Origin of the sequence: Cognatiluteimonas profundi (assembly GCF_009792795.1) — a bacterium.
Taxonomy (GTDB): Bacteria; Pseudomonadota; Gammaproteobacteria; order Xanthomonadales; family Xanthomonadaceae; genus Cognatiluteimonas; species Cognatiluteimonas profundi.
In genome coordinates this window covers 345,674-459,174 of record NZ_VKHQ01000003.1, presented here as the reverse complement: position 1 = coordinate 459,174, position 113,501 = coordinate 345,674, and the positions used below count along the sequence as shown (strand labels likewise).

Here is a 113,501-nt window from a genome sequence, read left to right as displayed (position 1 = left end):
AACCAGTACGCGCCGATGAGCGGGATCGCGCCTCTGCGCGAAGCCATCGCCGGCAAGACCGAGCGCTGTTACGGCTGGCGTCCCGACGTGGATTCCGAAATCACGGTGACATCCGGCGCTTCGGAAGCGATCTTCGATGCCGTCGCCGCGCTGGTGCGCGCTGGCGACGAAGTCATCGTGCTGGACCCCTGCTACGACTGCTACGAACCGGCGATCGACCTGGCCGGGGCGCGGGCGATCCACGTTCCACTGGATCCAGTGAGTTTCGCCCCGGACTGGGACCGCGTACGCGCGGTCATCGGTCCGCGAACCCGCATGCTGATGATCAACAGTCCGCACAATCCCTCCGGCGCGATGTTGACCGCCGACGACATGCAGGCCATCGCCGGATTGCTCCGCGGCACGGACATCTGGCTGTTGTCCGACGAGGTCTACGAACACATCGTGTTCGACGGCGCGCGCCATGAATCGGTGCTGCGTTATCCCGAATTGCGCGAACGCGCGATCGTCGTGTCCAGCTTCGGCAAGACCTACCACTGCACCGGCTGGAAGATCGGCTACTGCATCGCGCCGCCGGCACTGTCGGCGGAATTCCGCAAGGTGCATCAATACAACACCTTCTGCACGTTCGCACCGGCGCAGCATGCGTTCGCGGCGATGATCACGCAGGAGCCCGCGCATTACGAGCAGCTGGGTGCCTTCTACGAATCCAAGCGGGATCGCTTCCGCCAGCAGTTGCAGTCGACGCGCCTGCTGCCGTTGCCCGTGCAGGGCGGGTACTTCCAGCTCGTCGACTACAGCGCCATCAGCGACCTGGATGACGTCGCCTTCTGCCGCTGGTTGACCATCGAGCACGGCGTCGCATCGATTCCACTGTCGCCCTTTTACGAGACCGCGCCGGTGGGCCAGCGACTGGCACGCCTGTGTTTCGCCAAGAACGCGTCGACGCTGGATGCAGCGATCGAACGCCTGCAGGCACTGTAAGGAGCCATTGGATGGACGACCTCCGCATCTCGCTGGTCCAGGGCGCCACGCGCTGGCTCGACCCGGCCGGCAATCGCGACTATTACGGCCGCCTGATCGCGCCGCTGCATGGCATCACCGACCTCATCCTGCTGCCTGAGACATTCACCAGTGGCTTCAGCAATGAAGCGATCCACAACGCCGAAACCATGCAGGGCCCGACGGTCGCATGGCTGCGCGAACGGTCGCGCGCTTTGGGCGCCGCCATCGCCGGCAGCGTGCAGATCCGCGATGGCGACGGTGTCTACAACCGCCTGCTGTTCGCCACGCCCGATGGTGGCCTGCAGCATTACGACAAGCGCCATCTGTTCCGCTATGCGAAGGAGCACGAGCGATACGCCGCCGGAAGCGCGCGCCTGACCGTCGAATGGAAAGGCTGGAGGATCTGTCCACAGGTCTGCTACGACCTGCGTTTCCCCGTGTTTTCGCGCAACCGCTTCAACGTCGAGCGGCCGGGCGGCATGGATTACGACCTGCTCGTTTACGTGGCGAACTGGCCGGCGGTACGGTCCTACGCGTGGAAGACCCTGCTGCGCGCGCGCGCCATCGAGAACCTGTGTTTCGTCGCCGGCCTGAACCGCGTCGGCATCGATGGCAATGGCTTGGAATACTCCGGCGACAGCACCGTGCTGGACGTGCTCGGCCATCCATTGAGCGAATCGACCGATGGCGAAGTCGTCACCACGACGACGCTTCCCGCTGCGGAGCTGCTCGACCATCGTGCGCGCTTTCCGGCGATGCTCGACGGAGACGCGTTCGCGCTGGCTTGATCAGTCGCTTCGATCCGTGCGCGGTGGCGGAGGCAGGACCAGTTCGAAGAGGCAACCGCCTTCCGGCCGTGGCAGGCAGCGGATGCGTCCGCCGTGCAGGTCGCTGATCTGCCTGACCAGCGATAGCCCAAGTCCCCATCCGCTGCCGGTTTCGCTGGAGCGCTCAGGGCGATAGAAGGGTTCGAAGATGCGTTCGCGCTCCGCCTCCGGGATGCCCGGCCCGCGATCGCCGACCTGCATGACGCGATTGCCGTCGGAGTCTGCGAAGAGAACCGCCGTCGCATCCGCGCCGCCGTGCTTCAGCGCGTTCTCAAGCAGGTTACGGGTCAACCGGCGTAACAGGCGAGCGTCGCCACGCACGTCCAGGCTGACGACGTCGAAAGCAAGGCCGAGCCGCGCGCTTTCCTCGGCGACGATGACCGACAGGTCGATGCTGCCTTCAGGCAACGTGGTGTCGGTTGTCTCGAGTTTGCTCGCCAGCAGGATCTCCTCGATCTGTTCGTCGATTTCCGAACAGTCCTTCTCCATGCTCCGCAGCAGGGCGGGGCTGGGGTCCGTCTCATGCAGCGCCAGCGCCATGCGGATGCGTGCCAGCGGCGAGCGCAGTTCGTGCGAAGCATTCATCAGCAGTCGCCGGTGGGCATCCAGCAGCAGCGAGACGTGGTCGGCGGTGGCGTTGAAACTGGAGGCCAGGCGCGCGACTTCGTCGTGCCCGGAGACATCCGCACGCGCGGAGAGATCACCGTTGCCGAACCGCTCCACGCTCGCCGACAGGTTTTCCAGCTGCCGCGTGAGACGGCGCGCGACGGGGTACATCGCCAAGGCCACCAGTGTGGCAATGCCGATGATGATGGCGATCCCGTCGAAGTGCAGGTGCAGCGCGTCCGAATGCATCCGCTCCAGCAGCACGAGGCCATCGGAGCGCCCCGCGATCCAGCGCCATAAGAGCGCACACAGCACGACGACGGAAACCAGTGCCGCCAGCGATGCCAGGTAGATGCGCAGGTACAGGTGCCGGATCATATCGACGCACCATCGTCCTGGATTCGCGTGAACAGATAGCCGGCGCCACGCATGGTGACGATGCGCTTCGGTTGCCGGGGATCGTCTTCGATGGCAGCGCGGATGTTCGAGATGTGGACGTCGATCGTCCGGTCGAATGCACCTGCAGGCCGACCTGCGACCGCATCGAGGAGTTGGTTGCGGGAGACGACGCGTCCGGCGCGTTCGGCCAGCGCGACCAGGATGTCGAACTGGAATCCGGTCAGCGATCGGCTGTCGCCATCGATGCGGACGTCGCGCGCCTCGCGGTCGATTTCGAGTCGGCCGAAGCGCAAGGTCGGATTCACCGCGCCAGCGCCGCGGCGCAGGATCGTTCGCAGTCGCGCCAGCAGTTCGCGGGGGTCGAAAGGCTTCGGCAAGTAGTCGTCGGCGCCCAGTTCGAGGCCCACGACGCGATCGGTCGCCTCGCCGCGCGCGGTGAGCATGATGATCGGCACGTTGCTGGTTTCCCGCAGCCGGATGCAGACGTCCAGGCCGCTCGCGTCGGGCAGCATCAGGTCCAGGATGATCGCGTCCGGGGACGAACGCCGCTGCTCATCCAGACCAGCGGCCGCCGTGTGCCGGCACGTCACGGCGTAGCCGCCGCGCGACAGGTACTGGTCGAGCATCGCGCACAGGCGCTCGTCGTCGTCGATGATCAGGATGCGTTTCGACATGGGTGCCTGGGTCTCTGTGGGTCGCAGCCGCCGGCGATACCGGCAGCTGCGCATCATCCCGGATCAGCCGCCGTGATGGTGACCGGCACCGTCCGCCATCATCCGGTCGAGTTTCCCGCCGATGGCCTGGCGCTGCGCTGGCGTGAGCAGCCTGGCAACCTGGATGGCGGCTTCCGTCAACGTCCGGCTGGCGTCGACGGCCACCCGGTCCTGCTCCGTGCGGATCCGCTCGACCGCGGTCTCGTCGATTCGGCTCGCGACGAGCAGCTGTTTCAGTTCGCCAGCTGACGCATGGTAGCGCGCCATGTCGGCGTGCTCGGCGAGCATCGCGTCGTGGACGATGCGGTCGATCGCCTGATTCTGCGGCGCGGTGACGTTCGCCTGCGCCAGCACGCTATCGAAATGCGCTCGCATGCCGGCATGGGAGTGTCCATGCATGCGTGCGAACCACGACGGATTGCTGTCGGGGACGCCGGCCTGCGTCGCGGCCAGCGCCGACGGAGCGGCCATGACATAGACAGCCGTCACGCTCCCTGCCATGGCTACGGCCATGAACAAGCCGCGCAGGAACAAACCCTTGTTGGCGGGACGACGTTGCTTCTCGTTGCTCTTCATCTGTTGCACCTCGAGTCGTGAGTGGTGGCCGCCGGGTGCGGCGGTCACGTGCAGCATCGATTGCGAGAATTCACGGCGCGCAAAGCCACTGTAAAGATTTGTTTCGCACGATCTGGACAGGCGGCGCGCCGATTACAAATCTTTACGTGCCAACAAGATGGGCAACACGCGGCGTCGATAGTTTGGTGGCCGGCATGGCGATCCCGACATGCATCGACTCAAGGACAAGACCATGCTCATTGAAACCGTCAGTGCCCCGGCGGGCCTATCGACCGGCACGCGATCCGCAGGCGCCGCGATCGCCGCAGCCACCATCGTGTCGACGATTTTCGTCGCGCTGGACCGCAGCGGTGGCGGCAGCAATCCGATGCAGATCCTGCAGGGCATTGCTGGCCTCACCCTGCTCAAGGAAGCCGTGCATGGCGTGGCGATCGCGAGCGTTTGCGCATACGCCTTCGGTTACACCAGCCTGTCGCGCCGGCTGGGCCTGTACCGGCCCCTGGTGCTCAGTGGACTGGTGGTCTACCTGATCGGCTGCATCGCGATGGTGGCTGCAACACTTCTGGATGGCTTCGTCACCCCGCACATCGCGGCCGATGCGATCCGTGCCACCGATCCTGCGCGGGTCCAGTTTGCGTACGACCTCGTCCACTACATCGGCGTCGTGCTCAATGATGCGGCGAAGCTGGGGTGGATCCTGCAGGCGGCGGGTGCGGCTGCTTGGTCGCTGGTATTGCTCGGGGAGCGCGGTGCCGCGCGGATCGTCGGCGTGCTGGGAGTGTTGTCGAGCGTGTTGGTGTGCGCGCTCGTGGCGGTCTCGACCGTCAACATGAGCATGGCGGCGCTGCTCGGCGTCCTGCTGGCACAGTTGGTGTGGAACCTGGCGGCTGCTGCCTTCCTGTTCCGTCGCCCCATCGATCCTGCGCGTCGACCGGTCTGACCGGCGCTGGTCAAGAAAAAGGGCGCCTCGGCGCCCTTCTCTTATCCAGTCCCCGCGATCAGCGGTTGCCACCCTGTGGCCCGCGTCCGCCGCCGGGACGGCCGCTGCCACGCGGACCGCTTGGGCGAGGAGCGCCGCCAGGACGGGGTGCGCCGCCCGGTCGCGGGGCGCCACCGGGGCGCGGAGCGCCAGGACGACCGCCCGGACGTGGACCAGCACCAGCAGGTCGTGGCGCGCGCGGCTTGTCGCCGTACGGGTTGAAGCTGCCTGGATTGGCGTGGTCGGACGGGAAGCTCGGCGCGTTGCCCGGATGTCCGTAGGGACGGGGAGTGCGCGGTCCTTGTCCCTGGCCACCAGGACCACCGGGACCGCGCGGGCCACGCTGCTCGAACCCGCCTTCGCGTCGCGGGCCGCGATCGGCAAAGCCACCGCCGCCCGGGCCGCGTTCACTGCGACCCTGGTAACCGCCGGCGCCTGCCGGGCGGGGACCACCCGGCCGCGTACCACCCGGACCACCGGGACGAGGGCCACCGGGCCGGCCTGCACCCGCTCCGGCCGGCTTGTTGCCGTACGGCCTGCGCGGCGCAGCGGCACCGTCGGGATTGCGATGTCCCGCCGGGCCGGTTTCGACGCCTTCTGGCACGTACCAGGTACGGAATGCCGCGGGGTTGCCGGACTCGTGTCCCGCGCCGGGCTGCTGGTCGCCACGTCCCGGGCCGCGCTGGCCTGGCTGGCGCGGACCCTTGGGCTTGAATGCCTTGTTGACCTGCTTGGCCGCCGCTTCACCGCTCACCGTCAGGCCGCCGTGCTTGCGCGGGCCGCCGCGACCGCGACCGCGATCTTCGCGGACGTTGTCGAAGCGCCGCAGCTCGCGACCTTCGTCGGCTGTGTTGTGGCCACCGACGTAACCCTGCGAGCGGTGCTGGCCGCCGACATGCACGGTCGACTTCGCGGCCTTGCGCTGGCCGATCACCGGCTGCAGCGTCAGTGCGGACGGCGTGCCATCCTCGAGGCCCAGTTCCTTGCGCAGGGCTTCGACCCGGTCGGCCGCCAGTTCCTGCGACTGTCCGCGCAGCAAGGGCTGCGGCAGTTCGATCTTGCCGTAGCGGATGCGCTTGAGGCGGCTGACCTGGCAGCCCTGCGATTCCCAGAGCCGGCGGACTTCGCGGTTGCGGCCTTCCTTCAATAAGACCCGGAACCAGTCGTGCGAGTCGGTGCCGCCGATGCGTTCGATCTCGTCGAACTTGGCTGGGCCGTCGTCGAGCGCGACGCCGCGCGCCAGTCGGTCGACCAACTTGTCCGACACGGTGTCCTCGCCTTCGGGCGCACGCACGCGGCAGACATATTCGCGTTCGACTTCGAACGACGGATGCATCATGGCGTTGGCGAGTTCGCCGTCGGTGGTGAGCAGCAGCAGGCCGGTCGTGTTGATGTCGAGGCGGCCGATGGCGATCCAGCGGGCGCCCTTCAACGCAGGCAGTGCCTCGAAGATGGTCGGGCGGCCTTCGGGATCCTCGCGCGTGGTGACTTCGCCTTCCGGCTTGTTGTACATCAGCACGCGACTGGGTTCGGTCAGCGCGCTGGCGACGAAGGTGCGGCCGTCGATCTCGATCTTGTCGCCGCCGGTGACGGACATGCCGACCTGCGCGATCTCGCCATTGACCTTGACCAGTCCGTCGGCAATGCGCTGTTCGAGCGCGCGACGCGATCCCAGCCCGGCCTGCGCCAGCACCTTGTGCAGGCGTTCCTCGAGCCGCGGGGTTTCGGCGGCGGTGTCGCTGTCGCGCTTCAGTGTCAGCGGGCGACGTGGTTTATCGATCATGAATTGCTCCGTGCGCTGTCGCCGTCTTCGGCGAGGGCGGTTTCGTTGGGTTCGTCTTGCGGTGATGTGGAGGAAACGCCTGGGATTTCGTCGTCGGCTTCCGGGGTCGATGGCGTCTGGTCGCCGGAGCCGTCGATCGTGTCGCTTGCGATGTCGCCGAGCGGCATGGACTTGCCTGCCGAGCCGTCGCCATCGAACTGCAGCTGGGGTTCCAGTTCGCCGATGTCCTTGAGTTCGGACAGCGGCGGCAACTCGTCGAGGCGCTTGAGCCCGAAATAGTCCAGGAACGTCCGCGTCGTGGCCAGCAGTTCAGGCTTGCCGGGGACATCGCGATGACCGACCACGCGAATCCATTCGCGCTCCTCCAGTGCCTTGATGATGTTGCTGTTGACCGCCACGCCACGCACCTGCTCGATCTCGCCGCGGGTGATCGGCTGGCGATAGGCGATCAGTGCGAGCGTTTCGAGCGTGGCGCGGGTGTAGCGGGTCTGTCGTTCGGTCCACAGGCGCGCAACCCACTGGTGCACGTCGGCCTTGACCTGGTAGCGGAAGCCCGATGCGAGCTCGACCAGCTCGACGCCGCGTTCGTCGCACGCGGACTGCAGCGATTCCAGCGCCAGTTCGACACTGCCATCGGGGGCCGGATCATCCAGTGAAAACAGGCCCTGCAATTGCGCCAGGGTGAGGGGCTGGTTGGCGGCGAGCAATGCCGCCTCCACGATCCGGGTGATGAGCGTCTGGTCCATGGGCAACTTATGGGTTGGGTTCGTTCGCGGCATCGGCCGCATCGTCGAATTCGCTGGTCAAGGCCAGCGGCTCGCCTTCGGCGATGGCGAGCGATTTCACGTAGATCGGGGCAAGCGGCGCGTCCTGCACCACGTCGAGCAACTGCTCCTTGGCCAGCTCGAGCAGCGCCAGGAAGGTCACGACCACGCCGAGCTTCCCCTCGCGCGGCTCGAACAGCGATTCAAACCGGTGGAACGCGCCACCGGCCAGCCGCGACAGCAACTCGCCCATGCGCTGGCGCACGCTCAGCGCATCGCGCTTGATGGCGTGCTGGGTGAACAGCTCCGCACGCTTGAGCACGTCATGCAGTGCCAGCAGCATCTCGCGCAGGTCGACCGGCGGTGGTAGCCGGACCGAAGCGCGATCGGGCAGGAATGCACTCGCCGGCGTGGTGTCGCGATCCTGGCGGGGCAGGGCATCGATGTCTTCGGCTGCCTGCTTGAAGCGTTCGTACTCCTGCAGGCGCCGGACCAGCTCGGCGCGGGGATCGCCTTCCTCGGTCTCGTCCATGGTCGACCGCGGCAGCAGCATCCGCGACTTGATCTCGGCCAGGATCGCGGCCATCACCAGGTATTCGGCGGCCAGCTCGAAGCGCATCTCGTGCATGGCCTGGATGTAGGTCACGTACTGGCGCGTGATCTCCGCGACCGGGATGTCGAGGATGTCGAGGTTCTGCCGGCGGATCAGGTACAGCAGCAGGTCCAGCGGACCTTCGAACGCATCGAGGATGACTTCCAGCGCATCGGGCGGGATGTAGAGATCCTGCGGGATCTGCAGCACGGGCTGGCCAAGCACCATCGCCAGCGGCATTTCCTGCTGCTGTGGCGGAGCGGTGGCCTGCGTTGGAGGGGTCGCGTCGGGCGCGGATTCGACAGTCATGCGGCAGTGGTCTTGGAGCTGTGGCCGTTCAGGCCACGCGGTGTCGCTGGAGCGCGCGCTGGTCGGCGCGGCCGTGGAAGTTCACTTGCGTGGCGTCGGGCAGGACGTCGCGGAATCGTATCCCCGACGCAATGCACCCCGACAGGGAGCGACAAATCGATCGAAGGTGTCGTCGTGGGCCGGCGGTTCGCGGCGGCCTGTATGACGGCCTGGATACATCACCCCGGAACTTCGACCGACTGGCCGTTGCGATCCGGCCCCGGGCAATGGGCGAAGGGTACGGGGTGGGCGGCAAGGTGTCCAGCGAGCCTGCTGTGTCGCTTCAGGCGGGGTGCTGCATCGTTGGCCGCTACAATCCGGCAGCCCCCGGCGGAGAACAATGCATGTGGTACGCGATCGAAGGCTTCGACGGCCCGGATGTGCTGGAGCACCGCATCAAGGCGCGCCCCGACCATGTGGCGCGGCTGGAGGCCCTGCGCGATGCCGGACGCCTCCTGCTGGCCGGGCCTTGCCCGGCGATCGACGCCGAGGATCCGGGACCGGCCGGTTACAGCGGCAGCATCGTCATCGCCGAATTCGCGTCCATCGAGGATGCGCGGGCGTGGGCGGACGCCGATCCGTATGTCGCGGCCGGGGTGTATCACAAGGTCGAGGTGCGACCGTTCCGCAGGACCCTGCCGTGAGCATCAACGCATCGCGCATCGAGCGCATGCACGGCTTGCTGGTGGCGGCCTTCGCGCCGGACGCCATCGAGATCGTCGACGACAGCCACAGACACGCGGGCCATGCCGGCGCGCGTGACGGGCGCGGACATTTCAGCGTCGACATCGCCAGCGCCGTCTTCGCCGGCATGGCGCCACTGGCCAGGCATCGCGCCGTGTACCAGGCGCTGGGCGACATGATGACGACGGATATCCACGCCCTGTCCATCCATGCGCGGGCTCCCGGAGAGGTGCGCTAGGCGCGGCATCGGGGTTGCTCGAAAAATGCGGCACCGCAGCATGAAATCAGTGCTCCAACACCGCGTAACGATTGCTTTACACGTTTCGATGAAAACGTTTACAGTCGGCCAACTTACCCGCAATCCGCGAGGATGCGATGGGCGACGCGGTCACCATCAAGGACGTTGCGAAACGGGCGAATGTCTCCGTCGCAACGGTCTCGCGTGCGCTCAATGGCCACGTCAACGTGGCCGATGCGGTTCGACGGCGTGTCGTCAGCATCGCCGACGAGCTGCGTTATACGCCGCACCATGCCGCGCGCAGCCTCAGCAGCCGACGCACCCAGACTGTCGGCGTGGTACTCCCCGACCTGCATGGTGAATTCTTCTCCGAGCTGATGCGTGGCATCGACGGTGTCGCCCGCGAGCGCGGCCTGCACCTGCTCGTGTCCAGTTACCACGGACATCCGGAAGAACAGGTGGCGGCCTTGCGGGCGATGCGCGGGCGGGTCGATGGCCTGCTCGTCATGTCGCCCTATGTCGCCAGCGCGGACCAGCTTGGCGAGCACCTCGCTTCGGGGCTTCCTTCCGTATTGATGAATTCGCACACATCGACGCCGGGGTGCCGGGCGTTGAGCGTGGACAACCACGGCGGCGCACGGGCCATGGTTCGCCACCTGGTTGGATGCGGTTATCGCCGCATTGCTTTCATCGCGGGCCCGCAGGACAACTTCGAAGCCCACGAACGGTTGCGCGGTTATCGCGATGCGCTTGCCGAAGCCGGGCACGACGCGCAGCCGTGGGTGGTCGATGGCGACTTCAGCGAAGCGTCGGGACACCACGCCGGGCACCTGCTGCTGTCGCAATCCCCGCGCCCCGATGCGGTATTCGCGGCCAACGACATGATGGCCCTGGGTTGCCTGTTCGCATTCAACCAGGCTGGCGTGGACATCCCGGGCGACATCGCCCTTGCGGGCTTCGACGACATCCCGCTGGCCCGCTACGTGCATCCGGCGTTGACGACGATGCGCGTCAACATCCCGGACCTCGGGGCGCGGGCGATGCGTTTGCTGCTGGATGCGCCCGAGTCGGGCACACCCGTGCCGGAGCAGCTGGCCACCGAACTCATCGTGCGCGACTCCACCCGCGCGCGGTCCGACAGTTCCTGAGCGTTGATCCGATGTTGCGCAACCTTGCATGCCTGCTGATGTAACCGATTACACGCTGTCTGCCCTGGGAGGGGACGTCATGAAGCGCCATAACCATCTCGCACGCCGCTACAACCGCACACTGCTTTGCTGCGCATTGGCGAGTTGCTTCGTCCTCGGCGCCACGGCTACGTACGCCCAGTCGCGTATTTCGCGCCGGTGGTGACGACCGTCGTCGCCGTTGCCGTGATCTGGCGTTACCTGTTCCACACCAGATACGGCCTGGTGAACTGGGGATTCTCCAGGCGGTCCAGGCTGCCGCGATCAAGCTCCTTGGCCTCTGCGAAAAGCTCGCGGCTATAAGCTGCCCCTACATAAGGCCAGCAGGCCCGCTACTTCTCGACGAACGCGCGCTCGTAGACGTAATGCCCGGGCACGCCAATGCGCGGTGCGGCGCTGAAACCCCGCGCGTCAAGCAACGCGCGGAAGTCGCCCAGCATCTGCGGACCGCCGCAGATCATCGCGCGGTCGTGCTCGGCATCCAGCGACGGCAGCCCGAGATCCGCCGCGATGCGCCCGCTGGCCAGCAGGTCGGTCAGCCGTCCGCGCTGGTTGCGTCCGTCGAACACGAAGTCCTCGCGCGTCACCGCCGGGTAGTACTTCAGCTTGGCCGCGATCTGTTCGCCGAGGAATTCATGCCGTGGCAGTTCGTTGACGATGTAATCGCGATACGCGAGATCGCGGGCGTTGCGCACGCCATGGGTCAGCACGACGGTGTCGAAGCGCTCGTAGGTCTCCGGATCCTTGATCACCGCCAGCCATGGCGCGAAACCGGTGCCGGTGCCGAGCAGGTACAGCGTGCGTCCCGGATGCAGGTCGTGGATCAGCAGCGTCCCGGTCGGCTTGCGGCCGAGCAGCAACGTGTCGCCGGGCTGGATGTGCTGCAGTCGCGAGGTCAACGGGCCGTTGGGCACCTTGATGCTGAAGAACTCCAGCTGCTCCTCCCAGTTGGCGCTGGCGATGGAATACGCGCGCAGCAGCGGTTTCAGCGTGCCGTCTGGCTGCGCGACCTGCAGGCCGATCATGACGAACTGCCCGTTGTCGAAACGGAAGCCGTCATCGCGGGTGGTGGTGAAACTGAAGTAGTCGTCCGTCCAGTGACGGACGTCCAGCACGGTTTCGGTGCCGAAGGCGGAGGACATGCGGAAGGCTTGCAGCGTCAGGAAGCGCGCATTTTAGCGCGACGGATGCGGATCACGGCGGGTCCTCGCCGGCAATGCACACGGGGCCAGCGACTCGCCCGGTATTCGTCTGCCCGGCCTGAAGGCAGGCGTGCCCGCCAAAACCACGTCAGCGCGGCCCACGTTCTTCATGTGGCTTGGCCTTGTGGTCGCCGAACAGCGCGCTGAGCACGATCGTGATGCCGAGCGCCGCGCCGATGACGAACAACACCATCGCGATGGCTGGATAGCCGAACAGCCTGGTTGGCGTGTCGATGCGCATCATCATCGCCGAGGCCACGATCAATGCCGCGGTCACCAGCCCCGCGGAAATCCGGTTGGCGATCTTGTGCAGGCTCTCCATGAGGTGGGATTCCTCCAGGCCGGCCATGCGGACCTGCAGCTTGTTCTCGGCCAGCAGCGAGAGGATGTCGGACACCTTGCGTGGCGACTCGCGCAGCAGCGCCTGCACCTCGATCAGTTCGCTTGCGATGTTGGACGGCGACAGCGATTTCTTCAGCCGTTCGCGCATCACGTGTTCCAGGTGGCGTTCGACGATGCCCTTGACGTCCATGTCCGGATCGAGCGCGTGCGCGACCTGCTCCAGGTTGAGCATGGTCTTGCCCAGCAGGCTGAGCTCCGGCGGGGTGCGCAGGCCGCAGGCCGTCGCCACGCGCACCAGTTCGAGCATCAGGCGGCCTTCGGACATCGATTGCGAGCCATGCGCCGCATAGCGCGCCACCATCTGTCCGATTTCGCGCAGGAAGCGCTCTTCGTCGAAATCCCCCAGCCGCGTTCCCATCGCGATCGCTTCGTTGGCGACTTCCTCGCCACGGCCGTCGACGGCGGCGAACAGCAGCTTCAACAGGCGCTCGCGCTGCTTGGGCGGGACATGCGCGACCATGCCCAGGTCGAACAGCGCCAGCCGTCCGTCGTCGGTGACCAGCAGGTTGCCCGGATGCGGATCGGCGTGGATCTCGCCATGCACGAACATCTGGTCCAGGTAGCCGCGCATCAGTGCCGAGGCGAGGTGGTCGAGTTGCTGTTCGGTCCGCCGCACGCCGGACAGCGCCGTCACCTTGGTGCCGGTGACCAGTTCCATGGTGAGCACCCGTGACGCGGTGAAATCCCACACGGGCTTGGGGACGAACAGTTCCGGATAGCCCTTGAAGTGGTCGCCGAATCGCTCGAGGTTTTCGCCCTCGGCCTTGTAGTCGAGCTCGGCGACGAGGGCCTTGCCGAATTCGTGCACCCAGTCCGAGAAGCGGATGCGCCTGCCAAGGTCGGTCATGCGGTCCGCGTGGCCAGCCAGGCGGGTCAGCGCATCAAGATCCACCCGGATCGCTTCGGCCACGCCCGGACGCTGCACCTTGACCGCGACCGCGCGGCCGTCGCGCAAGGTGGCGCGATGCACCTGCGCGAGCGATGCGCCACCGATCGGCACTTCGTCGAACGTGGCGAACGCGCGGTTGAGCCGCACCCCGAGGGCTTCCTCGATCACGGGACGGATGTTCTCGAATGGCTCTGGCTCCACGTCGTCCTGCATCCGCTCCAGCGCGGCCAGGTACGGCGGCGGGACCATGTCGGGCCGTGTCGACAGGGCCTGGCCGATCTTGATGAAGGCAGGACCGAGCGCTTCGAGGTCGCTGACGAATTGCTCCGGCTTTCCCTCTTCGCCAACGGCGCCGTCGGCGGGCAGGGTGGCGGCATCCAGGTCGAGCCCGGTGAAGACGCCGGCGCTGCGATATTTGAGCAGGAACTGGAGGATCTGCGAGGTGCGCGCAAGGCTGCTGGAATCGTTCATGGTCGCCTGTTGCCGGATGGCTCGGGAAGACCTCCAGCCTAGATGCCGGTCCGTCAAGGCCGCTTCATGCATGTCGCCGCAGGATGAAGCGATGATTCAGCCAATGTCCGCCGAGGCGCCCGCCACCGAGTCCGACGGCGTGCTGTGGACCATCGGCCATTCGACGCGCGACTGGGACGTTTTCGTCGACATGCTGCGCGAGGCGTCGATCGCCTGCGTGGTGGATGTGCGTCGATTCGCCGGTTCCCGTCGCAATCCGCAGTTTTCCCCCGTCGCCATGGCCGCTGCGTTGCAGGAGACGGGCATCGCCTACCTGCCGATGCCGGAGTTCGGAGGACGACGCATGCCGCGACCCGATTCACCGAACGATGCCTGGCGCGTGGCCGCGTTCCGCGGTTACGCCGATTACATGGCCACGGAGGAATTCCAGCTGGCGCGCGAGCGGTTGATGCGCGAAGCCGCCGACACGCGATGCGCGGTGATGTGCGCCGAGGCGCTCTGGTGGCGTTGCCATCGGCGGCTGATCGCCGATGACTTCGTCGCGCGCGGATGGCAGGTCGTGCACCTCATGGCACCGGGAAAACAGCAATCGCATCCGCTCAATCCGGCTGCCCGGATGCACGACGGCGTGCTGCGTTATCCCGCGGCCGACGATGCGCAACCGGCGCTGTTCTGAGCTGTCGTCAGGCTGGATCCGGATCGGTCCTGCGTGCGCCGGGCATGGGCTCAGCGCCCGGTCATCGGCGGTTGCAGTCGGATCAGGTGACCGTCGTCCTCGTCCGTCAGCACATACACGCTGCCGTCCGCGCCGACGCGCACATCGCGGATGCGCGCGCCCAGGTCGTCCAGCAATCGCTCCTCGGAGACGATGCGATCGCCTTCGAGCGTCAACCGGATGAGGTTGCGATCCGCGAGCGCGCCCAGGAACAGGCTGTTGTTCCAGCGCGATCCGGGATGTCCGGTGTAGAACGCCATGCCGCTCAGTCCCGGGGATTTTTTCCACACGTGATAAGGCGGCTCCATGCCGGGCGCCTGCGTGCCAACGGTTTCGGCGTAGGGCCGGTTGGTGGAGTAGTCCATGCCGTTGCTGATGATCGGCCAGCCGTAGTTGCGTCCCGGCTGCGGCAGGTTGATTTCATCGCCGCCGCGCGGGCCGTGCTCGCTTTCCCACAAGCGGCCACTGCGCGGGTCGATCGCGAGGCCCTGCATGTTGCGGTGGCCGTAGCTCCAGATTTCAGGTCGCGCGCCGGCGTGGCCGACAAATGGATTGTCGGGCGGGATGCTGCCGTCCAGGTTCAGCCGCACCAGTTTTCCCTGCAGCATGTCCAGCTGCTGCGCACGCATCCGGTCGAAACGCTCGCCCTGGCTGATGAAGACATGACCCTTGCCGTCGAAGGCAATCCGCGATCCGAAATGATTCGGCCCGACCAGCTTTGGCTCCTGGCGATAGATGACGCGCACGTCGCGCAATGCCTTGTCGCCCAGTGTCGCCATAGCCACGGCCGTGCCCGCGCTGTCGCCGGGGCCCGGTTCGGCAAAGCTCAGGTAGATGCGTTGGCTGCTCGCGAAGTCCGGTGCAAGCGCCACGTCCAGCAGCCCGCCCTGGCCCTGCGCCCAGACCACCGGCACGCCCGCGATGGGTGGCGACATGGTTCCGTCCGCGGCGATGCGTCGCAGGCGACCGACACGCTCGGTCACGATGAATCCACCTTGCGGCAGCAGGGCCACCGACCATGGATGGTCGAGTCCGCGGGCGATCACGGTGTCGCCAGTCGACGCCGCCGCAGCGGTTGGCTTGCCGCCAACCGTGGCAGGCGCGTCCACGGGATTCGCATTGCAGGCGCACATTGCCAGCGCCAGGATGGCTGCAAGCGTGCCGGCGGCTGGACGCATCATCGTGAGGGCCTCAGGTCGCTGGCCAGTTCGAATCCCTGCTCGGGTTGTCGTACACCTGGTCGGGGCGTGCGGAACTGGAGAACCCGCTTCCCAGTTGGTCCTGTCCGCTGCGGACGGACTGTCCCGGGAGACCCGCCGATGCCGAACCATCATCCACGCGGATGCGGTTGTGCACGTCGCGTACGCCAAGGGCATCGGCGACGATGTCTTCGGCACGATGCTTCATCGACCGATGCGGCACGTTGCCGGTCAGCGTGACCACGCCGCCCTCGACCATCACCAGGATCTCGCGCGCGTCGACGTGTTCGTCGTGGGTGAGGCGGCTGACGACATCGTCGACGATGCGATCGTCCGGGCGCACGTATCCGCCCGGTCCGTGTCCGCGATGACCGCCGATGCCCAGCGACGGCCGGCTTTCGCGCGCGTGTCCGGAGAATTCCGCCCCGCCGCGGGCCTGGCCGCTCTGTGCGTGGCGCCCTTGGCTTTCGCCGAAACGGCCCTGATGCGTCGTGCTGAAGTCGCCGTAACCGCCCTGGCCGGGATAGCCGTAGGTGTGGGCTTCGTCGGACCGGTCTGGGCCCCATCCACGATTGGTAAGCGACGGAAGGCCGTCGTAGAGCGATTCGTCTTCGCGCTCGCCGGCGTAGTGCGGCGGCTTGACCGAATGCTGGCCTGGATGCGGTTGTCGCCCGGCTTCCGGGCCTTGGTTGCGGTGTCGCATCGCATTCTCCTGGGGCGTCGGCGCATGCCGGCAATCCGAGGCTAGGCGCAGCCGCGTTACCGGTGCGACAAGACCCGATGGGAGCCGTGTTCATCGATAACCGGCGGCCTGCAACTCGAACAGTTCCGCGTAGCGTCCGCCCTGGGCAAGCAGTTGCTCGTGGGTTCCCGAGGCTTCCAGCCGGCCTTCGGCGAGCACGAGGATGCGGTCGGCCATGCGCACGCTGGAGAAACGATGCGAGATCAGCACCGCCGTGCGCCCGATGGAGAGTTCCTTGAAGCGCTGGAACACCTCGAACTCGCTGCGTGCGTCCAGCGCGGCGGTCGGTTCGTCGAGGATCATCACCTGCGCATCGCGCATGTAGGCGCGCGCGATCGCGATCTTCTGCCACTGTCCGCCTGACAGGTCGACGCCGGTCTTGAAGCGACGACCGATCAACTGGTCGTAGCCCTGCGGCAGCGCGTCGATGACCTCATCGGCCATCGATCGTCGCGCCGCTTCGCGGATGCGTACCGGATCGCCCATGGCGTCGATCTGCCCCACGCCGATGTTCTCACCGGCGCTGAGGTGATAGCGCACGAAGTCCTGGAAGATCACGCCGATGTTGGCGCGCAGGTCCTCCAGGTCGTAGTCGCGCAGGTCGCGCCCGTCGAGCAGGATGCGGCCCTCGTCCGGGTCATAGAGCCGTGCCAGCAACTTCACCAGGGTGGTCTTGCCGGCTCCGTTCTCGCCGACCAGCGCCAGCACTTCGCCGGCGCGCAGTTCGAACGCGAGTCCACGCAATGCCCAGCGCTCCGCGTCCGGATAACGGAAACCGACGTTCTCGAACGTGAATCCCCTCGCGATCGGGCGCGGGATCGCCAATGCGTCGGGACCGGAGGCGATTTCCGGCTGGATGTCGAAGAACGAGAACAGGTCGTCCAGGTACAGCGCCTGCCCCGCGACCTGTGAAAAGCCGATCAGCAGGCCCTCGAGCAACTGGCGAAGACGCCGGAAGCTGCCGGCCAGGAAGGTCAGGTCGCCGATCGAGAAATCGCCCTTGACCGTGCGCCACGCGATGTAGGCGTAGGCGATGTAGTAACCCAGCGTGCCGAGCGCGGCGAGCAACGTGCCCCAGATCGCGCGCTTGCGCGCCAGCAATTTGTTGGCGCGGAAGAAGCGGTCGGACAGCTCGCGGAAACGGGCGATGAAGAAGCGATTGAGGTTGAAGATCTTGACTTCTTTCGCGCTCTCCACGCTGGCGCCCATCTGGCGCAGGTATTCCAGTTGCCGGCGCTCCGGCGTCCACTGGAAATTGAGCGAGTAGTCCAGCGAGTTGAAATGCGCCTCGCCAATGAAGGCGGGCACCAGCGCGATCGCCAGCAGCAGGATCAACCACGGTGCATACACCAGCAGCCCGATCGCGAAGCCGATGACGGTGATCGTGTCCTGCACCTGGCCGAACAACTGGCTCATCAGGTTCATCCGGCCCATCGTCTGGCGGCGCGCGCGATCGAGCTTGTCCTGCAGGTCGGGATCCTCGAAATCCTCCAGGTCGAGCGTCGCGGCGTGTTCCATCAACCGCACGCTGGTGGCATTGGTGAACAGCTCCGACAGCAGGCCGTCGGCGTAACTCACCAGTCGCCCGAGCAGGTCGGACAGGATCGCCAGCCCGAACTCCAGCAGCAACAGTGTCCCGAGGTGATCGAGTTGCCCGCTGCTCCATGCCGCCGGCAGCGCGCCGAAACCCAGGCTGAGGCCCACCAGTCGCACGGCTTCATCGATGATCAGCTTGCCGACATACAGCGTGATGATCGGCAGCAGGGCCCGCACCAGGCGCAGGCCAAGGCTCACCAGCGTCAGCGGCTTGCTGGTCGCCCAGATCTGCCGCAGGAACGGCGGGATGTTGCGCAGCGCGCCCACGCGTTCGCGCAGGCTGGGCTGGTTGCGCGGACGGGCGACAGGCGGAGATACGGGCATCGGGACATTGTGCCTGTGGCCGCTGCATGACCCCGGTCAAGGCAGACGACTACCACCCGCTGCGAGGATGGGCCCGTGCGGTTGTCGCACCTGCGCAGGAGAGAAACCATGTTGTTCGATGTAGTCGGACTCGTCGACGAGCCGTCCGCCCTGGCCATCGCTTCGGTGATCCGCGGACTGGATCCGCAAGCCGAGGTCGCCACCGACGTGGACCGCGGCCGCCTGCTGGCCAACGGCCTTTTCAGCGAGAAACGCGTCACCGAAACACTGCGCGCCGCAGGCTATCCAACCAGCGTGGCCCCGCTGCATGCGGAAGGCACGACCTGCTGCGGGGGCTGCTCCTGACAACAGGGCCGTTGGGCCCGGACGCTAGAATGGCGGCCCCATTGCACCGTGAAGCCTTCCGTGAGCCATGTCCCCCAGGCGTCGGTCGCCGACGCCAAGCTACCGCGCGTGCCGGTCTCGATCCGGCAGGAAGACCTGATCCAGTCCGTCGCCGACGCGCTGCAATACATCAGCTATTACCACCCGGTCGATTACATCCGCAGCCTCGCCGCCGCCTACGAACGCGAACAATCTCCGGCGGCGAAGGACGCCATCGCGCAGATCCTGATCAATTCGCGGATGTGCGCCGAAGGCCATCGGCCGATCTGCCAGGACACCGGCATCGTCACCGTGTTCCTCACCATCGGCATGGACGTGCGCTGGGACGACGCGACCATGGGCGTCGAGGACATGGTCCACGAGGGCGTGCGCCGCGCCTACAACCATCCGGACAACAAGCTGCGCGCGTCGGTGCTCGCCGATCCCGCGGGCAAGCGCATCAATACGAAGGACAACACGCCTGGCGTGGTCAATGTCAAGGTCGTGCCGGGCAACACCGTGGACGTCATCGTCGCGGCCAAGGGCGGCGGCTCGGAGGCGAAATCGAAGTTCGCCATGCTCAATCCGTCCGACTCCATCGTCGACTGGGTGCTGAAGACGGTGCCGACCATGGGCGCCGGCTGGTGCCCGCCGGGCATGCTGGGCATCGGCATCGGCGGTACCGCCGAGAAGGCCATGCTGCTGGCGAAGGAAGCCCTCATGGAGCCGATCGACATCACCGACCTGCAGGCGCGTGGTGCATCCAGCCGGGCCGAGGAACTGCGGCTGGAGTTGTACGACAAGGTCAACGCGCTCGGCATCGGCGCGCAGGGCCTCGGCGGCCTGACCACAGTGCTGGACGTCAAGGTCAAGGATTACCCGACGCACGCGGCGAACCTGCCGGTCGCGCTGATCCCCAACTGCGCGGCGACGCGGCATGCGCATTTCACCCTCGATGGCAGCGGCCCGGTGATGCTCGACCCGCCATCGCTGGCCGACTGGCCGCAGCTCACCTACGACGCGTCAAAGGGCCGGCGCGTCGACCTGGATACGATCACGCAACAGGACGTCGCCAGCTGGAAGCCCGGTGACGTGCTGCTGCTCAATGGCAGGCTGCTGACCGGCCGCGATGCCGCCCACAAGCGCATGGTGGAGATGCTGGATCGCGGCGAGCCATTGCCGGTCGACCTGCGCGGGCGCTTCATCTACTACGTCGGCCCGGTCGATCCGGTGCGCGATGAGGTTGTCGGGCCGGCCGGGCCGACCACCGCCACGCGCATGGACAAGTTCACCGGTCAGATCCTCGAGCAGACCGGTCTCATGGGCATGGTCGGCAAGGCCGAGCGCGGCCCGGTCGCGATCGAGGCAATCCGCAAGCACCAGTCGGCCTACCTGATGGCGGTCGGTGGGGCTGCTTATCTCGTGTCGAAGGCGATCAAGGCGGCGCGCGTCGTCGGTTTCGCCGATCTCGGGATGGAGGCGATCTACGAATTCACCGTGCAGGACATGCCGGTGACGGTCGCGGTCGATTCCACCGGCGAGTCCGTGCACGAGACCGGCCCGCGGGAATGGAAGGCGCGCATCGGCGGCATTCCCGTCGTGCTGGGCTGACGGTCAGGGCGTGCGCGCGGCGACGTCGCCGTCCGATGGACGCGTGGTGTCGTCGAGCAGGTTCTTCTGGTCGGTCGCCTGTTGCGCGGCCGCGAGTTGCGGATCGATGTCGTGGTTGACCGACGTGTCGCCCTGGTCGGCCGGTTCGGCTGCAGCCTTCCGCGCATGATCGATGCCGGACGGCGGGGCAGGGGCCGTGTAAACGTACTGGACGGAACGCGGTGCCTCGATGCCGGCCTTGGCGAACGCCGCCTTGACGGCGCGCAGGGCCTCGCTGCGCACCTTGCCGATGTCGCTGCTGCGCTGGTCCACCCAGCCGAAGAACTTCAGCGAGATCCCGGACGCGACGAAGTTCTCGGCGATCCACGACGGCGCGGGTTCGGACAGCACGCCATCGATGCGGGCGATCTCGGCGATGGCCAGCTGCTGCGATTCGCGGATCGATTCGGACGGATCGATCAGCAGGCTGAAGTCGAAGCGGCGTTTCGGGTTGACGCTGTAGTTGAGCACCACCGACTTGAACACCAGCGCATTGGGCAGCGACAGGTGGTTGCCGTCCATGGTCATGAGCAGGGTCGCACGCGATGTCAGCGCCACGACCTTGCCCTCGTACTTGTCGATGACCAGCTGGTCGCCCGGCGCGAACGGGCGGCGCAGGCTCAGCAGCACGCCTGCGATGTAGTTTTCGGCCACGTCGCGAAAGGCGAATCCCAGCGCCAGGCCGATCACGCCCGCCGAGCCGAGCACGGCGCCGACCAGCGCGGTTGCACCGAGCAGGTTCAAGGCCAGCAGGATGCCGCACAGCACGATGATCGATTGCAGGATGCGGCGGACGAGCCCGTCCATGTAGGGATTGTTGCTGTGTTGCTTGAGCCAGCGCACCGGCCGTCGTCCCACGACGTTGCCCAGCCACCATGCGAGCAGGACGATCGCAGCGGCGATCACCAGCAGCGGCGCCGCCGCCACGATGCGGATCACGCGTCCCTTGACCTGGTCGAGCGCCCGGTCGAAGCGTGTCTGCAGGCTGGCATCGAGCTGGATCGCGCTGGCGACATCGGTGACGCCGCGCACCTGTCGTGCCAGTGTCTGCGCCTGCGCGCGGTCGGTGTCTTCCGGCACCGTGCCGCCAAGCATGACCACGCCGCCCTGGACTTCGACGCTGACCTTGGACAGTGCGGTTTGCCGCAACAGGCGCGCCGCGACCGCCGACGCGATCCGGCTGTCATCGCGGGCGCCGGCACGCAATTCGCTGGCGACCTGTTGCGGGTTGGGCGCGGCCGCCGCATCCGGCGCGGTGTTCGCCGGCGTCCGGGGTTGCGCCATGCAGGCGCCACTGGCGAGGCAAAGGGCCAGCAGGCCCGCAGCCAGTCGGCGATTGATCATCTTCGTCGTTTCCATCGGCCCATGATGCAGCAAGGATCGTTGCCGCACGGTCGATGCGGCGGGACCGATGGTCCGGATCCGTGCTTTACAGCTGCGACTTCAAGGGGATCAGAAAGCGCTCGGCGAATTTTTCCTTCCATGGGCGATGCTTCCACTGCTGATAGGTGTATTGCTTCGTCGGCTTCAGGTCCTGCTCGAAGACCTCGGTCATGCGGTTGGCGAACCCGGCATCGTAGACATTGAGGCTGGCCTCGTCGTTGAGCTGGAAGGAGCGCAGGTCGAAGTTGGTCGAGCCCACCGATACCATCTGGTGGTCGACGATCAACATCTTGTTGTGGAACATCGTCGGCTCGTATTCGTACATTTCCACGCCAGCCAGCAGCAATGGGCCCCAGCCGGCCTTGGATGCGACGCGCGCTGCGTCGGAGTCGGTGTTCTCGCCCGGCATCAGGATGCGGATCTTCACCCCGCGGTGGCGCGCGGCGACGAGCGCCTTGGTGATCAGGTCGTCGGGGATGAAATAGGCAGCCGAGAGGTCGATCGAATGCTCGGCGGCGGCAATCACCATCAGGTACATCAGGTGCATGCTCTCGCTGCCGCCAACCGGCGAGCTGATGAACATGTGCGCATCCATCGTGCCCGCAGGCGCCAACGGCGGGAAATAATCGGCGCCATTGAGCAGTTGCCCGGTGGTCTTGATCCAGTTGTCGTTGAAGGCCGACTGCACCTGTCCCACGACAGGACCCTCGATGCGGAAATGCATGTCGCGCCAATGATCGGGATCCTGGGCGTGTCCCTGCCATGGATCGCCGATGCCGACGCCGCCGGTAAAGGCGATCCTGCCGTCGACCACCAGCAGCTTGCGGTGGGTCCGGTTGTTGATCCGGCCCAGCGTGTACCAGTGCAGCGGGCGATAGCGCTCCACGCGCACGCCGGCATCGGTCATGGCCTTGAGCAGGTCGGCGTCCATGCTGACGCTGCCGGCCCAGTCGATGGTGAGGTTGACCTTGACCCCATTGCGCGCGCGATCGATGAAGGCCGCGGCGAACTTCTTGCCGATATCGCCGGACCAGTAGATGTAGGTCTCGAAGGTGACGGTCTTCTGCGCGGATCCGATCGCTTGCAGCATCGCCGGGAAGATCTCGTCGCCGTTCTCCAGGTCGGTGATGCGGTTGCCGGGCAGGATCGCCGGACCGAGCAGCACGCCCATCTCGCGCCTGAACTGCGGATCGGAGACGCCGTAGCGATGTTCGATCTTGCGCTCGAGTTTCTTCTCCGGCGTGGCGAAGTTCATTGCCAGGACGGCGACCAGGATCGTCGCAAGCACTGTTATCACGATGGTCCAGATCACGTGTTTTCGACTCCATTCAAAAGACATCGACGGCCCCAGGCTTCCAGTTCAGTGTGTCGAATCAAGCCGCGGCTTCAATGAAACCACGCCCATGCAAACAGGCCCAGCATTGCCATGGCCAGCATCAGCTTCAACGCAATCCCAAGCGCGATCCCCATCCACGTGCCAAAGCCGACCCTGGTGGCCTGGCCCATGCCTGCAACATCCAGCTTGCGGCCATGCAGCAACTCGCCAGCCAGCGCGCCCACGAAGGGTCCGACGAACAAGCCGACCGGGCCAAGGAAAATCCCCGACAGCGTGCCGAGCACGGCGCCGATCAGTGCCAGCCGGCTGGCCCCCACGCGGCGCGCGCCCATTGCTGCGGCCCAGATGTCGACTCCCAGCGACAACAGCGTCAACACACCCAGGATCACCAGCGTTGTCGGGCCGACCTGCTCGAAGCCGCCTGCCCATGCCGCCAGCAACATGCCGGCGAAAACGAGCGGAAGCCCCGGAAGTGCCGGCAGCACCACGCCGGCGATGCCAACGAGGATCAGGATGGCCGCGACGACGTAATAGAGGGTCGATCCAGGCAATGTCATACCTCGCAAGCACTGTCGATCGGCATTCTTGCATTGCCGGGCTCGCCGGCGGCCGCACGGATGGTGGCGCAAGAAAAGGCCCGCATTGGCGGGCCTTCTCTCTCAATCAGTCGATCAGCAAATGTCAACGCAGCGAGGCGTGGCCATTTGCAACACTCACGTACGAACCTTCACGAATGTTGCCCAGGTCGCTCTGGGTGACGACCGTGGTGCGGCCATCGTTCATGCGCACGTAGATGTTGTAGGCGCCCTGTGCCTGCTGGCGATTCTGGATCGCATTGCCGGCGATCGCGCCAGCTACCGCACCAGCGGCCGTTGCGATGTTCTGGTTGCCCTTGCTGCCACCGGTATGGCCGGAGATTTCGTGGCCGGCGGCCGCGCCGACCAGGCCACCGAGGACCGCGCCGGTCGCGTTGGGAACATTGCTCGACGTGGTGGAGGCGACTTCGATGCGCGTGACGGTGCCGCAGTCGTAGCACGACGTGGAGGCCGGAGCCGAGCCATAGCCCGAGCCGTAAGCCGGGGCATAGCCCGGAGTGGTGGTGGCGCAGCCGGCAGCTGCCAGCGAAGCGAGCAATGCGGTGGCGCCGATCAGACGGATATTCATGAAGTCTCCTGGGTAAACCGTGGGAGGCAGGAGCACGCTGCTCCGAAACCTTGGGCCAACCTTAGGAGGCGATTTGTGAATAGCCGGTCAATCGATCGATTTCGCCGGTCGTGCGTCAGCCGGTGTTCACATGGCGATGCGTTGCCGCAAGCCTAGTTGCGGAAATCCTGGTGGCAGGACTTGCAGTCCTCGCCGATCTTCGCGAGTGCCGTGCCGACGCCAGCGCAATTGAGCGGCGGGCTCGCCAGTGCCGTGTCCAGCGTCGCGCGGAAGTCGCTGGCGTGCTTGGAGAATCGCGTGTCGTCGCGCAGGTCGGCAAATGCGGGCTGGATGTCGTTGGCCATCGTCCGCAGTGCCTGCAGGTGGGGCAGGGTGTCCGTCGCCGCACACCGGTTCTGGTCGACATCGGCCTTGAGCTGGGCCATGTGCCATTGCTGCACCTGCATCACGCTGCCCGGGAAGTGGTCCTGCCGCGCATCGAGCGCGCGCATGGCCATGACCGTTCCAACGATGCCCATCGCAAGGCCGATGAGGAAAAGAAACAGGTAACGCTGCGCGTTGCTTGCCATGGACGTTGGCCTCTTGCCCGGGTTGCCGGCGACGATACCACGCCGCGTTGCACCGCCGCCGTCGTTAAACTGTGGGCATGAGCGACCCCTGGGCTGAGCGGTTTTCCGGCGTCAATCGCCTGTATGGCAGCGATTCGGTGGCGCGTTTCCGCGGCAGCCGCATCGCCGTCGTGGGCCTTGGCGGAGTCGGCTCGTGGGCGGTGGAGGCGATGGCGCGCTCGGGCGTCGGCCATCTGTCGCTGATCGATGCCGACGACCTGTGCGTGTCCAACACCAATCGACAGCTGCCGGCCATTTCCGGCCAGTACGGACGCGGCAAGGCCGAGGCGATGGCCGAACGCTGCCGCGCGATCAATCCGCAGATCGAGGTCGAGGCGATCGCGAGCTTCCTCACGCCGACCAATCTGGATGCCTTGCTCGACCGGGGCTTCGACGTCGTGCTGGATGCCTGCGACAGCTTTCGCACCAAGGTCGAGGCCATTGCCTGGTGCAGGCGCCGCAAGCAGTCGATCATCACCGTCGGATCCGCTGGCGGCCGCACCGATCCCACGCAGGTGCGGGTGCGCGACCTGTCCCGGACCGAGCACGATGCGATGCTGTCGCTGGTGCGCAGGAAGCTGCGCGGGGAATTCAATTTCCCGAAGAACGCGACTCGTTACTTCGGGGTGTCGGCGGTGTATTCGCTCGAGAACGTCAAGTATCCGCAGCCCGATGGCAGCGTGTGCGGCGTGCGACCGAAGGGTGTCAGCGGCGATGCGGCGCTGAAGCTCGATTGCGGTGGTGGACTGGGCGCAGCCACGCATGTCACTGGCGCGTTCGCGTTTGCCGCGGTCGGCAGGTTGCTGGAACTGCTGCTGAAAAAGTGACCCAGGCTTCGACGCGGCTACTGCTGCGCCGGCAAGCGGAACAGGCGTTCGGCGTTGATGGTCGTCGCGGCAGCGACGTGCGCCGGATCCTCTCCCCGCAACCGCGCAATGGTTTCCAGCACGTCGACCAGGCGCGATGGCTCGTTGCGCTGCCCTTTGTGGCCGCTGTCCGGCTGGTCGGGCGCGTCGGTTTCCAGCAGCAGGTATTCGATCGGCATCGTTGCCGCCAGCTTGCGTAGCCGGGTGGCACGCTCGTATGTCACCGGGCCGCCAAGTCCCACCAGGAAACCCAACTGCCAGAGTTGACGGGCCTGCTGGACGCTTCCCGAAAAACTATGGACCACGCCGCGGATGCCGCCGGCCTTGCGGATCGCTGCGATCACGGCGTCCACGGCGCGGCGGGCGTGAACGATCACCGGAATGTCGAATTCGCGAGCCAGCAGCAGTTGCGGTTCGAAATACGCCAGCTGCTCGTCCACGCGCGGGTCGTCGATGAAGAAGTCCAGGCCGCATTCGCCGATGGCGAGCGGATGCTCGCGTTCGATCCAGGCGCGCAGCTCGTCGATGTGTTGTGGGCGGTGCGATCCAAGCACGATCGGATGCAGGCCGTAGGCGGGAAACAGACCTGGGTCGGCCGTGCAGGTCTCGCGTAATCGCGGCCAGCCCGCCGCATCGATCGCCGGCACGATCTGGCGGGTGACGCCCGCTGCGCGCGCGCGCGCGACGACGTCCGCCCGGTCGTGGTCGAACGCGTCGACGTCCAGGTGACAGTGGCTATCGATCAGCTGCATTGCGTCCATTGCGCGCGGCATTGCCGGTGGTCGTCGCATCGCGGTCCTTCCACCGCGCCAGCAGGAGTGTCCCCAGGCCGAGCAGGATGTCGTCCCAGGGAACGAAGTTGGGAATCATCAGATCGACCACGAACAGCCCGGCGATGACCAGGAAGAGCTTGGGATAACGCAATCGCGCCAGCCATCGCAGCAGCGGGACGTGCAGGAGGTTCGCCATGGTTGGCTCCGTTCGTGATTGAAGGGGACGCTAGCACGGCCGCAATCAACGGTCAGATGCAGCCCACGGCGCGGTCCTCGGGGCTTGATCGGCCCCCGTTCAGGCGCGTGATGTTGCAATCGCCTCGACACAACACAAGCACGGGTCCACCCGTCGCAGGAGCAACCATGAAGAACAACACCCTCGCAATCGCCCTGGCCTCATTGCTGGTCGGCGGCGTGGCAGTGGCTGCTTTCCAGAACAGCCGCAACAGCCACCCTGCCTTCACCACGGCTGCCGACCCCGCCGCGCAGGCGAGCCTTGCTGCTGGCGACGCACCTGTGAATAACCTGTCGGTGGCCGATGCCGGACGCGTGCAGTATGCGCAGGTCATCAACGTGAAGCCGCTGACCGAGAAGCAGAAGCTCTATGCGCAGGTGATCGGCACCGATCCGGTGCGCGAGACCAGCACCACATCGACTCCGCGCGAAGTCTGCCACGACGTCGTCGTGCAGGAGCAGGCGCCGCGACGTGACCCGCGCAATATCGGCGGCACCGTCGCCGGTGCGGTGATCGGCGGCCTGCTCGGCAACCAGGTGGGCGGTGGCACCGGCAAGAAGCTGGCTACGGTCGGCGGAGCGGTGGGCGGCGGATTTGCCGGTCGTGCCATCGAGCAGCGCCATGCCGAAAACAAGGTCATCAGCCGTACCGAGCACCAGTGCCACACCGAGGCCTCGACGTCGCAGTCGTCGCGCGTCGTCGCCTACAACGTGACGTACCGCAACCCGGACGGCACCACCGGCACCATGCGGACCGGCAGCAAGCCCGGCAGCCGCATCGCGCTGGGCAGTGAGGACAAGACGATCGGCTACGACGTGACCTACAGCTACAACGGCCAGGAGAACACCGTGCGGATGGACCACAAGCCCGGCGACAGGCTGCCGGTGGTCGATGGGCAGGTCGTGACCCAGGTCGCCGCGGTGGATGGCGGCAAGAAGGGCTGAGCGACAGCCCGGGCAAACCCGAGGGGCCGGAGCGATCCGGCCCCTTTTTCATGGGGCCGGTGGGGGTGCCGCGCCGCAGCACGGGCCGATACAATGGTGGTTTCCTGTCGGTCCAACCTGCCATGGCCCTGCCTTTCAACGACCTGTACGACGTCCGCTCGCTGTTGTCGGAAGAGGAGTGCGCGGTGCAGGACACCGTCGCCCGCTTCACCAATGAGCGGGTGCTGCCGATCATCGGCGACGCATTCGACCAGGGACGTTTCCCGAAGGAGCTGGTTCCGGAGATCGCCGAACTGGGCCTGCTGGGCTCGTCCCTGCCCGAGCAGTACGGCGGCCACGGCCTCAATGCGGTCAGCTACGGCCTGATCTGCCAGGAACTCGAACGCGGCGACAGCGGCATCCGCTCCTTCGTCAGCGTGCAGTCCTCGCTGTGCATGTATCCGATCTATGCCTACGGTACCGAGGAGCAGCGCATGCGCTGGCTGCCGGACATGGCCGCCGGCAAGGTGATCGGCTGCTTCGGCCTGACCGAGCCGCACGGTGGTTCGGATCCGGCCAACATGAAGACCACCGCCCGCAAGGACGGTGGCGACTGGGTCCTCAACGGTTCCAAGATGTGGATCACCAACGGCAACGTCGCTGATATCGCGATCGTCTGGGCACAGACGGACGACGGCATCCAGGGCTTCGTCGTCGAGAAGGGCATGGCCGGTTTCGCCGCCCAGGAAATCAAGCACAAGATGAGCCTGCGGGCGTCGGTGACGTCGTCGTTGTTCTTCGACAACGTGCGCGTGCCCGAGGCCAACCGGCTGCCCAACGTCAAGGGCCTCAAGGGGCCGCTGGGATGCCTGACACAGGCCCGCTACGGCATCACCTGGGGCCCGATCGGCGCGGCGATCGCCTGCCTGGACGAGGCGCTGAACTATTCGAAGGAGCGCATCCTGTTCGAGCGCCCCGTTGCGGCCACGCAGTCGGCGCAACTCAAGCTCGCCGACATGGCGCGACGCATCACCATGGGCCAGTTGCTGGTGATCCAGCTGGGTCGCCTGAAGGACGCCGGCAGGATGGTGCCTGCGCAGGTCTCGCTGGCCAAATGGAACAACTGCCGCATGGCCATCGACATCGCGCGACAGTGTCGCGACCTGCTGGGCGGCGCCGGCATCACCACCGAGCATTGCGCCATCCGGCATGCGCTCAACCTGGAATCGGTCATCACCTACGAGGGCACCGAGACCGTGCACCAGCTCGTGATCGGCCGTGAACTGACCGGCATCAGCGCATTCTGATCGAAGGAGACTGGGCGATGGTCGACGGACCCACGCTGGAAACCGAGCGCCTGATCCTGCGCCTGCCGCGGATCGAGGATTTCGAGCGCTACGCCGAGATGTTCGCCCACGAAGGGACGTCGCACATCGGCGGCCCGATGGTGCGGGGCGATGCGTGGCGGCGATTCCTGCAGATGCCGGGCGCCTGGGCGTTGCAGGGCTTCGCCATGTTCTCGCTGGTCGAGAAATCCAGTGGCCAGTGGGTTGGCCATGCAGGTCCCTGGCAGCCTGACGGCTGGCCGGGCACGGAGGTGGGTTACGCGCTGCATCCCGATGCATGGGGCAAGGGCTATGCGACCGAAGCCTGTGCCGCGTCCATGGACTGGGCCTTCGACCATTTGGGCTGGACCGACGTGATCCATACGATCTCGCCGGCCAATGCCGCCTCGCAAGCGGTGGCCGCGCGATTGGGTTCGCGCAACCGTGGTCCGGTCAAGCTTGCACCGCCGCTGGATTCGCACGCGGTCGAACTGTGGGGCCAGACCCGGGAGGAATGGCGCGCCCGCAGGGCGCGGCCGTCCGCATGATCATCGTGTATGGGTTCTCGGCGTCCGGCAATTGCCACAAGCTGCGATTGCTGCTCGAGCAGCTTGGTCGCGAATACCGCTGGGTCGAGGTCGACAGCAGTCGTGGCGAAACCCGTACGCTGGACTTCCTGGCGAAGAATCCCAACGGCCGCGTGCCGCTGATCGAGCTCGAAGACGGCCGCGTCATGGCCGAGTCCAACGCCATCCTGTTCTGGCTCGCCGAAGGCACGCCATACCTGCCGGAAGACAGCTGGCAGCGCGCGCAGGCCTTGAGCTGGATGTTCTTCGAGCAATACAGCCACGAGCCCTACGTCGCGGTGGCGCGTTTCATCCGCGGATGGACGCCGCTCGATTCACCGCGGCGCGGCAACCTGCCGGAACTGCAACAGCGCGGCCACCAGGCCCTGGCCGTGATGGAGCGACACCTGTCGGCTGCCGCATGGTTCAGCGGCCCTGACTACGGGATCGCCGACATCGCGCTGTTCGGCTACACCGACGTCGCCGGCGAAGGCGGCTTCGATCTTTCAGCCTATCCGGCCGTGCGGGACTGGCTGGCCCGCGTCCGGGCGACGCCCGGTTTCATTGCCATGCCGGCACCCTCGGCCGACGTCGCCGCCCGGTTCGCGCAATCCTGAGAATCATTTGAGCGCTGCCGATGGCAGGGCGGAGTATTCGATGTCCGTAACACCGGTTGCCATTCCACCACGCATGCGCGGCGTCAATCGCGCGGAAATCTGCGACGTCAACTTCCAGGAATTCGTCCGCGATTGGCGCGGGCAGGCCGATGCGAAGCCATCGGCGGACGAATCCATCCTGGAAGGCAGCGAGCTCGATGCCCGCGGATTCCGCGAGCTGTTCGAATCCCAGCTGATCAGCCGCCACCTGGATCTGATGGCGCGCGTGCTGCGCGTGCAGAACAAGGTCTTCTACACGATCGGCTCCAGTGGCCATGAAGGCAACGCGATGGTGGCGCGGCTGACCCGCCACACCGATCCGGCCTTCCTGCACTATCGCAGCGGCGGATTCATGGCCGAGCGCTTCCGCAAGCTGCCGGGCATGGATCCGATCACCGACTCGGCGCTGTCGTTCGCGGCGAGCAAGGACGATCCGGCCTCTGGTGGCCGCCACAAGGTCTGGGGCAGCAAGCCGCTGTGGGTGCTGCCGCAGACGTCGACCATCGCATCGCACCTGCCCAAGGCATTCGGAACCGCGGTCGCGATCGAACAGGCGCGCCGCATGGGTTGCGGCCTGCCGATCCCGGACGACAGCATCGCCATCTGCTCCTTCGGCGATGCATCGAGCAACCACGCGACGGCGCAGACGGCGTTCAACGCCGCTGCATGGACGGCCTACCAGAAGCTGCCCGCACCGGTCCTGTTCGTGTGCGAGGACAACGGCATCGGCATTTCGGTCAAGACGCCGACCGACTGGATCGCGCGCAATTTCCGCAACCGCGCCGACCTGGATTATTTCCTTGCCGACGGGCTGGACCTCGCCGAAGGCTATGGCCAGGTGCGCGCGGCGGTCGAACATTGCCGTCGTTCGCGACGCCCGACATTCCTGCACCTGCGTACCACGCGGATCATGGGTCACGCCGGAACCGACTTCGAGATCGAATGGCGCTCGATCGAGGAGCTGTGCGCCGTGGAGGCCAGCGATCCGCTGTTGCGCAGTGCCGGGATCGCACTCGAATCCGGCCTCATGTCGAAGGACGAAATCCTTGCGTTGTACGAGGACACGCGGAAACGCTGCTTCGCCGCGGCCGAGGATGCCGACCGCCGTCCGCGCCTGACGTCCCTGCAGGACGTGATGGCCCCGCTGGCGCCATACACGCCGCAGGCGGTGAACGCGGAGGCGAGGCGCAGCGATTACGCGGACAGGCGTGTTGCGGTCTTTGGCGACGATGCGCGGTTGCCGGAGAAGCAGGCGCCGAAACACCTGGCGATCCAGATCAACAACGCGCTGCACGACCTGTTCGCCAAGTATCCCGAGGCGCTGCTGTTCGGCGAGGACGTGGCGCAGAAAGGCGGCGTGTATACGGTCACCAAGGGCCTGCACAAGGCATTCGGCAACCGTCGCGTCTTCAACACGCTGCTGGATGAAACGATCATCCTGGGTCTTGCCCAGGGTTACGCCAACATGGGCCTGTTGCCGTTTCCCGAGATCCAGTACCTGGCGTATTTCCACAACGCCTGCGACCAGATCCGTGGCGAGGCGGCAAGCCTGCAGTTCTTCAGCAACGACCAGTATCGCAATCCGATGGTGTTGCGCATCGCGTCGCTGGGCTACCAGCGCGGGTTCGGTGGGCATTTCCACAACGACAACTCGATCACGGCCCTGCGCGATATCCCAGGCCTCGTGGTCGGTTGCGCCTCGCGCGGCGACGATGCCGCGATGATGCTGCGCACGCTGGCCGCACTGGCCAAGGTGGACGGTCGCGTGTGTGCCTTCCTCGAACCGATCGCCCTGTACATGGCGAAGGACCTGCATGAAGCCGGCGATGGCGGATGGCTCACGACCTATCCCGCCCCGGACCAGGCGCTGGTGCTGGGCGACGAGCGTGTCTACAACCCCGATGCGACGGATTGCCTGATCGTCAGCTTCGGCAACGGCGTTCCCATGAGCCTGCGCGCCGCACGGACCATCGAGCAGCAACTTGGCTGGAAGGTTCGCGTCGTCGACCTGCGCTGGCTCGTGCCGCTCAACGAGGCGGCGATCGCGAAGCACGCTGCCCAGTGCGACCGGATCATCGTGGTGGACGAAGGTCGCCATAGTGCCGGCGTCGGCGAGGGCGTGATCACGGCGATCACCGAGGGCGGATCCGGGGCAAAGCCGCTCAAGCGCGTGGTCGGCGCCGATACGTTCACCCCGCTTGCTGGCGCTGCGTTCCTGGTGATTCCGTCGGAAGAGGAAATCGTCGCCGCGGCGCAAAGCCTCGCCGGGGCAGGCAAGCGCAAGTGACCGCAGGCCGGTCAGTTCGTCTCAGCGCGCAAGCCCGTCGCTGAAGGGCTGCTCGCGCAAGGCCGAACCGTCCGCCGACAGCGTGGTGACACCGCGGGACGGCGGAAGCACGGCCAGCAGTCGTACTCCGGCGCCGTGCGGGACGATGCTGACGACCTTGCCCAGCACCTGCCCGCCATCGCTCACGTCGGCGTCGTCCGGGATCATCGTGTCGGCGTCGAACAACGCCAGGCCGCGCTTGGATTGGCCGAGGAAGTGCGTGCGCGCAACGATTTCCTGGCCCGGATAGCAGCCCTTCTTGACGCTGTAGGCGCGCAGTCGGTCCAGCGAGAGTTGCTGCGGGGTCCACTGCGCGGACTGGGATGGCGGCAATCTGGGCAGGCCATGCGTCAGGTCGACGGCTTTCCAGAGCGCAACCGCTGCCGGATCCGACCGTGCCTGCGTACTGCCGATCCGCAGGGTGCGCGGCGATGCGTCACCGCCGACGTCCAGTGCGATCTCACCAGGCGACAGCCGCTGGATCGCGTTGCCGGCTGCGTCCTGCCGGGCGAATGCGCCACCGACGAAGAGATCATCGCGGACGGTGATGTCGACACGGCTGCGAAACACGTAGCGCCGCAATTGCGTGGCCAGCTCGGCCGGATCGGCATCCGGAAGCACCAGCTGCACGGATTCGGCGTCGAACACGATCAGCGCGAACAATGCGATCAGCCGCCCCTTGGGCGTCAGCCAGCCACTCCATTGCCAGTGGCCTGGCGCCAGCGTGGCAAGGTCGTTCATGAACTGTGCCTGCGCGAAGGCGATGGCATCACGCCCGCCCAACATCAGCACGCGATGGTCGGGCAGGGCGAAGAAGTCGTCCGGAACAGGCTGCGGGTTGTCGGACATCGGCTGCGGACTTAGACTTGGCGGGCTGTGAATCCCAAGATGATAGGCGATACCGCTTCGATTCCCGACGTGCCGCAGGCGCCGGTCCCCGATGCGTCGCAGCCACCGGCTGCGGATACCGCGCAGGAATTCGGTGGTCGCCCGGGCCTGGATCCCACCCGCTATGGCGACTGGGAAAAGAACGGACGCTGCATCGATTTCTGATTCGTGCGGCCTTCGCGTCGCAACCAACTGCAAGGATGAGCCGCACGATGGCGCTCCGCGAACGGCCCCTGTCACCGCACCTCCAGGTGTATCGCCCGCAGCTCACCACGGTGATGTCCATCCTGCATCGCGCCGCCGGCATCCTGCTGACATTCGGCGCGCTGGGCATGGCCTGGTGGCTGCTGGCGCTGGACGCCGGTGGCGATCGCTACGCACGCGCCGCGCACCTGCTGGCATCACCGCTTGGCTTGATCGTGCTGTTCGCGGTCTCGCTGGCGCTGGTCTATCACCTGCTCAACGGCGTGCGTCACCTGCTTTGGGACATGGGCTGGGGCTTCGAGATCGACGACACCTACCGGTCCGGCTGGGCCGTCGCGGTCCTGAGCGTCGTCTTCACCGCCGCGATCTGGTTTGCGGTTTTCGGAGCCCACGCATGAGCAATATCGGCACGGCCGGCACGCCGGAACGCACGCCGCGACCGGATTACCGCACGCCACTCAAGCGCGTGCGCGGGCTCGGCTCGGCGAAATCAGGCGTCGGCCACTGGTGGCGGCAGCGCCTCACGGCGATCGTGTTGCTCCTCCTGGCTCCGTGGCTGGTGGGGCTGCTGGTGTCGTTCGTCGGTGCCGACGTCGGAACCGCCCGCGACGCCGTCGCCCGGCCCTGGAATGCCATCGCATTGTCGGCATTCCTCATCGCCGGTTTCTGGCACGCCAAGCTCGGCATGCAGGTCGTGATCGAGGATTACGTCCACGTCCGCTGGATCGAAGTCACGCTGCAGGTGCTGGTCACCCTGGTGTGCGCGCTGGCGGCGCTGGCTTCGCTGTACGCGGTGGCGCATATCGCCATGACCGCCGTTCCCTATTCGAGTTGAATCCAGGCCAATGACCAGCGCTTACAAGATCACCGAACACAAGTACGACATGGTCGTGGTCGGCGCCGGTGGCGCCGGGTTGCGGGCGACCTTCGGCCTGGCGCAGAAAGGCCTGTCGACTGCCTGCATCACCAAGGTCTTCCCGACGCGCTCGCATACCGTCGCCGCGCAGGGTGGCATCTCCGCGGCTTTGGCCAACATGGGGCCGGACGACTGGCGCTACCACTTCTACGACACCATCAAGGGCTCCGACTGGCTCGGCGACCAGGACGCGATCGAGTACATGTGCCGCGAGGCGATACCCGCCGTCATCGAACTCGAGCACCAGGGCGTCCCGTTTTCGCGGACGGAAGACGGCCGCATCTACCAGCGCCCCTTCGGTGGCATGACCACGGAGTACGGCAAGGGCACCGCGCAGCGGACCTGTGCCGCGGCCGACCGCACCGGCCACGCGATCCTGCACACGCTCTACCAGCAATCGCTCAAGCATGAAGCGCGGTTCTTCGTCGAATATTTCGCGCTCGACCTGATCATGGACAGCGCCGGCGTCTGCCGCGGCGTGCTGGCGCTGGACATGGCCGAAGGGTCGCTGCACCTGTTCCGTTCGCACGGCACGGTGCTGGCGACCGGCGGTTACGGACGCGCGTATTTCTCGGCCACGTCGGCGCATACCTGCACCGGCGACGGCGGCGGAATGGCACTGCGCGCCGGCCTTGGCCTGCAGGACATGGAATTCGTGCAGTTCCATCCCACTGGCGTGTATGGCGCCGGCGTGCTCATCACCGAGGGCGTGCGCGGCGAAGGCGGCATCCTTCGCAATGCGTCGGGCGAGCGCTTCATGGAGCGCTACGCACCCAACGCCAAGGATCTTGCGTCGCGCGATGTCGTGTCGCGCTCGATGACCATCGAGATCCGCGAGGGTCGCGGCGTCGGCGAGCACAAGGACCACATCAACCTCGACCTGACCCACCTGGATCCGAAGGACATCCACGAAAAGCTGCCCGGCATCGCCGAAAGCGCGCGGATCTTCGCCAACGTCGATGTCACCCGCCAGCCCATTCCGGTGATTCCGACCGTGCACTACAACATGGGCGGCATCCCGACCAACTACCACGGCGAAGTCGTGCAGTTGCGCAACGGGAATCCGGACGAGGTTGTCCCGGGCCTCTACGCGATCGGCGAGGCGGCCTGCGTGTCGGTGCATGGCGCCAACCGGCTGGGTTCCAATTCGCTGCTCGACCTGGTCGTGTTCGGTCGCGCGGTGGCGAACCGCTGTGGCGAGACGATCCGCCCGGGCCAGAACCACACGACGCTTCCCGGCGATGCCTGCGACGCCGCGCTGGGCAACCTGGACCGGCTGCGCAATGCCAACGGCGGCACGCCAACCGCGGTCATCCGCGACAACATGCAGCGCACCATGCAACTGGATGCGGCCGTGTTCCGCACCGGCGAGACTTTGGACCAGGGCGTGCGCAAGGTGCGCGACATCCATGCGTCCTTCGCCGACGTGCGCGTCAGCGATCGATCGATGGTGTGGAACTCCGACCTGGTCGAGACGCTGGAGCTGCAGAACCTGCTCGGACAGGCGCTGGCGACGATCGTGTCGGCGCAGAACCGCACCGAGTCGCGTGGCGCGCATGCGCGCGAGGATTTCCCGGATCGCGACGACACCAACTGGATGAAACACAGCCTGTGCTGGGTCGGCGACGACGGTTCCACGCGGATCGACTATCGCCCCGTGCACCTGTACACGCTGGATGACGACGTCGCCGTCGTTCCGCCCAAGCCGCGCGTTTACTGACGGGACTGCAGACAGTGGCCGAATTCACCCTTCCGAAGAACTCCAGGATCCAGCCCGGTCGCCGCTTCCCCGCGCCTGCCGGCGCCAAGAGCGTGCGCGAATTCAAGGTCTATCGCTGGAATCCCGACGACGGGCGCAACCCGAGCGTGGATACCTACGAAGTCGATCTCGATGCGTGCGGGCCGATGGTCCTGGACGCGCTGATCAAGATCAAGAACGAGGTCGACCCGACGCTGACGTTCCGCCGCTCCTGCCGCGAAGGCATCTGCGGCTCGTGCGCGATGAACATCGACGGCACCAATACCCTGGCCTGCACCAGGGCCATCGCCGACTGCGCTGGCAAGAAGGCGGTGCCGATCTATCCGCTGCCGCACATGCCGGTGGTCAAGGACCTGGTTCCCGACCTCACCCAGTTCTACGCGCAGTACGCCTCGATCAAGCCCTGGATCCGCACCCAGACCGCACCGCCGCCGGATCGCGAACGCCTGCAGTCGAAGGAGGACCGGGCCAAGCTCGATGGACTCTACGAATGCATCCTGTGCGCGTGCTGTTCCACCGCGTGCCCGAGCTACTGGTGGAATGGCGACCGCTACCTGGGTCCGGCCATCCTGTTGCAGGCGCACCGCTGGCTCATGGATTCTCGCGACGAGGACACCGGCGAGCGCCTCGACGACCTCGAAGACCCGTTCAAGCTCTATCGCTGCCACACCATCATGAACTGCACGCGCACCTGCCCGAAGGGATTGAACCCGGCGCGGGCGATCGGCGAAATCAAGCAGATGATGCTGGCAAGGCGGGGATGATCCAGGCGATCGGCGACCTCGCGTTGTGGGCACTCCGGGGCATCGTCGCCGTCGACCTGCTCGCGGGATGAGCGACGACGCGACCGAGTTGCGCCGGCTGCGATGGCGCTGCAGGCGCGGCATGCGCGAACTCGACCAGCTGCTCACGCGATGGCTCGACCGCGAATGGGCGAGCGCGTCCGACGCGGAGCGGGGCGTTTTCCTACGGTTGCTGGATTGCGAAGACGATAGGCTCTGGCGCTGGTTCCTTGGCCACGAAACTCCATCCGATGCCGAACTCGATTCGCTCGTCCAGCGACTGCGCACCCTGCCGCCTTGAGTGGCGGCCTTCGCGATGGCTCATCGTCGTCTTGATCGTGCTTGGTGCGCTGGGCGCGTGTTCGGTGCTGGCCAGTGAGATGCCGCGCATGGCCGCGGCACCGTTGGCGTTGATGTCGCTGTGCCATGGCGCCTGGCTGGCCTGGCGCGAGTCGCGGCAACCGTTGCGACAGCTGGTATGGCCCTTCGAGGGGGCGCCGCAGGTCGATGGCCTGTCGATTGACGAAGCGGTGCTGCGCTGGCGCGGTCCGCTGGCCTTCCTGCAGTGGCGCGATCGTGACGGCAGGGTCCGGCGCCTGGCCTGGTGGGGCGATACGCTGCCGACGCAGTCCCGACGGGAGCTGAAGCTTGCCGCCGCCAGCAGTGCCGGTGCCGCCGCATCGATGGCACCATAGCCGCTGCCTGGTCGATCCGAACCCATGTTCAAACCCATTCCCGTTTCCATCGGCCTGCGCTACCTGCGCGCCAAGCGCCGCAATGGCTTCATCTCCTTCATTTCGATGGCCTCGATCCTGGGCATCGCGATTGGCGTGGCCGCCCTGATCACGACGCTGGCGGTCATGAGCGGATTCCAGCGCGAGATCCGCGATCGGATGCTGCAGATGGCCGCGCATGCGACCGTCAGTGCCGACGGCGACGTCATGTTGAACTGGCGCCAGGCCGTCACCGAGGCGTACCGCGATCCGCGCGTCGCTGGCGCGGCGCCCTACATCGAGACACAGGCGCTGTTGAGCGGCCCGCGTCGACAGCCGGCCATCGTGCGCGGCGTGATGCCGGCCGAGGAGGGCAAGGTGTCGGTGCTGGCGGAGAAGATGGTGCAGGGCAGGCTGACCGACTTGGCACCAGGAAGCTTCAACATCGTGCTCGGACAGGAACTGGCCACGTGGCTGGGCGTCGGCGTCGGCGACAGCGTCATCGTCACCACCGACTTCCAGGCGACACCGCTGGGCGCGATTCCGCAGCTCAAGCGATTCCACGTCAGCGGGCTCTTCGTTGCCGGTTACCAGGAATACGATCGCGGGCTGGCGGTGGTGAACCTCAAGGATGCGCAGCGGCTGCTGCGGATGGGCGACGGCGTCACCGGTGTCCGCCTGAAGCTGCATGACATGGACCTGGCCTTCGACGTCGCCCGCGACCTTGCCTTGCGGCTGAAGGGTCCGTATCGCGTCAGCGACTGGACCAGCGACAACGCGAACATGTTCCGGGCGCTCAAGCTGGAGAAAACGATGATGGCGATCCTGCTGTCGCTGATCATCGCCATGGGCGCCTTCAACCTGGTGTCCTCGCAGGTGATGCTGGTGACCGACAAGCAGGCCGACATCGCCATCCTGCGCACGCTGGGGCTGACGCCACGCGGCGTCATGCAGGTGTTCATGGTGCAGGGCACGCTGATCGGCGTGATCGGCACCGTCCTCGGCGTCCTGGGAGGCGTGCTGCTGACCTTGAACCTCGACCGCATCCTGCGCGCGATCGAAGCGGTGCTCGGCGTGCAGTTGATGCCCGAAGACGTCTACTACATCACCGGCCTGCCGACCCAGCTGGAGCCGAGCGACGTCACCATCATTGCCCTCGTGGCGCTCGCGATGGCGTTCCTTGCCACCATCTATCCGGCGTGGCGCGCAGCCCGGACGGCACCAGCCGAGGCGCTTCGCTATGAATGACACGATGCGCCCGCGTGGAACGGTCATCCATTGCGAAGGCCTGGCCAAGACCTACGCGGAAGGCAAGCTGCACACGCCGGTATTCGATGGCCTGGACGTCAGCGTGGATTCCGGTGAGACGGTGGCCATCCTCGGCGCATCGGGCGCCGGCAAGAGCACCCTGCTGCACCTGCTCGGTGGGCTCGACACGCCGACGGGGGGAGAGGTCTACGTCACCGGGCAGAAGATGAGTGCGCTGTCCGACGCGGCGCGCGGCAAGTTGCGCAACCGCGCACTGGGCTTCGTCTACCAGTTCCATCACCTGCTGCCGGAATTCACCGCGCTGGAAAACGTCATGTTGCCGGTCCTGCTCGGTGGCAGCAGCGTGGCGGAGGCGTCGCGGTCGGCCCAGTCCCTCCTCGAATCGGTCGGGCTCGGGCATCGGCTCGAACACAAGCCCGGCGAATTGTCCGGCGGTGAGCGCCAGCGCGCCGCTGTCGCGCGCGCATTGGTCAACACACCGGCCTGCGTGCTCGGCGATGAGCCCACCGGCAATCTCGACGAAAAGACCGCAGCGACGGTGTTCGAGATCATGCTCGAACTGAATCGCGCGAAGAAAACCAGCCTGGTCCTGGTCACCCATGATCGTCGCCTTGCGCGACGCCTGGACCGGGTCCTGGAGTTGCACGAGGGCAAGCTGCGGGAGCTGCCAGCCAGCGAGGTGTAAGGACGATGATCGACGCGGCAAGGACGCCGCCCGCAACCGGATCGACAGGACTTCCCGTATCGGCGCTGGCATTGCTGGCCGGCGCAGGTGCGTGCCTGCTGCTTCCGCGACTGCCGCCGTGGCCATGGCTGGCCCTGTCGCTGGTGGTCGGGCTGGGTGCATGGAATTTCCCCCGATGCCGCTGGCCAGCCGTCGCCCGCTGCGCTGGCGTGTTCCTGGTGGGATTCGGGCTGGCCGGTCTGCATGCGTCATGGACGCTGGCGGCGCAACTGCCGCCATCGCTGGAGCAGCGCGACATCGCGATCAGCGGGCGCGTGATCGACCTGCCGCAGCACGATCCCCGCGGGACGCGCTTCAAGTTGCGCGTCGATCGCGGTCCCGCCCAACTGGCCGGAAAGCGGCTGCAACTGACCTGGTACGAGGACCAGAAGCAGCAGCGCCTGGCCGCGGGCAATGGCGACATCGAGCCAGCCCCTTCGCCACGCTTCGGCCTGCATGCCGGCAGCCGCTGGCAGATGACGGTGAAGTTGCGTGCGCCGCGCGGCCTGCGGAATCCGGGAGGATTCGACAGCGAAAAGCAGGCGCTGGCCGATCGCATCGCCGCCACCGGCTACCTGCGCGATGCCGATTCCGCGCGCCAGCTCACGCCGTCGTCGGGCCTGGATGCATGGCGTGAGCGCATGTCGGCACGGATCGCAGCTGCGGTCCCCGCGCCGTCGTCGCGCTTCGTGCGCGCCTTGGCGCTTGGCGACACGCGCGGAATCCTCGACACCGACTGGGACAGCCTGCGTGCCGTCGGCGTCACCCACCTGATCGCGATTTCCGGATTCCACGTCGGCATGGTCGCCGGCTTCCTCGCGTTGCTTGCCGGAATGGTGTGGCGGCTGTTCCCGGCACTAGGGCGCCGGTTGCCGCGACAGCAGGCTGCGGCGGCCGCAGGCCTCGTGGGCGCGGTGGGTTATGCCGCGGTCGCCGGCTTCGCGCTGCCGACCGTGCGCACCGCGCTGATGATCGCCGTCGTGGTCCTTGCCAAGCTGCTGCGACGATCGCCGCGCACGGTGGACGTGCTCGCGCTGGCCATGCTGGTCATGCTGCTGGTCGATCCGCTGTCGCTGCTGGCGGCCGGATTCTGGCTCAGCTTCGCCGGCGTGGCGTGGTTGCTGTGGTGCCTGCCACGCGACACCGACAAGTCATGGCGCTCGATGCTGCGCGAGTTCTTCGGCGCGCAGGCGGTGGCAACCGTCGGGCTGCTGCCACTGGGCGTGGTGCTGTTCGGGCAGGCATCGCTGGCTGGCCCAATTGCGAACCTCATCGCCATTCCGTGGTGGAGCCTGGTGGTGGTTCCACTGGCGCTGGTGGGCACGGGTCTGGAGGCTTTGCATGCAGGCCTTGGCGCCTGGTGCTGGCGGCTTGCGGCGTGGATGTTCGACCTGGCCTGGCCGGTGTTCGCGTGGTTGGCGGATAGTCCGCTGGCGCTGTGGTGGCTGCCGGAATCGGCCTGGTCTGCGTTGCCGCTGGCCTTGATCGGCGGGTTCTGGTTGCTGCTTCCACGCGGCGTGCCGGGCAAGTCGCTGGCATTGCTGTTGTGGCTGCCATTGCTGTGGCCCGACCGCCACATCCCGATTCAAGGGCAAGCGGAACTGGTCGTGCTCGACGTGGGCCAGGGCCTGTCGGTCGTCGTTCGCACCGCACATCACGTCCTTCTGTACGACATGGGGCCGGCGATCCAGGATGGCTTCGACGCCGGGCAGCGCGTCGGCGTGCCGGCGCTGCACGCGCTGGGTGTGCGCAGGCTGGACATGGCGATCGTCAGCCACGGCGACAACGACCATGCCGGTGGCTTTCCAGCCGTCGCCCGCGTGTTTCCGCCCGCATTGGCATTGACGCCGGATGGCGCGCCGCCGTTGCCGAACGGCCGGCCATGCCTTGCGGGGAGGAGTTGGCAGTGGGACGGGGTGCGCTTCCGGTTCCTGCACCCGCCGCTGTATTTCCCGTACCTGGGGAACAACGCCGGTTGCGTGCTGCGGATCGAAACCGCGCACGGCGCGGCATTGCTCGCGGCGGACATCGACCAGGTCGTCGAACGCGACCTGCTGCGTCGCGGAGCGGCGGACGTGCGCGCGGAGATCGTCGTCGTCGCACACCACGGCAGCAAGGGATCGTCGGATCCAACCTTCGTGAACGCCACCGGCGCGCGGTATGCGCTGATATCGGCGGGTTACGCCAACCGCTACCACCACCCGAGCCCGGATGCCGTCGCGCGCTGGCGGGAGGCCGGGGCCACCGTGCTCACGACGATGGATACCGGTGCGCAGCGGGTTCAGTTTGGCGGGGCAGGCATCGGCCTGCAGTTGCGCCGCCAGTCCTGGCCTCGATTGTGGGATGCAGCGCGCCGGCATCCGGGCGGTGCTGGGCTATCCTATCCAGAGGAATGACGCGACGTTGCGGTCATCCAGAGGGAGGGTTGCGTGCTGGAACTGGTGAAGGCGGGCGGATGGCCGATGATCCCGCTGTTGCTGCTGTCGGCGGTTGGCCTGGCGATCATCATCGAGCGCTTCTGGTCGCTGCGGCGGCAGACGGTATTGCCACACAACCTGGGCGCCGAAGTCAGGGCGTGGGCCGCGCGCGGCAACCTCGATCCCGCGCATATCGAATCCCTGCGACAGAATTCCCCGCTCGGCGCGCTGCTTGCCGCCGCACTGGACGTCCGCAACCGTCCGCGCGACCAGGTCCGCGAACGCATCGAGGACGTCGGCAGGCACCTCGTGCACCGCATGGAGCGCTACCTCAACACCCTGGGCACCATCGCCGCGGCCGGACCATTGCTGGGCCTGTTCGGCACCGTGGTCGGCATGATCCAGATGTTCCTCGGCATCCTCGACCATGGACTGGGCGACGTCAGCCAGCTGGCCGGCGGCATCGGCAAGGCGCTGGTGTGCACCGCCACCGGCATGATCGTCGCGATCCCGGCGCTGATGTTCCACCGCTACTTCCGCGGCCGCATCGCCGGATACATCGTCGACATGGAGCACGAGGCGATCCAGTTGCTGGACACGCTCGACACACGTCCGGCCTCGGCCCGCGTGGCACCCGGCGCCATGGGGATCACGCCGCCAGTCGACGCGACCTGATCCAGGCAGCATGCGCATCCGCGACCACCGCAAGGACGACGAGCCGGAAATCAACCTGATTCCGCTGATCGACGTCGTCCTGTGCCTGATCATCTTCTTCGTGATCACCACGACGTTCGATGCGCGCTCGGTGCTCAAGCTGCAACTCCCGCGCGCCGACGGGCAGCCGGCCGAAGCGCAATCCAAGGCATTGAGCGTGCTGGTCAGCGCCGATGGCCGCTACTTCGTCGGCGATCGCGAAGCCTTGCGCACCGACGTCGAATCCCTGAAGCGCACCATTGCCGAAGTCGCGGGGGCCGATCGCGACCGCAGCGTCCTGCTGCGCGCCGATGCACGCACGCCGCACCAGTCGGTGGTGACCGCGCTCGACGCGTTGGGCCAGTTGGGCTTCCGTCGCATCGCCATCGGCACCGCGCCCGAGGCCAAACGGTGAGCGGCACCGCCGCCGAACACCCGCCGGCCTGGCCGATCTACCGGCGCCTGCTGGGGCTGTCTGCCCGTTACTGGCCGCTGCTGCTGGCCGCCACCGTCGGCATGGTCGTCGAGGCGCTTGCCGGCGGCGCCTTCGTGCAGCTGATGAAGCCGCTGGTCAACGACGGCTTCGTGCATCCCAAGCCGGACATGGCGGTGCTGCTGCCGCTGGCCATCGTCGGGCTGTTCGTCCTGCGCGGATTCGCGACCTTCGTCAGCGACTACGGCATGGCACGGGCCGGGCGCAGCGTCGTGCGCGACCTGCGCGAGGACGTCCTTGGCAAATACCTGCGTCTTCCCAGTTCGCATTTCGATCTCGAATCCGTGCCGGCGATGGTCAGCCGGCTCAACTTCGACACCGAGCAGGTGACGCAGGCGAGCACCGATGCCGCCAAGACCATCGTCACCGACGGCCTCACCATCGCCTACCTGTTCGCCATCATGTTGTGGGTGAGCGTCAAGGTGACGCTGGCGATGGTCTTCATCGCGCCGCTGATTGGCGTGCTGGTGTGGTCGGTTGGAAAACGCTATCGCAAGATCAGCGGCGGAATCCAGGATGGCATGGGCGCGCTGGCGCAAAGTGCCGAGCAGTCGTTGTCCGCGCAGCAGGACGTCAAGGTGCACGGCGCGCAGCCGTTCGAGCTGTCGCGCTATTCCCGCCTGGCCAACCGCATGCTGCGCCTGAACATGAAGGTCGAGGCCACGCGCGCAGGCAGTTCGGCGCTGGTGCAGATGCTGGCCGCGTTCGCGTTGGCCGCGATCGTCTGGGTCGCGACGCGCGAGGCGCTGCAGGGCCGGCTGAATGCCGGCGAATTCGTGCAGCTGATGACGGCGATGATGGGCATCATCCCGTCGCTGCGTCGCATCACCAACGTCCAGGCGATCATCGGTCGTGGCGTCGCGGCGGCCGAACGCCTGTTTGCCGTGCTCGATGACGTCGAGGAAGCCGATTACGGCACGCGCACGCTGGCACGCGCGCGTGGCGAACTCGTCTTCGACCGCGTCTCGCTGGCCTATCCGCGCCATGACGCGATGGCGCTGCAGGACATCAGTTTCACCGCGCGACCGGGCACGGTCACCGCCATCGTCGGCCGTTCCGGCAGCGGCAAGACCAGCCTCGTGCGCCTGGTGCCGCGGTTCTACGAACCCTCGTCCGGACGCATCCTGCTGGACGGCGTGCCGCTGGGCGATTATCGACTGGCCGACCTGCGCCGGCAGATCGCGCTGGTCGGGCAGCGCGTCATGCTCTTCGACGACAGTGTCGCCGCCAACATCGCCTACGCCAGCGACGCGGACGAAGACCAGCTGCGCAAGGCGGCCGAAGCTGCGAATGCCTGGGAGTTCATCGAACGCCTGCCACGCAAGCTCGCCACGCCCATCGGCGAGAACGGCGCCCTGCTGTCCGGCGGCCAGCGGCAACGCCTGGCGATCGCGCGGGCCATCCTGCGCGACGCACCCATCCTGATCCTCGACGAGGCGACCGCGGCGCTGGATACCGAGTCCGAGCGACTGGTGCAGGACGCATTGACGCATCTGATGCCGGACCGCACCACGCTGGTCATCGCGCATCGCTTGTCCACCATCGAACACGCCGACCAGGTGCTCGTACTCGATCACGGGCGCCTGGTCGAGCAGGGCACGCATGCCGAGTTGCTGGCACGCGGCGGCTTGTATTCCCACCTGCACGGGATCCAGTTCCGCGAGCCGGGTACTGCATGACGGGCGCACGCAAGGCACCGTCATGGTGGTACGGCGATGGTGCGCCGCCGCTTGGCGCGCAGATGGTGTCGGCCGCGTACGGCGCGGCGGTCGGCGCGCGACGCGCCCTGTACAAGGCCGGATTGCTGCGCCGCGCGCGCGTGGGGGTGCCGGTGGTCGTCGTCGGAAACCTGATCGCCGGCGGCAGCGGCAAGACGCCGCTCACGATCGAAGTCGTCGAGCGGCTGTGCGCGAAGGGTTGGAACCCCGGTGTCGCGACGCGCGGTTACGGCCGCGCGAATCCGGCAAGCGCGATGTGGGTCGACGCCAGCACCGATGCCTTGATCGGTGGCGACGAGCCCGTCCTCATCGCGCGACGGACGGGGTGCAAAGTCCGCGCGGACCGCAACCGGGTCGCGGCGGCGAAGGCACTCGCCGCGTCTGGCTGCGACGTGGTTGTCTGCGACGACGGCCTGCAGCACTACGCCCTGGCGCGCGATGTCGAAATCGAGGTGATCGACGGTCGTCGGCGCTATGGCAACGGCTTGGTCCTGCCCGCCGGCCCGCTGCGCGAGCCGGTCGCGCGCGGTGCCGAATGCGACTTCCGCGTGGTCAATCTACCGAGCGGAGAACCCACCGACACCGAGACCGGTTTTGGCGAATGGCCGATGCGCCTGCTGGGCGATTGCGCGGTGCCGGTGCTTGGCGGGCGCGCGCAGCCGCTCACGGCCTTCGCCGGTCAACGCGTGCATGCGGTGGCCGGCATCGGCGACCCCGAACGCTTCTTCTCGATGTTGCGTTTGCGCGGCATCGCCGTCGTGCCGCACGCGTTTGCCGATCATCATCGCTACGTCGCCGCGGATTTCCAGTTCGGCAGCGACCTGCCGGTGCTGATGACCGAGAAGGACGCAGTGAAATGCGCGGCGTTCGCGGGCCCCCGGCACTACACCGTGCCGATCCGCGCCGAACTGCCGGAGTCCTTCTGGGTCGCGTTGCTCGCGCGCGTGGCGGCCGCCAGGGAGGCCAGGGCATGAGCATGGATTTCGTCGTGGCGATCCCCGCGCGCCTGCAGGCCACGCGCTTGCCCGGAAAGCCGCTGCGCCTGCTCGGCGGCGAGCCGATGATCCGGCATGTCGCGCGCCGCGCGTTGCTGGCTGGCGCACGCGAGGTGTGGGTCGCGGCCGACGACCAGCGCATCGCCGATGCATTGGCCGACAGCGGTGTGCGCGTCGCGATGACATCCGGCGACCACGCATCCGGCAGCGACCGCATCGCCGAGTGCGCCCGGATCGCCGGCTGGGCTGGCGAGACGATCATCGTCAACCTGCAGGGCGATGAACCATTCGCACCAGCTGCCGGCATCCGCGCCGTTGCGGCGTCGCTCCATGATTCCAGCGCCGACATGAGCACGCTGGCGACCAGCATCATGACGATCGAACAGTTGTTCGATCCACACGTGGTCAAGGTCGTGCGCGACGACAGTGGCCATGCGCTCTACTTCAGCCGTGCGCCGGTGCCGTGGGCGCGTGATGCGTTCGCGGCCGATCGCGCGGCGCTTCCGGCGGATGGCCCGTGGTTGCGGCATATCGGCATCTACGGGTATCGGGCCAGCACGCTGCAGCGTTTCGCCGCCTTGCCGCCCGGCAGGCTCGAGCAGGTCGAATCGCTCGAGCAACTGCGCGCGCTCGAGGCCGGGATGCGGATCATGGTGGCGATTTCGCCGGAAGACTTCCCGCCAGGCGTGGATACCGAAGCGGATCTCGCCCAGGCCGAACGGCATCTTGCCGTGAACGGACGTGCCTGAGCGGGGCGACATCGTGACGGCCTTCGGGAAGCGACCCATGGCCGCCATGGCATGTCCGCAATTCGGCGGAAGGATGGCTGGTCGCGTTCACCCTGCACTGCACGCGGGTCGCCAGGGCCGATGACCGCATCGCCGCCCCCGACATTCGACGGCAAGGCCTTCGTCCGAAGCCTCAGCACCGCGCCCGGCGTGTACCGGATGTTCGCGGCCGACGACAGCGTGCTCTACGTCGGAAAGGCCGGTGCCCTGCGCAAGCGCGTCGCCAGCTATTTCAGCAACACGCCCAAGCCCGCCAGGACGCTGGCGATGCTCGCCCAGGTCGCGCGGATGGAAGTTACCGTCACGCGGACCGAGGCCGAGGCGCTGCTGCTGGAAAACCAGCTGATCAAGTCGACGCATCCGCGCTACAACGTGCTGTTGCGCGACGACAAGAGCTATCCCTTCGTGCTGCTCACGCAGGAGGCGTGGCCGCGCCTGGCGATGCATCGCGGCGCGCGGGCGATCCCCGGCCGTTACTTCGGCCCGTATCCCGGCGTCGGCGCGGTGCGCGAGACGCTCAACCTGATGCACCGCCTGTTCCGGCTGCGCAGTTGCGAGGACAGCGTCTTCCGCAACCGCTCGCGGCCCTGCCTGCAGTACCAGATCGGTCGTTGCAGCGCGCCGTGCGTCGGACTGGTTCCCGCCCGCGAATACAACGAGGCCGTGCGTCGCGTCGGCCTGTTCCTCGATGGCCGCAGCGACGAGCTCGCCAGCGAGCTCGAGCAGTCGATGGCCGCCGCCAGCGAGCGCCTGGATTTCGAGGAAGCCGCGCGCGTGCGCGACCTGATCGGCGCGATCCGCAAGCTGCAGGCGCGGCAGTATGTCGATGGGCGGGCCGCCGACCTGGATGTCCTGGCCTGCGCGATGCAGGGCACGCGTGCCTGCGTCCTGCTGCTCGCGTTCCGCGACGGCCGCAACCTCGGCACGCGCGCGTTCCATCCACGCACCAACGGCGTCGACAACCCCGCCGAAGTGTTGTCCGCCTTCGTGTCGCAGTACTACGCCGAGCAACCGCCACCGGGCGAGATCGTGCTCGACCGCGACATCGAGGACCGGGAGCTGTTGCAGGCCGCGTTGTCGGCCGCGGCCGGCAAGCGCATCGTCGTCAAGTGCAGCGTGCGCGGCGAGCGCGCCGGTTACCTCGACCTGGCGCGGCGCAACGCCGAGCTGGCGCTGGCGACCGAACTGGGCAGCCAGGCCACGCAACAGGCGCGGCTGGAGTCGGTGCGCGAGCTGCTTGGCGTGGCCGACCTGCCATCGCGCATGGAGTGCTTCGACATCAGCCACACCATGGGCGAGGCCACCGTCGCCTCGTGCGTCGTCTTCGACGGCAACGGACCGGTGCGCGGGCAGTACCGGCGATACAACATCGCGGGGATCGAGCCGGGCGACGACTATGCCGCCATGCACCAGGCGCTGGAACGGCGTTTCCGGCGCGCCGTCGAGGACAACGGCGTCCTGCCCGACGTGCTGCTGATCGATGGCGGGGCAGGGCAGGTCGCGCAGGCGCGCAGCGTGCTGTCGGACCTCGGCATCGACGGGATCACCCTGGTCGGCGTGGCAAAAGGCGAGGGCAGGCGCGCCGGGCATGAAGCCCTGCTGCTGGCCGACGGCCGCGAGATCCGCCCCGGGCCCGAATCGCCCGGCCTCCAACTCATCCAGCAGGTGCGCGACGAGGCCCACCGGTTCGCGATCACCGGCCACCGCGGTCGGCGCCAGAAAGCACGCAACACCAGCCGGCTGGAAGATATTCCGGGCATCGGCCCCCGCCGACGCGCTAACCTGTTGCGGCATTTCGGGGGATTGGGTGGCCTGAAGTCAGCCGGCGCGGAAGAGATCGCCCGCGTCGAAGGCATCAACGCCGCCCTTGCCGAGCGCATCTACGCCAGTCTCCATGGATTGCCCGGGGCGGGGGCCAGCGAACAGGACGCCAGTAGCCAGACATGAAGTTGACCGTGCCGACGATGCTGACCCTGCTGCGGATCGTGATGATCCCGGTGCTCGTGGTGGTGTTCTACCTGCCCTACAACTGGACCAATTTCGCCGCCGCCGCGGTGTTCGGCCTCGCCGCCCTCACCGACTGGCTCGACGGTGCGATCGCCCGCCGCTATGGGCAGTACTCGGCGTTCGGTGCCTTCCTGGACCCGGTCGCGGACAAGCTGATGGTCGCGACCGCGCTGTTCCTGATCGTCCAGGGCCATCCGACCGCATGGATGGCCTTGTGGGCTGCGGTGATCGTCGGCCGTGAAATCGCCGTCTCGGCCCTGCGCGAATGGATGGCCGAGCTTGGCCAGCGCGCCCGCGTGTCCGTCGCCACCGTCGGCAAGATCAAGACGATCGCGCAGATGGTCGCGTTGCTGTGCCTGCTGTATGCGATCAATCCCGCGCGCCCACCGCATCCGATGCCATGGATGGGCATGTTGGTATTCCACATCGGAGACTGGCTGCTGGCCATCGCGGCGCTGCTCACCTTGTGGTCCGGATATGAATATCTGCGTGCCGCGTGGCCCGTTCTCAGCGCCGGTGAGCGACTGGTGGTTGACAGTCCAGCCCCGGACAGTAAAATTGCCGGCTCAGCGCGGGAATAGCTCAGTTGGTAGAGCACGACCTTGCCAAGGTCGGGGTCGCGAGTTCGAGTCTCGTTTCCCGCTCCAGATTGTGTGGTGATACGCCGCCAAGCGGCATGCCGGCGGTTCCAGTGCCGGCAGCGAAAGCCTCGGCCTGCCGGGGCTTTTTCGTATCCGCCATTGAATTCGCAGGCTGTGTGCGACAGCCTTGCGACAAGACCACCGGCCGGGTGGCAGAGTGGTTATGCAGCGGACTGCAAATCCGCGTACGCCGGTTCAATTCCGACCTCGGCCTCCATCGCAACAGCACGCACGAATCCCGGCCTTGGCCGGGATTTCTGTTTGTGCCGCGCTTGGGGCACCATTGCGCCACGCCTGGGTGGCGAAACCGGTAGACGCAGCGGACTTAAAATCCGCCGGCCGCAAGGCCTTGCGGGTTCGAGTCCCGCCCCAGGCACCACCGGCAGGGGATGGGCATGCGGGATCTGGCCAGCACACGCATCGGCGTGATCGGACTGGGATATGTCGGGCTGCCGCTCGCGATCGAGTTCGGCAAGCTCTACGACACGGTCGGCTACGACATCGATGCTTCGCGGATCACGAGCCTGCGCAACGGCGGCGTCGATCGCAACCGCGAGGTCGAGGTGGACGAACTGGCAGCGGCCACCCGCCTGCGCCTGACCAGCGCATTCGACGACCTGCGCGACTGCAATGTGTACATCGTCACCGTGCCCACGCCGATCAACGAGCACAAGAGTCCCGACTTCAGCCCGCTGATCCAGGCAAGCCGCAGCATCGGCGGCGTGCTCGGGCACGGCGACCTGGTGATCTACGAGTCGACCGTCTATCCGGGGGCCACGGAGGAGATCTGCGTGCCGGAACTCGAGCGCGCGTCCGGCAAGTCGTTCAACACGGATTTCTTCGTCGGGTACAGCCCGGAGCGCATCAATCCGGGCGACCGCAAGCGCCGCCTCGTCGACATCCCCAAGGTCACTTCAGGCTCCACGCCGGAAGCCGCCGATGTCGTCGATGCGCTGTATCGGACCATCATCACCGCCGGCACGCACAAGGCATCGAGCCTGAAGGTGGCCGAGGCGGCCAAGGTCGTCGAGAACACCCAGCGCGACGCCAACATCGCACTGATCAACGAGTTCGCGCTGATCTTCCACCGGCTGGGCATCGACACCAACGAGGTGCTCGAAGCCGCCGGGACCAAGTGGAACTTCCTGCCGTTCCGCCCGGGCCTCGTCGGCGGGCACTGCATCGGCGTGGATCCGTACTACCTGATCCAGAAAGCGCAATCGGCCGGTTACTACCCCGACATCCTGCTCGCATGCCGGCGCATCAACGACGCCATGGGCCAGCACATCGCCGCGGAAGTCATCAAGCTGATGATCCAGCGCGGCGCCACCGTCTCCGGCGCGCGCATCCTGCTGCTCGGCATCACCTTCAAGGAGAACTGCCCGGACCTGCGCAATACCCGCGTGATCGACCTGGCGCGCGAGTTCAGCGATTACGGCGCGATCGTCGACATCCACGATCCCTGGGCCGATCCAGCCGTCGCCGCGCAGGAATACGGCGTGCAGTTGCTGTCGCAGGCGCCGGAGGCTGGCGCCTATGACGCCATCGTCGTCGCGGTGGCGCATGACGAATTCCGCGCGATGGGCGTCGAGGGATTGCGGCGCCTGGCCAACGGGCGCGCGGTGATCTACGACATCAAGGGGATCTTCCCCAAGGACGCGGTCGACGCGCGCCTGTAGGCGCAGCGCCCCGCAGCACGCCAGCCAGCATGATCCGCTACCTCGCCTACATCGCCAGTGTCATCGCCACGCTGCTGTCGGTGTGGGAGTTGCAGTTCGGGCAGCTATGGTGGTGGGGCGTGCTTGTCTTCGGTCTGCTTGCGCTGGTGGGGACGATCGACGTCCTGCAGCGCGACAGCACCCTGCGCCGGATCTATCCGCTGCTGGCGCACCTGCGGTACGGACTCGAGTCGATCGGGCCGGAGATCCGCCAGTACTTCATCGAGAAGGACACCGAGGAGGCGCCGTTCTCGCGCCAGCAGCGCGCGCTCGTCTACCAGCGCGCGAAGGGCGTCATGGATGTCGTGCCGTTCGGTACCGAGCACGACGTCTACCGCACCGACTACGAGTGGATCAACCATTCGATCGTGCCGAGCGCCATTGCCTCGCATGATTTCCGGGTGCGGGTCGGCAACCTGGCCGCCCAGCCATACGACGCCAGTGTCTTCAACATCTCGGCGATGAGCTTTGGCGCGCTGTCGGCCAACGCGATCCGCGCGTTGAATGCCGGGGCCAGGCGCGGCGGTTTCCATCACGACACGGGCGAAGGTTCGATCTCGCCCTACCACCGCGAGAATGGCGGCGACCTGGTCTGGGAAATCGGCTCCGGGTACTTCGGTTGCCGCGACGCGGAAGGTCGCTTCGACGAAGCACGCTTTGCCGAAAGCGCGCGCACCGAACAGGTGCGGATGATCGAGATCAAGCTGTCGCAAGGGGCCAAGCCCGGGCACGGCGGCGTGTTGCCGGCCGCCAAGGTCAGCGCCGAGATCGCCGCGACGCGCGGCGTCGCGGTGGGGCAGGACTGCATCTCACCGGCACGCCATTCCGAATTCTCCACGCCCGTTGGATTGCTCGAATTCGTCGCGCGGCTGCGCCATCTGTCGGGCGGCAAGCCGACCGGATTCAAGCTGGCGATCGGCCATCCCTGGGAATGGTTCGCGGTCGCCAAGGCGATGCACGAAACCGGCATCCTGCCGGACTTCATCGTCGTCGACGGCGCCGAAGGCGGCACCGGCGCGGCGCCCGCGGAGTTCGTCGACCACGTCGGCGTTCCGATGCACGAGGCGCTGATGCTGGTCCACAACACCCTCGTGGGCCTGGACCTGCGCGACAGGGTCCGGATCGGCGCGGCGGGAAAGATCACCAGTGCATTCGATGTCGCGCGCACGCTCGCGCTCGGCGCCGACTGGTGCAACGCGGCCCGCGGTTTCATGTTCGCCCTGGGCTGCATCCAGTCGCAGAACTGCCACACCGATCGCTGCCCGACCGGCATCGCGACCCAGGATCCACGCCGCTGGAAATCCCTGGACGTCCCCGACAAGGCGACGCGCGTCTTCCAGTTCCACCAGAGCACGCTGCATGCGCTGCGCGACCTGCTGTGCGCCGCGGGTCTCGAGCATCCATCGGAGCTGGGCCCCGAACACATCCTGCGACGCGTTTCGCCCACGCACGTGGGTTCGCTCGCCAGCGTGTATCGATTCCTGGCGCCAGGCGAGCTGCTGCATGGCCTGCCGGAACATGCGGTGTTCCGCAGCTTCTGGCCGGATGCGCGCAGCGATTCCTTCGCGCCACCGACGCGCGTGCAGTCGCTGCGCGGCAGCAAGTCGCGTTAGTCGAGCAGCTCGAGCACGCGCTCGGGCGGTCGACCGATGATGGCGCGTGCGCCATCGATGAAGATCGGGCGCTCGATCAATCGGGGATGCGATGCCATCGCTGCCAGCAGGGCGACATCATCGAGTGATGGATCGTCCAGCCCCAGCGCGGTGTATTCCGCTTCGCCGGTGCGCAGCAGGCTGCGCGCGTCGGTGCCGAGTTTGTGCAGGAGAGCCTGCAGCTCGGCGATCGACGGCGGCTGCTGCAGGTAGTCGCGGATGTCCGGATTGACGCCGCGTTCGCGCAGCAGTTCCAGCGCAGAGCGCGACTTGGAGCAGCGGGGATTGTGGAAGATCGTGCTCATGCCGGTATCCAGTGATGTTGTCGCGTGATGGCGTTGGCGAGTGAATCGTTCAGGGTCGAGTGATGAAACGAGGCTGGCGCGAGTGCCTGGGCCGTTCCGGGCGTGCTGCGATCATCGCGCGAGGTTCAGGCGGGTGCCGGCGACGGGGCCATGGCGCTGTTCTGGCCGGTACCAATAGCGCTCCGCCGCATCGCCGCAGCCCTGGCTGGCATGAATGCGGTGGCGACCCATGATGCATAATGCCGCCGTTTGTTCTAGTCAGGATCGGGGTTTTGCTGAACTTCATTCGTTGCCTCGCGCTCATCGGCGCGTTCGGGTTGTCCGCGTGTGCGTCCCGCGGAAACACCACTCCACAGACGTCGCTGCCGGATGCCGATCCCGTGGCCGCAGCCCTGGGGCGGCCTGAGTACCGCATTGGCCCCAGTGACCTGCTGACCGTCACCGTGTTCCAGGTCGCGGATCTCAATCGCGATGTCCGCGTCAACAACGCCGGCCAGATTTCGCTGCCGCTGATCGGCGCACTGGATGCGGCAGGGCATACGGTCAGCGAGCTGGAAACGATGATCGCGTCCCATTACGCCGCGCGCTACCTGCAGAATCCGCAGGTGTCGGTCTTCGTGAAGGAGTTCTCCTCCCAGCGCGTCACGGTCGGCGGCGCGGTGAAGAAACCGGGCATCTTCCCGCTCACCACGCGCTTGACCCTGCTGCAGGCGGTCGCGTTGTCCGAGGGCCTGTCCGACACGGCCAGCGAACACAACGTCGTGGTGTTCCGCACGGTGAATGGCAAGCGCCAGTTCGCGCGGTTCGACCTTGGCACGATCGCCGCGGGCAGCAGTCCGGACCCGGAGATCATGGGTGAGGACGTCGTCATGGTCGACACATCGGGCGGCAAGCTGTTCCTGCAGAACCTGATCCGGGTTGCGCCATTGATCGGAATCTGGAGGTACCTGCCATGAGCACGACCGTGGACAACGCCCACGGCTTCGAGCCCCAGGCCGAGCGCGACGAGGACGAAATCGACCTGCTCGAGTACTGGCGGATCCTGCGCGATCGCAAATGGCTGGTCGCCGCGATTGCCGGCGGCGTGTTCGCGCTGGCGCTGGTGCTGACCCTGCTGACCACGCCGATTTTCCGCGCGTCGTCGACGCTGCAGATCGACCGCGAGACGATCAAGGTCGTCGACGTGGGTGGATTGACGCCCGCCGAAAGCCCGTACGACGAGGATTTCTACCAGACCCAGTACGAGCTGCTGCAAAGCCGCTCGCTGGCGCTGCGCGTCATCCAGGACCTGAAGCTCGCCGACAACCCGCAGTTCAAGGACGACAAGCCGGCCCCGACCGGTAGTGCCATTGCCGCGCCGCGCGTGCAGGGCAGGGACCGCGCGCTGGTGAGTACCGTGCTGGGCGGCCTGACCATCGAGCCGATCCGCAATTCGCGCCTGGTCAAGATCAACTTCGATTCGCCCGATCCGGTGCTGGCCGCGCGCATCGCCAATGCCTGGGGGCAGGCCTTCATCGCCAGCAACCTGGAGCGTCGCCTCGACGCGACCTCGTATGCGCGCAAGTACCTCGAGGACCGGCTGGCGCAACTCAAGGGACGGCTCGAGGACTCCGAGAAGCAGCTGGTCCAGTTCGCCACGCAGGAGCAGATCGTCTCCGTCGGTGACGACAAGCAGTCGCTGTCGGCGCAGAACCTGACCGACCTCAACGCATCGCTGGCGCAGGCACAGGACGCGCGCATCAAGGCCGAATCCGAATGGGCGCAGGCATCGGCCGGTTCCGGCCTGGGCATGCCGCAGGTCGTGGCCAACCCGCTGATCCAGAAACTGCGCGAGAACCGCACGGTCATCGCCGCCGAGTACCAGGAAAAGCTCAAGACCTTCCAGCCCGATTACCCGGACATGCAGCGCCTGCAGGGGCAGATGGACGAGATCGACCACCAGGTCAACAACGAGATCAGCAACATCCGCGCATCGGTGAAGGCGCAGTACGACGCCGCGCAATCGCAGGAAACCCTGCTCACCGAGCGCATCGGCGGGCTCAAGGGCGACGTGCTGGACCTGCAGGGTCGCAGCATCCAGTACAACATCCTCAAGCGCGAGGCCAACACCAACCGCGAGCTCTACGACAGCCTGTTGCAGCGCTACAAGGAGATCGGTGTCGCCGGCAACGTCGGCACCAACAACATCTCCGTGGTCGACATGGCCGAAGTCCCCGAATTCCGCCATTCCCCGCGCCTGTCGTTGAACCTCGCCGTCGGCCTGCTGCTCGGCATGTTCGCCGGCGTGCTCGCTGCCTTCCTGCTGCATTACCTGGATCGCAGCATCCGTGCACCGCAGATGCTGGAATCACTGGCGCAGCGGCCGGTGCTCGGTGTCGTTCCGCGACTCGCAGCCGGCATCACGCCGGCACTGGCCGCGGCGGACCCGCGCTCACCATTCTCCGAAGCCTATCGTTCGGTGCGCACGGCATTGCAGTTCGCCACCAATCATGGCCTGCCGCGCACGGTGCTGATCACCAGTGCAAGCCCGGGCGAGGGCAAGACCACGTCGTCGATCGAACTGGCGCGCAACATCGCCCAGGTCGGCCGCAGCGTGTTGCTGATCGATGCGGATCTGCGCAATCCGTCGGTGCATCGCCTGCTCAGCCTTGGCAACGCGGTCGGCCTGTCCAGCATCCTTGCCGGTTCCAACGACGTGCAGGGCGCGATCCAGTCCAGCGGCGAGGCCAACCTCAGCGTGATGACCTCCGGGCCGATGCCGCCCAGCCCGCCGGAACTCCTCGCCGGCGATGCATTGCCGCAACTGCTGGAAAGCCTGCGCGCGCGATTCGACGTCATCGTGATGGATGGCCCGCCGGTACTCGGCCTGGCCGATGCGCCGCTGCTCGCGCATTGCGCCGAGGCGACGGTGCTCTGCGCGCTCGCCGACTCCACGCGTCGCGACGCCCTGCAGGGCGCGTTGCGTCGCCTCGTGGCCGCGCAGGCGCATGTGCTCGGGACCTTGCTGGTGCGCTACGACCACAAGCACGCCGGTTACGGCTATGGCGGCTACAGCTACTACGCCTACGGCCCGAAGTCCTGACCGCATGAGCGCAGGGCGGCCGCTGTCCACGCCTGGCGTTGGCGGGTCCGGCCGCCGCCCGGCGGGGATGATCACGCGCTGGGTGCTCGCCTCGACGCTGGCGATCGTGCTCGCAGTCGCCGCCGTCGCACTGCTGCAGGTCGATGCCGATATCGGCGCGCCCATCGGCCCCGATCGCCTGGTCGCCGCGATCGACGGGCAGGCCGCGCCGCAGGCATCCGACCTTGCCCGCGCACGCAACATCCTGCGATCCAGTCCTGACGATGGCCGCGCGTTCCGCGTCCTGGCACGCAGCGCCGCGCTTGATGGCGATGGCAATGGCAATGGATCGCAGGCACGCGCGTTGTACGCGATCGCCGCCCGCCGCGCCCCGCGTGACCAGCCGACGCGCGCAGCGCTGGCCGATGGCGCCTTCGCCGCCGGCGATCTCCAGGCTGGTTTCGACCAGCTGGATGCCTTGTTCCGCGTCGCCCCCAACCTGCGCGATCCCCTGCTGCGGCGGCTGATTCCAGACCTGGACGATGCGCGCGTGCAGGAAGCACTCGTCGCGCGCATGGCCACCAATCCACCGTGGCGCGCAGCGCTGGTGCCCGTGCTGCTCGACGCATCGACGTCGACGCCGGCAGCGCTGGACCTGCTCGCACGCCTGGCACGGCGCATCCCGCTGCTGCCCGCCGAAGCCGATGCGCGCATCGCGTTGCTGCAGCGCGCCGGACGCGATGGCGACGCACGCCAGCTGTGGCTCGAGGCCCTTCCCACATCGCAGAGGGGAGATGACGCCCGGCTGTTCGATGGCGGATTCGAACATCCCGACGTGACCGGCGCGTACGGCTGGCGGCTGGATCCGCCGCCGGGCGTCGCCATCACCAGCGACGACACCAACCCCGCACAGGGCGCGCACGCGCTGTCGATCGACTTCAGCGGTCGCGCCGTCCAGGGCCCCGGGCTGTCGCAACGCCTGGCCTTGGCGCCGGGCGACTATCGCCTGTCGCTGGCCGTCGACAACGCCACCGATGCCCAGCGTCCCTTCGCCTGGCGGCTGTCATGCCAGGCCCCCGGTGAGCCGTTGCTGTCGCTGTCCCTGCCTGATGGATCGCGTCGCGGATGGCAGCAGGTCGCTGCCGACTTCAGCGTGCCAGCCGGCTGCACCGGGCAGACGCTGCATCTGGACTTCCTTGCCCGCTCGATCGCCGAGCGGCAGCTGACTGGCAGCCTGCGACTGGATGCCATGCGCATCGCCAATCGATGAATTGGGCTTGCGTGGGTGCATCCGCCTCCGTATGCTCCCCGCAGCACCGCTGGCGTGCGTAAAGGATTACTACCCATGAAGACTCTGATTTTCGGTCTGGCAGCCTCCGCCCTGTGCGCGGGTCTGATCGCGCAGCCTGCCAATGCACAGAACCCGGCGCAGCCGCAGGATCCGACCTCGATGGTCCACGCCGATGCCGGCGTCGTCCAGCTGCACGGAGCACCGGTGCCGATCAACCAGTCCATGGGCGCCAACGCTGGCGAAATCGTCAACGTCCGCAATGGCCAGGCGACCATCACCTTCAACAACGGCTGCTCGGTCAAGGTCGAAGGCCGCCAGTACACCATCCCGTCGAAGGCACCGGCTTGCCACACCGCCGCGATCCCGGTTGCGGGCGACGGCAAGATCGTCGCACTGGGTGTTGCCGGCGCGGTCGCTGTTGGATTGGCGGTCGGCAGTGGCGGCAGCGGCAAGAGCGAACGGCCGTCGAGCCCGTAATCGGGTCACGGCGGGTGTAACGCGCAGGACGAAAGGGCCGCCTCGTGCGGCCTTTTTCATGTTTCATGGAGGCATGCGGGATGCAGTGGGCTGGGCGCGCCGGGGGGACGCCCGAGGTCATCGCTGAAGTAGCGGCAGCTTGCCTGCTGCTGGGCGCGATGGTTTTCGGCGGGGGTTCGCGGGGGGCGGGAGATGCAGTCGTGCATCTACTGGCCTTGCCCGCAGCCGTGCTCGCCATCCTGCGCTGGCGCCATGCCGGCGCCACCCGCAACCAACGCCTGTTCCTGTACTGGGTTGTCGCGGCGCTGGCAGTGTTCGCACTGCAGTTGCTGCCGATCCCCGCATCGCTGTTCGCACGCATGCCGCAACGCGCGGCGGTCCTTGCCGACCTGCACCATGCTGGCCTGACGCCCGGCTGGTTGCCGATGACGCTCGACACCTGGGGCAGCGTGCGTGCCTTGCTCGCCTTCGCGACGTTCGCCGCCATGGCCCTGCTCGCGATGACGCTGTCGCAGGCCGCGCGACAGCGGCTGCTGATGCTCGCGCTCCTGGCCGCCGTGCCGATGGCCTTGCTCGGCTACTCGCAGGCGGCCGCCGGAGCCAATTCCACCTTGCGCTTCTACGACTACCACCATCCGATGGGAGCGATCGGCCTGTTCGCCAACCGCAACCACTACGCCGACCTGATGGGCCTGCTGCTGCCGTTCGGATTCGCCTTCGCCGCGCAGGCGCAATCGCGCCAGCAACGCGGGCTCGCCGCGGCCTGGTACGCGCTGGTGGTGATCCTGCTGCTGGCCGCGGCCTTGAGTTTCTCGCGCGCCGGCATCGCGCTCACTGTTGTTGCGGTGGCCGCCAGCGTGCTGCTGCTGCGTCCGGTCGGCACGCGCGGGCGCCATGTGCTGCCGCTGCTGGCATTGGGCCTGGCTGCGCTCGGCATCGCGACCTATGCGTGGGACGGCATCGTTGCGCGCCTTGCGCAGGATCCGCTGGATGACCTGCGCTGGCAGTACGTGCATTACGGCATGGATGCCATGCGCGCATGGCTGCCGTGGGGCAGCGGCTTCGGCAGCTTCCGCGATGTGTACGCCACCTTCGAGCCCGTCAGCGCCATGGTTGAAGTCTTCGCCCTGCATGCGCACAACGACCTGCTGGAGGTAGCGATTGAAGCCGGCGCACCCGGGCTTGCACTGATCGGTGCGTTCCTCGTGTTGCTGTTCATCGCGTCGTTCAGCAAATTCAGAAAAGTCCTACACGGGCGCGCGGAGAACTCACGCACAATTCACGCCGCCGCCGCTGTGGCGTGCATGGTTCCGATCCTGCATTCGCTCGTCGATTACCCGTTGCGGACGCTCGCCATCGCCACGGTTTTCGCCCTGGCGTTGTCCGTCCTGCTCGCGGGCAACATCGAGCAACCGCAGCGTCGCTTGACCGCCTGACTGGAACGGAATCCATGCTGCTCACGCCCCTGCAGGTCCCGCTACGTCGTAGCCACCATCACCTGCCGGACCTCCCGAGCAAGTACACCGCGCTGTTCGCGTGGGGGATCCGCGTGTCCGACGTGCTGGTGGTCATCGTTGCCGGCGTCTGCGCGTACTGGCTGCACTTCGGCCAGATCGAGCTGAGCATGCCTTACCACCGCGCCATCGGGCGCGGTTTCCTCCTGTCGCTGGTCGTGTTCTCCGCCTCGCCGCTGTATCGCAGCTGGCGCGGTCGCGGCCTGGCGCGGGAGTGCCTGACCATGGCCGCCGTGTACACCACGTTGTTCGTGGTCGGCGCCATCTACATCGGCGAGATGAAGCTGGCCGGCGAGCTGTCGCGCGTGTGGCGGCTGGAATGGTTCCTCAGCTGCCTGGTCGCCGGCACCGCGGTGCGCATCGTCATCCGCCGCGCCGCCGCGTATACGCGCAGTCGTGGCCTGGACGTCCGCACCGCGGTCCTTGTCGGCGGCAGCAACGACGCGCACCGCATCATCGATGCGCTGCACCACAACCGCTGGGCCGGCATCAACGTGCTGGGGCGGTTCCAGGTCGGCGACACCGGCCTGCGGGTCGATGGCGTGCCATACCTTGGCGACGTCCGCGCGCTGGCGGAGTATGTCGAGCACCAGCACATCGACCAGGTGTGGATCGCGCTGCCCGTCAGCGAGCAGCAGCAGATCAACGACATCCTCGAAGCCCTGCGGCATTCCACCGCCGACATCAAGTTCGTGCCCGACCTGTTCGGCCTGCAACTGCTCAACCACTCGGTGGAACAGGTGGCCGGGCTGCCGGTGATCAACCTGCGCGCCAGCGCCTTGAATGGCGACGCCTACCTGCTCAAGGCCATCGAAAACCGCATCATCGCCGCCGTGATCCTGGTGATCGTCTCGCCGCTGATGGCCGTGCTCGCGATCGGCGTCAAGCTCAGCTCGCCCGGCCCGATCCTGTTCCGCCAGCAGCGCCATGGCCTGGACGGAAAGCTGATCGATGTCTGGAAGTTCCGCAGCATGCGCATGCACCAGGAGCCCGACGGCCACGTCACCCAGGCCACGCGCTTCGACCGCCGCGTGACACCGTTCGGGCGATTCCTGCGCAGCACCAGCCTCGACGAGCTGCCGCAGTTCTTCAACGTGCTGCAGGGCACGATGGCCGTCGTCGGCCCGCGGCCGCACGCCGTTGCGCACAACCACCAGTACAAGGTCGTCGTGCAGGACTACATGCAGCGCCATCGCATCAAGCCCGGCATCACCGGCTGGGCGCAGGTCAACGGCCTGCGCGGCGAGATCGACGACATCGACAAGATGAAGGCGCGCGTCCAGTACGACCTCTACTACATGCAGAACTGGTCCCTGCTGTTCGACCTCAGGATCATCGCGATGACGGTGTTCAAGGGCTTCTTCGGCCGCAATGCGTACTGACCGATGAGCACCACTCGATGAGTCGCATCCTGGTCGTGGGCATCAACTTTGCCCCGGAAACCATCGGCACCGGCAAATACACCGGCGAGCTGTGCGAGTGGCTGGCCGCGCGCGGGCATCGCGTGCGCGTCGTCACCGCGCCGCCGTATTACCCCGCGTGGAAGTTGTGGAAGGGTTACGGCGGGCGCTGGTTCCGGCGCACGCGCTGGCACCACGTCAGCGTCATCCGCTGCCCGGTCTGGGTGCCACGCAAGCCAAGCGGCATCACCCGCCTGCTGCACCTGGCGAGCTTCGCGCTGTCGTCGTTCGCGGCCATGCTGTGGTGCATCCCGTGGCGGCCACAGGTCGTGATCAACATCGCACCCACGCTCGCCAGCGCACCCGCGGCATGGGCGCTGTCGCGCTTGGTCGGCGCACGCAACTGGCTGCACGTGCAGGATTTCGAAGTCGACGCCGCGATGGACATGGGCATCGTCAATGCCGGCATCCTGCGCCGCCTCGCACTGGCCGCCGAGAGCTGGATGCTGCGCCGCTTCGACCGCGTCTCCGCCATCTCCTGGCGCATGTGCGAGCGCCTGGGCGCCAAGGGCGTGCCCGAGGAGCAGCAAGTGCTGTTCCCCAACTGGGTCGACACCGACGCCATCCATCCACTGGCCGGCCCCAGCCCCTACCGCGCGGAGCTCGGCATCCCCGACGACGCCATCGTCGCCCTGTACTCCGGAAACATGGGCCTCAAGCAAGGCCTCGACATCCTGAGCGACGCCGCCAAAGCCCTATCCCTTCTCCCGCAAGCGGGAGTAGTCCATGAGTCCTCCCTTCTCCCGCCTGCGGGAGAAGGTGCCCGCAGGGCGGATGAGGGCGCTCTTCGCAACCCATCAAATCACCACTCCCTTCTCCCGTCTGCGGGAGAGGGTCGAAACGGCCAACAGGCCGTTTCGGGCAGGGCGGATGAGGGCGCTCTTGTCGGCCGCCCAATCGACGTACCCCTTCTCCCCCAGACGGGAGTAGTCCACGAACCATCGGGAGCGGCGGATGAGGGCGCTCTTCGCAACCCATCAAATCACCACTCCCTTCTCCCGCCTGCGGGAGAAGGTGCCCGTAGGGCGGATGAGGGCGCTCTTCAACAAGAGGCGAACTCACCACCCCCCATCCATTTCATCTTCGGCGGCGAAGGCCCCGCACGCCCAGCCCTCGAAGCCGCCTGCGCCCACCTCCCCAATGTCCGCTTCCTCGACCTGCAACCCACCGAGCGCCTCAACGACTGGCTCGGCCTTGCCGACATCCACCTGATGCCGCAACGCGCCGACGTCGCCGACCTGGTGATGCCGTCCAAGCTCACCGGCATGCTGGCCAGCGGGCGCGCCATCCTCGCCACCGCATCGTGCGACTCCGGCATCGGATTCGCCCTGATGGATTGCGGCGTCATCACGCCGCCCGGCAATACCGCGGCCTTCGTCGCTGCATTGCAGGCGCTGGCGGGCGACAATGCGCGCCGCATCGCGCTCGGCCATGCCGCGCGCACGCAGGCACTGGCCACGCTCTCGCGTGACGCCGTCCTGCTCACCTTCGAGCAGCACCTCAACACGCTGCTGGGCATCACGCCCGACAGCCGTCCAGCCCATTGACCCGCAGGACCCCATGACCAAGCGCGCACTCATCACCGGCATCACCGGCCAGGACGGCTCCTACCTGGCCGAATTGCTGCTGGAGAAAGGTTACGAAGTCCACGGCATCAAGCGCCGCGCCTCGTCGTTCAACACCCAGCGTGTCGATCACCTCTACCAGGATCCGCACGCGCGCGGGTCGAAGTTCCACCTGCATTACGGCGACCTGTCCGACGCCCTCAACCTCACCCGCATCGTCGCCGAGGTCGAGCCCGACGAGGTCTACAACCTCGGCGCGCAGAGCCACGTGGCCGTCAGCTTCGAGCAACCCGAATACACCGCTGATGTCGATGGCCTCGGCACCCTGCGCCTGCTCGAGGCGATCCGCTTCCTCAAGCGCACCGACAAGACGCGCTTCTACCAGGCCAGCACCTCGGAGTTGTACGGCCTGGTGCGCGAGACCCCGCAGACCGAGACCACGCCGTTCCACCCGCGCAGCCCGTACGGCGTCGCCAAGCTGTACGCCTACTGGATCACCGTGAACTACCGCGAGGCCTACGGCATGTATGCCTGCAACGGCATCCTCTTCAACCACGAGAGCCCGCGCCGCGGCGAAACCTTCGTCACCCGCAAGATCACCCGCGGCCTGGCGAACATCGCGCAGGGGCTAGAGACGTGCCTGTTCATGGGCAACCTCGACGCGCTGCGCGACTGGGGCCACGCCAAGGACTACGTGCGCATGCAGTGGATGATGCTGCAGCAGGATGTCGCCAAGGACTATGTGATTGCCACCGGCGTGCAGTACAGCGTGCGTCAGTTCGTCGAGATGGCTGCGCGGGAGTTGGGGATCACGCTGGCTTGGGCAGGCGAGGGCGTTGACGAGAAGGCGACGGTGCAGTCGGTGGAAGGGGACAAGGCGCCGGCGGTGAAGGTGGGTGACGTGATTGTGTCGGTGGATGCGCGGTATTTCAGGCCTGCGGAGGTGGAGACGTTGTTGGGTGATCCGGCGTTGGCGAAGGCGGATATGGGGTGGGTGCCGCAGATTGCGTTATCTGAAATGGTTAAGGAGATGGTTTCCTCGGATTTGAGCGCAGCCCGTCAACATGCCCTTCTAGAAACCCACGGATATGCCATTTCGATGGGAAGGGAAGGGAGCTGACGTTGTCTAGCATCTTGGCGAACTGTCCTGACTGCGGAGGGGGCGGAATTGCGATGGGTCCTATTCCCCCAACCGACAATTTCGCTGGCCGAGTTCTGGAGAAACCGCTCTTCGGCGGGAGCTTATGGCGTTGTCAGCGATGCTCCCTTGGTTTTCGGTGGCCGCGACTAAGCAAGGAAGAACTAGACGTCCTTTATCAGCAGGGCAACGACGCCACGTGGACCGCCCCATTTGATTCTCGCCGGGACTGGCGCATCGCCAGGGACTTTGTGGAGAAAGTGCTTCCCTGCACGAGTCGGATCCTCGACGTCGGTTGTTTTGATGGCGGATTCTTGGAGCCGTTACTGACAAATTACCGTTGTTTTGGAATAGAAATTCATCAGGCCGCACAGAAACGCGCTGAACATAAGGGGATCGAAATAGTTGGGAGTGACTTTTCGGAAGTGGCGGGGGAATTTGATTTTGTAACAGCTTTCGATGTCATCGAGCATGTGGAGAGACCAAGGCAATTTCTGGAACAATGTCTTTCGGTAGTTAAACCTGGTGGCTGGGTCCTTATTTCATCTGGGAATCTGGATGCGTTCAGTTTTCGCCTAATGAAGAGTCGCTACTGGTACTGCACCATTGCTGAGCACATCTCTTTTGTTAGCCCGCGATGGGTTGATAAACACGCAACTGATCTCGGCTATCAAACGACTGCACATGCGACGTTTTCGCATACCTTGGCGTCGGTAAAATCGCGCATCCGTGAATCGGCTATCAACTGCCTCTACCGTGCCTTCCCTAAAATATTTAGCGGATTGCGCAGACTTGGTTTGGGGGGTAAGAAGGTCAGCGCCCATGCGGCGTTGGCCGAGCATCCGCCAGTGTGGGTAAGCGCAAAGGACCATTTCATTGTTATGGTCCAGAAGCGGTAAGCAATCGTTTGTCACGTTCCAGCATTTGGTTTGGCATGTATTGCTACATCAACCTGGCCCTAGGTGTGGCAGCTCGTCGAGATGGCGGCCAAGGAGCTCGGTATCACAGTGGCGCGGGCGCAAATGGTGGCCGAGATGGTCGCAGGCGATCTAATTCAAGCTAGTCGCCATGCCTTGCTAAATATGCATGGCTACGATGCGGCTATTGAGCAAGCTGGACAATAGCAATCGAGGTTGTTCGAACCATCATGTCAAAGCTATCCCTAAGTATTGCAGTCTGCGGTCGCTTCCACTTCCACAAGTGGGTCAAGGATCTGGATGCAGCTCAAGTAAAAACCGTAATTCACTACTCGCACAAAATCGGGCAAAAGCCTTTTGGCGAATTAGATGCCAGAAACAAGCACCTCAAAGAATATTTGATGCAACTGCATGGGCGAGTTCTCGGTGATCGTCTATTGCCAGTGATGCTCCCCTGCTATCACCGCATATGGGAGAACGCTGTCGTTGCCGATCTTCCGAAAGTAAATGTTGCGCATGTAATGCTGCATGGAAACGTTTTGGAAGTTATCAAAAAACACCGAGCTAATGGAGCGTTCGTCATTGGCGAGGCGGTGAATGCGCACGTTAGCGTTCTCGCCGAAATTCTTGATCGGGAACAGCGAGTCTTGGGATTTCCTCCCGAAAAGTACCCATCACACTGGGCTCGCATGGTTGAGGAGTATGCGTTATGCGATCGGATACTCGTTGCGTCGAGTTGGGTGAAGCGCTCATTTGTCGATGCCGGATTTCCGGCGGAACGAATAATCAGAGTTCCTTACCCGTCATCTAGGAGTGGTGGTGTCGCTTTGAAGCGACGTCAGCCTGAAGTGCCAGTCAAGGTTCTCTGCGTCGCAGGCATACAGCCCCGCAAGGGGCAGCATTATCTCCTCGAAGCTGTTCGCCACTTAAGGTCCGAGGGGCAGCGGATCTCACTAACTTTTGTCGGCAGAAACACCAACAGGCCGTTCCTGAAATCCCTGCGCGCAATGGATGTTGAATTCAATCATTTGCCGCATGTGGCTAATGAGCGAATGATCGAATTCATGCGTGAGTTCGACGTATTTGTTCTTCCGAGCGTGGAAGACGGGTTCAGTATCGTGGTGTGCGAAGCGCTTCAGGCGGGTCTTCCAGTCGTTACCACATCCAACAACGGCGCTGCTGATGCAATCGTTCATGGAAAAAACGGATTCGTGGTGCCTGCAGGAGATTCCGTGGCTTTATCCAAGGCCATAACGAATGCCATGAGTCTGCTTCCATGTGAGGTAGTACAGCAAGAGGTGGCCACCTGGAGTGAGTACGCAAATCGAATGTTGGAGATGTACAAGGATGTTTCTGGCCGGATCCATTCGCCATGAAGCCAGTCACCGTGTTGGATATAGGGATGGTGGACGATGGTCACCGAGGTCCTTACATATCCTTTCTATCAAAGTTATTTGATCTGGACCGCAAGCGGTTTTCAGCGGCTTCGCTGTTCTCGCGGCATCCGGTTTTGATTCCTCTGGTCGAGGACTCGCTTGCGATTTATGTGGTTACCGGAATTCTGCGGTCGATAGTAGGGAAGCGAACGGTTGGATTTTTGTTTAGGCCTAAGCCGGCACTGGAGTGTTCATCGTTGCGCCTGCGTACGAAGTATCTCGTTCTTCGCGCTCTCCGGCTTCTTCGTAATGTGCAAACAGTCACTATCGTTCCGTTTTCCACTGAGTTCCGTCTAAATGAGATTGCCGACAATTGGATCCACGATCCGCAGCTCTGGGACTTAGATGAAGAGGCAGTAGTTGCAAGTCGTGCGGAAAGTGAGCTCGCCATAGACATTCGTGAGCGAGCGGCGGGCCGGCAGATATGTATGGCGCTTGGGAGGCAAGATAAAAGCAAAGGGTTTGACTGGCTCGTTGCGCTATACCGGACAAATTCAGGTCTGCGCGATTCAACACTATTTGCTTTCGGTGGAAAAGTCAGCGCCGATCTTCGCATCGAGCTCGAGTCATTTAGAGAGGCCGGTGGATTCGCTTGCGATCGTTTTGTGGCTGATGAGGAGTTGATCGCGCTTTACTCTTGCGCAAATTTGATTTGGTGCGCTTATTCGCCCGACTACGACCAGGCATCGGGGATTTTTGGACGGGCAGTCCAACTGGGGATTCCAGTCGTGGTTCGAAGGGGATCACTGCTGCATCGGATGTGCGAAGTTGAGAGCATCAGCCACGTTTCCCTAAGTTTCGAGGACAAAGGTGAAGTTCTAATGGATCCTCCAACAAGAGAACCACTCGGCGTCACTCTATCCCGCACTAAGCGCATGCGATCCGAGAGCCAGCGGCGTCTCAATTTAGCGCTTGGTTATCCGGCATGAGCGAGATCACCACCCTTAGCCGGTTCAATCTTAGAAAGAACGTTTCTTTTGCAGCGGCTGAGCTTTTTGTAAATACAGCCCTGTTGTTTTTTGGATACCGCATGGTGATCAAGCAAGGGGGCGTGGAGGCCGTTGGCGTCTGGGCCACCCTGTATGCATGGACGAATCTAATTCGGCTGGGAGATGTAGGGGTAGCCGCGGCTGCCACTCGTTTCCTGGCGCTATGGAATGTCACAGACGATCGGGAAAAGGTGCGTGTATATGGTGAGACGGCCTTGCTCACCAACGTGATTCAATTTGGTGTTCTTGCGACGTTGGCGTATTTCGCAATTGGACCGTTCGTGGAGCGCCTTGTTGGAGCGAATCATGCTGCAGAAGCCCTTCGGGTGTTGCCGCTCCTGGTCTTTGGGTTTTTTCTGCTGAATATATCTGGGACGCTGCTCGGAATCTTGCAAGGACTGCACATGGGCTACCGTCGCTCCCAGTTGTCGGTGCTTGGGACGGTGATTCAGTTGCTTGTAGTTCTTTTGCTGGTTCCAGCAATCGGGTTGAGGGGGCTTGCTTGGGCCCAAATTGTTCAACACAGCATCGTTGCCGTGGTTTGTTGGGTCATCATTCGCCGAAAGATGGGAAGCGCTTTCGTTCCAACGTGCTTTGATCGCGTGTGCTTCCGAGCAATGCTGGGTTACAGCGTAAAAGCGCAAGTTGTAAATTTGTCCAGTGGGCTGGTTGACCCAATATCAAAGGCGCTGGTCGGCCACTTTGGCGGTATGACTGCCCAGGGGCTATATGAGCTCGCATACAAGACTGTACTTTTGCCTCGCAACTTGGTTGCTAGTGGTGTAACTGCCGCAACCCCTACGATGGCAGCGCTCTTCCACAAAGATAGGGGCCAACTTCGCCGTGTGTACGCTCGCGCGTTCCGCCTGTCAGCGGGTTTAATGGCCATTACGTCGCTCGGGCTCATCGCGTTCGCCCCGCTACCATCGTTATTGTGGCTTGGACGGATCAACACCACTTATTGGTTATATGTGGCACTTTTGTCAGCCGGTTTTTTTGGCAATGTCCTGGGTGCTCCCGCTTACGTGCTGGGAATGGCGTCAGGGCGTCTGGGTAACAACATCTTGGTCACGGTACTCGTTCTTGCACTTCTTCTTGTCTTAGGTATTTCAACAGGATCTATTTGGGGCGGTGCTGCTGCAGTGGCTGCAACGTCGTTTGCCATTGGCTTCGGCGGCATCGCGATTTGGTTGATGAACCGCAAACTGGTTGATCCCGATAATGCGCCAGATGAGGGTGTGGTCGAGAGTCATGCGTATTGACGAGCGTGACGCCAGCCTGCACGCAAAATATAAATCTCTACCGGCCGGGCAGCCCCGCAGGTGCTTTCTGGAGAGCAGGCTTCGCGTAGTCGGAAGATGTAGTACTGAGGGGATTATCGCGGTATGACTGTCAAGGACATATCTCCGGCGACGGGGCGAAAGCTTTTGTTCGCATATGCCGCCGCTATCGCTGCTTGGATGTTTGATTTCAAGAGTAGTGAGGCTGGCGCGGGGTTAGCTGTGCAGTCGGTGTTTATCGTTGCATATATAGTTTTTTTTGCATTATTCGTATTGTTTGACCGAGGATTTCGAAGAGTCCGTGGTTTCTTATTATTTTTCTTCTGCGCTTTCCTATTCGTGTTCGTCGGAATTGTGTCGGGCCTTCTCGCTGGACAACAATTTTATGCAATGTTTCGTAACGCATTCACAGTTGGCCTATATGCTTCAATCGCATATGCAACGGCCAGGGTGGTGCTGCTCTGTTCCTTGCCCGCTTTGCGAAGAGTGCTCGGTTGGCTCTGTTTCGGGTTCTCGATATCGACGTTCCTAATCGTCTTGCTGTTCCAAGGCGGCGTGAATTTGGAAACCGTCCGTTTTCAGATTTTAGGAGGCTCCGGACTTGCAGCATTAAGCCTTGTGTCGATGGCGCTTGTACTTTCTCTGCGCCCCGTAGAGGTGACGACTGTCTTTGTTTCTAGCTTGATTCTTTTTCTTACTGTCACCCGAACGTATTTGGTAATGATCGTCGCGCAATTGCTGGCTCTCTACCCATTCGGTAAACGGCTGTTGCGGAAGCGGGCCGTGGTTGCAGTTGCATCCGTGTGTGTGGCCTGCGCGTTTGCGTTCTTGGCTTTCCCCGAAGGTTTCGAGCGATGGATGCAGCGGCTTTTTGTGCGAGAAAAATTCGGAGGGATCGACCCCACGCTTTTCACTCGTCAAGTCGAATGGCACTACATGTGGAACGCCTTTCTCTCATCTGCCCACAATTTCTTCATCGGATCCGGAATGGCGGCTGAAACCTCCTATTACCTGGCGCGTAACTTAGGTGGCGGTCTCGGAGCGGAAGCCTCAGTGGGCTTCGGCCACAGTAACCATATCTCTTTGTTATTCATCGGCGGCGTCCTTGGCGGGGCGCCGCTCCTATTGGTGCAAATATCCCAGCTTCTAATGGCCCTCAATTTTATTGGCAAGGGCCTGAAACACTTCAGCGATGAGCTCGATCTTCTCTTCCTTGGTACGTGGGGTGGCCTAACTGTGATTGGAACATTCGTCGTGGGTTTTTTTGCTCCAGTATTCAGTGACCGCGGATTCTCGCTTTGGTACGGAATAGGCACTGGTCTCCTAATAGGGGCGCAAGCACTTGGAACGAAGAGAAAGGCTAGGGTGGAAATTAATCTTCAACGCCGAGAGCCATTCCACATCACAAGATCGTCGGAAATCTAAAGCCAAGCATTTGGTTAATCGGAATCTATGAGGTGATGATTTGACAGTGTTCGTTGTAGACGTGTTCCACAATATTCTTTGGTCAAGGTACAAGGGCGTCGTTTTCTCTAAGATTGCAGAGCAGGCTGCCGATCGGCGCCTAAAGTTTCAATTTCATCAGATTGCTGAGACGGAGCTAGATCGCGTTTCTTTAAGTGTGGTTGATCTCAGCTATCACAAGTATCCATACGAGGTGCTGTTTGCGGGGGCATACAGCACCATTCCGTTGCCATTGCGAGTTACAACTCTGTTCAAGAGAGTCTGGAATTCGAAGGCCGATTTGGTCGTGCTTCCGTGTTACGACAGGATCGAATATTGGGGCATGTTGGCGGCTGCGATCTTGCGAGGTAAGAAAAGGGCCGTATTTTCAGACTCGACGATTCATGATCGACCGCAGGTCGCATGGAAAGGTTGGCTCAAGCGTCTTTTCCTATCAACCTGCGACGGTGTTTTCGTGTATGGACAGCGTGCGCGCCAATACGCCATTCACTACGGTGCGCCTCCTGCTGCGGTGTTTTCGCGATGCCAAGCAGCGGCGTTGCCACACGACTATTCGCGGATCAACGCGCTGGCAGCCAGGGTGGCGTCCGCTCCGTCGCCCAACGCTCCACGCTATCTATACGTCGGCAGAATGTCACCTGAAAAGTCGTTGGATTCGTTGCTTTACGCATTTGCTGAAGTCGTCGGCAATTGTCCTGACGCCAAGCTAGCTCTCGTCGGATCGGGGCCGGACCAACTCAAGCTTGAAGCAATATCCGCGTCGCTAGAGCTAGCGAGTTCGGTCTTGTTTCTCGGGAGCATGAACACGATTGAACTAGCCAAAGAGTATTCGCGAGCGACGTGTCTGGTTCTTCCGAGTAAAAGCGAGCCTTGGGGATTGGTAGTCAACGAAGCGCTTAGCTATGGATGTCCGGTTGTCGTCAGCGACGCGTGTGGCTGTGTCCCGGAGCTAGTTATTGAGGGCATTACGGGGTTTGCTTTTAAGGTCGGGGATGTGGCAGATCTTCAGGCGAAGCTCTCTGCTGTGACAATGAGCCTTTCGGACGTTTCTAGCGTGGCGAACAGCTGCCTTGCGACGATCAACAGGTTCACCCCGGCAATCGCGGCCTCCCAGATCATTGATGGCTGTCAAGAGATCTTGTCCCGATGAAATGCGTAAGTAGATGGTGCGGAGAATTTGATTATGCGCAAAGTGGTCATGGTGGGTGCGTTTCCGCCCCCTACGCACGGTATGTCGGTCATCAACGAAGCACTTTTCAATGTTCTGATCGCAGCTTCGCCGGACGTTAAGAGAGTTAATACGGCAGCCCGCAATCTGAGCCGAGGCGCTTGGGCGAGGGTTTCTCGGCTAGCCAAGATATTGCCTGCGATAAGTGCGTTCCTTGAGCACACGCAAATCCGCCGGGCAATCGTCTACATAGGCGTTTCAGGGGGGGTGGGCCAGGTATACGACGCGCTATTCGTCTTATTGGCACGGGCTAGACGGATCCCTGTTTGCCTGCATCACCACAGCTTTGCCTATCTGGACCGTCCGGGGCTCGTAAGCAAAATGCTCATTGCACTAGCGGGAGATGCCACCCGTCACGTGGTGCTGTCTGCCGAAATGGGGAGAAGGCTTGAGCGACTCGGAGTGGATCCGGCTGCCATTAGAGTCCTTTCCAATGCTGCGTTTCTCAGTGAGTCTGAGCCCCCCCGACCGTTGCGACCCCTGAGAACTCTCGGATTTCTGAGTAACGTCTGCGAAGAGAAGGGTGTAAATGAATTCATTGCACTCGCTTCAAAGTTGGAAGTTAGCCATCCCGCGTTGCGACTGATCTTAGCTGGACCATTTCAGGATTCGGTAACTGAAAGGAAGATAATGGCGCTGCTGACGTCATCAGTGAATGTTCGTTATGTTGGAGCGAAGTACGGGCAAGAGAAGGAAATGTTTTTCTCAGAAATCGATGTCCTGGTATTCCCAACTAAATATGCAAACGAGGCGGAGCCCGTCACCCTCCACGAGGCGATGCGCAATGCCGTCCCCGTGATCGCGTACGGACGCGGGGCGATTCCAGAGATGATTACAAGTAGCTCAGGTCTCGTCATCAATCCATCGTCTTGTTTTGAGGCATCGGCGAAGGAGCAGATTGAGGTTTGGATCGAGGATCCGGATGCATTTCAGCGCGCGTCGACTTCGGCGCGTGCGCGTTTTACTGCGATGGCTGACGACGGACAAGCGTCTTTGAAGTCCTTCGTCGCTGAGCTTTTAAAGGACGATGACATGCAGGCTGAACGCGCATGAGAAAAATCGAAAAGCTGCTTCGCGTGATTGCCCGTAGCAGGTATAGGCGGGCGTTTGTTCGACATGGTGTTGCCGCTGGCGTTGAGCATGAGTCGCTGCTCAAGCAAATTTCCTGCCGGACTGTTGTTGACATCGGCGCCAATCGCGGACAGTTCGCCCTTGTGGCGATGGAGATGTTTCCAGAAGCCCAAATATTCTCATTTGAGCCGTTGACGAAACCTGCTGAGACATTTCGACGCGTATTTGCAGATAGGACCGCTAAGCTGTTTCCGGTGGCTGTCGGGCCGACCCGGAGTCAGGAGCTAATTCATTTGTCTGCTCGGGATGATTCCTCGTCGCTCCTGCCAATCACATCTGCCCAATCTGCGTTGTTTCCTGGTACGGAGGAGATCTCCACTCAAACCGTGGAAGTCAGTCCGTTGGGTCTCCAGATCAAGGCAGATCAGATTGTTGCTCCCGCTCTCTTAAAGATGGATGTGCAGGGATTTGAACTTTCTGCTCTAGCTGGTTGCGAGGACTTGTTGTCTCGTTTTTGCTACGCATACATCGAGTGCTCGTTTATTGAGTTGTACGAAGGGCAGGCGTTGGCCGATGAGGTAATTCGCTGGATGGCTGCTAGGGGTTTCTCACTTGATGGCGTCTATAACGTGAGCTTCGACTTGAAAGGCAGGGCCATCCAAGCTGATTTCTTTTTTGCGGTTCCACGACCCGCTCCCGTGTGCGTTAATAAAAGAGCAAATAGGGGTCAAGCTAACCTTTGACGAATTCCGAAAGTGCGCTCCGACCAACAACAACAGGGGTCAGAGTGCACTTTCACCAGTCCCAAAACAGGGGTCAGAGTGCACTTTCCCTCAGGGGCCTGCATGACGCTTTACGTTACATGACGGATGGCGTTATAGTCGCTGCGTGATCCGGAGCTTTGTCGACAGGGAGGCCGAAAAGATCTGGGAAGGTGCGCCGTCGCGGCGGCTTCCTGGCGACATCCAGGCCGTTGCCAGGCGCAAGTTGCGCATGCTCAATAACGCCGCCACCCTGGATGATCTTCGCGTCCCGCCAGCCAACAGGCTCGAGCCGCTGAAAGGCGGGCGCAAGGGTCAGCACAGCATCCGGATCAACGATCAATGGCGCGTCTGTTTCCGCTGGAAAGATGGAGACGCGCATGACGTGGAAATCGTCGATTACCACTGACATGGGCTTTCGAACATGAAGACGCTGCCGAACATCCACCCCGGTGAAATCCTGCTGGAGGAATTCCTCATTCCCATGGCGATCAGCCAGAACGCATTGGCGCGCGCCGCGGGTGTGTCGCCACGGCGCATCAACGAGATCGTGCTGCACAAGCGTGGTGTGACCGCCGATACGGCGGTGCGCCTTGCCGCCGTGTTGGGCACGAGCGAACGCTTCTGGCTTGGCCTGCAGGCGGACTACGATCTGGAAGAAGCGCATCGCGCCTTGGGAAAGTCTCTCGCGCATCTCGAGCGGATCGCTGCGTGAGCGACAACAGGGGTCAGAGTGCACTTTCCCTCTGGCCCGGGTTTTGGAAGTGCACTCTGACCCGGGTTTTGACCTGATCACCCCGACGCGATGTGCGCGATCGCGCGCTCGAGGTCGACACTGGCGTCGGCGCATATCCTGCGGAAGGCGTCCGAAATTCCCGGGTCGCCACTGGTGCGCTGCCAGAACGCCAGTGCGATGGCGGCTGCAATCTGCCACGCGTCGCGGTGTTCGGGCGTCGGCAGTGGGACGATGAAGTCGCGCGGCACGATTTCTCCGGTGCTTGCCGGGCGGAAGTGCATCGGCAACATGTCGTAGGCCGGCGCCAGCGCGAACGGGCGCGAATCCGACAGCGTGAGTGCGGCGTTGCCCAGGTGCATGTCGCTGTTGGCGATCAGCGCACCGAACCACCCGAGTACCGCCAGGCGCGAGGCGTCGTCTGCGTCGATCCATCCGTCGCGTTGCAGTTGCGGTGCCAGCCGCCACCAGTCGATCCGGCCGTGGCCGTAGAAGGCGGCATCGATTGCGGCAAGCGACACGAAGCCACGGCGACCCAGGCGCGGTGTGCGGTCGAAGCGCGTGGATTGCAGGAAGCTGCGTCCGCCGGCCTGGAGGATGTCGCTGTCCGCAGCGGGTTGGCCGAATGCCTGCAGCGTCGTTCCCGCGATGTGTTCGCAGGCCAGCAGGTCGGCCCAGCGGCGCGCGGCCGGCGTGTCGCCGCGCTCGCTGAACTTGACGATCACCGGGCTGAGGGTGCCGTTGTCCTGGCGCAGGGTGATCGCGAACTTCGGTTGCTCGCCACCGGCGGACGAGCCGATGTCTTCGCCGCGCAGCGCCGCGTCGGCGAGCTGCGGATAGCGGGAGTCGCGCGCGTCCGTGGCGATGGCGTCCGGGTGCAGGATGCCCTGCAGCGCGCGGTGCAGCGCCTTCTCGCCGAGGACCAGGTCGCCCGGCTGGTCGTCGCCGTGGCGAAGCAAGGCGAGCACCAGGTCGTCGGGCTGCCAGCGCGCGAGGTCGTCGGGCGCGCCGATGTTGGCCGCGACCCGATGTGCGAAGGCGCGGCCGAGGAAGCCTTGCGGACGCTGGTCATCGAGGAACCACGGCAGCGCAGGGAACAGGCCGTCCCCGAAGGAATCCGGCAACAGGCCGGACGATCGGCCGGATGGCTCGAAGTGGTAGCCGTCGCCATGCAGTGCGCGCAATTGGCCCAGCAGCTGGGCGTGGCCATCGGGATCCACCCGGTACAACGGCCAACGGCCGCCCGCCCGCGCGATGTCGCGGGTCAGGGCGTAGCGCGAGCTGCGCGCCTGGCCGATACGCAGCACCCGGTCCCCCGCGAGCGCCAACGTGCGGGAGACCGTGGGCTGGCTGATCCCCATGCGCCCGGCCAGGAACCTGGCGGTCACCACGCCATGGGTCCTGAGGATGGCTTCGAGTTGCGGCAGGTGGGTTGGGGGCATGGGGAGATTGAATAGGATCGTGAATAGATATGCAAGTCACGATTTGGGGATATCGTGCGAGTTCTGCGGTTTTGATGGAGATTGACTGGTGCATGAAGTGAATAGATAAGCAGGGGCGAAACAGGGGTCAGGTTCCACTTTCCCCAACTTCGACAGATCCTTTCGCCGTGCGCGGCCGCCCAATGCGGGCGGGTCCTGCGCGTCGGGATAGCTGCGTTTCGATCGCGGCGCGGAAGCGCTGGGATCCCAGCGCGTGTTGGCGTTGCAGGTATAGGCGGATGGCTTCCAGTTCGGCGGGGTCGGTGTCGACCATGACCAGTTCGCGGTAGGCCGCGCATCGGGCGGCGGGGTCGGTATCAAGGGCGGTGTAGGCCGGATGCGGTCGTATCAGTCGGTCGGTGCGGCCCAGCGCATTGCACGCGAAGCTCGACCACGGGTAATCGCCGGGGTCGGCGACCATCGCGGCGCGGACGGGGTTGAGTTCGATGTAGCGATGGCAGCGCAGCAGGTACGTGTCGCTGTCGACCAGGCAGGCCTTGTAGCGGCCTTCCCATAGCGTGCCGGTGCGGTGATAGCGGTCATTGACGTAGCGCACGTAGCGCCGGCCGAGCGCCTGCATCACGCGGCTCACCTGGCCGGCTTCTGTTGGCGTGATCAACAGGTGCACATGGTTGGTCATCTGGACGTAGGCATGCACCGCGCAGCCTTCGCGCAAGGCGATCTCGCGCAGCTCGTCCTGATAGCGGATGTAGTCGACCGGTGCGAAGAAGCAGGGTTGTCGGTCGTTGCCACGCTGGACGACGTGCTGGGGCACGCGCGCCAGATCGAGCCTGGGTTGCCTGGGCATCGGACATCCTTGTCCGTGGAGGTTGCGCAAGCGTCGCGGTCATCGGGGCCGGTGTCTGTCGGGATTCAGCCCGGCTGGTGGGAAGTGCACTCTGACCCCTGTTGTTAATGATGGACGCCGTTGATTGGCAGGCAAGCGCCGCCCGGCGAAGGCGGCGCCGGCTCCTCCACGAGGCGCCAGCCATCATCGCCAGCCAGCAGCGATGCAACCGGAAAGAGGAACGGGCGACGTTTCCGCCCACCGGATCCGCGCGTCCGCAACAGCACCGCGTACTCCACGCCTTCCACGGGTACCACGCCGCAGATGCGCGCGTGACCGCTCTCGTCGTTCCACAACTGACCAGGTTCAAGATTCATCGGGTCAGCATACGGCGTTGCGTGTTGGTGCTTTGTACACGGCGCATTAGGACGTCCCGTCGAGCCATGTCGCTCATTGCCGATAACGGACGTTGAGCTGCCTTGACGGCCGGAGCCGGCGATGGACCGCTTCCGACCCAAAGCAGGCAGACCGCATCGACTGACGCCGTGGCGGCAACGCGCGTCGACCGCTGCGCTCGTTCTCCATGGATGGCGTGCGGCCATGCGCATCCACGCAGTCTCACCCGCGCTTCACCCGCCGGCGCCAGGTGATTGATACCGTTCGCCGATGGGTTACCGATTCCGCTTCCGTGAGCCCGTCGACGTCGAGTTCCGTGCCATCGCGCTCGAGCAGATCCGGCTCTGCCACGATGCGGCGCAGGCCACGGGCGTCGACATCGCGCACGAGATCCGCAGGCACTGCAAGAAACAGCAGGCTCTTCTGCGGCTGGTGCGGGGCTCGTTCCCCGACCATGCGCGGGAACAGCGGGTGGTGCGCGACGCCGGACGCGAGCTGGCGGCGCTGCGGGATGTCGCCGCACACCGCGATGCCCTGGCGCGGCTGCGGCAACGCGATGCGCAGCGTTATGCCGTGCCCGAGCTGGAGCGGGCGGAGGCATGGCTTGCGGGAGTGCAGCAGTCCGACACGGTCATGCGGAAAGAGGCGGTCGCCGTGCAGCGCGCCCTCGATCGACTCGACCGCCAGCGCGACCGGCTGTCGGCCTGGACCCTTGAGAAGCACGGGTTCTGCGCGCTTTCGGACGGGTTCGCCCACACGTACCGCCTAGGGCGGCAGCGCCTTGCACAGGTCATCGACGAACCGACCGCCGACAATTTCCACGAGTTGCGGAAATACGTAAAGCACCATCGCTTCCACCTGGAGCTCCTGCAGTCGCTGTGGAAGCGCCCGATCGGCGCGGCCGTCGAGGAAGTGGAGCTGCTCGGCGAATGGCTGGGCGAGCACCATGACCTGCATGTTCTCGCCATCGCGCTCGGCGACGAATCGCGCGGTGCCGACAGGATCGACCCGGTCTGGCTCGGCGAACTCACGCGGCCGGAAATGTCGCGGCTGGAGCGTCGCGCACTCGGCGTCGCGCGGCGCGTTTACGCCGAAAAACCTTCGCGCATGTGCACCCGGTTCGGCGTGTACTGGCAGGCTTGTGAACAACAGGAACAACAGGGGTCAGAGTGCACTTTCACCAGTTCCGAAAGTGCACTCTGACCCGGGTTTGCCGGTTACCAGGTCAGGTCGTCAGGCACCTGGAACTGCGCGTAATACGCATCATCGTCGGAGGTTTCGGCGGATGGCCCGGTGCCCGCGTCCTGGCCGTGATCGAGCACGATCATGCTGGCATCGCGTTCGCGCACCTTGTCGCCGGCCGCGCGCGGCAACAACTCGTAACGGTCGCCCAGGCGGACGATCACCAGCGCGCCGGAGGACAGCTTCTGGCGCAGGTCGTCGTTGACGAGCAGGGTGCGGATGGCGCCGTCGGCGGTGAAGCGGTACTCGGCTTCGCCTGCGCGCGGCACTTTCTTGTCGTCGATGATCTGCCGCGCCTGGGCGCGCAGTTCAGCGGTGCGTGCCTGGGCTTTGCGCTCGGCGGCGAGCGCGCGGTCCCGCTCGACTTTGTCGGCTCGTGCGCGCTCGGCTTCCAGCGCGATTTCGGCAGGCTCGGACGGGCCTTTGGCATGCCGGGCCTTGTTCTGCTCGCGCGCCACCTCGGCCAACTTGGACTTCTTGACCAGGCCCGCCTTGAGCAACTGTTCCTGAAGCGGATTTCCCTTCGCCATGTCGCCGTTTCTTGTGGAGGATTTCCGGCCCATCATAGCGACCGTCCCCGCCGCCCGACGTCCACCTTCTGCCGATGGAACCGTTGAAGTACCTCGCCGGCTACCCACACCACATCCAGGCGCGGGTGCACGAACTCATCGAGCAGGGCCGCCTGGGCACGATGCTGGCCGACAAGTACCGCGAGTCCCACCTCGTGCGCAACGACGGCCAGCTGTACGACTACGTCCAGGCACTCAAGGACCGGCACCTGCGCAAGTCGGTGCCGCTGGGCAAGGTGGTCTACGACAGCAAGCTCCAGGTGATGAAGCACGCGCTCGGGACCCACACCGCCATTTCCCGGGTGCATGGCGGCAGGCTCAAGGCCAGCCGCGAGATCCGCATCGCCACCGTGTTCCGCGATGCACCCGCTGGGTTCCTGAAGATGATCGTGGTGCATGAACTGGCGCACCTGAAGGAAGCCGGGCACAACAAGTCTTTCTACAATCTGTGCACGCACATGGAGCCCGACTACCACCAACTGGAGCTCGATCTGCGCTTGTACCTGACTCACCTTGATGTGGGGAGGGAACAACAGGGGTCAGAGTGCAGTTTCACCAGTTTCGAAAGTGCACTCTGACCCGCGTTTGCCTCTGATCCGCGTTTGCCTGTCAGGTGTCGTCGCGGGTGAAGACGGTCGCGCGGTCGCCTCCGGCCGCCTTGCTGCGATACAGCGCGCGGTCGGCGTCATCGAGCAACTGCTGGCGTGGGCCGTCGTCGCTGTGGGCGATGCCGATGCTCAGCGTGGTGTCGACGCCAAGCTTGGCGGCGCTGACGGCGAAATGTTGTCGGATCGACTGCGCCCGCGTGATCAGGTCGTCGCGGCTGGCATTGCAGACGGCCATGGCGAACTCATCGCCGCCCAGGCGGGCAATCAGATCCTCCCGGTACGTGGTCTGGCGTAGCGACGCACCGATCGCGCCGAGCACCTCGTCGCCGACCAGGTGGCCCAGCGTGTCGTTGATGCTCTTGAAGCGATCGGCGTCGATCAGCAGCACGCCGATGTCGAAATGACGTCGGCCAGACCGCGCCAGTGCGTCCTCCCAGCGGGGGACGAACGCGCGCCGGTTGGGCAGGCCGGTGAGTTCGTCGGTATGCGCCAGGTGTGCCATGTGCTGGAAGTCGATCGCCTGCTGGCCGGCGGTGTCGCGTGCCTGCCGGGCCTCGTGCTCGGCAGTGGTCGCCCGCGTCAGTGCGCGGGTTTTGTCGCGATCGACCTGCAGCAACTGATGCAAGGCGTCGGCAATGCATTGCAGCGCATCGAGCTGGTCGTCGCGCAACTGGATCTGGCGACGACTGGCGCCGCACACCGTGCCGATGGCGTTGTCGCCGTCCAGGATCGGCACGGCGAAGAAGCTCCGCATGCCGATGGCGACGGCATTGCGCGTCGCCATGACGTCGCCGCCGACGTCATGGCTGGTCGCCTGGCCGGCCAGGAACATCGAACGGCACATCGAGTCGTTCCAGTCGGTGGTGCGCTTCTCGGGGATCTGCAGCGCACCGGTGTTCAGGCTGAAGAGCACGTCCTGCCGCTGCGCCTCCCAGTCGATCGCGGTGACGAAACTGGTTTCCATGCCGGTGATGTGCTGGACCAGGCGCAGCAGGGGGCGGGAGACCGCTTCGAGTGCCGACGACGCGTCGACAATGGACGGCAGGTCGGACAAGACAACATCGGCACTGGACAAGCGGACTCCTGGGCGACCACCGGGCACACAGGAGGTGGGGGCGGCAGCGGCGTTGAACACGAGTCATGGTGCACGTCTACCGGTTGCTGGATGGTGAACAGGGGTCAGGTTGCACTTTCACCAGTTCCGGAAGTGCACTGTGACCCGCGTTTGCCTGGCTTGCCGTTGAACCAGAGGGTTTCGACGGCCGAGGCAAATGATCTATTGCTATCCGCGACTGATCGGGCACGACTTCCTGCTGTTCCGCGTGCTCGGTCGCGGGCTTGGCAATCTGCTCTTCCCCTGGGCGCGCGCGCTGGTGCACGCACAGGCCAACGGGCAACAGCTCATTTCGCCAACCTGGCCCCAGCTCAGGATCAGTCCATGGCTGCGGCGCGAAGCCGATGCGCGCCTGTATCCGCGCCTGTTCAAACGCCTGCCGGAAGCCTTGTCCGGCCCGGGCCGCATCGCGACGCTGTTGGTCGCACCGCGCGTCCCCGAAGGCGATGCCGCCGTCGCACGCGATGGGGACGTCATCGAATTTCGTGGGATGCAAGGCTTGTTCGAACCGATCCTGGACGCGCATGCGCTGGTCAAGGCCCGGCTGTTGCGCATGACGCGCAGCCGGCACCTGTGCGGACTGGACTTCGATTTTCGCGACTCGGTTTGCCTGCATGTGCGGCTCGGGGATTTCGGATCGGCCGCATCGGACGATGACCTGCGTCGCGGCAAATGGAATACGCGGATCCCGATCCGCTGGTACCAGGACATGCTGCGTGGAGTCAGGGCGCAGCGCGGCGCCGACCTGCAGGCCTACGTGTTTTCTGATGGAACGGACCGGGAGCTCGGCCCCCTGCTGTCGATGCTACGGTGCCGCCGGCTGGGTTTTGGCAGTGCGATCGCTGACATGCTGGCGCTGAGCCGTTCGCGCTTCCTAATCGCATCGGGCTCGACGTTCAGTGCATGGGCGTCCTACATCGGCCGCATGCCTGTGGTTTGGTTCCCGGGCCAGTTGCGGACCCGGCTTTACAGGGACGGCGTGTTCGAGGACGAAGCGAAGGATGCGGCGCAGCTGGCGTTGGCCCTTGCGTCCCGCTGCGGTGATACCGGTCATTGACGTCGCGCACGTAGCGCCAGCCGAGCGCATGCAACCGCCCGGCAGAAAGTGCACTCTGACCCCTGTTGTTATCCTTACGCAATTCAGGAGACAACATGTCAGCCGCAAACGCCTTCAAGGCCTACGACATCCGCGGGCGCGTGCCCGATGAACTCAACGAACCGCTCGCCGCCCGCATCGGCGTGGCGATGTCCGCATTGCTGCAGCCGGGCCCGGTGGTGTTGGGGCGCGATGTTCGCTTGAGCAGCCCATCGCTGCAGGCGGCCTTGTCCGACGGATTCCGTTCGGCCGGGCGCGAGGTCATCGATATCGGTCTGTGCGGGACGGAGGAGGTGTACTTCCAGACCGATCACCTGCGCGCGGCGGGTGGCGTGATGGTGACGGCCAGCCACAACCCGATGGATTACAACGGGCTGAAGCTGGTGCGCGAGGGCGCGCGGCCGATCAGCGGCGACACCGGATTGTTCGCGATCCGCGATGCGGCGCTGTCGATGGATGCGTTGCCGACAACAGCACGTGCAGGCGAGCGTGCGATGCCGGACAAGTCGGCGTACCTGCAGCACCTGCTCACGTATGTCGACGGCGCGGCGCTGAAGCCGTTGAAGATCGTGACCAACGCGGGCAATGGCGGGGCAGGGCAGGTGATCGATGGGCTGGCGCCGCGCCTGCCGTTCGACTTCGTCCGCGTGCAGCACGAGCCGGATGGGACCTTCCCGCATGGCATCCCCAATCCGCTGCTGCCCGACAGCCGCGCGGCGACGGCCGATGCGGTGCGCGCGCATGGCGCGGACCTGGGTATCGCGTGGGATGGCGACTTCGACCGTTGCTTCTTCTTCGATGCGGACGGACGCTTCATCGAGGGCTATTACCTGGTCGGCCTGCTGGCGAAGACGCTGCTGGCGCGGCACCCCGGCGGCAAGGTCATCCACGACCCGCGCCTGGTGTGGAACACCATCGAGATGGTGCAGGCGGCCGGCGGCGTGCCGATCATGAGCAAGACCGGGCACGCCTTCATCAAGGAGCGCATGCGCGCGGAGAACGCGGTGTACGGCGGCGAGATGAGCGCGCACCACTACTTCCGCGAGTTCGCCTATTGCGACTCGGGCATGGTGCCGTGGCTGCTGATCGCCGCATTGGTGTCCGCGAGCGGCCAATCGCTGGCCGAGCTGGTGGAAGACCGCATGCGCCGTTATCCCTGCAGCGGCGAGATCAACTTCACCGTCGGCAACGCGAAGGCCGCGATCGACGCGGTGCTGCGCCGCTACGCGCCACTGTCGCCCACGCTCGACCACACCGATGGATTGAGCGCCGACTTCGGCGAGTGGCGCTTCAACCTGCGCAGCTCCAACACCGAGCCGCTGGTGCGGCTGAACGTGGAATCGCGTGGCAACGCGGCGCTGGTCGACGAACGTGTCGACGAGATCCGCGAGTTGATGGCGGCCGCCGGTTGAACGTCTCGATGCGCCGGGGCTGACGATGCCGCGCTTCGCCATGGCGATGGGCTGCATCGGTTTGCTGGTGCTGTCGGCGGTCTATTGCCTGCCGAACCATCCCAGTGCGGGCAACGCAGCGACCAGCGACGCCATCGTGCACGTCGCGTTGTTCGCCGCGATCGGCGGATGGTTCGGCTGGTTCGCTGGCCTTCGCGCCCGGGTCTTCATCGCGCTCGGCTTGCTGGCCGCACTGCTGGAAGTTGCGCAGTGGCGGATCGCCGGATTCCCGCACGTGGAGTGGCACGACGTATTTGCCAACGAGGTTGGACTCGCGCTGTCGCTGGTCGGCCTGTGGTTGCGGACACGTTGGCGGCGCGTTGCTGTATCAGGTGATGAAGCCGCGGGTTCGACTGACGTGCGTTGACGCTGCGCCCATCTGCGCCTTGCCTGCGGCGCTGAAACGCTTTCGCCGTTGGCGAGTTACTTTTCTTTGATGGTGCCCAAAGAAAAGTAACCAAAGAAAGGGCGCTTCCCCGATCAGGGCTCACTCAGTTTGCGGGTGGATCGGCCATTTTCAGACTCGCCATCCTGGCTCGACTGAAAACGGCGAACATCCATGTGCGCCGCCCTCCGGGTGGGCGACCCGGGTTGCGATATCGGCATCTTCAGTGGCAAAAGCAGTGCTGCAACCTTCTGTTGAAGAGCGAAGACGCGCGGCCGGGTCAGGCCACCCCAGTGACGGCATTCCCGCGGACGTCGGCGCTGTGTTCCAGGAACCAGCGGTAGGTGTCCTGGATGCCGTCGCGCAGGGGAATCGTCGCCTGCCAGCCCAGGCCGTGCAGGCGGCTGACGTCGAGCAGCTTGCGCGGGGTGCCATCGGGCTTGCTGGTGTCGTTGACGATCTCGCCGGTGTAGCCGGTGATCTCGCGTACCAGTTCGGCCAGTTCGCGGATGCTGATGTCCTCGCCGACGCCGATGTTGACGATGTCCTCGCTCTCGTAGGTCTCGGTCAGGAACACGCAGGCGGCGGCGAGGTCGTCCACATGCAGGAACTCCCGGCGTGGCGTGCCGGTGCCCCACATCACGACCTGCTTGTCGCCACGCAGCCTTGCCTCGTGGAACTTGCGGATCAGCGCGGGCAGCACGTGCGAGTTGGCGAGGTCGAAGTTGTCGCCGGGGCCGTACAGGTTGGTCGGCATCAGACTGATCGTGTTGAAGCCGTACTGGCGCCGATACGCCTGGCACAGCTTGATGCCGGCGATCTTGGCGATGGCGTACCACTCGTTGGTCGGCTCCAGCGGGCCGGTGAGCAGGTAGTCCTCCTTGATCGGCTGCGGTGCCAGCTTGGGGTAGATGCAGGACGAGCCGAGGAAGGTGAGCTTCTTCGCGCCGTGGCGGTAGGCGGCATCGATGACGTTGTTCTGGATCTGCAGGTTGTCGAACAGGAATTCAGCCGGATAGCTGTTGTTGGCGTGGATGCCGCCGACCTTGGCCGCCGCGAGGAAGACGACCTCGGGCTTGTTCGCCATGAAGAACGCCTCGACGCTGTCGCGGTCCTGCAGGTCGAGCTGGTCGCGGCCGGCGAGGATGAGCTTGTCGCATCCCTGCGCGCGCAGGCGCCTGACGATGGCGCTGCCAACGAGGCCGCGATGGCCGGCGACGAAAATGCTTGCATCCTTGAGCATGGGATTCCTTGGTCGATTGCAATTGCGGGGCGATAATCAGCCCGCGATTTTACGCGTTGTCAGGGGCTGCAGGATGCACGTACTGGTTTGCGGGGGCGGCGGCTACATCGGCAGCCACATGCTGAAGAAGCTTGCCGCGGGCGGGGTGGAGCTCAGCGTGCTGGACAACTTCTCCACCGGTCATCGCGAGGCGGTGCGCTGGGGCACGCTGATCGAGGGCGATCTGCTGGATCCGGCCTCGCTGGAGCGTGCCTTCGCCGGCCGCCGATTCGATGCGGTGATGCACTTCTGCGCGCGATCGCTGGTGGGTGAGTCGATCGCCCAGCCCTACGACTACTACGCCAACAACGTCAGCGGCACGCTCAACCTGCTGCAGGCGATGCGCGCGCACGATGTGCGGCGACTGGTGTTTTCGTCGACGGCGGCGGTGTTCGGCCAGCCGGTGTCCGAACGCATCGACGAGGACCATCCCAAGGCGCCGATCAATCCCTACGGCGCCAGCAAGCTGATGGTGGAACGCATCCTGGCCGACGCCGCAAGCGCCTATGGACTGCGCTCGGTGGCGCTGCGCTATTTCAATGCGGCCGGCGCCAGTCCCGATGGCGACATCGGCGAATCGCACCAGCCCGAGACGCATTTGATCCCCAACGTGCTGCGCGCGGCGCTGGGCAGCGGGCCGGCCTTGAAGGTCTTCGGCGACGATTACCCCACGCCCGATGGCACCTGCGTGCGGGATTACGTGCACGTCGACGACCTGGCGCAGGCACACCAGCTCGCGCTCGCTTACCTGGATGACAACGCCGGCGCGCATGCCTTCAACCTGGGCAACGGCCATGGATTCTCGGTGCGCGAAGTCATCGCGGCCGCGCAGGCCGTCAGCGGGCAGGAGATCGGCTACACCGTCGAACCGCGCCGGCCCGGCGATCCGTCGGTGCTGGTCGCATCGAGCGAAAAAGCGCGACGCGTCCTCGGCTGGTCGCCGGCCTACACCGCGCTGGAACCGATCATCGCCAGCGCCTGGCGCTGGCATCGCGCGCAGCCGTATTGAGCCTGGCGGCGTAAGCCCGACCCAACGTAGCCCGAGCAAACGTAGCCCGGGTAAGCGCAGCGCACCCGGGGCCTCGAATTCCCGGATGCGCTGCGCTTATCCGGGCTACGGACTCGGTTTTGCCGTCGCCATGCGGTGTGTGTTATCGACGAGCGATGCAGGCCACGTTGTCGTGCGCACGCGCGACTTGATGTAGCTCTGACAGCAGGCGCTCCATCACGCGTGGCAGGGCTGTGTAGTCGCGCGGGTAGGCGAGCGACAGCACCGGCACGCGCTGGACGACATCGGCGGCCCGCGCCAGCAGTGCGACGAGGTTGCCGTGGTCACCCAGGTCGAGCTGGAAGGCATTGCCCACCAGTGCGATGCATGCGGCCTGTGTCGCGCAGGACTGGATCGCGATGGTGCTGGCGTCGATCGATGGTTGCAGCAGCACGATCGCATCGATGGGATAGCTGGCGCGCGTCGGCCCGGGCTGCAGGAGTCGTCGCTTGTCGTTGTAGTGCGCCATGGCGGTGGAATCGGCGACGCGATCGGCAAGCACGCTGCCCAGCGAGTCCGGCCACAGCCGCAGGCCCGCATAGCACGGCACGGCATGGATGCTGGCGGCGTCGAATGCGATCAGTACGCCGTCATCGCTGAGCACGTCGGCCCCCGCGCGACCGAAGGCGGCGGCCAGCGTCGACTTGCCCATGCCGCTGTCGCCGATCATCAGCAGCGTGCAGTCGTCCTGCGTGTGCACCGCGGCACCATGCAGCACCATGTGTCCACGCTGGGCGAGCAGGCGCGGCAGGACCTGGTCGAGCAGCACGTGGCGCACCGATTCCATGGTGGAGTCGTGGCGCTGCCACAGCGCGATGCCGTTGTCCGGCGTCACCCAGGCTTGCGCCACCCCGGGGAAGTCGAATCCGTATTCGCCACCCACGCGCACGCAGCGGAACGCATGGGCGCCGTCGTTGTCGGTGAAGTCGTGTTGCCAATCGACGCTGGCCATCGCCGGGAAGACCGGCGTCGGCGCGATGGTGATGCGGAAATCCGCCCATGCGTCCGGCGCTGCCCGGGGGAGTTCGGGCAGGTGCAGGTCGGACACGAGCCGCAAGCCCGCGAACCGGTGGTGGTAGATCGTTGCAGACACTGGATGCTCACATCCCGATGCTGGCATCGGGAATCGGCGTCGAAGACCTACCGCAGGTCGAAAGCCGTGCGGCTACTCGCTAGCGTCAGCAGTTACCCACGATGCCCGAACTGTTCTCCCCCGCCCGGCCTGCCATGTTCACTCTTCCCGCTGGAGCCGCCCGCGGTGAGATCGCGGATCGCGCCGAATGTCACGAGTGTCGGCGCGGTGTACTGCTGGCGCGCATCGTTCTTCTGGATCGACGTAGTCACGTCAATGTTGCCCTGGTCGTTCACGCAAGCCCCCTGTGGCCTTCGTCGAGCGGTAGGCCGGTGCCCTGGATTCTGGACCGGCGTCACAAGAATAGCCGTTTTGCGACCGGGTAGGTATTTTCCTACACGACGGGTTCACGCTCCGATCGGACCGCCGTCGCCTGTGCCCGGTGGGCGTTCCGATCCAGCCAGTTGCCCAGCGACAGGGCATCGAATACCAACTCGGCGGCCAGGTCGTCGCCCGTGCCGCGCAGGCGGGCGAGCGCCGCATCGAGCCTGGACAGGTCGACGTAGGGTTGCAGGAGACCCCGGACGGCGCCGAGCCGATCGCCCAGCGCCGCGTGATCGCCCTCCCGCAACTTGCGGTTGAGGGACCAGCCCAGGTGCTGTTTGCCCGTGCGCCAGCACACGGCGGCCGGCAACCGGGACTGCATGCTTCGCCGCAGCACGGCCTTGCTCCATCCGTTGGCGAATCGCTGCGCATCGGGAAGGTTGACGCACAGTTCGACCAGGCGCCGGTCGGTGAGCGGGTGGCGCGGCTGGATGCCATGGGCGGCGGCGACCCGGTGATAGCGCTCCAGCGCGACCGTCAGGTAGGCATGGTCGAGTGCCTGCAGGGCCTCGGCAGGCGCGTCGGCGCCGGGACCGGGCGAGCGTTGCGCCGCCAGTGTCGCCAGTCGGCCGCGCAGGTCGGTGCGCCGGGCGAACTCCGGTGCGATCAGCGACATGGCGATGTTGCGGCGGGTGTCCGGTCCCCGGCGCATTGCCCGCAGCGCAGGCCGAAGTGCCTTCGGCAGCAGCGCCGAACGAGCGGCGGTGCCGAGCACGCGCCAGGTGGGGGCGGATGCCTTGCCATGGATGCGTTGCAGGCCGCAGGCGTTGTGCCAGGCCGCCAACCAGTGGCCGCTGCGCAGCTGGCGCGACAGGCCACCGCCGGCGAGGAACAGCGAATCGCCATCGAGGCCATCCATCACCGCATCGATGCCCTGGCCGGAGGCGGCCAGGTATTGCGCGTGCAGCAGTGCCGTCGCGACATCGAAGGGTTCCTCGGCGTCGTCGATGCAGCGCAGGAGCCGTGGCCGCAGCGCGGTGAGTCGGGCATGGTCGACCAGCGTCGGCTGGAAGCCGGGAACGTCGAGCATCGCGCGGATCGCGCGCGTTTCGGCGCAATCCATGTCGCTGCCGTCGATGCTGGAGAACGTCGCCAGCGCCTCGCGCCCGCTCGCGGCAAGTTGCCGGTTGGCGATGATGGCCAGCGACGACGAATCCAGCCCGCCACTGAGCATGCAGCCGACCCGCTCCGGGCCGGCGAGGTGGCGTGCGACGGCAGCCTCCAGTGCATCGGTCAGCGCGTCCGTCCAGCCCGCGTCGGTGGTTGGCAGCTGCCCGGCAGGCATGCGCTGCAACGACCAGTAACGTTGCTCGCGGACCTCGTCGCGCGTGATCGCGAGCCAGTGCGCGGGCGGCAGGCGCCGGATGTCGCGATGGAACGTCGACGACTTGTCGATGCCTTCGAGTTGGGTGACGAGGAAGTCGGCGATGCGGCCTTCGTCGAGCGTGGCGGGAACCTGCGGATGCGCGAGCACTGCCGAAGTACTCGACGCGAAGACGCACAGTTGCCCCGGCGCCAGATGCACATGGAGCGGCCGCACGCCCATTCGGTCGCGTGCGAGGAACAGCCCGCCGCGGCGGGGATCGTGGATGGCGAAGGCGAAATCGCCTTCAAGCCGATCGACGCAGTCAGTGCCCCAGCGCAGCCAGGCCTGCAGGATCAGGCTGGCATCACTGGCCTGCCGCGCATCGCCGGGCGACAGGCCGAGCGCGCCGGCAAGATCGATGCGGTCGTCCAGTCGCGCATCGGCGACCACGTGGCAGCCGCTCGCCGGATCGTGCGTGAGCAGGGCGGGCACATGCACGCGCTCGCCGGTTGCCCAATGCACGCCGGCGAATGCGACGGGGCCGTCGGCCAGGGTCTCGCCGCTTGACCAGGCCGTGCGCACGAGGGCGTCGCGCATCCTCGCCAGCGTGGCGGGCGATGCGGGTTGCTGGTCGAGATGGAAGAAACCGCAGATGCCTTGCATCGGTCCGCTGGCGTGGTGCTGCTAGCATCAGTGTGATGGATTTATCGCCGCAGGGGGTCGTTCGTCGCCGGCAATGGCTGGCCGATGTGCTGTGCGCCCGCGCGGGTGCCGCCGACGAATTTCCGTTCGCCGACGTGGCGGATGCGATTCGACTGGCCAGGTCCGAAGGCGTGCTGACGCTGGTTGCGCAAGGCCTGCAGGGGCGGGCTGGCGACGATCCCCTGCGGGTGGAATTCGCCGCAGCCGCGAAAGGCGCGACCGCCATCGCGATGCTGCGTGGAGCCGAATGCGAGCGTGTGCTGGCGGTGCTGGCGGCAGCCGGGATCCCGGTGCTGCTGCTGAAAGGTTCGGCGCTGGCGTGGTGGTTGTATCCCGCACCGCACCTGCGCGAATGCAGCGATATCGATCTGCTGTTCGCATCCCGCGATGCCGTCACCCGCGCCCAGCGCCTGCTTGAGGGCCATGGCTACGATCATGGGTATGCGCAAGGTCGCCATGCCTACGAACTCGTGTGCAGGAGATCGCTGTCCAGATCGATCCAGCTCGATCTCGACCTGCATTGGGGCCTGAACAATGCGCCGGTGTTTGCGCGGTCGCTGGGTTTCGACGAGCTGCTTGCCGCTTCGATCCCGTTGCCGGCGCTTGGGCCGCACGCGCGCGGCCTGTCGCCGGCACATGCCTTGCTGCACGCGGGCATGCATCGGGCCATCAACCTCTACACCGGCGTCGGCGACAGCCTGAAATGGCTGCATGACGTCCACCTGCTGGCGCAAGGGCTCGCGCCATCGGACTGGGAAACCGTCGTGACGCTGTGCCGCGAGCGCGGCCTGGGCGGCGTGTGCGCGGCGAGCCTGGAGGCGGCCGCAACCTGGTTTGGCGATGCCACGCCGGGCTTCGCGATGTCGGCGTTGCAGGCAACGCGCCACGCCAATGGCGTGGATGGCAAGCGCCTGCACGAATGGCGCTACATGCATCGCATGAACCTCAAGGCGCTGTCGTCGACGGCGCAGCGGGCGGCGTGGATCTGGGGCAAGGTGTTCCCGACGGTCCCCCACATGCGCGAGATGTATGGCAGCGACGCTGGATGGGTCGGCCTGTGGCGCGAACGCGTCGTGCACCTGCTGCACAAATCGCGTTGACGCCTGCCGGGTGCCGCGGCGCCCGTGCTCAGGAAAAGACCGGAGGCAACTCGCTGGATTGCGCCAGCGCATGGCCGTCCAGCTCCACCCACGCATGTGCCAACAGGCTGCCGGCGACGACGTGCGCGCCGATCCGCAGTTCCGCCGGCAAGCCGCGGCGCCGCAGCCACCACTGGATCGCGAGCGCCTGGCGCAGGCAGGTGTTGGCATACACGCCGCGCCTGCCGGCGATGGACGCCAGGACCGCGAGGCGATCGGCGCCGGCCAGGGCATCGGACGTTGCCACGCCGGGAAAAACGCGTCCGCGGTCGATCCCGAGCAGCCGCCTGGTGACGCCAAGCCCGAAAGCCCGCAGCGACAGGTCGATCATTGGAAGCAGCAACACCAGTGCCAGCAGCCGCCCGCGATCAGGCCACGTCAATGCACGCCAGCGTGCGAGTGCGCCGTCATTCAATCGTGACGAGTCCGGCATCGGCCAGTTGCGCGAGTACGGCCAGCAGGTCGTGCTCGAGCCTGTCCGCGGAAACGTCGTACTCGCCCAGGAGTGTGTCGAATGCGTTGCGGACACCCGGATCGTGTTCCAGCAGCCGCCACAGGCGCGTCCCCACCGCATCGAGTCCGAAATAATATTCGCTGGCCAGGTCGAGCAGGACGGCTTCATCGCCCGTCTGCTGCAGCCGGACCCGCGCGGACGGTTGCGCGCGGCATGCTAGCGTGAGCGGCTGGGCGAGGGGAGAGCGCACTTGGCGGAACCTGGAGGCATCGACGAGCCCAGCGTAAGCGCAGATGCTGGAGTGCGCAAAGACCCGGCGGCCGGCGAGGGCCGGGACGCGCGGTTCCTGCTGGCGCTGGTGCGTCCGTATCGGCTGGCCCTGCTCGCCATGGTCGCGTTGATGTGCACGCAGAGCCTGGTGGCGCTGGCGACGCCATGGCTGGCCGGGCGGTTTTCCGCCGCGCTGCTGGGCGATCGTCCGGTCACGTCGCTGTTGTTGATCTGGCTTGTCGTGATCGCGATGCAGGCCTGCCTGGGTTACGTGGTGGCGGTCCGCTCCCAATCCGTGGCGTCCCACCTGGTCGCCGATGCATCGACGCGCGTCTTCGACCACCTGCAATCGCTGCCGTTGCAGTGGCACGAACAGCGTCGCCGTGGGGAAGTCCTGGTGCTGTTGACCGAAGACGTCTATCGGCTCGGTTACTTCGTCACCGGCACGGTGACGCCCTTGATGCCGCTGCTGCTCACCTGTGTCGGCGCATTCGTCCTGATGGTGCGCGTGGACCTGGCGATCGGGCTGGCGGTATCGGCGCTGATGCCGGTGTTCTACATCGCACTGCGCTGGACAGGCCGCCGCCTGCGACCGCTGGCACGACTGGAAATCGAGGCGGAAGCCCGCAAATCCGCGCTGGCCGAGCAGAACCTCGCCATGTTGCCGATCGTCAAGGCGTTCTCCGGCGAGCGCGCGGAGTCGCGACGCTACGCCGCGCAATCCGAAGCGCTGCGGCGGATCGAGTTGAGCCAGGTGCGACTGCAGAACGCCATCGGACCGATTGCACGGATCCTTGTCTCGGCCTTCGTTTTGGCGCTGTTGTGGATCAGCAGTCAAAGCGTTGCCAGGGGGACGATGACGGCCGCCGACCTGGTCACGATCCTGATGTACGGGCTGTTGCTGGCGCAGCCGATCAGCCAGCTGGCTGGCGTCTACGGCCAGGTGCAGACGGCACGTGCAACGGCGCGACGATTGATGGACGTGTTTGCCCACGCGCCGGAACCCGACGACGGCACGCGCGAACTGCGCGACGTGCGTGGCGAGGTTTCACTGGAAGACCTGCATTTCTCCCATGCCGGGCGACCGCCGGTGTTCAGGGGATTGAACCTGCTGGTGCGTGCCGGCGAAACGCTCGCAATCACCGGAGCCAACGGTGCCGGGAAGAGCACCCTGGCGCATCTGCTGCTGCGGTTGGTGGACCCGCAAGGCGGGCGCATCTCGCTCGACGGCGTCGACCTGAAGGAACTGACCCTGCGCAACCTGCGCTCGCACGTGGGCCTGGTGTCGCAGCAGGTGCTGCTGTTCAACGCATCGGTCCGGGACAACATCCGCTACGGCGATGTCGACGCGTCGGATGCGGACATCGAGCGCGCGGCCGGCGCAGCACTGGCCGATGGCTTCATCCGCGGGTTGCCGGATGGCTACGACACGATCGTCGGCGACCAGGGCATCCGGCTGTCGGGTGGGCAGCGGCAACGCATCGCGCTGGCCCGTGCCTTGCTCAAGGATCCGGCGGTCCTGATCCTGGACGAAGCCACCGCGATGTTCGATCCCGACGCCGAGTCCATGTTCATCGAGCAGTGCCGCAGCGTGCTGCACAAGCGGACGGTCATCCTGATCACGCATCGCCCCACGACCCTGGCGCTGGCCGATCGCATCCTGCAACTCGAGGACGGCCAACTATCGCCAGCACGCCACCAGCCGGTGGCATCGCCGCGGGAAATCGCCTCCGCAGCCGATCTGCGGGAAGAGTTGACCTGAGGCTGGACCAGAACGATATCGGGCGGGGTGATCGCGGGATCAGTCCCCCAACGCCCCGCGGTTGCCCAAACAAAAATCCGGCGCTGGGCCGGATTCGCAAACAGGCTTGTTTTGACTGGTGGGCGGTGCAGGGTTCGAACCTGCGACCCTTGCCGTGTGAAGGCAATGCTCTACCGCTGAGCTAACCGCCCGAGCCGCGCAGTATAACGGCGACCTCGCGCCCGGCCAACCGGGTCCTTCCGGGATTTTCGGGGCGACTGCCAGCGGCCTCGGCCCTGGAGCGGTTGCATCCGTCGCGCATCGGCTCGGGCCTCAGCGCTCGCGCCAGTTCCGCGCCATCTCGTAGTAGGTGAAGGTCGCCGACCACGCGATCAGGAACAGGCCGAGGACGGCTTCGGTGCCGGCGATGAAGCGGATCGGGCCATGCGGGGCCACGTCGCCGAAACCCACCGTCGAGAACGTCATCGCCGACAGGTACACGGTATCGAGCAGGCCGTGCTCCGGTGCACCGAGCACGCCGCCGGAGCCGGGCAGGGCAAGGCTCAGCCAGTAGGCGACGCCGAACACCCAGATCTCGGCGATGTGCAGGATCAGTGCGCCGATGACCGCATGCAGCACGCGCCGTCGCCGCGCGTGGGAGCGCTTGGTCAGTCGGCGCGCGAGCCAGTTCAAGCCCTCGTAGTGCAGGCCGACGGCGATGGCGACCGCGAAGGCCGTGAGCAGCACCACGGCCAGGTTGACGCTGAAATCAGGTGCCATCGTTCTCGAGCCGATTGCCGTGCGTGCCGTAGCCTAACCGGTCGCGGCATCGGCACGACCGCACGGCCAAGGCGCTAGGCCGCGGCCATCAGCCCCTCGTCCCGCAGGAGGCGTCCAATGCGTTGCATTTCCTCGTCCGACACGACGTGGACGCCGCGGCGGTAGTAGGCGGACTTCATCCGCTGCTCCAGCCGCGACGACAGCCCGCTTTTCAGCAGTCCCGACACCAGCGGCTTCAGCCCGCTGGCATGCAGCGCGCGATTGAAGCCGGGAAAGCGGGCGGCGCGCCCCCTGTTCGCCGACGGGAGCGCAAGCAGTTCCGGCAGCGCGTCGATGCCGAGGAATGCGTACAGCTGGCGCAGGGTGGCCTCGGTATCGGCGAGCAATGACTCGAACGACAGGACGAGCACCTTGTCGTGCGGAAAATACTGGCGGAAGCGTGCGAGCTGCGGCGCATACCGGCTCGCGCCCAGGTAGTAGAAACAGTTCCCCCAATGCGCGTCGTCGCCCAGGGCGAGTTCCTCCTCGATGAGCGACGTCAGGCTTCGCGCGGTGAGGCCGTGCACGCGGTCCATTTCGTAATGCGAGCGGATCCGCTGCAAGGGGTCGCGCAGCAAGGCCACGATCCTGGCGTCCGGGTTGTAGTCGTGGATGGCACGCGCCGCGACCTTCGACGACAGGTAGAACGTCGAGCACTCGCCGATGACGGGTTGGGCGTCGGCAGCGTCGAACAGGCGCGCGTAGTGCCCGGGTGAATCCACCCACGCCAGGCCTTCGAGCTTGCGTTCGGACGCGTCGAGGTAAGCGGCGACATCGAACTTCCGTTTGCGCTGGACGCTTTGCGACAGCTGGTCGGCCACGTCGGTGCAGAAGTGGCATGGCTCCTTGATCGGCGACAGGAAGACGTCCGGGTGCTCCCGCAGGAGTTGGTCGATCGATGTCGTCCCCGCTTTCGGGGCGCCGACAAGGAAGAGGTTCGGCTTCGGAGCGGCGATGCGTGCACTCATGTCTGGTCCCTCTGGTGATCGGTTTGCATCCTGCCGTGCGGCACGAGTGTCGACGTCCTGCGCGCTGGCCGAGGTGAAGCGAATGCACGACTCAACTGGAGGGCCACGCGGATATTGCCGGGCAGCGGACACGTACACGTCCTTCACGAAAATGCGACCAGGCAAGCGGTTGCCATCTTGCATCCGGTGTCGGAAAAACCCTGCTGCCGTTAACGCGGCTAACACATCTGCATTGTTAGTTTCTTAACCAGAGCTGACAGCTCGGCAATAAAAAATGCGCCAGTCGAAAACGCCTTGACGCTGCCAGGCAGCTGAAAGTGGGTGGTTGCGGCAGGAAGCGACTGTGGCAATGGAGTGCGATGTCGATGAAGTTCGTCACCAGGCAACCGCCCACTTTCAGCCCCGCCCGAAAGACCGCGCCGGTCAGCGTCGTGATTCCCTGTTATCGCTGCATGCAGACCGTTGGCGCGACGGTGGCATCCATCGCTGCGCAAACCCTGTTGCCGGCCGAAGTGCTGCTTGTCGACGACGGCAGTGGCGACGGAACCGCCGAAGGCCTCGAACGACTGGCGTCGCGATATCCGGATGGCTGGATCAAGGTCATTGCCCTGCGACACAACGGCGGTGCCGCGCGTGCGCGCAACCTTGGTTGGCAGCGTGCGCGCCATGATCACATCGCCTTCCTCGATTCCGATGACACCTGGTTTCCCAACAAGCTGGAGCTGCAGATGCCGTTGTTGCGCGCCCATCCCGGCATCGCACTGATCTCGCACCGGATGGATGTCCGCCAGCGGTCGCTGCCACCTCCACCGCCGGTCTATCCGTTACGCGCGCGGGCGCTCGACAGGCGCGCATTCCTGTTGCACAACCCGTTCCGCACGGGCTCGGTCGTGTTGCGGTCCGACATACCGTTCCGTTTCAACGAGAAGTTCCGGCTGGTCGAGGATTTCCTGCTCTGGAGCCAGATCGCGCTGTCCGGATTCCTGTGCGTCAAGATCAACCAGGTGCTGGCCGCAACCCACAAACCTGCCTACGGGGCTGGGGGACTCAGCGCGGACATCGGGGCAATGCACCAGGCTGGATTGGAAGTGCGGCAGGAATTGCGACGGCAGGGGTTGATCAGTCCTGCCGAGCACTACATTTCCAGGCCCGTCGGGTGGTGCCGCCGGATGCGGCGGAACCTGGTGATGCTGAGCCGGCGCACCACCAACAGGCGCAGGCGGCCGAGGGCTTGCTTCGTCTGGCCGTATTTCGAATCGTCGCAATCGCTCCCCCAGCAGCGTCGCGACGGTCCGGCGTTCAACGCCGGGCGCAGGCATACGGACTTCGGCCCCGCGTGGCCCGTCGGAAGCGAGAAGCGATGTTCGACGCTCGACGACACCAGCAGGTAGATGCGTCGCACTTGGCAAGACATGGCCCGCTCGCCCAGTCGCATCCGGATCGCGCCGGGCGCTGGTTGACGCAGCGGCGTGGTGGTTCACAGGGAGGTGGCGGATGCAGCCGGTGATCACGCAGATGCGGAATTTCCCCACCGATCGGGAATTCGCGCCGGTCAGCGTCGTGATTCCCTGCTATCGCTGCGCGCACACCGTTGGCGACGCCATCGCATCCGTTGCCGCCCAGACCCTGCTGCCAGCCGAGGTGTTGCTGGTCGACGACGGCAGCGGTCCGCAGACGCGCATGGCGATCCGGCGTGCCGCAAGCAGCCATCCCGACGGCTGGATCAAGGTGATCCGCCGGCGGCGGAACGGTGGCCCTTCATGCGCGCGAAACACCGGATGGCAGGCAGCAAGATGCCGGTTCATCGCCTTCCTCGATGCCGATGACATCTGGTGCCGGAGCAAGCTGGAACTGCAGATGGCCGTACTGCATGCAGACCCCCGCATCGCGCTGATATCGCATTGCGTGGAGGTCCGGCAGCGCTCCTTCCCGCGCGATGCCCCGCTGACATTCCCATTGCTGGCGCGGATCCTGCCCAAGGAGTTGTTCCTGTTGCACAACCCGATCCAGACCCTGTCCGTGGTGCTGCGGAGGGACCTTCCGTTTCGATTCAGCGAATCGTTGCGGAGGTCGGAGGATTTCCTGCTGTGGAGCGAGATCGCATTCGCCGGTCATCGTTGCGCGAAGATCAACCAGGTCCTGGGCGTCGCCCATGAACATCCGCGCGGCGCCGGTGAGTCGAGCACGGATGTCCGCGCCAGGCATCGGGCGGGGCGCGAATCCAGGCGCGAGCTCTATCGCCGTGGCTGCATCAGCCTTGCCGAATACGGCCTCGCCAGGTCCAGCCTCGAGTGTCGCCTGGCGCGGCACCGGCTGGTGACGCTGGGTCGTCGCATCGTCGGCGTTCGCCGGCCGCGGGCATCCTGATGAGCGTCCAGCTCGCTGCCTTCCAGTCTCCCACGCAGGTTGCGCGGTCGACGGCCGAAAACGCCGTGGCTGCCTTCCTGCTGCTGGCCGTTGCTGCCTTTGCCACCTGGCTGGTGGCGACGCGGCCACTGGAGATCGGCACGGATACGAAGATCTATGCCGACTTCTATGCCGGCGTGATGCAGCAGCCGCTCGAAACGCGGCTGGAGCCGGGCTTCGTCGCCATCACTCTTTTCCTCAAGAAGATGGGAGTCGGTCTTGTCGGCTACCAGGCTGCGCTGTTCACGCTGCTGCTGGCGACGGTCGTCGTCTCGACCCGGGAGTACTACCGTTACATGGGGGCTGCCTGCAGGTACGTGACGTTCCTGGGCGCGTCGCTGATGTTCCTCCTGCTGTCGCCGATCTTCGTCAACGCCTCGATCAACGCCATACGACAGGGCCTGTCCGCCTTGCTGGTCTTCACTGCGCTGATGGCCTTCCAGAGGCGCGAGTGGTGGCGCTTCCTGCTGATCGGCACCGCGGCCTCGATGCTGCATTATTCGGCGCTTCTCTACATCGCCTTCGCGCCTGCGTTGTTCCTGCGGCCCCGGCAGCTGGCCGGCGTGGCGGCCATCGCATTGCTGCTGTACTGCTCGGGCACGACGATGTACCTGGTGAAGTCGCTGTCGCCGCAGCTCTACACGATCGTGATGGAGTACGCGCAGAACCATTACTTCAGCCCAGGCGTGCGGGTGGATTTCGCGATGTTCTCGATCGCGTGGTACGTGTTGCCGTTCGCACTGGCGCCCATGATCGAGGCACCGTACCGGGACGGCATCAAGCGCAGTACATCGGTCTACCTGGTGATGCTGCTGCCGTTCTTCATGTTCGGCTGGGGTTACTTCTCCAACCGCTACCTGTTGCCGGCCTGGCAAGCCGCCTCCTTGATGCTGGCGGCCGTCCTTTGCCACAGCCGCATGCCCCTGTTGCGCAGTGCGCCGGTGATCCAGTGCGGACTGATCATGGCCTGCGGCGTTTTCTACTATTACATCAGCAAGGGCATCGTGATCTGAGCGGTCCGATGGCCGCCGGTGGACCGGCGCAGGCGCGATGCAAGGGTGGCGGAGAGAGTGGGATTCGAACCCACGGTGGTATCGCTACCACGGCGGTTTTCAAGACCGCTGCCTTAAACCACTCGGCCATCTCTCCGGCGACCGGCCATTCTAGCGGAGGCCGTGCGGATCAGCTTGCGGTCGGGGGTGCCTGCCGACTACGCTCCATTCGGGTACATGAACGGAGGTGACAAGGATGATCATCCGCGTTTTCGTGGTCGATGACCACGCGTTGGTGCGCGCAGGGATGCGCATGATTCTGTCGGGGGAAGTCGACATCGAGGTGGTGGGCGAGGCGGACTGTGGCGAGGATGCATTGCCGCAGATCCGCAAGCTCAAGCCCGATGTCGTGTTGTGCGACCTGCATCTGCCTGGTGTGAGCGGCCTGGAATTGACCGAACGCATCCTCAAGGGCGACCACGGCACGCGCGTCATCGTGGTGTCGGTGCTGGAGGATGGGCCGATGCCCAAGCGCCTGCTCGAGATCGGGGCGTCGGGTTACGTGGGGAAGGGCGGCGATGCCAGCGAGTTGTTGCGGGCGGTGCGCGATGTCGCCCGTGGCAAGCGCTATCTCGCCAGCAGCGTGGCGCAGAACCTGGCCTTGTACGGTATCGACGGCGACGCGTCGCCATTCGATGCGTTGTCGCCACGGGAGCTGGAAGTCGCGATGCTGCTGACGCAGGGATTGCGCCAGGAAGACATCGCCAAGCGACTGAGCTTGAGCGCCAAGACGGTCAACACGCACAAGACGCGATTGTTCGAGAAGCTTGGCATCCACGACACCATCGCGCTGGCCAGGCTGGCCGGCCAATACGGTGTCGCCGATCCTGCAAACGCCCTGTAGGCGTTGATCCGGCCCCGGGCTGACCCGGGGCTGGATGTCTTGCGCAACCGGATGCCCGGTTGCGCGATGCGGTCAGGCGTTCCGCCTGTCTTCGCCTTCCGCGATATCCGTCGACTCGGCCTCATGCGCGATCGCATTGGCGGCGGCATCGGCCGGATTCGATTCCGGTGGCGGGGTGGCATTGACGAGATCGAACAGGCCAGGCGCGGCGGGCGATTCGTCGGCAGCCGTCGCCGTTTCGGTCATGCCGATCGCAGCGCTCTGCGCGACGTCCATCGTTGCCGGCTCCAGCAGGAACGGTTCGACAACGGCGGCCGGTTCCACCGGGTAGCCGGCGATGTCGGCGACGTCACGATCCACCGGCGCAGGCGCGGTGACAGGCGTCGACTCCATGTCCGGCTCGGTCGGCGCCGCGGGTGGCTGCATCTGGCTGTGAATCGCGATCGGGGCGACGGGTGCCTGCTCGACACGCTCGACATGCTCGACATGCTCGACCGCGCTTGGCGTGCTGGCGATGCCCGCATCCGTCTCCACGAGTTCGCCGATCACGACAGGCGCTGCCACGGCTTCCGACATGGCGAGGTGGGGTGCGGCTGCACCGTCGTCATCGTCGAAATCGAATTCCGGCTGCGAACGATGGGCGGCGGCGACATCGTTTCCGACCTCGTCATGTTCCATGCCCGTCGTCTCGCCAGCAGCGGTGCCTTCGGCTCCACGACGACGGCGGCGGCCGCCACGACGACCGCGACGTCGACGTCCACCTTCACCAGCTGTTTCCTGGCCGGCATCCGTACCGGGTGCGGTCGCGCCTTGCATGCCTGCGTCACTGGCCTGGATGTCGCTCACTGCCAGCGCCCCCTCGGGCGACGTCATGCTTGCGGGCTCCACGCCATCGACAACGACCAGCGGCACCCGGGGCTCGGTTGCCATCGGCTCGCGCGGTTCGCGTGGCTCGCGTGGCGGACGTGGAGCCCGCGGTTGCGCGGGCTGGCGCGTGTCGTCCTGTGCCTTGGCCTGCTGCTGCCGCGGCTCACCGGATTTCTGTGGCTGCCGCTGCTGCTTCTGCTGTGGTTCGCCACGGCTGCGATCGCCCTGCTTGCCGTCGGCGGGACGCGCCTCGGGTGCCTTGGCTTCCTGCGGCCTGTTCGTGGCGTTGGCGGGAGCACGATTGCCACGTGGCTCGTCACGGCGTTGCTCGTCGCGTCGCTGGCCATCGCGGGCCGGCTTGCCGCGACCATCGCGGCGCTGCGCGTTGCGATCGTTGCGGCCGCCACGTCCGTCCGCCGAACGCGCGGGCGCGGGTGCGGGAGTGGACGATGGTGCCGGCTGCGTGCCGCGGAAGAAGCGGAGGATGCGCTCGACCATGCCGACGGAATGTGTCGGCGCGGGCGTGGCTGGCATCGCCTGGACAACCTGCGCCGGCGCTTCTTCCTCGCGCGGTTCGCGCACGGGAGCCGGTTGCGCCGGCCGCACCTGCGTGACCGCCGCGGCAACCGGCACGTTGAGGTTGGCGCGCGTCAGGGCGATGGTCGCAAGCTTGCGCGGCGTGCCGCGCTGGTAGCTCGGGCGTGCGGCTTCCTCGCCCAGTTCGTTCTCGCGCAGGCGGGTGACTTCGTAGTGCGGCGTCTCGAGCTGGTCGTCGGCCACGATCACGATCGGCGCTTCATGGCGCTGTTCGATCTCGCCCAGGGCGCGACGCTTTTCGTTGAGCAGGTAGTTGGCGATCTCGACCGGCACCTGCACCAGCACCTGCCCGGTGTTTTCCTTCATCGCATGCTCTTCGGCCACGCGCAGGATGGAGAGCGACAGGGACTCGATGCTGCGCATGCGGCCGTGGCCTTCGCAGCGCGGGCAGATCAGCTGGCTGGATTCACCCAATGACGGACGCAGGCGCTGGCGCGACATCTCCAGCAGGCCGAACTTCGAGATGCGGCCAAGCTGCACGCGGGCGCGGTCGAAGCGCAGCGCGTTCTGCAGCTTGTTCTCCACGTCGCGCTGGTGCTTGCTGGAGGACATGTCGATGAAGTCGATCACCACCAGGCCGCCGAGATCGCGCAGGCGCATCTGGCGGGCGACTTCCTCGGCCGCTTCAAGGTTGGTGTTGAAGGCGGTTTCCTCGATGTCGCCGCCCTTGGTCGCACGGGCGGAGTTGACGTCGATCGCGGTCAGCGCTTCGGTCTGGTCGATCACCAGTGCGCCGCCGGAGGGCAGGCGCACGTTGCGCTCGTACGCGTTCTCGATCTGCGATTCGATCTGGAAGCGGTTGAAGAGCGGGGTGTCGTCGGTGTAGTGCTTGAGCTTGCGCATGTTGTGCGGCATCACCTGCTGCACGAACTCCTGCGCTTCGGCATACATCTCGGGCGTGTCGACGAGGATCTCGCCGACATCGGCGCGCATGTAGTCGCGCAGGGCGCGGATGATCAGGCGCGATTCCTGGTAGATCAGGAACGGTGCCGGCTTGGTCAACGCGGCATCGGCGATCGCCTTCCAGACGCTGAGCAGGTAATCCAGGTCCCACTGCAGTTCTTCGGCATCGCGGCCGACGCCGGCGGTGCGGATGATCACCCCCATGTCATCGGGGATGGCCAGGCGGTCCATGGCTTCCTTCAACGCGGCGCGGTCATCGCCCTCGATCCGGCGCGAGACGCCGCCGGCGGTGGGCGAGTTGGGCATCAGCACCATGTAGCGGCCGGCCAGCGAGATGAACGTCGTCAGCGCGGCGCCCTTGTTGCCGCGCTCGTCCTTGTCGACCTGCATGACGACTTCCTGGCCCTCGCGCAGGAGTTCGCGGATCGTCGCCTTGTTGGGGTCGACGCCGGCCTGGAAGTAGTCGCGGGAGATTTCCTTCAGCGGCAGGAAGCCGTGGCGCTCACCGCCGTATTCGACGAAGGCGGCTTCGAGCGATGGCTCGAGCCGGGTGATGCGGCCCTTGTAGATGTTGGATTTTTTCTGCTCTTTCGACGGTTGCTCGATGTCGATGTCGTACAGCGTCTGTCCATCAACGATCGCGACGCGCAGTTCTTCTGCCTGCGTCGCATTGATCAGCATGCGTTTCATGTTGCGTCCTCACGCGCTTTCGCTCGCGACGACGCCGGGGGCGTTCGCCTCTGGATACCGCAAGCAGCACGGCTGGTAAATCCTTCGCAGGTGGCATGCCACACTGCGTGCGCCGGTGCTGCTTCAAGTGTTCCAGCGCTTCGACACCACGGCGGGCCGCGGGAGCGCTTGTCTCGTTTCAGTGTTGCCGGGCCGGCGTCGCGCATGCTCGATGCAAGTTGCCTCGGAGCAGGGCGCAGCGCACGGGTCATGTTCAGCGCCGATGTCTGACACACCGGGCGATCGCCGGGATTGCCGAACAGCCGCTAACATGGCCGCCCCGGGGGCGGTGGTCGCGCACTGTCGGATATCGCTCGGGGCCCGGCTTCTGGCCGGATTGCCTCCGATGTCGAAACACCAGGAGGCAACTCCCTGCGAAATCAAACCCTTACCTCGCCCGCCGAGTGTAGCAGATCAGGCCCCGAATGACCCATTCAGACGCTCCAGACGCTCCAGACGCCCCCGATGGCTCGATGCCGCTCCAGGGCGAGCGCAAGGACTCGCGCACCGTCCGCATCGCCGAGGACCGGGACGGCCAGCGGATCGACAATTTCCTGCTCGGCTACCTCAAGGGCGCGCCGCGAAGCCTGGTCTACAAGCTGCTGCGGTCCGGCCAGGTCCGGGTCAACGGCGGCCGGGTCAAGGCCGAGCGCAAGCTCGAGGCCGGGGACATGGTCCGCATCCCGCCGGTCCGGCTGGAGGAACCCGCCGACAAGGGGACACCGGCAAAGGGGCTGCTCGAGGCGATGGAGGCGAGCATCGTCTTCGAGGACGCGCGCCTGCTGGCGATCAACAAGCCCGCTGGCGTGGCCAGCCACGGCGGCAGCGGGATCTCGTTCGGCGCCATCGAGACGCTGCGTGCGCTGCGCCCGCGCGAATCCCTCGAGCTGGTCCATCGGCTGGACCGCGACACGTCGGGCCTGCTGCTGGTGGCGCGCAAGCGCTCGGCGCTGACCGAGCTGCAGGCCCTCATGCGCGAGGATGGCGGCCGCGCTGGCGGCATCCGCAAGCGTTACCTGGCCTTGCTGACCGGGCGAATGCCCGACGGCGTGATGTCGGTGGACGCCCCGCTGCATGTCGGCTTGCGGCAGGGCGGGGAGCGCCATGTCCAGGTCCACCAGGGCGGCAAGGCTGCGATGAGCCACTTCAAGGTGCTCGAACGCCGTGGCGGACAGTCGTATTGCGAGGTGCGCATCGAGACCGGGCGCACGCACCAGATCCGCGTGCACGCCCGGCACATCGACCACCCCGTTGCCGGCGACGACAAGTACGGCGACGAGGCGGCGAACAAACGCCTTCGCGAGCACGCCGGGTTGAAGCGGATGTTCCTGCATGCCTCGACGCTGGAGTTCGCGCTGGATGGCGGCAAGGCGCCTTACCTGCTCAACGCGCCGTTGCCGGCCGAACTGGTCGATGTCCTGGACCGGCTCGCCTAGCGGCAGCCACGACTGATTCCGTCGCCGCCCAGGGAATGCATCGGGCTCAGCTTTGCCTGGTGGTCCGGCGCCGGTCGAGGCTCCCGGTCGCCGTGAACGACTCCCTGGACGCGGCGTCGAGCAGGGCATCCGCCTGCTCCAAGCTCAATGGATGGTGCAGCAGGTAGCCCTGCAGGCTTTCGCAGCCCAGCCGCAGCAGGAGTTCGCGTTGGGCCTCGGTTTCCACGCCTTCGGCGACCACGTTCATCCTGAAGTTGCGTGCCAGCGCGATGATCGTGCGGATGATGGGCGCCTCTTCCTGTCCCGGGATCGATTCGCCGCGGATCTCGCGCACGAAGGACTGATCGATCTTCAGCGTGGTCACCGGCAGCTTGTGCAGGTAGCTCAGCGATGAGTAGCCCGTGCCGAAATCGTCGATGGCGATGCCGACCCCGAGCTTGCGCAGCTCGAACAGGTTCGCCGATGTTTCCGTGACGTTCTGCAGCAGCAGGCTTTCGGTGATTTCCAGTTCCAGGGCTTCGGGCTCCAGGCGCGTGTCGCGCAATGCCCGGCGCACGGTGTCCACCCAATCCGTGCGCCTGAACTGCGCCGCGGACACATTGACTGCGATCCGCAATTCCGAATGTCCGGCACGGCGCCATGCAGCCGCCTGGGCACAGGCCTCCCGCAGCGCCCACTCTCCCATCTGGACGATGAGGCCGCAGTCTTCCGCCAGCGGGATGAAGCGCGCCGGGGACACCATGCCGAGCTCCGGGTGGCGCCAGCGCATGAGCGCCTCGAATCCCCGGATCTCGCCCATGGCACCGCACTGGGGTTGGTAGCACAGGCTCAGCTGCCCCAGCGCCATCGCGTGGCGTAGCTGGCCTTCCAGGGCCATGCGGTCGCGGGCGCGGGCGTTCATTTCCGAAGCGAACCACTGGAAATTGTCCCGACCCACGTCCTTGGCGCGATACATCGCGACGTCGGCGTTGACCATCAATGTCTCGCCGTCCAGGCCATCGTCGGGATACATGCTGATTCCCAGCGAGATGCTGGTGAACAGTTCGCGTCCTTCGACGTGGAAGGGGTCGCGCATCGTCTCGATGAGCTTCTCCGCCACCTGCATGGCGTCTTGCGCGTCCCTGAGGCCGGTCAGCACCACCGTGAATTCGTCCCCTCCCAGGCGGGCCAGCGTGTCGGTCTTGCGGACACAGCCCTGGAGCCGGGTGGCGACCTGGCAGAGCAGGGCATCGCCGGACGAATGGCCGAGGGTGTCGTTGATGTGCTTGAAACGGTCCAGGTCCATGTAGAGGACGGCCACTTGTTGACGTTCCCGCCCGGCCTGGACGACGGCCTGGCCCAGGCGATCCTGGAACAGCAAACGGTTGGGCAAGCCGGTCAGGGCATCGTGTTGGGCCTGGTGCGACAGCTGGTCGGTCAGTTGCCGATGCTCGATCGCCACCGCCGCCAGTCGCGCGGCCATCTCCATGAAACCGAGGTCCCGCTCGCTCGGCGAGCTTGGCTGGTCGTGGTAGATCGCCAGCGATCCCAGCACGCCGTCCTGGTTGGAGGGGATCGGCATGGACCAGCAAGCGCGCAACCCGTGCGGCAGCGCCAACTCCCGATAGCCGTCCCACAAGGGGTCGATGGCGATATCCGGGGTGATGACGGTTTCGCGCCGGAAACACGCTGTGCCGCACGAGCCCGCCGCGGGGCCGATGGGCAGCCCCTCCAGCGCGTTGGAATATTCCGGTGGCAAGTGTGGCGACGCGCCGGCCGTCAGGTGGCCATCCTTCAGCAGCAGGATGGAGCAGCGTGCCCGCGGCATCTGCATCTCGAGCATGGTGACGATGTGCGACAGGATCCCGGGCAAAGGCTGGTTCTGCGCCACCTGCTCCAGGATCAGGCTGCGGTTGCGCTCCAGCGATTCCTCCATCTTGCGGCGCGTGATGTCCAGGCTGGCCCCGGTCATGCCCCTGGCACGCCCCGAGTCGTCGACGAGGACTTCGCTCTGGTCCTGGATGGTGCGGACCTCACCGTCCGGCCGGATGATCCTCGCCTCGTAGCTGCGCGGTTTCAGGTCCTTGAGCGCCTGCGCGACAAGCGTCTCGACGAAAGCGCGATCATCGGGATGGATGCGGCCCAGGAAATCCTCGTAGCTGGGCAGGTGTGACGCCGGGTCCACGCCGAAGATGCGGCACAGCTCGTCGGACCAGCTCAGTGAGAGGCTCGAGAGATCCCAGTTCCAGCTACCCAGATGGGCCAGCCGTTGTGCCTCTTCGAGCCGGGACTCGCTCAGGTGGAGCGCTTCCTCGGCGTGCTTGCGGTCGGTGAAATCGACAAGCGTGCCCTGGATGACTTCGGGCTCTCCCTGCTCGTTGCGGATCAGGTTGACCGTCTCCATGCCCCACAGTTCGCGTCCGTCCTTGCGTCGCAGGCGGGCAACGAAGTTGATGAGCGCGCCGCGCGCGCGAAGTTCGGACAGGTAGCTGTCGCGGTCCTCCTGCTCGAAGTACAACGACGTGCTGTTCGTGCCCAGGATCTCGGCCCTGGACCCGTAACCCAGCATCTGCGCGAAGGCGTCGTTGCAATCGATGATCAGGCCATCGGGCAGCGTGCGGAATACGCCAGCGAGGTTCTGCTCGAACAGCAGTCGGAACCGCGCCTCGGATGCGCGCAGCGCCTCCTCCGACTGCTTGCGCACGATCGCAGCGGCGACCTGGCCGGAGACGAAGTCGAGCAGGGCCTTGTGTTTCTCGGTATAGCGCACCTTTCCCGAATAGCTCTGCACGACAAGTGCGCCGATCGTCTTCGACTGCGACTTGAGCGGAACGCCAAGCCAGTCCATCGAGTCGGTACCGACGACGGCCAGCTCCTCATGCGAGCCGGCCCGCGGGGTTTCCGGCGTGAACAGCAGCGCCTCCCCAAGCCGGATGACGCGGCCGGCGAGGGTGCCGTCGTCGAGTCCTTGCGGTGCGGGAGCACCGTCGTGCTCATCGACGTAATAGGGAAACGTCAGCTCGTCCTTGCGCTCGTCGTAGAGGGCGACGAAGAAATTCTCCGCCGGCAGCAACTCGCCGATGATCGCGTGGATGCTGCGGAACAATTCCGGCAGCGTGGAGGCCGTCTGTGCGGCCTCGGAAATATGATGCAGCGCGGCCTGGGTCTGTTCGCCCACCTTGCGTTCGGTCATGTCGACCATTGCCCCGATCATCCGGATCGGCCTGCCCTGCGCATCGTGGACGACATAGCCCCGATCGAGCACATGGGCGAAGCTGCCATCGCCCTTGCGGAACCGGTATTCGTCCGACCAGAACGTGCCGCCGCTGTCGACGACATGCCTCAGGCCGGACATGACCCTGGTCACGTCGTCCCGGTGGACGTTGTGCTGCCACCAGTCCAGTTGGGACGGGATCTCGTCGGCGTGGTATCCGAACTGGTTCTGGATGGAATCGTTCCACTGCAGCGTGTCGCTGATGAGATCCCAGTCCCAGATGGCATCCTGGGTGGCGCGCTGCACCAGCTGGTGCAACTCGTTCTGCCTGCGGATGGTCTCCTCGGCCGCGACCCGGTCGCTGACGTCATGGCCGATGAAACACAACCTCGGGTTGCCTTCGGCAGTGCGGCCGATGAGGGACACGACCATCGCAAGGCATGATGGCTTTCCGTGCCACGCGCCGCGCAATTCAAAACGCTGCGGAAAGCCCGTTGATTCGGCTTCCCGGAACTTCGACAGCCATGTCGCGTGTTCGTCTTCCTTCATCCCGGCGTCGCGCGCGCTGAGGTTGACCACCTCGGCCGCCGTGCGGTGGTACCTGCTGGCTGTTGCCTCGTTGACCGAGACGGCGATGATGTCGCCGCCGGGGGTCAGCTCGACCACGCCCATCATCAGCGGCGCCCCGTCGTAGAAAGCCCGCAGTGTCCTGTCGCGGTCTTCCAGCGCCATGTCCATGCGTCGGCGCTCGGTCACGTCCTCCTCGATGATGACGAAGCTGTCGATATGCCCCGCAGCATCGCGGACGGGCGAGATCTTCGAATGTCTCCAGCAGGGCTCGCCGTTTTTCTTCGTGGCCCGCGACTCCCGCTCCCATACCTTGCCGGCGGTGATGGTGTCCCAAAGCTGCTGATGTTCGGCGGGCGCCATGTCCTGCGCATGGAGCAGGCGCAGATGCTCGCCCGTGACCTCCCCGGAGGTGTAGCCGGTGATCTCGGTGAACTTGGGATTGACGTACTCGATGCGCCCCTGTCGATCGGCGATGGAGATTGCGACCGGACTCTGCTCGACGGCCCTGGATACCTTGCGCAACGTATCTTCGGCCTGCTTGCGCCTGGATTCGCCTGCGAGGTGGTCCAGCGCAAACGAGGTGTCGGCGGCTGCCTTGACCAGCAGTTCGATTTCCTGTGGACCGAAGAAATCGATCTCCGTGGCGTATCCGGCGAGCGCGCCGCAGACGCGACCATCCATGCTGATCGGGAATACGCCAATGGAGCGGAAACCGCAGCGCGCCGCGGCATCGTGCCAGGGCCTGGTGATGGGCGATTGCAGGAAGTCGTTGACCACGCACAGCGTGCCTTCGCGAATGGCCGTGCCGACCGGCCCGCGGCCCTCGGGAGTGTCGTCGCTGCGAACCGAGATGCCGGCGAGGTAATGGTCGGTATCGCCGTACTGGCTGGCCACGCTCACGGTGCAGGTGGCAGGATCGTTCCACCCGATCCACGCCATCTTGAACTTGCCGAACGTCACCAGTGCTTCGCAGATTTCCGCGAACAGTTGTTCCCGGGTGGTGACCCGGACGATGGCCTGGTTGATCTGGCTGAGTGCCGCGTAGAGCTGGCTGATCCGCAGCATGGGCTGCGGCTGCTCGGCAGGGGCGGTGATGTCGTTCATCACGAGCCGGAGCATATCCCGCCGCACGGGTTTTTGCTGGCACGGAAAGGAAGCCCGATCAGGGCCGGATGGATTGGCCCCGACCAGCCGATTGCTGCGTTGCGGAGCCGTTGAGCACGAACTCAGCGCGTGTCGTCGACCAGCACCCCAGCCTTGGCTGCGCAGATGAAATCGTTTTCGCTGAGCCCGCCGACATCGTGGGTGGAGTAGCGCACGACGCAACGGTCGTAGTGCACGCTCAGGTCCGGATGGTGGTCTTCCCGATTCGCCATCCAGGCCAGCGCGTTGACGAAGGCGATCGTCTGGTAATAGTCGGGAAAGGTGAATGTCCTGCTCAGTGCGTGGCCGTCCTCGACGCATTGCCAGCCAGGGACCTGCGGAAGCAGCTCACGCACGCGCGCCTCGGTCAGGCGGTGGTCGATTCCCTTGCGCGCGATGCAATGCGCCTGGGACAGCGGGATCAGGTCGTTCATGCGGATCCTCCTGGTGGGGCGGGGTTTTCGGATGAATGCAGGCAACCGGCCGAAGGGCGGTCGCCGGCTTCGCCGACGATCCGTGGGGCGCAGATCGATAGAATAGCGGCATGATCGATATCTCCGAGTCAGCGCAGGCGCATTTCCACAAGCTCATCGAGCGCGAAGGCTTGCCCGGCATGGGCGTCCGCCTCACGGCGATGCATCCGGGTACGCCCAAGGCCGACGTGCGGCTGGAGTTCGCAGAACCGGCGGACCTGCTCGGCGACGAGTGGGCCGTCGACTGCGAGGGCTTCACCCTCTGGGTCGACGCGGCCAGCGTGACCTACCTGGACGGGGCGCAGATCGACTACACCCAGCAGGCCACTGGTGGCCAGTTGCAGATCCGCGCTCCGGGGATCAAGGGGCAGGTGCCGACCGCGTCGGCATCGCTGGTCGAGCGCGTGCGCTGGATCGTCGAGCATGAGATCAACCCGCAGCTCGCGACCCATCGTGGCCACGTCGCGGTGGAAGAGGTGACGGCGGATGGCGTCGTGGTCCTGCGCTTTGGCGGCGGTTGCCACGGTTGCGGCATGGCTGACGTCACCCTCAAGCAGGGAATCGAAAAGACGCTGCTGACCAAGGTTGCCGGCGTCACCGCCGTCCGCGATGCCACTGACCATGGCACCGGCGAGGCACCCTACATGCCGCGCGACACGGCCTGAGCGACCCCGCCAGCAGCGGGTCGGACCCCATGTTCTCTGCGGCTGAGCTCATCGATGTCGTGATCGGTCGCGGGCGTTCGCGGCATTGGCTTCGTGCCGGCGAGCCGGTGCCTGCGGGCGAATTTCCCCCGGCGTGGCAGGCCTGGTTCGCGCGGATGGGCGAGCACCTGGGCGCCATCACGGGCGCGACGGCGGAGGCGATCATCGCCGTCCTCATGCGGCGGGAGTTGTCGCGGCCGCCGCGCCGGGCCGGCGAACTCAATCGCTGGCAGGCGTTCGCCACGCTGTGGCGCCAGCAATGGATGCCGCCCGAGCGAGAAGAACGCCATGTGCGCTGGACGGCGGCGGCGCTGACATTGATCGCCCATCTCATCCTGGTTGCCATCCTGTTGTGGCTGGCGTCCGTCCGTTTCATGGTGACCTCGGCGCCGCAGGGCGAAGAAGTCGTGCAGGTCGAGTATGTCGGTCAGGGCACGCCGGAGGAGACCGGCGGCGGTGCGCCCAAGGCTGGCGCCGCCGAACCGGCGACGGTTGCTGCGCCGCAAACGCCATCGCCGCGTCCGCCACGCAAAGCCGTGGTTCGGGAACCGGCTGCGGCGCAGGCCGCCGCAACCCAACCCGAGGCGAGCAGCCCCGCCGCCCCCGTTGCTGAAATCAAGCCTGCTCCGACTCCGCCGCAGCCGCTCCAGGTCAGCCAGGTGCCCGTGCCTGATCGCAGGTTCTCGCTCCCGCCGCCGACGCCGCGGGCCGTCGAGTTGCCAAAGGCGCAGATTGCGGAGCCGGCGCTGCAGGTACCAATCCGCGACATCGAACTGGCCAGGCAACCGTCGCCGAGTCCAGCGCCGGTGCCAACGCCGCCTGTCCCGGCGGCCGTGGCCCCGACCACGGCGCCGCCGAAAGTCGTCGTCGAACCGGCCGTGCCATCGCCACTGGCCGTGACGCCGCCGACAACACAGCCGCCCGCGCCGTCGCCATCTCCGCCCGCGGCGTCAACGACAACCACTGCGATCGCACCGCCGCGGCCGGCCACTGGCACGGCGCCTGCAAGCACGTCATCGGTCGTCGGCGGCAAGCCGGCGGCGACTGCCAGTGCGCAGTCGAGCCAGGCTGCCATCGGCGCTGGCGCCACGAGCACGCCGAAGCCGGGGGCGCAGCCGACACCACTGCGTGCGGACGACTGGGGTGCTTCAGCGCGCAACCGGCCTGGTGGCAATACCGGCACGCAACCGGGCTTGTTCAATGCCGACGGCAGCCCGCGCCTGTCCGCGGGCACCGCGCAACCTGGAGGCGGTTTTCCGCCTGGCAGCGATCACTGGACCCACGAGCAGTTCGATCGCGCCGGGACGTGGTTGAGGCGCCCACCGAACGATTACACGCCGACGCGATTCGACAAGGTCTGGGTTCCCAGCGAAACGCTGCTCGAGGAGTGGGTGCGCAGGAACGTCCGCACGGTGTCCATCCCGATACCCGGGACATCCAAGAAGCTCGAGTGCAAGGTGTCGTTGTTGCAGTTGGGCGGCGGTTGCACGATCAGCGATCCCAACATGAACGACCAGGAAGCCACGGCGCGACCGCCCCCGGACATTCCGTTCAAGCCCGACCTGCAGGAAGACCAGCGGAGCCTGCGCAAACCGGGCTCCCCATGAACGACCGGCCCGCGATGCGGGCCGGTGGTGATGCGATTGCGGGACGCGTGGCTCGGCTTATTCGAGCCCGCTCATGTCGCGCAGATGCGTCGGCTGCGTGCTGAAGTACGCGGCGACATCGGAGATCTGCTGGTCGGTGAGGACCTTGGCCTGCGCCGCCATCAGGGCGTTCTCGCGATCGCCGGCGCGGTACATCTGCAGCGAGTGCGCGATGTAGTCGTGGTACTGGCCGCCGAGCTTGGGATAGGTGGGGTCGATCGGCGCATTGCCGCCGGGTCCATGGCAATCGACGCAGGCCTGGCCGGTTTCGGCGTTCTTGGTGGTGGCCAGTTTCTGGCCGGCATCGGCATGGCCGGGCGGCAATCCGGCAGAGGAGGTCGAGTGGCCTTCGGTCCGGTCGGCCGACGAATGGGCAGCCGGGGTTTCGCCAGCGGGTGTGCAGCCGGCGATCATCGATCCGCCGGCAAGCAGGGCGGCGATGAGGGCAAGTGGGCGCAGCGGCAGGCAGTGGGTCTTCGTCATTGGAATCGGGCTCACTTCAGGCTGGAGATGTAGGCAGCGATATCGGCGATATCCTGGGCCGAAAAGCTGCTTGCCTGCGCCTGCATGGTCGGATGCTTGCGCTTGCCCTGCTTGTATTCCGTCAGGGCATTGACGAGGTACTGCGACGCCTGGCCGCCAATCCGCGGCACGTGGTAATTCGGGTAGGCGTTCTTGTAGCCGGTGACGCCGTGGCAACCCTGGCAGGTGTAGGTCAGTTCCTTGCCACGCGTCGCATCGCCGGCGAGCGCCGCAGGCGCGGCCGGGGTGGTTGCGGCGGCAGGAGCAGCAACGGATGTGGCCGCTGCGGGTTCCTGGGCCAGCACGTTGCCGGCGAGGAGGATCAGGAATGGGGCGAGCAACAACGGTCGGATCATCGGTTTGTCCGCGGTCGGAAGGCGAGGAAATGCTGGATGGACATCGTCCGTGCGCCAGCACGATGCACAAGCGCGCAAGTATAGCGACCTCGTCCGTGCAACCCAATGCGGATGGTCAGCCTGCCGCCATGCATGTCACAGCCGAAGCGCACCATGACCAATGGCGCATTCGAGGTTCGCGCGCTGGGTGATATACATATCTACAACACCAGACAACAGGTTCCCGACATGCGCGTTTCCCGCCCGATTCCACCCGCCACGCGGTCGCGTGCCCCAGCCGCCCTGGTGGTTGCGCTGCTGCTGGTCGGAACCCTCTCGCTGGGCGCCTGCAAGCGCGGAGGCGAGGGCGAGGCCAACGCCAAGGACGGGGCCAGCAAAGGCCCCGAGGCAGTCCCGGTCGAGGTCGCCATGGCCACCCGCCGCCCGATCGCGGCCAGCTACAGCGGCACGGCGCCGCTGGATGCCCGCGGGGAATCGCAGGTCGTCGCCAAGACATCCGGCGTCGCCCTGAGCGTGCTCGCGCAGGAAGGCCAGCAGGTGCGTGCCGGGCAGGTACTGGTCCGCCTGGATTCGGCGCGTGCCGCCCTGCAGGCCGCGCAGTCGTCGGCGCAGATGCGCAAGCTCGAAAGCAATTACGCCCGTGCGCGCCAACTCTCCGACCAGCGCCTGATCAGTGCCAACGACATCGACCAGATCAAGTACGACCTTGAGAACGCGCGTGCCGCCAACCGGCTGGCCAACCTCGAGCTCTCCTACGCAAACGTCACCGCGCCGATCTCCGGCGTGATCGCGCAACGGTCGATCAAGCCGGGCAACTTCGTGCAGATCAATACGCCGATCTTCCGCATCGTCGACACGTCCAGGCTCGAGGCGACATTGAATGTCCCCGAGCGCGAACTCGAGGTGCTCAAGGCGGGCTTGCCGGTCAAGCTCCAGGTCGACTCGTTGCCGGGCAAGACATTCACCGGCAGCGTCGATCGCGTCGCACCGGTGGTCGATTCGGGCAGCGGCACGTTTCGCGTGATCTGCGCGTTCGCTGGCGGCGGCCTGCTGCAACCCGGCATGTTCGGACGGATGCAGATCGATTACGACCAGCGCATGAACGCATTGGTCGTGCCGCGTGCCGCGCTGCTGGACGATGCGACCGATCCCGCCGTGTTCGCGATCGTGGGCGGCAAGGCGCAGCGCGTCCCGCTCAAATTGGGTTACACCGATGGCGCCTGGGCCGAAGTCCGCAGTGGCCTGAAGGAAGGCGACAAGGTGGTCGTCGCCGGCAAGACCGCACTGCGTGACGGCACCGTCGTGCAGGTCCTGGATGACGTCAATGCGCCGGCAAAGCGCGTGACGGCCAAAGCCCCGTCCAAGCCCAAACAATAAGAAGAAGACCGACGTGATGCCTTCCTCCAGCGGTCCGTCCTTCAATCTCGTCGAATTCGCCACCCGCCGTCGCGTGACGGTGGCGATGATGACGATCACGCTCGTGCTGTTCGGTCTGATTGCCCTGCGCAGCCTCAAGGTCAACCTGCTGCCGGACCTGAGCTATCCGACGCTGACCGTGCGGACGGAGTACACGGGCGCGGCGCCGACGGAGATCGAGACGCTCATCACCCAACCGGTGGAGGAAGCCGTCGGCGTGGTGAAGGGGCTGCGCAAGCTCAAGTCGGTGTCGCGCACCGGACAGAGCGACGTCGTGCTCGAGTTCGCCTGGGGCACGGACATGGACCAGGCCAGCCTGGACGTGCGCGACAAAATGGAGGTCGTGCAACTGCCGCTGGAGGCGAAGCCGCCGGTGCTGCTGCGATTCAACCCGTCGACGCAGCCGATCATGCGATTGGCGTTGACGCCGAAAACGGCATCCGATCCCATCCGCGCGCTCACCGAGCTGCGGCGGTACGCCGACGACGATCTCAAGAAGAAACTTGAACCGGTCGCTGGCGTCGCCGCGGTCAAGGTCGGAGGTGGCCTGGAGGATGAGATCCAGGTCGACATCGACCAGCAGAAGCTGGCGCAGCTGAACCTGCCGATCGCGACCGTGATCGACCGGCTGAAGCAGGAAAACATCAACGTGTCGGGCGGTCGGCTCGAGGAGGGGACGCAGCGCTACCTCGTGCGGACCGTCAACCAGTTCGCCAGCGTCGATGAAATCGCGAACATGCTGGTGACCACGCAGGCGGCCGGCGGTGGCGCGGCACAGAGCGCCGCCGAGCAGATGGCGCGCGTGGCAGCGGCCACCGGCGACGCCAGTGCGATGGCGGCCGCGGCCT

At 65.5% G+C, this 113,501-nt stretch carries 106 protein-coding genes, 5 tRNA genes and 3 pseudogenes (2 of these 114 running past the window's edge); 73 read left to right on the top strand and 41 right to left on the bottom strand.

Annotated elements, in window-relative coordinates; genetic code table 11:
* Window positions 1–984, top strand: partial view of a pyridoxal phosphate-dependent aminotransferase gene (locus GST15_RS04110; protein ID WP_159015970.1) — the 3' portion only. It extends 174 nt beyond the left edge of the window; 984 of the gene's 1,158 nt are visible here — the last part of the coding sequence; the start codon falls outside the window, past its left edge; its stop codon occupies window positions 982–984.
* 11 nt (window positions 985–995) lie between these two features.
* Window positions 996–1,793, top strand: a complete 798-nt coding sequence (locus tag GST15_RS04105; protein WP_159015969.1) for an amidohydrolase — start codon at window positions 996–998, stop codon at window positions 1,791–1,793.
* Here GST15_RS04105 and GST15_RS04100 read toward each other — a convergent pair whose 3' ends face one another.
* From GST15_RS04100 to GST15_RS04090, 3 genes are all read right to left on the bottom strand, one after another.
* Complete coding sequence (locus GST15_RS04100) at window positions 1,794–2,816, bottom strand: HAMP domain-containing sensor histidine kinase (RefSeq protein ID WP_159015968.1); 1,023 nt, start codon at window positions 2,814–2,816, stop codon at window positions 1,794–1,796.
* Window positions 2,813–3,511 carry a response regulator transcription factor gene (locus GST15_RS04095; protein WP_159015967.1) on the bottom strand — a complete coding sequence of 233 codons (699 nt, stop codon included), beginning with the start codon at window positions 3,509–3,511 and terminating at the stop codon, window positions 2,813–2,815. The genes GST15_RS04100 and GST15_RS04095 overlap by 4 nt, the downstream gene beginning before the upstream one ends.
* 63 nt (window positions 3,512–3,574) lie before the next feature.
* A complete protein-coding gene (locus tag GST15_RS04090; RefSeq protein WP_159015966.1) occupies window positions 3,575–4,174 on the bottom strand; it encodes a Spy/CpxP family protein refolding chaperone in 600 nt (199 codons plus the stop codon).
* A gap of 160 nt (window positions 4,175–4,334) precedes the next feature.
* On the opposite strand from GST15_RS04090, the gene GST15_RS04085 reads away from it, so the two are divergent.
* The gene (locus GST15_RS04085; protein ID WP_159015965.1) at window positions 4,335–5,066 is read left to right on the top strand and encodes a hypothetical protein; all 732 of its coding nucleotides are present in this window, start codon (window positions 4,335–4,337) and stop codon (window positions 5,064–5,066) included.
* 58 nt (window positions 5,067–5,124) lie between these two features.
* On the opposite strand, the gene GST15_RS04080 is transcribed toward GST15_RS04085, so the two are convergent.
* The 3 genes and pseudogenes from GST15_RS04080 to GST15_RS04070 form a co-directional block, all read right to left on the bottom strand.
* Window positions 5,125–6,888, bottom strand: coding sequence for a pseudouridine synthase (locus GST15_RS04080; RefSeq protein WP_159015964.1), 1,764 nt, complete (start codon window positions 6,886–6,888; stop codon window positions 5,125–5,127).
* A 181-nt stretch (window positions 6,889–7,069) separates the two neighbouring features.
* Window positions 7,070–7,634: pseudogene (gene scpB / locus GST15_RS04075) on the bottom strand (SMC-Scp complex subunit ScpB); the annotation flags it as partial.
* Window positions 7,635–7,641: 7 nt separating this feature from the next.
* Window positions 7,642–8,553 (bottom strand): segregation and condensation protein A, encoded by a 912-nt coding sequence (locus GST15_RS04070; protein ID WP_159015963.1) that lies wholly within the window; start codon window positions 8,551–8,553, stop codon window positions 7,642–7,644.
* A 383-nt stretch (window positions 8,554–8,936) separates the two neighbouring features.
* Here GST15_RS04070 and GST15_RS04065 point away from each other — a divergent pair, with 383 nt between their 5' ends.
* The 4 genes and pseudogenes from GST15_RS04065 to GST15_RS04050 form a co-directional block, all read left to right on the top strand.
* A complete protein-coding gene (locus GST15_RS04065; protein WP_159016441.1) occupies window positions 8,937–9,236 on the top strand; it encodes a YciI family protein in 300 nt (99 codons plus the stop codon).
* A gap of 26 nt (window positions 9,237–9,262) precedes the next feature.
* On the top strand, window positions 9,263–9,514 hold the full coding sequence (locus GST15_RS04060) for a BolA family protein (RefSeq protein WP_159016442.1): 252 nt from the start codon (window positions 9,263–9,265) through the stop codon (window positions 9,512–9,514).
* A 137-nt stretch (window positions 9,515–9,651) separates the two neighbouring features.
* Complete coding sequence (locus GST15_RS04055) at window positions 9,652–10,662, top strand: LacI family DNA-binding transcriptional regulator (protein WP_159015962.1); 1,011 nt, start codon at window positions 9,652–9,654, stop codon at window positions 10,660–10,662.
* A gap of 183 nt (window positions 10,663–10,845) precedes the next feature.
* A pseudogene (locus GST15_RS04050) lies at window positions 10,846–10,962 on the top strand (sugar ABC transporter permease); the annotation flags it as partial.
* 71 nt (window positions 10,963–11,033) lie between these two features.
* Here the strand turns inward: GST15_RS04050 and GST15_RS04045 are convergent.
* On the bottom strand, window positions 11,034–11,843 hold the full coding sequence (locus GST15_RS04045) for a ferredoxin--NADP reductase (protein ID WP_159015961.1): 810 nt from the start codon (window positions 11,841–11,843) through the stop codon (window positions 11,034–11,036).
* Window positions 11,844–11,991: 148 nt separating this feature from the next.
* The gene (locus tag GST15_RS04040; protein ID WP_233263043.1) at window positions 11,992–13,665 is read right to left on the bottom strand and encodes an ABC1 kinase family protein; all 1,674 of its coding nucleotides are present in this window, start codon (window positions 13,663–13,665) and stop codon (window positions 11,992–11,994) included.
* Window positions 13,666–13,756: 91 nt separating this feature from the next.
* Between GST15_RS04040 and GST15_RS04035 the strand changes: the two genes are divergently transcribed.
* Window positions 13,757–14,341 (top strand): DUF488 domain-containing protein, encoded by a 585-nt coding sequence (locus GST15_RS04035; RefSeq protein WP_233263042.1) that lies wholly within the window; start codon window positions 13,757–13,759, stop codon window positions 14,339–14,341.
* A 50-nt stretch (window positions 14,342–14,391) separates the two neighbouring features.
* On the opposite strand, the gene GST15_RS04030 is transcribed toward GST15_RS04035, so the two are convergent.
* The 3 genes from GST15_RS04030 to GST15_RS04020 form a co-directional block, all read right to left on the bottom strand.
* On the bottom strand, window positions 14,392–15,561 hold the full coding sequence (locus tag GST15_RS04030) for a PQQ-dependent sugar dehydrogenase (protein WP_199268708.1): 1,170 nt from the start codon (window positions 15,559–15,561) through the stop codon (window positions 14,392–14,394).
* Between the two features lie 10 nt (window positions 15,562–15,571).
* Window positions 15,572–16,282: a BON domain-containing protein gene (locus tag GST15_RS04025; RefSeq protein ID WP_159015959.1), complete on the bottom strand. Its 711-nt coding sequence runs from the start codon at window positions 16,280–16,282 to the stop codon at window positions 15,572–15,574.
* Between the two features lie 90 nt (window positions 16,283–16,372).
* Window positions 16,373–18,241: an ABC transporter ATP-binding protein gene (locus GST15_RS04020; protein WP_159015958.1), complete on the bottom strand. Its 1,869-nt coding sequence runs from the start codon at window positions 18,239–18,241 to the stop codon at window positions 16,373–16,375.
* Window positions 18,242–18,349: 108 nt separating this feature from the next.
* On the opposite strand from GST15_RS04020, the gene GST15_RS04015 reads away from it, so the two are divergent.
* On the top strand, window positions 18,350–18,586 hold the full coding sequence (locus tag GST15_RS04015) for a heavy metal transporter (RefSeq protein ID WP_159015957.1): 237 nt from the start codon (window positions 18,350–18,352) through the stop codon (window positions 18,584–18,586).
* 108 nt (window positions 18,587–18,694) lie between these two features.
* Window positions 18,695–20,215: a fumarate hydratase gene (locus GST15_RS04010; RefSeq protein ID WP_159016438.1), complete on the top strand. Its 1,521-nt coding sequence runs from the start codon at window positions 18,695–18,697 to the stop codon at window positions 20,213–20,215.
* Between the two features lie 3 nt (window positions 20,216–20,218).
* Here the strand turns inward: GST15_RS04010 and GST15_RS04005 are convergent, their stop codons facing one another.
* From GST15_RS04005 to GST15_RS03985, 5 genes are all read right to left on the bottom strand, one after another.
* Window positions 20,219–21,613: a mechanosensitive ion channel family protein gene (locus GST15_RS04005; RefSeq protein WP_159015956.1), complete on the bottom strand. Its 1,395-nt coding sequence runs from the start codon at window positions 21,611–21,613 to the stop codon at window positions 20,219–20,221.
* A 70-nt stretch (window positions 21,614–21,683) separates the two neighbouring features.
* Window positions 21,684–22,949, bottom strand: coding sequence for a phospholipase D-like domain-containing protein (locus GST15_RS04000; protein ID WP_199268707.1), 1,266 nt, complete (start codon window positions 22,947–22,949; stop codon window positions 21,684–21,686).
* Between the two features lie 74 nt (window positions 22,950–23,023).
* Window positions 23,024–23,530 (bottom strand): DUF456 domain-containing protein, encoded by a 507-nt coding sequence (locus tag GST15_RS03995; RefSeq protein ID WP_425482191.1) that lies wholly within the window; start codon window positions 23,528–23,530, stop codon window positions 23,024–23,026.
* Between the two features lie 124 nt (window positions 23,531–23,654).
* Window positions 23,655–24,137 carry a glycine zipper 2TM domain-containing protein gene (locus GST15_RS03990; RefSeq protein WP_159015954.1) on the bottom strand — a complete coding sequence of 161 codons (483 nt, stop codon included), beginning with the start codon at window positions 24,135–24,137 and terminating at the stop codon, window positions 23,655–23,657.
* Window positions 24,138–24,289: 152 nt separating this feature from the next.
* Window positions 24,290–24,706, bottom strand: coding sequence for a cytochrome c (locus GST15_RS03985; RefSeq protein ID WP_159015953.1), 417 nt, complete (start codon window positions 24,704–24,706; stop codon window positions 24,290–24,292).
* Window positions 24,707–24,783: 77 nt separating this feature from the next.
* Between GST15_RS03985 and GST15_RS03980 the strand changes: the two genes are divergently transcribed.
* Entirely contained in the window at window positions 24,784–25,572 is a 789-nt protein-coding gene (locus GST15_RS03980; RefSeq protein WP_159015952.1) for a tRNA threonylcarbamoyladenosine dehydratase, read from the top strand.
* 17 nt (window positions 25,573–25,589) lie between these two features.
* Here GST15_RS03980 and GST15_RS03975 read toward each other — a convergent pair whose 3' ends face one another.
* Entirely contained in the window at window positions 25,590–26,363 is a 774-nt protein-coding gene (locus GST15_RS03975) for a TatD family hydrolase (RefSeq protein ID WP_159015951.1), read from the bottom strand.
* Entirely contained in the window at window positions 26,347–26,580 is a 234-nt protein-coding gene (locus GST15_RS03970; RefSeq protein ID WP_159015950.1) for a DUF6116 family protein, read from the bottom strand. The genes GST15_RS03975 and GST15_RS03970 overlap by 17 nt, the downstream gene beginning before the upstream one ends.
* A gap of 167 nt (window positions 26,581–26,747) precedes the next feature.
* Between GST15_RS03970 and GST15_RS03965 the strand changes: the two genes are divergently transcribed.
* From GST15_RS03965 to GST15_RS03945, 5 genes are all read left to right on the top strand, one after another.
* Window positions 26,748–27,563: a glycine zipper 2TM domain-containing protein gene (locus GST15_RS03965; protein ID WP_159015949.1), complete on the top strand. Its 816-nt coding sequence runs from the start codon at window positions 26,748–26,750 to the stop codon at window positions 27,561–27,563.
* 122 nt (window positions 27,564–27,685) lie between these two features.
* Window positions 27,686–28,849: an acyl-CoA dehydrogenase family protein gene (locus GST15_RS03960; RefSeq protein ID WP_159015948.1), complete on the top strand. Its 1,164-nt coding sequence runs from the start codon at window positions 27,686–27,688 to the stop codon at window positions 28,847–28,849.
* 17 nt (window positions 28,850–28,866) lie between these two features.
* Window positions 28,867–29,415: a GNAT family N-acetyltransferase gene (locus GST15_RS03955; protein WP_159015947.1), complete on the top strand. Its 549-nt coding sequence runs from the start codon at window positions 28,867–28,869 to the stop codon at window positions 29,413–29,415.
* Window positions 29,412–30,050: a glutathione S-transferase family protein gene (locus tag GST15_RS03950; RefSeq protein ID WP_233263041.1), complete on the top strand. Its 639-nt coding sequence runs from the start codon at window positions 29,412–29,414 to the stop codon at window positions 30,048–30,050. Before GST15_RS03955 ends, GST15_RS03950 begins: the two co-directional genes overlap by 4 nt.
* Window positions 30,051–30,090: 40 nt before the next feature.
* Complete coding sequence (locus tag GST15_RS03945; RefSeq protein ID WP_159015945.1) at window positions 30,091–32,376, top strand: thiamine pyrophosphate-dependent enzyme; 2,286 nt, start codon at window positions 30,091–30,093, stop codon at window positions 32,374–32,376.
* Between the two features lie 21 nt (window positions 32,377–32,397).
* On the opposite strand, the gene ygfZ is transcribed toward GST15_RS03945, so the two are convergent.
* Window positions 32,398–33,264 carry a CAF17-like 4Fe-4S cluster assembly/insertion protein YgfZ gene (ygfZ, locus tag GST15_RS03940; RefSeq protein WP_159015944.1) on the bottom strand — a complete coding sequence of 289 codons (867 nt, stop codon included), beginning with the start codon at window positions 33,262–33,264 and terminating at the stop codon, window positions 32,398–32,400.
* A 39-nt stretch (window positions 33,265–33,303) separates the two neighbouring features.
* Here ygfZ and GST15_RS03935 point away from each other — a divergent pair, with 39 nt between their 5' ends.
* The 22 genes from GST15_RS03935 to GST15_RS03830 all read left to right on the top strand — a co-directional run bounded on the left by GST15_RS03935 (window position 33,304) and on the right by GST15_RS03830 (window position 52,753).
* A complete protein-coding gene (locus GST15_RS03935) occupies window positions 33,304–33,468 on the top strand; it encodes a DUF1674 domain-containing protein (protein ID WP_159015943.1) in 165 nt (54 codons plus the stop codon).
* Between the two features lie 47 nt (window positions 33,469–33,515).
* The gene (gene sdhC, locus GST15_RS03930) at window positions 33,516–33,905 is read left to right on the top strand and encodes a succinate dehydrogenase, cytochrome b556 subunit (RefSeq protein ID WP_159015942.1); all 390 of its coding nucleotides are present in this window, start codon (window positions 33,516–33,518) and stop codon (window positions 33,903–33,905) included.
* Entirely contained in the window at window positions 33,902–34,342 is a 441-nt protein-coding gene (sdhD, locus tag GST15_RS03925) for a succinate dehydrogenase, hydrophobic membrane anchor protein (RefSeq protein WP_159015941.1), read from the top strand. The genes sdhC and sdhD overlap by 4 nt, the downstream gene beginning before the upstream one ends.
* 10 nt (window positions 34,343–34,352) lie before the next feature.
* Window positions 34,353–36,143, top strand: a complete 1,791-nt coding sequence (sdhA, locus tag GST15_RS03920; protein WP_159015940.1) for a succinate dehydrogenase flavoprotein subunit — start codon at window positions 34,353–34,355, stop codon at window positions 36,141–36,143.
* Window positions 36,144–36,157: 14 nt separating this feature from the next.
* Window positions 36,158–36,946 carry a succinate dehydrogenase iron-sulfur subunit gene (locus GST15_RS03915; protein WP_159015939.1) on the top strand — a complete coding sequence of 263 codons (789 nt, stop codon included), beginning with the start codon at window positions 36,158–36,160 and terminating at the stop codon, window positions 36,944–36,946.
* Between the two features lie 67 nt (window positions 36,947–37,013).
* On the top strand, window positions 37,014–37,265 hold the full coding sequence (locus GST15_RS03910) for an FAD assembly factor SdhE (RefSeq protein ID WP_159015938.1): 252 nt from the start codon (window positions 37,014–37,016) through the stop codon (window positions 37,263–37,265).
* Window positions 37,266–37,302: 37 nt separating this feature from the next.
* Complete coding sequence (locus GST15_RS03905) at window positions 37,303–37,659, top strand: hypothetical protein (RefSeq protein ID WP_233263074.1); 357 nt, start codon at window positions 37,303–37,305, stop codon at window positions 37,657–37,659.
* A gap of 24 nt (window positions 37,660–37,683) precedes the next feature.
* On the top strand, window positions 37,684–38,925 hold the full coding sequence (locus GST15_RS03900; protein ID WP_159015936.1) for a lipoprotein-releasing ABC transporter permease subunit: 1,242 nt from the start codon (window positions 37,684–37,686) through the stop codon (window positions 38,923–38,925).
* Between the two features lie 4 nt (window positions 38,926–38,929).
* Window positions 38,930–39,631 (top strand): lipoprotein-releasing ABC transporter ATP-binding protein LolD, encoded by a 702-nt coding sequence (gene lolD, locus GST15_RS03895; RefSeq protein WP_159015935.1) that lies wholly within the window; start codon window positions 38,930–38,932, stop codon window positions 39,629–39,631.
* A 5-nt stretch (window positions 39,632–39,636) separates the two neighbouring features.
* Window positions 39,637–42,066 carry a DNA internalization-related competence protein ComEC/Rec2 gene (locus tag GST15_RS03890; RefSeq protein WP_159015934.1) on the top strand — a complete coding sequence of 810 codons (2,430 nt, stop codon included), beginning with the start codon at window positions 39,637–39,639 and terminating at the stop codon, window positions 42,064–42,066.
* Window positions 42,067–42,099: 33 nt separating this feature from the next.
* Entirely contained in the window at window positions 42,100–42,762 is a 663-nt protein-coding gene (locus GST15_RS03885; protein ID WP_159015933.1) for a MotA/TolQ/ExbB proton channel family protein, read from the top strand.
* A gap of 10 nt (window positions 42,763–42,772) precedes the next feature.
* Window positions 42,773–43,195: an ExbD/TolR family protein gene (locus GST15_RS03880; RefSeq protein WP_159015932.1), complete on the top strand. Its 423-nt coding sequence runs from the start codon at window positions 42,773–42,775 to the stop codon at window positions 43,193–43,195.
* Window positions 43,192–44,952: a lipid A export permease/ATP-binding protein MsbA gene (gene msbA / locus GST15_RS03875; RefSeq protein ID WP_159015931.1), complete on the top strand. Its 1,761-nt coding sequence runs from the start codon at window positions 43,192–43,194 to the stop codon at window positions 44,950–44,952. The genes GST15_RS03880 and msbA overlap by 4 nt, the downstream gene beginning before the upstream one ends.
* Entirely contained in the window at window positions 44,949–45,965 is a 1,017-nt protein-coding gene (gene lpxK / locus GST15_RS03870) for a tetraacyldisaccharide 4'-kinase (protein ID WP_159015930.1), read from the top strand. Before msbA ends, lpxK begins: the two co-directional genes overlap by 4 nt.
* Entirely contained in the window at window positions 45,962–46,735 is a 774-nt protein-coding gene (gene kdsB / locus GST15_RS03865) for a 3-deoxy-manno-octulosonate cytidylyltransferase (protein ID WP_159015929.1), read from the top strand. The genes lpxK and kdsB overlap by 4 nt, the downstream gene beginning before the upstream one ends.
* A 120-nt stretch (window positions 46,736–46,855) precedes the next feature.
* Entirely contained in the window at window positions 46,856–48,721 is a 1,866-nt protein-coding gene (gene uvrC, locus GST15_RS03860; RefSeq protein ID WP_159015928.1) for an excinuclease ABC subunit UvrC, read from the top strand.
* Window positions 48,718–49,362, top strand: coding sequence for a CDP-diacylglycerol--glycerol-3-phosphate 3-phosphatidyltransferase (gene pgsA, locus GST15_RS03855; RefSeq protein WP_159015927.1), 645 nt, complete (start codon window positions 48,718–48,720; stop codon window positions 49,360–49,362). The genes uvrC and pgsA overlap by 4 nt, the downstream gene beginning before the upstream one ends.
* Window positions 49,353–49,428, top strand: a tRNA-Gly gene (locus GST15_RS03850). The genes pgsA and GST15_RS03850 overlap by 10 nt, the downstream gene beginning before the upstream one ends.
* Before the next feature lie 137 nt (window positions 49,429–49,565).
* Window positions 49,566–49,639, top strand: a tRNA-Cys gene (locus GST15_RS03845).
* A gap of 75 nt (window positions 49,640–49,714) precedes the next feature.
* A tRNA-Leu gene (locus GST15_RS03840) sits at window positions 49,715–49,801 on the top strand.
* Between the two features lie 16 nt (window positions 49,802–49,817).
* Window positions 49,818–51,101, top strand: a complete 1,284-nt coding sequence (locus GST15_RS03835) for a nucleotide sugar dehydrogenase (RefSeq protein WP_159015926.1) — start codon at window positions 49,818–49,820, stop codon at window positions 51,099–51,101.
* Window positions 51,102–51,130: 29 nt separating this feature from the next.
* Entirely contained in the window at window positions 51,131–52,753 is a 1,623-nt protein-coding gene (locus GST15_RS03830; RefSeq protein WP_159015925.1) for an FMN-binding glutamate synthase family protein, read from the top strand.
* On the opposite strand, the gene arsC is transcribed toward GST15_RS03830, so the two are convergent.
* On the bottom strand, window positions 52,750–53,097 hold the full coding sequence (gene arsC, locus GST15_RS03825) for an arsenate reductase (glutaredoxin) (protein WP_159015924.1): 348 nt from the start codon (window positions 53,095–53,097) through the stop codon (window positions 52,750–52,752). The genes GST15_RS03830 and arsC overlap by 4 nt on opposite strands.
* A 239-nt stretch (window positions 53,098–53,336) precedes the next feature.
* Between arsC and GST15_RS03820 the strand changes: the two genes are divergently transcribed.
* The 18 genes from GST15_RS03820 to GST15_RS03735 all read left to right on the top strand — a co-directional run bounded on the left by GST15_RS03820 (window position 53,337) and on the right by GST15_RS03735 (window position 73,464).
* Window positions 53,337–54,053, top strand: a complete 717-nt coding sequence (locus GST15_RS03820) for a polysaccharide biosynthesis/export family protein (protein ID WP_159015923.1) — start codon at window positions 53,337–53,339, stop codon at window positions 54,051–54,053.
* On the top strand, window positions 54,050–56,179 hold the full coding sequence (locus GST15_RS03815) for a GumC family protein (RefSeq protein ID WP_159015922.1): 2,130 nt from the start codon (window positions 54,050–54,052) through the stop codon (window positions 56,177–56,179). The genes GST15_RS03820 and GST15_RS03815 overlap by 4 nt, the downstream gene beginning before the upstream one ends.
* A 4-nt stretch (window positions 56,180–56,183) precedes the next feature.
* Window positions 56,184–57,428, top strand: coding sequence for a tetratricopeptide repeat protein (locus GST15_RS03810; protein ID WP_159015921.1), 1,245 nt, complete (start codon window positions 56,184–56,186; stop codon window positions 57,426–57,428).
* A gap of 75 nt (window positions 57,429–57,503) precedes the next feature.
* Window positions 57,504–57,926 (top strand): hypothetical protein, encoded by a 423-nt coding sequence (locus GST15_RS03805; protein WP_159015920.1) that lies wholly within the window; start codon window positions 57,504–57,506, stop codon window positions 57,924–57,926.
* Window positions 57,927–58,126: 200 nt separating this feature from the next.
* Window positions 58,127–59,362: an O-antigen ligase family protein gene (locus tag GST15_RS03800; protein WP_159015919.1), complete on the top strand. Its 1,236-nt coding sequence runs from the start codon at window positions 58,127–58,129 to the stop codon at window positions 59,360–59,362.
* 14 nt (window positions 59,363–59,376) lie between these two features.
* Entirely contained in the window at window positions 59,377–60,822 is a 1,446-nt protein-coding gene (locus GST15_RS03795) for an undecaprenyl-phosphate glucose phosphotransferase (RefSeq protein ID WP_159015918.1), read from the top strand.
* Between the two features lie 17 nt (window positions 60,823–60,839).
* On the top strand, window positions 60,840–62,447 hold the full coding sequence (locus GST15_RS12855; RefSeq protein WP_233263040.1) for a WcaI family glycosyltransferase: 1,608 nt from the start codon (window positions 60,840–60,842) through the stop codon (window positions 62,445–62,447).
* A gap of 13 nt (window positions 62,448–62,460) precedes the next feature.
* Window positions 62,461–63,585: a GDP-mannose 4,6-dehydratase gene (gene gmd, locus GST15_RS03785; protein ID WP_159015917.1), complete on the top strand. Its 1,125-nt coding sequence runs from the start codon at window positions 62,461–62,463 to the stop codon at window positions 63,583–63,585.
* A gap of 2 nt (window positions 63,586–63,587) precedes the next feature.
* Window positions 63,588–64,502, top strand: coding sequence for a class I SAM-dependent methyltransferase (locus tag GST15_RS03780; protein WP_159015916.1), 915 nt, complete (start codon window positions 63,588–63,590; stop codon window positions 64,500–64,502).
* 248 nt (window positions 64,503–64,750) lie between these two features.
* Window positions 64,751–65,896: a glycosyltransferase family 4 protein gene (locus GST15_RS03775; protein ID WP_159015915.1), complete on the top strand. Its 1,146-nt coding sequence runs from the start codon at window positions 64,751–64,753 to the stop codon at window positions 65,894–65,896.
* Window positions 65,893–66,885: a hypothetical protein gene (locus GST15_RS03770; RefSeq protein ID WP_159015914.1), complete on the top strand. Its 993-nt coding sequence runs from the start codon at window positions 65,893–65,895 to the stop codon at window positions 66,883–66,885. Before GST15_RS03775 ends, GST15_RS03770 begins: the two co-directional genes overlap by 4 nt.
* Window positions 66,882–68,207 carry an oligosaccharide flippase family protein gene (locus GST15_RS03765; protein ID WP_159015913.1) on the top strand — a complete coding sequence of 442 codons (1,326 nt, stop codon included), beginning with the start codon at window positions 66,882–66,884 and terminating at the stop codon, window positions 68,205–68,207. Before GST15_RS03770 ends, GST15_RS03765 begins: the two co-directional genes overlap by 4 nt.
* A gap of 123 nt (window positions 68,208–68,330) precedes the next feature.
* Window positions 68,331–69,650 carry an O-antigen ligase family protein gene (locus tag GST15_RS03760; protein WP_159015912.1) on the top strand — a complete coding sequence of 440 codons (1,320 nt, stop codon included), beginning with the start codon at window positions 68,331–68,333 and terminating at the stop codon, window positions 69,648–69,650.
* Between the two features lie 46 nt (window positions 69,651–69,696).
* A complete protein-coding gene (locus GST15_RS03755; RefSeq protein WP_233263073.1) occupies window positions 69,697–70,839 on the top strand; it encodes a glycosyltransferase family 4 protein in 1,143 nt (380 codons plus the stop codon).
* Window positions 70,840–70,872: 33 nt separating this feature from the next.
* Window positions 70,873–71,970, top strand: a complete 1,098-nt coding sequence (locus tag GST15_RS03750; protein WP_159015910.1) for a glycosyltransferase family 4 protein — start codon at window positions 70,873–70,875, stop codon at window positions 71,968–71,970.
* Complete coding sequence (locus tag GST15_RS03745) at window positions 71,967–72,731, top strand: FkbM family methyltransferase (protein WP_199268706.1); 765 nt, start codon at window positions 71,967–71,969, stop codon at window positions 72,729–72,731. The genes GST15_RS03750 and GST15_RS03745 overlap by 4 nt, the downstream gene beginning before the upstream one ends.
* Before the next feature lie 145 nt (window positions 72,732–72,876).
* Window positions 72,877–73,158 carry a type II toxin-antitoxin system RelE/ParE family toxin gene (locus GST15_RS03740; protein WP_159015909.1) on the top strand — a complete coding sequence of 94 codons (282 nt, stop codon included), beginning with the start codon at window positions 72,877–72,879 and terminating at the stop codon, window positions 73,156–73,158.
* A gap of 15 nt (window positions 73,159–73,173) precedes the next feature.
* On the top strand, window positions 73,174–73,464 hold the full coding sequence (locus tag GST15_RS03735) for a HigA family addiction module antitoxin (protein WP_159015908.1): 291 nt from the start codon (window positions 73,174–73,176) through the stop codon (window positions 73,462–73,464).
* 77 nt (window positions 73,465–73,541) lie between these two features.
* On the opposite strand, the gene yjjJ is transcribed toward GST15_RS03735, so the two are convergent.
* The 4 genes from yjjJ to GST15_RS12850 form a co-directional block, all read right to left on the bottom strand.
* Window positions 73,542–74,924 (bottom strand): type II toxin-antitoxin system HipA family toxin YjjJ, encoded by a 1,383-nt coding sequence (gene yjjJ / locus GST15_RS03730; protein WP_159015907.1) that lies wholly within the window; start codon window positions 74,922–74,924, stop codon window positions 73,542–73,544.
* A 127-nt stretch (window positions 74,925–75,051) separates the two neighbouring features.
* Window positions 75,052–75,771: a transposase gene (locus GST15_RS03725; RefSeq protein WP_159015906.1), complete on the bottom strand. Its 720-nt coding sequence runs from the start codon at window positions 75,769–75,771 to the stop codon at window positions 75,052–75,054.
* A 104-nt stretch (window positions 75,772–75,875) separates the two neighbouring features.
* Window positions 75,876–76,127 (bottom strand): hypothetical protein, encoded by a 252-nt coding sequence (locus GST15_RS03720; protein WP_159015905.1) that lies wholly within the window; start codon window positions 76,125–76,127, stop codon window positions 75,876–75,878.
* Between the two features lie 241 nt (window positions 76,128–76,368).
* Window positions 76,369–76,602, bottom strand: a complete 234-nt coding sequence (locus GST15_RS12850) for a hypothetical protein (RefSeq protein ID WP_233263088.1) — start codon at window positions 76,600–76,602, stop codon at window positions 76,369–76,371.
* On the opposite strand from GST15_RS12850, the gene GST15_RS03715 reads away from it, so the two are divergent.
* Window positions 76,525–77,349, top strand: coding sequence for a CHAD domain-containing protein (locus tag GST15_RS03715; RefSeq protein WP_233263072.1), 825 nt, complete (start codon window positions 76,525–76,527; stop codon window positions 77,347–77,349). The two genes, GST15_RS12850 and GST15_RS03715, sit on opposite strands and share 78 nt — an antisense overlap.
* 14 nt (window positions 77,350–77,363) lie before the next feature.
* Here GST15_RS03715 and GST15_RS03710 read toward each other — a convergent pair whose 3' ends face one another.
* Complete coding sequence (locus tag GST15_RS03710) at window positions 77,364–77,918, bottom strand: DUF2058 domain-containing protein (protein ID WP_159015903.1); 555 nt, start codon at window positions 77,916–77,918, stop codon at window positions 77,364–77,366.
* 74 nt (window positions 77,919–77,992) lie between these two features.
* On the opposite strand from GST15_RS03710, the gene GST15_RS03705 reads away from it, so the two are divergent.
* A complete protein-coding gene (locus GST15_RS03705) occupies window positions 77,993–78,535 on the top strand; it encodes a M48 metallopeptidase family protein (protein ID WP_159015902.1) in 543 nt (180 codons plus the stop codon).
* Between the two features lie 31 nt (window positions 78,536–78,566).
* Here GST15_RS03705 and GST15_RS03700 read toward each other — a convergent pair whose 3' ends face one another.
* The gene (locus GST15_RS03700) at window positions 78,567–79,619 is read right to left on the bottom strand and encodes a GGDEF domain-containing protein (protein WP_159015901.1); all 1,053 of its coding nucleotides are present in this window, start codon (window positions 79,617–79,619) and stop codon (window positions 78,567–78,569) included.
* A 217-nt stretch (window positions 79,620–79,836) separates the two neighbouring features.
* On the opposite strand from GST15_RS03700, the gene GST15_RS03695 reads away from it, so the two are divergent.
* The 3 genes from GST15_RS03695 to GST15_RS03685 all read left to right on the top strand — a co-directional run bounded on the left by GST15_RS03695 (window position 79,837) and on the right by GST15_RS03685 (window position 82,593).
* Window positions 79,837–80,736, top strand: a complete 900-nt coding sequence (locus tag GST15_RS03695; RefSeq protein ID WP_159015900.1) for an O-fucosyltransferase family protein — start codon at window positions 79,837–79,839, stop codon at window positions 80,734–80,736.
* A 95-nt stretch (window positions 80,737–80,831) separates the two neighbouring features.
* A complete protein-coding gene (locus tag GST15_RS03690) occupies window positions 80,832–82,187 on the top strand; it encodes a phosphohexomutase domain-containing protein (RefSeq protein WP_159015899.1) in 1,356 nt (451 codons plus the stop codon).
* A gap of 25 nt (window positions 82,188–82,212) precedes the next feature.
* Window positions 82,213–82,593: a hypothetical protein gene (locus GST15_RS03685; protein ID WP_159015898.1), complete on the top strand. Its 381-nt coding sequence runs from the start codon at window positions 82,213–82,215 to the stop codon at window positions 82,591–82,593.
* A 298-nt stretch (window positions 82,594–82,891) separates the two neighbouring features.
* Here the strand turns inward: GST15_RS03685 and fcl are convergent, their stop codons facing one another.
* A complete protein-coding gene (gene fcl, locus GST15_RS03680) occupies window positions 82,892–83,854 on the bottom strand; it encodes a GDP-L-fucose synthase (protein ID WP_159015897.1) in 963 nt (320 codons plus the stop codon).
* A gap of 73 nt (window positions 83,855–83,927) precedes the next feature.
* On the opposite strand from fcl, the gene galE reads away from it, so the two are divergent.
* Complete coding sequence (galE, locus tag GST15_RS03675) at window positions 83,928–84,902, top strand: UDP-glucose 4-epimerase GalE (protein ID WP_159015896.1); 975 nt, start codon at window positions 83,928–83,930, stop codon at window positions 84,900–84,902.
* A gap of 142 nt (window positions 84,903–85,044) precedes the next feature.
* Here the strand turns inward: galE and GST15_RS03670 are convergent, their stop codons facing one another.
* The 3 genes from GST15_RS03670 to GST15_RS03660 all read right to left on the bottom strand — a co-directional run bounded on the left by GST15_RS03670 (window position 85,045) and on the right by GST15_RS03660 (window position 88,366).
* Window positions 85,045–86,034, bottom strand: coding sequence for a hypothetical protein (locus tag GST15_RS03670; protein ID WP_159015895.1), 990 nt, complete (start codon window positions 86,032–86,034; stop codon window positions 85,045–85,047).
* A 92-nt stretch (window positions 86,035–86,126) separates the two neighbouring features.
* Window positions 86,127–86,309 (bottom strand): hypothetical protein, encoded by a 183-nt coding sequence (locus GST15_RS03665; RefSeq protein WP_159015894.1) that lies wholly within the window; start codon window positions 86,307–86,309, stop codon window positions 86,127–86,129.
* Window positions 86,310–86,407: 98 nt separating this feature from the next.
* Window positions 86,408–88,366, bottom strand: a complete 1,959-nt coding sequence (locus tag GST15_RS03660; protein WP_159015893.1) for an asparagine synthase-related protein — start codon at window positions 88,364–88,366, stop codon at window positions 86,408–86,410.
* 35 nt (window positions 88,367–88,401) lie between these two features.
* Here GST15_RS03660 and GST15_RS03655 point away from each other — a divergent pair, with 35 nt between their 5' ends.
* Entirely contained in the window at window positions 88,402–89,505 is a 1,104-nt protein-coding gene (locus GST15_RS03655; protein WP_159015892.1) for a nucleotidyltransferase family protein, read from the top strand.
* 28 nt (window positions 89,506–89,533) lie between these two features.
* Here the strand turns inward: GST15_RS03655 and GST15_RS03650 are convergent, their stop codons facing one another.
* Together GST15_RS03650 and GST15_RS03645 are read right to left on the bottom strand one after the other, a co-directional pair.
* Entirely contained in the window at window positions 89,534–89,959 is a 426-nt protein-coding gene (locus GST15_RS03650) for a lasso peptide biosynthesis B2 protein (RefSeq protein ID WP_159015891.1), read from the bottom strand.
* On the bottom strand, window positions 89,952–90,248 hold the full coding sequence (locus GST15_RS03645) for a PqqD family protein (protein ID WP_199268705.1): 297 nt from the start codon (window positions 90,246–90,248) through the stop codon (window positions 89,952–89,954). The genes GST15_RS03650 and GST15_RS03645 overlap by 8 nt, the downstream gene beginning before the upstream one ends.
* Window positions 90,249–90,299: 51 nt before the next feature.
* Between GST15_RS03645 and GST15_RS03640 the strand changes: the two genes are divergently transcribed.
* Window positions 90,300–92,030 (top strand): ABC transporter ATP-binding protein, encoded by a 1,731-nt coding sequence (locus tag GST15_RS03640; RefSeq protein WP_159015890.1) that lies wholly within the window; start codon window positions 90,300–90,302, stop codon window positions 92,028–92,030.
* A gap of 116 nt (window positions 92,031–92,146) precedes the next feature.
* Here the strand turns inward: GST15_RS03640 and GST15_RS03635 are convergent.
* The 3 genes from GST15_RS03635 to GST15_RS03625 all read right to left on the bottom strand — a co-directional run bounded on the left by GST15_RS03635 (window position 92,147) and on the right by GST15_RS03625 (window position 93,796).
* Window positions 92,147–92,221: transfer RNA gene (locus tag GST15_RS03635), tRNA-Val, on the bottom strand.
* 121 nt (window positions 92,222–92,342) lie between these two features.
* Window positions 92,343–92,789, bottom strand: coding sequence for a potassium channel family protein (locus GST15_RS03630; RefSeq protein ID WP_159015889.1), 447 nt, complete (start codon window positions 92,787–92,789; stop codon window positions 92,343–92,345).
* A gap of 74 nt (window positions 92,790–92,863) precedes the next feature.
* Entirely contained in the window at window positions 92,864–93,796 is a 933-nt protein-coding gene (locus GST15_RS03625) for a sulfotransferase family protein (protein WP_159015888.1), read from the bottom strand.
* A gap of 365 nt (window positions 93,797–94,161) precedes the next feature.
* Between GST15_RS03625 and GST15_RS03620 the strand changes: the two genes are divergently transcribed.
* From GST15_RS03620 to GST15_RS03610, 3 genes are all read left to right on the top strand, one after another.
* Window positions 94,162–95,187: a glycosyltransferase family 2 protein gene (locus tag GST15_RS03620; protein WP_159015887.1), complete on the top strand. Its 1,026-nt coding sequence runs from the start codon at window positions 94,162–94,164 to the stop codon at window positions 95,185–95,187.
* 103 nt (window positions 95,188–95,290) lie between these two features.
* Entirely contained in the window at window positions 95,291–96,163 is an 873-nt protein-coding gene (locus GST15_RS03615; protein ID WP_159015886.1) for a glycosyltransferase family 2 protein, read from the top strand.
* Entirely contained in the window at window positions 96,163–97,215 is a 1,053-nt protein-coding gene (locus tag GST15_RS03610) for an EpsG family protein (protein ID WP_159015885.1), read from the top strand. The genes GST15_RS03615 and GST15_RS03610 overlap by 1 nt, the downstream gene beginning before the upstream one ends.
* Before the next feature lie 46 nt (window positions 97,216–97,261).
* On the opposite strand, the gene GST15_RS03605 is transcribed toward GST15_RS03610, so the two are convergent.
* A tRNA-Ser gene (locus tag GST15_RS03605) sits at window positions 97,262–97,351 on the bottom strand.
* A gap of 99 nt (window positions 97,352–97,450) precedes the next feature.
* Here GST15_RS03605 and GST15_RS03600 point away from each other — a divergent pair.
* The gene (locus GST15_RS03600; RefSeq protein ID WP_159015884.1) at window positions 97,451–98,098 is read left to right on the top strand and encodes a response regulator; all 648 of its coding nucleotides are present in this window, start codon (window positions 97,451–97,453) and stop codon (window positions 98,096–98,098) included.
* A gap of 72 nt (window positions 98,099–98,170) precedes the next feature.
* On the opposite strand, the gene GST15_RS03595 is transcribed toward GST15_RS03600, so the two are convergent.
* Entirely contained in the window at window positions 98,171–101,155 is a 2,985-nt protein-coding gene (locus GST15_RS03595; protein ID WP_159015883.1) for an Rne/Rng family ribonuclease, read from the bottom strand.
* A gap of 512 nt (window positions 101,156–101,667) precedes the next feature.
* Between GST15_RS03595 and GST15_RS03590 the strand changes: the two genes are divergently transcribed.
* Window positions 101,668–102,630 carry an RluA family pseudouridine synthase gene (locus GST15_RS03590; protein WP_159015882.1) on the top strand — a complete coding sequence of 321 codons (963 nt, stop codon included), beginning with the start codon at window positions 101,668–101,670 and terminating at the stop codon, window positions 102,628–102,630.
* 46 nt (window positions 102,631–102,676) lie between these two features.
* Here the strand turns inward: GST15_RS03590 and GST15_RS03585 are convergent, their stop codons facing one another.
* Both GST15_RS03585 and GST15_RS03580 read right to left on the bottom strand, forming a co-directional pair.
* Window positions 102,677–107,497: an EAL domain-containing protein gene (locus tag GST15_RS03585; RefSeq protein WP_159015881.1), complete on the bottom strand. Its 4,821-nt coding sequence runs from the start codon at window positions 107,495–107,497 to the stop codon at window positions 102,677–102,679.
* Window positions 107,498–107,619: 122 nt separating this feature from the next.
* On the bottom strand, window positions 107,620–107,970 hold the full coding sequence (locus GST15_RS03580; protein ID WP_159015880.1) for a 4a-hydroxytetrahydrobiopterin dehydratase: 351 nt from the start codon (window positions 107,968–107,970) through the stop codon (window positions 107,620–107,622).
* A 110-nt stretch (window positions 107,971–108,080) separates the two neighbouring features.
* On the opposite strand from GST15_RS03580, the gene GST15_RS03575 reads away from it, so the two are divergent.
* Window positions 108,081–108,674 carry an NfuA family Fe-S biogenesis protein gene (locus tag GST15_RS03575; protein ID WP_159015879.1) on the top strand — a complete coding sequence of 198 codons (594 nt, stop codon included), beginning with the start codon at window positions 108,081–108,083 and terminating at the stop codon, window positions 108,672–108,674.
* A 1,397-nt stretch (window positions 108,675–110,071) separates the two neighbouring features.
* Window positions 110,072–110,320: pseudogene (locus tag GST15_RS12955) on the top strand (transmembrane repetitive protein); the annotation flags it as partial.
* Between the two features lie 57 nt (window positions 110,321–110,377).
* On the opposite strand, the gene GST15_RS03565 reads toward GST15_RS12955, so the two are convergent.
* Window positions 110,378–110,842 carry a c-type cytochrome gene (locus GST15_RS03565; RefSeq protein WP_233263039.1) on the bottom strand — a complete coding sequence of 155 codons (465 nt, stop codon included), beginning with the start codon at window positions 110,840–110,842 and terminating at the stop codon, window positions 110,378–110,380.
* An 11-nt stretch (window positions 110,843–110,853) separates the two neighbouring features.
* A complete protein-coding gene (locus tag GST15_RS03560) occupies window positions 110,854–111,234 on the bottom strand; it encodes a c-type cytochrome (RefSeq protein ID WP_425482204.1) in 381 nt (126 codons plus the stop codon).
* A 231-nt stretch (window positions 111,235–111,465) separates the two neighbouring features.
* On the opposite strand from GST15_RS03560, the gene GST15_RS03555 reads away from it, so the two are divergent.
* Window positions 111,466–112,614 carry an efflux RND transporter periplasmic adaptor subunit gene (locus GST15_RS03555; RefSeq protein ID WP_159016432.1) on the top strand — a complete coding sequence of 383 codons (1,149 nt, stop codon included), beginning with the start codon at window positions 111,466–111,468 and terminating at the stop codon, window positions 112,612–112,614.
* A gap of 16 nt (window positions 112,615–112,630) precedes the next feature.
* Window positions 112,631–113,501: the 5' portion of an efflux RND transporter permease subunit gene (locus GST15_RS03550; RefSeq protein ID WP_159016431.1), read on the top strand. The gene runs 2,606 nt beyond the window's last position; 871 of the gene's 3,477 nt are visible here — the first part of the coding sequence; the start codon lies at window positions 112,631–112,633; its stop codon lies off the right edge, out of view.

Bases quoted from the DNA above. Each gene is read 5' to 3' on its own strand.
- GST15_RS04095 (WP_159015967.1), bottom strand. From the start codon at position 3,511: ATGTCGAAACGCATCCTGATCATCGACGACGACGAGCGCCTGTGCGCG.
- GST15_RS03745 (WP_199268706.1), top strand. From the start codon at position 71,967: ATGAGAAAAATCGAAAAGCTGCTTCGCGTGATTGCCCGTAGCAGGTAT.
- GST15_RS12850 (WP_233263088.1), bottom strand. From the start codon at position 76,602: ATGGTCGGGGAACGAGCCCCGCACCAGCCGCAGAAGAGCCTGCTGTTT.
- yjjJ (WP_159015907.1), bottom strand. From the start codon at position 74,924: ATGCCCCCAACCCACCTGCCGCAACTCGAAGCCATCCTCAGGACCCAT.
- GST15_RS03655 (WP_159015892.1), top strand. From the start codon at position 88,402: ATGGATTTATCGCCGCAGGGGGTCGTTCGTCGCCGGCAATGGCTGGCC.
- GST15_RS03630 (WP_159015889.1), bottom strand. From the start codon at position 92,789: ATGGCACCTGATTTCAGCGTCAACCTGGCCGTGGTGCTGCTCACGGCC.
- GST15_RS03820 (WP_159015923.1), top strand. From the start codon at position 53,337: ATGCCGCCGTTTGTTCTAGTCAGGATCGGGGTTTTGCTGAACTTCATT.
- GST15_RS03625 (WP_159015888.1), bottom strand. From the start codon at position 93,796: ATGAGTGCACGCATCGCCGCTCCGAAGCCGAACCTCTTCCTTGTCGGC.
- GST15_RS03975 (WP_159015951.1), bottom strand. From the start codon at position 26,363: ATGCAGCTGATCGATAGCCACTGTCACCTGGACGTCGACGCGTTCGAC.
- GST15_RS03565 (WP_233263039.1), bottom strand. From the start codon at position 110,842: ATGACGAAGACCCACTGCCTGCCGCTGCGCCCACTTGCCCTCATCGCC.
- kdsB (WP_159015929.1), top strand. From the start codon at position 45,962: ATGAGCATGGATTTCGTCGTGGCGATCCCCGCGCGCCTGCAGGCCACG.
- GST15_RS03880 (WP_159015932.1), top strand. From the start codon at position 42,773: ATGCGCATCCGCGACCACCGCAAGGACGACGAGCCGGAAATCAACCTG.
- GST15_RS04040 (WP_233263043.1), bottom strand. From the start codon at position 13,665: ATGAACGATTCCAGCAGCCTTGCGCGCACCTCGCAGATCCTCCAGTTC.
- GST15_RS03815 (WP_159015922.1), top strand. From the start codon at position 54,050: ATGAGCACGACCGTGGACAACGCCCACGGCTTCGAGCCCCAGGCCGAG.
- GST15_RS03710 (WP_159015903.1), bottom strand. From the start codon at position 77,918: ATGGCGAAGGGAAATCCGCTTCAGGAACAGTTGCTCAAGGCGGGCCTG.
- GST15_RS04105 (WP_159015969.1), top strand. From the start codon at position 996: ATGGACGACCTCCGCATCTCGCTGGTCCAGGGCGCCACGCGCTGGCTC.
- GST15_RS03955 (WP_159015947.1), top strand. From the start codon at position 28,867: ATGGTCGACGGACCCACGCTGGAAACCGAGCGCCTGATCCTGCGCCTG.
- GST15_RS03610 (WP_159015885.1), top strand. From the start codon at position 96,163: ATGAGCGTCCAGCTCGCTGCCTTCCAGTCTCCCACGCAGGTTGCGCGG.
- pgsA (WP_159015927.1), top strand. From the start codon at position 48,718: ATGAAGTTGACCGTGCCGACGATGCTGACCCTGCTGCGGATCGTGATG.
- GST15_RS03990 (WP_159015954.1), bottom strand. From the start codon at position 24,137: ATGAATATCCGTCTGATCGGCGCCACCGCATTGCTCGCTTCGCTGGCA.
- GST15_RS03830 (WP_159015925.1), top strand. From the start codon at position 51,131: ATGATCCGCTACCTCGCCTACATCGCCAGTGTCATCGCCACGCTGCTG.
- GST15_RS04100 (WP_159015968.1), bottom strand. From the start codon at position 2,816: ATGATCCGGCACCTGTACCTGCGCATCTACCTGGCATCGCTGGCGGCA.
- lpxK (WP_159015930.1), top strand. From the start codon at position 44,949: ATGACGGGCGCACGCAAGGCACCGTCATGGTGGTACGGCGATGGTGCG.
- GST15_RS04060 (WP_159016442.1), top strand. From the start codon at position 9,263: ATGCACGGCTTGCTGGTGGCGGCCTTCGCGCCGGACGCCATCGAGATC.
- sdhA (WP_159015940.1), top strand. From the start codon at position 34,353: ATGACCAGCGCTTACAAGATCACCGAACACAAGTACGACATGGTCGTG.
- GST15_RS04035 (WP_233263042.1), top strand. From the start codon at position 13,757: ATGATTCAGCCAATGTCCGCCGAGGCGCCCGCCACCGAGTCCGACGGC.
- GST15_RS04085 (WP_159015965.1), top strand. From the start codon at position 4,335: ATGCATCGACTCAAGGACAAGACCATGCTCATTGAAACCGTCAGTGCC.
- GST15_RS03600 (WP_159015884.1), top strand. From the start codon at position 97,451: ATGATCATCCGCGTTTTCGTGGTCGATGACCACGCGTTGGTGCGCGCA.
- GST15_RS03555 (WP_159016432.1), top strand. From the start codon at position 111,466: ATGCGCGTTTCCCGCCCGATTCCACCCGCCACGCGGTCGCGTGCCCCA.
- GST15_RS03900 (WP_159015936.1), top strand. From the start codon at position 37,684: ATGTTCAAACCCATTCCCGTTTCCATCGGCCTGCGCTACCTGCGCGCC.
- GST15_RS03685 (WP_159015898.1), top strand. From the start codon at position 82,213: ATGCCGCGCTTCGCCATGGCGATGGGCTGCATCGGTTTGCTGGTGCTG.
- GST15_RS04015 (WP_159015957.1), top strand. From the start codon at position 18,350: ATGTTGTTCGATGTAGTCGGACTCGTCGACGAGCCGTCCGCCCTGGCC.
- GST15_RS03985 (WP_159015953.1), bottom strand. From the start codon at position 24,706: ATGGCAAGCAACGCGCAGCGTTACCTGTTTCTTTTCCTCATCGGCCTT.
- GST15_RS03980 (WP_159015952.1), top strand. From the start codon at position 24,784: ATGAGCGACCCCTGGGCTGAGCGGTTTTCCGGCGTCAATCGCCTGTAT.
- GST15_RS03935 (WP_159015943.1), top strand. From the start codon at position 33,304: ATGATAGGCGATACCGCTTCGATTCCCGACGTGCCGCAGGCGCCGGTC.
- GST15_RS04020 (WP_159015958.1), bottom strand. From the start codon at position 18,241: ATGCCCGTATCTCCGCCTGTCGCCCGTCCGCGCAACCAGCCCAGCCTG.
- GST15_RS04025 (WP_159015959.1), bottom strand. From the start codon at position 16,282: ATGCGACACCGCAACCAAGGCCCGGAAGCCGGGCGACAACCGCATCCA.
- GST15_RS03725 (WP_159015906.1), bottom strand. From the start codon at position 75,771: ATGCCCAGGCAACCCAGGCTCGATCTGGCGCGCGTGCCCCAGCACGTC.
- GST15_RS03575 (WP_159015879.1), top strand. From the start codon at position 108,081: ATGATCGATATCTCCGAGTCAGCGCAGGCGCATTTCCACAAGCTCATC.
- GST15_RS03835 (WP_159015926.1), top strand. From the start codon at position 49,818: ATGCGGGATCTGGCCAGCACACGCATCGGCGTGATCGGACTGGGATAT.
- arsC (WP_159015924.1), bottom strand. From the start codon at position 53,097: ATGAGCACGATCTTCCACAATCCCCGCTGCTCCAAGTCGCGCTCTGCG.
- GST15_RS03660 (WP_159015893.1), bottom strand. From the start codon at position 88,366: ATGCAAGGCATCTGCGGTTTCTTCCATCTCGACCAGCAACCCGCATCG.
- GST15_RS03760 (WP_159015912.1), top strand. From the start codon at position 68,331: ATGACTGTCAAGGACATATCTCCGGCGACGGGGCGAAAGCTTTTGTTC.
- uvrC (WP_159015928.1), top strand. From the start codon at position 46,856: ATGACCGCATCGCCGCCCCCGACATTCGACGGCAAGGCCTTCGTCCGA.
- GST15_RS03950 (WP_233263041.1), top strand. From the start codon at position 29,412: ATGATCATCGTGTATGGGTTCTCGGCGTCCGGCAATTGCCACAAGCTG.
- GST15_RS03695 (WP_159015900.1), top strand. From the start codon at position 79,837: ATGATCTATTGCTATCCGCGACTGATCGGGCACGACTTCCTGCTGTTC.
- GST15_RS04065 (WP_159016441.1), top strand. From the start codon at position 8,937: ATGTGGTACGCGATCGAAGGCTTCGACGGCCCGGATGTGCTGGAGCAC.
- GST15_RS03945 (WP_159015945.1), top strand. From the start codon at position 30,091: ATGTCCGTAACACCGGTTGCCATTCCACCACGCATGCGCGGCGTCAAT.
- GST15_RS03910 (WP_159015938.1), top strand. From the start codon at position 37,014: ATGAGCGACGACGCGACCGAGTTGCGCCGGCTGCGATGGCGCTGCAGG.
- GST15_RS03995 (WP_425482191.1), bottom strand. From the start codon at position 23,530: ATGACATTGCCTGGATCGACCCTCTATTACGTCGTCGCGGCCATCCTG.
- GST15_RS03705 (WP_159015902.1), top strand. From the start codon at position 77,993: ATGGAACCGTTGAAGTACCTCGCCGGCTACCCACACCACATCCAGGCG.
- GST15_RS04005 (WP_159015956.1), bottom strand. From the start codon at position 21,613: ATGGAAACGACGAAGATGATCAATCGCCGACTGGCTGCGGGCCTGCTG.
- sdhC (WP_159015942.1), top strand. From the start codon at position 33,516: ATGGCGCTCCGCGAACGGCCCCTGTCACCGCACCTCCAGGTGTATCGC.
- GST15_RS03765 (WP_159015913.1), top strand. From the start codon at position 66,882: ATGAGCGAGATCACCACCCTTAGCCGGTTCAATCTTAGAAAGAACGTT.
- gmd (WP_159015917.1), top strand. From the start codon at position 62,461: ATGACCAAGCGCGCACTCATCACCGGCATCACCGGCCAGGACGGCTCC.
- GST15_RS03620 (WP_159015887.1), top strand. From the start codon at position 94,162: ATGAAGTTCGTCACCAGGCAACCGCCCACTTTCAGCCCCGCCCGAAAG.
- GST15_RS03690 (WP_159015899.1), top strand. From the start codon at position 80,832: ATGTCAGCCGCAAACGCCTTCAAGGCCTACGACATCCGCGGGCGCGTG.
- GST15_RS03580 (WP_159015880.1), bottom strand. From the start codon at position 107,970: ATGAACGACCTGATCCCGCTGTCCCAGGCGCATTGCATCGCGCGCAAG.
- GST15_RS03775 (WP_159015915.1), top strand. From the start codon at position 64,751: ATGTCAAAGCTATCCCTAAGTATTGCAGTCTGCGGTCGCTTCCACTTC.
- GST15_RS03805 (WP_159015920.1), top strand. From the start codon at position 57,504: ATGAAGACTCTGATTTTCGGTCTGGCAGCCTCCGCCCTGTGCGCGGGT.
- GST15_RS03890 (WP_159015934.1), top strand. From the start codon at position 39,637: ATGATCGACGCGGCAAGGACGCCGCCCGCAACCGGATCGACAGGACTT.
- sdhD (WP_159015941.1), top strand. From the start codon at position 33,902: ATGAGCAATATCGGCACGGCCGGCACGCCGGAACGCACGCCGCGACCG.
- GST15_RS03970 (WP_159015950.1), bottom strand. From the start codon at position 26,580: ATGGCGAACCTCCTGCACGTCCCGCTGCTGCGATGGCTGGCGCGATTG.
- GST15_RS04055 (WP_159015962.1), top strand. From the start codon at position 9,652: ATGGGCGACGCGGTCACCATCAAGGACGTTGCGAAACGGGCGAATGTC.
- GST15_RS12855 (WP_233263040.1), top strand. From the start codon at position 60,840: ATGAGTCGCATCCTGGTCGTGGGCATCAACTTTGCCCCGGAAACCATC.
- GST15_RS03810 (WP_159015921.1), top strand. From the start codon at position 56,184: ATGAGCGCAGGGCGGCCGCTGTCCACGCCTGGCGTTGGCGGGTCCGGC.
- GST15_RS03965 (WP_159015949.1), top strand. From the start codon at position 26,748: ATGAAGAACAACACCCTCGCAATCGCCCTGGCCTCATTGCTGGTCGGC.
- GST15_RS03720 (WP_159015905.1), bottom strand. From the start codon at position 76,127: ATGAATCTTGAACCTGGTCAGTTGTGGAACGACGAGAGCGGTCACGCG.
- GST15_RS04070 (WP_159015963.1), bottom strand. From the start codon at position 8,553: ATGACTGTCGAATCCGCGCCCGACGCGACCCCTCCAACGCAGGCCACC.
- fcl (WP_159015897.1), bottom strand. From the start codon at position 83,854: ATGCTCAAGGATGCAAGCATTTTCGTCGCCGGCCATCGCGGCCTCGTT.
- GST15_RS03750 (WP_159015910.1), top strand. From the start codon at position 70,873: ATGCGCAAAGTGGTCATGGTGGGTGCGTTTCCGCCCCCTACGCACGGT.
- GST15_RS03735 (WP_159015908.1), top strand. From the start codon at position 73,174: ATGAAGACGCTGCCGAACATCCACCCCGGTGAAATCCTGCTGGAGGAA.
- GST15_RS04045 (WP_159015961.1), bottom strand. From the start codon at position 11,843: ATGTCCTCCGCCTTCGGCACCGAAACCGTGCTGGACGTCCGTCACTGG.
- GST15_RS03615 (WP_159015886.1), top strand. From the start codon at position 95,291: ATGCAGCCGGTGATCACGCAGATGCGGAATTTCCCCACCGATCGGGAA.
- GST15_RS03590 (WP_159015882.1), top strand. From the start codon at position 101,668: ATGCCGCTCCAGGGCGAGCGCAAGGACTCGCGCACCGTCCGCATCGCC.
- GST15_RS03795 (WP_159015918.1), top strand. From the start codon at position 59,377: ATGCTGCTCACGCCCCTGCAGGTCCCGCTACGTCGTAGCCACCATCAC.
- GST15_RS03770 (WP_159015914.1), top strand. From the start codon at position 65,893: ATGAAGCCAGTCACCGTGTTGGATATAGGGATGGTGGACGATGGTCAC.
- lolD (WP_159015935.1), top strand. From the start codon at position 38,930: ATGCGCCCGCGTGGAACGGTCATCCATTGCGAAGGCCTGGCCAAGACC.
- GST15_RS03585 (WP_159015881.1), bottom strand. From the start codon at position 107,497: ATGAACGACATCACCGCCCCTGCCGAGCAGCCGCAGCCCATGCTGCGG.
- GST15_RS04030 (WP_199268708.1), bottom strand. From the start codon at position 15,561: ATGATGCGTCCAGCCGCCGGCACGCTTGCAGCCATCCTGGCGCTGGCA.
- GST15_RS03960 (WP_159015948.1), top strand. From the start codon at position 27,686: ATGGCCCTGCCTTTCAACGACCTGTACGACGTCCGCTCGCTGTTGTCG.
- GST15_RS03595 (WP_159015883.1), bottom strand. From the start codon at position 101,155: ATGAAACGCATGCTGATCAATGCGACGCAGGCAGAAGAACTGCGCGTC.
- galE (WP_159015896.1), top strand. From the start codon at position 83,928: ATGCACGTACTGGTTTGCGGGGGCGGCGGCTACATCGGCAGCCACATG.
- GST15_RS04080 (WP_159015964.1), bottom strand. From the start codon at position 6,888: ATGATCGATAAACCACGTCGCCCGCTGACACTGAAGCGCGACAGCGAC.
- ygfZ (WP_159015944.1), bottom strand. From the start codon at position 33,264: ATGTCCGACAACCCGCAGCCTGTTCCGGACGACTTCTTCGCCCTGCCC.